Genomic DNA, 111,113 nt, shown 5'->3' with positions numbered 1-111,113 from the left:
CGATGAAGGTGTTCAACAACGGCACCGTCGAGACCACGATCATCGGCGCGAAGCCGAAGTTCGCCCTCGAGCAGGACCTCGCGACCTACCTCAAGTGATCGCGTCGCTCGGTCAGCGAGCGATGTGAGGACCGCCCCGGCGCTCCGGACCCTTCTCGCCGAAGGTTCGGGACGCCGGGGTTTTCACTTTCCGGGCTGAGAACGCCAGGTCAGGACGCGTCGGCACGGACGATCGCATCCCAGCGCCGGTGCGTGTTCGCGTCGCCGAGGAGGCGCCACACGGCGCGTGTCAGCGGCGGGTAGTCGAGTGCGATCTGCCGGAGGACGCGGTAGTGGCGGGCGGCGTTCGGGCGAGCGCCGCCGTTCGCGGCGATGTTCTCCGCGCGCAGCATGAACACCACGAGTTCGTCCACGCTCGGCAGGTCTTCCATGAAGTCCCACGGATCTTCGCCGGCGCGGAGGCGCTCGGTGACGAGAACAGACAGTTCGTCCGCTGCCTCAGCGCGCAGGAGCTCCAAGCTCGCGCGCCGCTGCGTCGGTCTCTCGTCGTGCGTCACCAGTCCAGGTTACGTCGCGCAGACCGCGCCTCGGGCCGCCGCGCCGACTGCCTCAGGCCGCCCCGTAGCCCGTCTCGCCGAGCTCCTCCATGATCCGGTTCAGATCCTGGATGGTTGCGAAATCGATGTTGATCTGGCCTTTTCTTGCCGTGAGTGAGATGCGGACCCGCGTGTTGAGTCGGTCGCCGAGCCGCTCGGCGAGTTCGTCGAGGTGAGCTCTCCGCGAACCGGCTTGCGGCTTCGCCGATCGACCCGGCGAGGCATCCGGCATCTTCGCCGCGGCCTCCGCCGCGCGCACCGAAAGGTCCTCGTTGACGATCTTGTCGGCAAGTCGCTGCATCGCCGCGGGGTCCTCGACGGAGAGGATCGCGCGGGCGTGACCGGCGCTGAGCACGCCGGCCGCGACCCGCTGCTGCACCGGGACCGGCAGCTTGAGGAGGCGGATCGTGTTGCTGATCTGGGGCCGCGAGCGTCCGATGCGTGTCGCGAGCTCTTCCTGCGTGATGCCGAAGTCCTCGAGCAGCTGCTGGTAGGCCGATGCCTCCTCGAGCGGGTTCAGCTGGGACCGGTGAAGGTTCTCGAGCAGCGCGTCGCGCAGGAGATGCTCATCGGCCGTCTCGCGGACGATCGCGGGGATCGAGGTCAGGCCGGCCTCGCGCGCCGCGCGCGTCCGCCGCTCGCCCATGATGAGCTCGTAGTCGCCGTTCTCGTTCTTACGGACCACGACCGGCTGAAGAACACCGAACTCACGAACGCTGTGCACCAGCTCCGCGAAGTGCTCGGCGTCGAAGTGCGTGCGCGGCTGGCGCGGGTTCGGAACGATGGAGTGCGGGTCGATGTGCGCGAGCCGGGCACCGGGTACATCGAGCAGCTCCTTGTCGTCGCTCGCCTCCTCGGTCGGCGCGGGCCGCGGGAAGAACACGTCGGACGGCCGATCCTCCACGGCTTCGTTCGTGGGGATGAGTGCCCCGATGCCGCGACCCAGTCCTGTGCGCTTGGCCATCACGCGTCTCCTTCGTTCTTTACACTGTCACGCTTGATGATCTCGACTGCCGCTTCGCGATAGGCGACCGCGCCGGCGGATTGACCGTCGTAGGCGATGACCGTCTGCCCGAAGCTCGGAGCCTCGGAGACCCGCACGGAGCGCGGGATGACGGTCTGCAGCACCTCGTCGGGGAAGTGGCTGCGCACCTCGTCGGCGACCTGCTGCGCTAGCCGCGTGCGTCCGTCGTACATCGTCAGCACGATGGTCGACAGGTGCAGGGTCGGGTTGAGGTGCTTCTGGATCATGCGCACCGTGCCGAGCAGCTGGCTGAGTCCCTCGAGCGCGTAGTACTCGCACTGGATCGGGATCAGCACCTCGCTGGCGGCCGTGAACGCGTTGATCGTAAGGAGGCCCAGGGATGGCGGGCAGTCGATGAGGATGAAGTCCACCCGCTCCTCGGACTTCTCGAGGTATTCCTCGACGGCGGTGCGCAGCCGATGCTCGCGAGCAACCTGCGAGACCAGCTCGATCTCGGCGCCGGCCAGGTGGATGGTGCTGGGCGCGCACAGCAGGTTCGGCGACTCCGGGCTCGTCTGCACGATGTCGGCGAGCGGGAACTCGTCGATCAGGACGTCGTACACGCTCGGGGTGTCGGCGTTGTGGGGAACCCCGAGCGCCGTCGAGGCATTGCCCTGCGGGTCCAGGTCGATGACGAGCACTCGCGCGCCTCTGTCGGCGAGCGCGGCCGCCAGATTCACCGTCGTCGTCGTCTTTCCGACGCCGCCCTTCTGATTCGACACCGTGAACACGCGAGTCCGGCCGGTCAGGGTGACTTCAGCGGAGTCGAGCGCCTTGCGTCGAGCGGAGAGGTCCGCGAGTTCCCGGGCGAGAGGCGTGTCGTCGAACGAGAAGGATGCCGTAGCCTCGGTCTCGTCGGGCTGTTTCACGTGAAACACTCTCTCTTTCGCCGAGCCGGGTACAACGCTTCCCACTCTAACCCGGACCACCGTCCCGCCCCGTCGCGCGACGCCGTAACACTGTCGTTGCTGTCGCCGCCCGGCCTGAGAATCGGGCGCCGTCGCCGCGTACCGAACCCCGCAGAATCGCGTCCGCCAGCCAGCGGTCGAGTAGCGCGCCAGCGCGCACCGGGACCCCGCAGGACCCGTTCACCGGCCCGCGGTGGCGTCGGAGCATCCCGGTGGTCGCGGAGCACGCCGGCGCGTATCGAGGCCCGCGGGCCCGGCCTCCCCCCGTTCGCTTGCCCGCGAGTAGCCAGTCACCGCGCGTCCGGACCGTTTAGGCACTGCGCTCACCATCCGGCGGTCGGGTAGCGCGCCAGCGCGTATCGAGACCCCGGCTCACCGTTCGCTGATCGGTCAGCGCGCCCCGCGCATCAGAACGCCGCGGCACCGCATCCGACCGACCGTAGTCCGACACGTTTGTTCTTCGGGTGGCGCCCACCGCGTATCGAAAGGCCCTCGCGCGCGCATCCGACCGTCGGCGTAGGGTCGCGCTCACCGCTGGGCGGTCGACGCGACCCGCAGAGCTGGTTCCACCCACGGAGCGCGGACGTCTCGGAGCCGTCACGGTCGGGGCGTCTATGCGCAGGAGTCACCTCGTCACAATTCGCGCGGATGCCTCACGGTCACGATCACCAACGGTGACCGCGCGCTGAGGCAAAGGGCAAGCTACCTGCTTCGCAGGCGCCGACAGGAGTGGAGCAGCGGGCGCGACTTTCTAAGACGACGTTTCACGTGAAACGCCCTGTATAGATGACTCCGGCCAACAGGGAAGGGCGGCTGGCGGTCGGCTGGGATGCCTCCAGGACGGGACGCAATCCAAAGCGAGGATGCCGCGCTGTAGCAGGCATCTGCGCCGCGGGTGAAAGTGGGCGCTGAGGAGCGGGGCTTCTAAGAGGCCCTTCCACATGAAACGCTGTCCACCAGACCTCGACCGGCGGAGAAGTCGAGTCGACTGTCGGCCGCCATGCTCCCCAGGTCGCGCGCGATCAACAGCGCAAGACCGCCGCAGTAGCCATCTGCTCCGCGGGTGCCGGCAGGAGCTCAGACGCGGGAGTGACTCCCAACAGGACGTTTCACGTGAAACGCCGTCTACTGCGACAAGCGGAACGACGGCAGGTCGGCTGTCCATCATCAAGCTCCTTTGCGTCCGGGGCGCAACGCTGTAGCGCCGAGACCGACGCAGTACCTGCCGGGACCCAATGCAGTATCCAGGCCGTGGTCGGTCTCTGGCTGCCATACGAGCCGCGCGACGCATCCACCGGTTCGACATCGGAGGCCGTCATGCACGGAATCGTTGCGACTCAACGCCGGCAGCTGCCCGTACTCACCGTTGACCAGCGCCAAACCGCTTGGCGCGACTCCACCCCTGTACTTGTTTCGCCCTCCGGACCGCGTCATCCACCCGGCTGAAGTCCTCGAAGGACAACCACGTCACGGGTCGACGGGTTCTCGTGTACTCGGCGCCGTCGCCTTGGTTGTGCTGCGCGATGCGATACCCCCAGGTTCTTCGTGCTGCCGACGTACAGCGATCGGTCCGCGCACTCCAGGATGTACATCACGGTATGTGCCGATCATGCCTGCTCACGGCAGGCTGAAGTGGAGCCTGGTTCGAACCCAGCGCATGCCGGCGCGGCTGGCGCACTGTGGAGGAGTGGCGGTTACGCCCTTTGTCCTGAGGCGATCGATGCGGTTGTCGACCCGCGCGTGCGATGTTTCACGTGAAACGCACCTGGACCCGTTTGGAGCGAACCTGCGCCTGAGTGGTCGCTTTCGCCGCAACCCTCGTGGGTGCATTGGTCGGCTGCGAGGCTCGCACGGACTGCGGCGAGAGCCAGCGTGTGTTGGACGTGCATCGCCCTGTCCAGACGTCGTCGGCTACACCGCGCCCAGAAAGGCGACCGCGCGTCTCGGTCAGCGCCGGGTCCGCCGACCCAACGCCGCTGGCGATCACTCCGGAGCCGGGCGCCGGCCCTCTCGGGATCCGTTGTTGCGCGCTGACGCGCACTCATCGAGGAATCCCACTTCTCACTTCGAACCTCACTTCGAACCGCAAGCGGCAGGCCACGATGTCACGATGGCGGCACGCGAGCCCGCGAGCTGCTCGAAGCGGGATCGCTGCTGCAGGGTACGCACAACAACGCAGACGGCCCACAGGGGTTGATGTCGGTCACAGTGGCCGCGGAGCCTGATCGAGCGGATCTCGATACGCGCTGGAGCGCTACTCGATCACCGGAGAAGCGATCGCCCATGACGAAGGCGGACACGACGTCTCAAGCGACGCCGAAGAAGAAGTCCGTCAGCGGTCGCCGGATCGACGGGGAGAACGGATCTCGATACGCGCTAGCGCGCTACTCGATCACCGGGAGAGCGATCGACCACTGACGTGCTGATGCGAAGGCAAGCGCTGGACCGAAATCAGAACCGCGCGAATCTCGCGCGACAGACCGGATCATCCATGACAGCGGATCTCGATACGCGCTGGCGCACTACTCGATCACCGGGGGAGGGTTGATGCGCAACCAACTCGCACCGGAAGCGTTGACCAAGCTACTCGATCAGCGGGGAAGGCGGCCCGCCCGTTTCACGTGAAACCGTCAGCGCACGGTGGCGCGGAAGACGCGCGTCGGTTCCTCGAGGAGACCTTCACCGACGATCTCTACCCGGGGCGCGGTCACCTTGAACTTGCGGAGCTGCTTCTCGGCCGATGCGATCTCGTTGTCCACGCTCGCGCCCTTCAGCAGGATGAGTTCGCCGCCGTCGCGGACCAGGGGAGCGGTGATCGGCACGAGGGTGCGAAGTGCGCTGACGGCGCGCGCGGTGACGACGTCCAGCACCGGCCCGCGTCTCCAGTCTTCCGCTCGCGCGCGCAGTACCTCGACGTTGTCCAGCTCGAGCGACTCGACCTGCTCGGTGAGCCACGCGACCCGGCGCTCCATCGGCTCGATGAGCACCCACTGCACGTCCGGCCGCGCGATGGCGAGCACGAGTCCCGGGAGGCCTGCACCGGAGCCCACGTCGCCGACGCGTCCGTGGAAGAGCGGCGCGACGACGGCGCTGTTCAGGATGTGTCGCGACCACAGGCGCGGCGGCTCGAGCGGCCCGATCAGCCCTCGTTCCTCGCCGTGCCGACCGAGCGCATCCGCGAACTGTCTCGCGAGCTCGATCCTGTCGCCGAAGATCTGCGTCGCCGCCGCGGGCTCGCTTTCGATGGAGATGTCGACCATCACTGTTTCACGTGAAACGTCAGCCGCGACGGATCACGGTGTGACGGTCTCCGCCCTCACCATAGGACTCGGAGACGAATCCGCGCTCGGCCACGATGTCGTGCACAAGCTTGCGCTCGTAGCTCGACATGGCGGGGAGGGATGCCTGCGACGCGCCATCGTCAAGGCGAGCAATGGCGCGGTCGACGAGCGCGGCCAGCTGGTGCTGGCGAGCATCCCGAGACCCGCCGACGTCCAGGATGAGGCGGGAGAAGCGGCCGGTGCGGTTCTGGACCGCGATCCGAGTGAGCTCCTGCAGCGCCTGAACGGTGTCCGGCTCCGAGATGAGCGCCACCGAACTGCCCTCCGGAGCCTCCACGGAGACGTAGGCACGGCCGGCGCGGACATCGAGGTTCAGGTCGCCCTCGATGTCGGCGATGTCGAGCAGGCCTTCGATGAAGTCCGCCGCGATGTCGCCTTCCTGCTCGAGCTGCTCGACCGTGGGTGTCACTCGGTCAGCCGAGCTGTCGACGGGTGCGAAATCGGGCGAAGTGGTCATCATGTCCTCGGGTGTCGGCGTGAGGGATCGGGGGCGATCAGGATGCCGGGGTTCCGGCGGGCCCGGAGGTGCCGGATTCCCCGGCGCGCTGTCCCGGCTGCTTCTGTCCCGGCTGCTTCTGCGCCTGCTTCTTGGCCCGCTGCTTGCCCACGGGCTGCTGGCGCTTCGGCGTCGCGGCCTTGGCGCGCTCGGCCTCTTCGTACAGGCGCTGCTGCTCGGCGAGGTACTTCTCCATCGGCACGACCTTGCCGTTGGCATCGATCGCCTTGCCCTTGCGTGCCAGACGCTCCTCGCGCGCCTTCGCCGCATCCGAGCCCGGCGTCGGCATCTCGCGGATGACGAGGAACTGCTGGCCCATGGTCCACAGGTTGGACACGAACCAGTAGATGACGACACCGAGCGGGAAGAAGACACCGGAGAAGACGAATGCGAACGGCAGGACGTACAGCATGATCTTCTGCATCTGGTACGCCTGGCCGGTCTTGGCCTCGGGGGAGAGGTTCTTGGAGATGATCTGCAGCTGCGTGAAGAACTGCGACGCGATCATCAGCACCACGAGCACGAGCAGGATGACGATCGCCGTGGTGTTGCCGGTGCCGAAGGCGTCGATGAGCGTCTCGTGGAGCGAGGCGCCGAAGAGCTTGGCGTCGTAGAACTCCTGTGTCGCGTCGGCGTTGAGAAGGCCCACGCCGCCGATGCCGGCGCGAGCGTGACGGGTCACGTCATTGAGCACCGAGAACAGCGCGAAGAACACCGGCATCTGCACCAGGAGCGGCAGACAGCTGGACACCGGGGTCGTGCCGTGCTTCTTATAGAGCGCCATGGTCTCGCGACTCATGGCCTCGCGTGAGAGCTGGTCGCGCTTGCCGCGGTACTTCTCCTGAACTTTCCGCAGTTCAGGAGCAATTTCCATCATCTTCCGCTGGCTCTTGATCTGCCGCACGAACAGCGGGATCAGCGCCGAGCGCACCACGATCACCAGACCGACGATCGCGAGCACCCACGTGATGCCGTCCGCCGGGGGCAGCCCGATCGCGGTGAAGACCCAGTGCCAGAACACCAGCACCGCCTCGACGAGCCACTTCAGCGGCCACAGGATGGTGCCGATCAGGTCGAAGCCCCCGCCCGAGGGCGCAGGGGACGGCGACGGCGTGGAAGCCAGCAGAAGATCCATGCGGTGGATCAGTCCTTTCCGGTGGGGGCAGGCACGACGAACCCGTGGGAGGTGAGCGCGTGCCGGAAGTGCGAGTGGGCGGGCACGTCGTCGACGCCGCCGGCCGCCCAGGGATGGCAGCGGGCGATGCGCGCCGCCGTGAGTGCCGCGCCCTTGAGCGCGCCATGCTGCTGAACCGCGCCGACGGCGTAGGCAGAGCAGGACGGGAAGTACTTGCAGACGTCGCCGTAGGTGTGCGAGATGGTCGCCCGATAGCCGTGCAGCAGTGCGAGAACGGCGTTGCGGGGGAGGAGCGGGATCGTGCGGAGGATCTCGGATGCCTCGAACCGGGCATCGCCGAGCGCATACGACGGCAGCACGCTCATGCCGCAGCCCGTCCCAGGCACCGGGTGAGGTCGGCTCGCAGATCGGAGAACGACGCGGTCGCGGAAGTCGGAAGGGCGCGGATCACCACGGCGCTGCCGGCCGGGACTCCTCCAAGCGCCTCGGCGCACAACGCCTTCAGGCGACGCCGAACGGTGTTGCGCACCACGGCGCCTCCCACCTGGCGGCTGACGATGAAGCCGAACCGCGCCGGACCTTCGGTCACGACGCGGCTGACATAGGTGACGGTATGCGCTCCGGCACACCGACGACCCCGACGGACAACGGCCTTGTATTCCGCTCCGCGGGTGAGTCGGTTCGGCCTCGCGAGCACCGCTCGGCTCAGGCCGAGAGCTCGGTGCGCCCCTTGGCGCGGCGAGCCGAGAGGATCGCACGGCCGGCGCGCGTGCGCATGCGGGCGCGGAAGCCGTGCTTCTTGGCGCGGCGGCGGTTGTTGGGCTGGAAAGTGCGCTTGCTCATGGGGACTACTTCCGATCAGGTGTCACCGGGACGCTCGAGACCGGGGACGCTCTTACAAAGGGACTGCCACGAGGGCATAAGTCAACCGATTAAGGCTACGTCGAGACGCCCGATAACTCAAACCGAGCATGCGCGCGGACATTATGCCGTCGTCGCACTTCATCCTGGAACTGACACGCGGCCTGGATCTACAGTGGAGTTTGCTCACGCGTCCACTGCTGACTAGCGTGGCTCCGGCAGTTATCCACAGGCTCAGTGCAGCGGTTCCGCGGCATCCGGTGGAGTCATCAACAACCCGGGGGGGCCATGTCACCGCACGAAGTTCCAGACGTACCGGTCTGGTCGGCCGTTCTGGACGAACTCGTGAGGGACGAACGCGTCACCCCGCAGCTGCACGGCTTCCTCAACCTCGCGGTCCCGCAGGGCGTGATGGGCGGCACGCTCTACCTCGACGTGCCCAACGACCTCACGGCGGCGCAGTTCACCAAGCGGATGCGGGCGCCGATCATGGAGGCTCTCGCGCGGGTGGACCAGGACACGCAGAACCCGGCATCGGCGTTCCGCGTCGTGGTCAACCCGGAGCTCGCCGAGGTGCACACCAGCGCACCCGCCCCCATGCCGGTGGCGACGGTCGCGGCCGGTGGCGGTCCGTTGAGCGGCTCGGTCATGCGCTCGCCCATGGAAGAGCCGGTGGAGCCGGCCTCGGTCTCCCGCAGCGACACGCGACTGAACCCCAAGTACACGTTCGACAACTTCGTCATCGGACAGTCGAACCGCTTCGCCCACGCGGCCGCCGTCGCGGTGGCCGAAGCGCCTGCGAAGGCATACAACCCGCTGTTCATCTACGGCGACTCGGGGCTGGGCAAGACCCACCTGCTGCATGCGATCGGCGACTACGCCCTGAGCCTGTATGCCGGCATCCGCGTGCGGTACGTGTCGAGCGAGGAATTCACCAACGACTTCATCAACTCCATCGCGAACAACCGCGGGTCGGCGTTCCAGGCCCGCTACCGCGATGTGGACATCCTTCTGATCGACGACATCCAGTTCCTGCAGGGTCGCGCCGAGACGCAGGAGGCGTTCTTCCACACGTTCAACCAGCTGCACGATCACGACAAGCAGGTCGTGATCACCAGCGACGTCCCGCCCAAGCACCTCACCGGCTTCGAGGACCGCATGCGCAGCCGGTTCGAGTGGGGCCTCATCACCGACGTGCAGGCGCCCGACCTCGAGACCCGCATCGCGATCCTGCGCAAGAAGGCTCAGTCCGAGCGCCTCCACATCCCCGACGAGGTCCTCGAGTACATCGCCACGGTGGTCTCGTCGAACATCCGCGAGCTCGAGGGCGCGCTCATTCGCGTCTCGGCATTCGCGAGCCTCAATCGTTCGACGCTCGACATGTCGCTCGCTCAGACCGTGCTGCGCGACATCGTCGACCAGGACGACGCCAATGTCATCTCGCCGACCGACATCATCTCGGCGACCGCCCAGTACTTCAAACTGACCGTCGACGATCTGTACGGGTCGAGTCGCTCCCAGTCGGTGGCCACCGCGCGGCAGATCGCCATGTATCTGTGCCGTGAGCGCACGAGCCTGTCGCTGCCGAAGATCGGGCAGCTGTTCGGCAATCGGGATCACACCACCGTCATGTACGCGTACAAGAAGATCAGCGACCTCATGAAGGAGCGCCGCTCGATCTACAACCAGGTGACCGAGATCACCGCGTCGCTGGGCCGCAACGGCCGCTGAGCCGCCTCGGTGTATGCCGAAACCGGTGCTTGACACCGGCGCTTCGGCGCGCCATCATTTCCGTTCTTCACAGTGTGGAAAACCTGTGGATAACTTCCCGGCGCTGCGGAGAGCACTGTGAACCGCGGTCGAAAGCCTGTGGATGAATCGTGGATGCCTGTCGACGCGACATCCGTTGTCCCGACGAGCATCCGCAGCCGTTCCACAACTCACACTTTTGTGATTCCGGTGTGCCGACTGGGCTCGACGGAGTTGTCCACAGTTTCCACAGCCGTTAACACCATGACAAGAATCTTCTGAGAGAGACCGGTTCGATCACCTTGTCGGTGGACAAGCCGGTCGAGTGGGCCACCCGCCGGGCGGGACTGGTTTTCGCCGGGCCTGCCACTAGCATGAGAAACCCGAGCCCGGCATCCAGGGCCCGCTGCAGAGGGAGCGTTCGTGAAGTTCCACGTCAATCGCGATGTGTTCAGCGAAGCCGTGTCGTTCGTCGTCAAACTTCTGCCGCAGCGAAACCCACAGCCGATCCTCGCGGGCGTGCTGATCGAGGCGACCTCCGACGGTCTGTCGCTGGCGGCGTTCGACTACGAGGCCTCCGCGCGCACCATGATCGAGGCGACCGTCGACGAGCCGGGCACGATCCTCGTCCACGGGCGCCTGCTGTCCGACATCGCAAGCCGGCTGCCGAACGCCCCGATCCAGATCCAGGTCGATGACGACGGCGGCATCCTGCTCACGTGCGGTTCCGCGCGCTTCACGCTCGCGTCGATGCCGGTGCAGGAGTACCCGGCCATCCCCGAGGTGACGGGCGACTCCGGCCTCGTGCCGTCCGACGACTTCGCGACCGCGATCGCCCAGGTGGCCTTCGCCGCGTCGCGCGACGACGTCACGCCTGTCCTCACCGGCGTGCAGCTCGAGGTCTCCGGCACCTCGCTGAGCCTGGTGGCCACCGACCGTTACCGCGTCGCGCTGCGCGAGATCCCTTGGGACGGCGGCGCGGCCGTGGGCGGCGAGTCCATGACAGCTCTCGTCCCGGCGCGCACGCTGACCGAGGTCGGCAAGACCTTCGCGCACGGGGGCGACATCTCGATCGCGTTCTCGGGCACGGGCGATCGCGAGATCATCGCCTTCACCGCCGGCAACAAGACCGTCACGTCGCTGCTGATCAAGGGCAACTTCCCGCCCGTGCGCCGGCTCTTCCCGGAGCAGACCGATCACCACGCCGTGGTGAACACCGCCGAGCTCGCCGAAGCGGTGCGTCGCGTCTCGCTCGTGCTCGACCGCTCGGCGCCGCTGCGGTTCACCTTCACCACCGACAGCGTCTCGATGGATGCCTCGGGCACAGAGCAGGCCCGGGCGACCGAGTCCGTCGACGCCAACCTCGTCGGGGAGGATGTCACGCTCGGCCTGAACCCGCAGTACCTGCTGGAGTCGCTGGGAGCGGTCCGCAGCGAGTTCGTGCGCATCACGTTCACCTCGAGCGAGAACGCCAACAAGCTCAGCCCGGTCCTCATCACGCCGCAGACCTCGGTCGACAAGGCCGGCGCGGAGTCGTTCCGCTACCTGCTGCAGCCGAACCTCCTCCTGCGCTGATCTTCGTCGCCGGATCGCTCCCCGATCCGAGGTCAGGCGTCGGTCCTCGTCATTAGGCTTGTCCGGTGATCGTGGAGCAGCTGAGCCTCGTGGACTTCCGCAACTATGCGGTCGCCGAGGTCGCGCTCGCTCCGGGCCCGAACGTGTTCGTCGGCCGGAACGGTCAGGGCAAGACGAACCTCGCCGAGGCGATCGGGTTCTTCGCGACCCTCGGGTCGCACCGCGTCTCCAGCGACGCGCCGATGGTGCGCGACGGCGCGGATGCCGCGATCATCCGCGCGCGGCTCGCTCACGGCGAACGACGCGTCCAGCTCGAGGCGCAGGTCAACCGTCAGGGATCGAACAAGGCGCGCGTCAACGGCGCGCCGGTGAAGCCGGCAGAGCTGCCGCGGTACGCGCAGGTGGTGCTGTTCGCGCCGGAGGATCTGCAGATCGTGCGCGGCGACCCGTCGTCGCGCCGCCGCTTCGCCGACCAGCTCCTGGTGCAGCGCGTCCCGCGCATGTCGGGCGTGCTGGGCGACTACGACCGCGTGCTTAAGCAGCGCACGGCACTGCTGAAGTCCGCACGCGCGCGCGGCATCCGGGGCGACGCCCTGTCCACCCTCGATGTGTGGGACGACAAGCTCGTGGCCCTCGGCACCCAGGTGATCGAAGCGCGCGTCGCCCTCGCCCGTGATCTCGCCACGCCGCTCGAGGCCGCATATGCCGCCATCGCCGGCGCTGATCACCGGCCCGAGATCGAGTGGGCGCTGTCGATCCGCGGCGGCGACCCCGAGGAGGGCACCGACGCCCTCGCCGATGCCGGCGCCGCGCGCGACACCGCTGCGCTGTTCCGTGACGCGCTCGCCGCTCGCCGGTCGGCTGAGCTCGATCGCGGACTGACCCTGGTCGGGCCGCACCGCGACGACCTCCTGCTGCGCATCCGGGGACTTCCGGTCAAGGGCTATGCCTCTCATGGTGAGTCGTGGTCGGTCGCGCTCGCGCTGCGGCTGGCATCGGCCGAGCTCCTGCGCGCCGACTCGCGCCTCGGTGACCCCGTGCTGATCCTCGACGATGTCTTCGCCGAGCTCGACGCCGACCGGCGAGCGCGGCTGGCGCAGCTCGCCGGCGGCTACGAGCAGGTCGTGGTGACCGCGGCGGTGGCCGAGGACGTGCCTGACGGGCTGCGTGCCCGCATGGTCCGTGTCGAAGCCGGGCGGATCCTGGAGGCGACGGATGCCTGAGCATGCCGCCGGCACGGGAGGCGGAGCGTCACCCGACCCCGCCCGGCTCCCCGAGACCATCGCGACCTACCTGCGCCTGCGAGGGCTCGAGCCCTCCCAGCGGTCGTACCGGAAGCGCCGCCGGCGCGACCCCGACGATGAGAACGCGCCGTTCACGCCGGGTCGGGATCCCCGCGGAGTGGGCGACGTGCTGGCAGACCTCACTCGCCAGGCGGGATGGGACACCCAGCTCGCCCGCGAGGACGTCGTGCGAGCCTGGTCCGAGGTGGCGGGCGCCGACACGGCGCAGCACACTCGCCCGGTCGCGTTCTCCGAAGGGACGCTCACCGTTCAGGCCGACTCGACAGCATGGGCCAAACAGCTCCAGCTGATGCGGGCGCACATCCTCTCGGAGATCGTTCGGCGATTCCCCGAGGCCGGCATCGACGCGATCCGTTTCCTCGGCCCGGACGTCCCCTCCTGGAAATGGGGTCCCAGAACGATTCCAGGGCGTGGTCCGCGCGATACATACGGATAAGGCACGTCAAGAGCTATCCGAAGTCATTTCGGCGCGTCACAGCGGCGTCTGTGCCCCGTGAGGACCCTGTCCTTGGTAGGATGGACAGGCCGCTGTCCAAGGATATGGAGCGCTTCTGCTTATGACGTCTGACAACCCCGAAAGCGTTCCCGAGGAACCCGAAGCGCGACCCGCCGATCAGGTCCCCAACGAGTACGGGGCAGACGCCATTCAGGTGCTCGAAGGACTCGAAGCCGTCCGCAAGCGCCCGGGCATGTACATCGGCTCGACCGGGGAACGCGGTCTGCATCACCTCGTCTACGAGATCGTCGACAACTCCGTCGATGAGGCGCTCGCGGGCCACTGCGACACCATCGACGTCACGATCCTGGCCGACGGCGGCGTCCGTGTGATCGACAACGGCCGCGGCATCCCCGTGGCGGTGCATCCCACAGAGGGCAAGTCGACCGTCGAGGTCGTGCTCACCGTGCTGCACGCCGGAGGGAAGTTCGGCGGGGGCGGTTACGCGGTGTCAGGAGGCCTTCACGGCGTGGGCTCCTCGGTCGTGAACGCGCTGTCGACGCGCCTCGAGGTGGAGGTCAAGCGCGACGGACACGTGTGGCGGCAGTCGTATCGCAACGGTGGTCAGCCGCAGGCGCCGCTGGAGAAGGGCGAGGAGAGCGGCGAGACCGGGACGACCATCACGTTCTGGCCGGATCCGGACATCTTCGACACCGTCGATTTCGACTACGACACGCTGCGCACGAGGTTCCAGCAGATGGCGTTCCTCAACAAGGGACTCCACATCAGCCTTCGCGACGAGCGCCCCGACGCCCTGGTCCCCGACGACAACCCGGGCGACGGCGTCTCGGAGCCGCAGCCCCGCCACGACAGCTTCCTCTACGAGCGGGGTCTCGTGGACTACGTCGAGCACCTCAACAAGGTCCGCCACGCCGAGGTCGTCAACGACGAGATCATCGAGGTGGAGTCCGAGGACACCGTCCGGCACATCTCGATCGAGCTGGCGATGCAGTGGACCACGAGCTACACCGAGAACGTGTTCACGTTCGCCAACACCATCAACACCCACGAGGGCGGAACCCACGAAGAGGGTTTCCGTGCCGCCCTCACTACACTGGTGAATCGCTACGCCCGCGCACAGAACATGCTCAAGGAGAAGGACGACAACCTCACCGGGGAAGACATCCGCGAGGGGCTGACGGCCGTCATCTCGGTGAAGCTCTCAGAACCGCAGTTCGAAGGGCAGACCAAGACGAAGCTCGGCAACACCGAGGCGAAGGCGTTCGTGCAGAAGGTCGTGGGCGACAAACTCGGCGACTGGTTCGACCGCAATCCGACGCAGGCCAAGAACGTGATCCGCAAGGCCATCGACGCCGCGTCCGCGCGCCTGGCCGCCCGCAAGGCACGCGAGACAGCCCGGCGCAAGAGCGTGTTCGAGTCGGCCGCGATGCCCGACAAGCTCAAGGACTGCACCAGCAAGGACCCGTCGATCAGCGAGATCTTCCTCGTCGAGGGGGACTCCGCCGGGGGTTCGGCGGTGCAGGGACGTGACCCGCACACGCAGGCGATCCTCGCGCTGCGCGGCAAGATCCTGAACGTCGAGCGGGCACGGCTGGACAAGGCGCTGGGCAACAAGGAAGTCCAGGCGATGATCCAGGCCTTCGGAACCGGCATCGGCGAGGACTTCGACATCGACAAGGCGCGCTACCACAAGATCGTGCTCATGGCCGACGCCGATGTCGACGGCCAGCACATCACGACGCTGCTGCTCACGCTGCTTTTCCGCTACATGCGCGGGCTCATCGAAGCGGGCTTCGTCTACCTCGCCATGCCGCCGCTGTACCGGCTGAAGTGGTCGAATGCACCCCACGAGTACGTCTACTCCGACAGGGAGCGCGACGCGCTGCTCGAGGACGGCCTCGCCAACGGCAAGCGCATCCCCAAGGACTCCGGCGTTCAGCGGTACAAGGGTCTGGGCGAGATGAACGCCAAGGAGCTGTGGGAGACGACGATGGATCACCGCACCAGGACCCTGCGGCAGGTGACCATCGACGACGCCGCTGCGGCCGACGAGATCTTCTCGGTGCTGATGGGCGAAGACGTCGAGTCCCGTCGCACCTTCATCCAGCGCAACGCCAAGGACGTTCGGTTCCTCGACATCTGAACACACGGTCGTGGGCGTTTCGTCTCGCTTCGCTCGCTCAACGACCGATGCCCCGCTCATCGAGCGAGGAGCGAAGCGACGAGACGCACTGATACGAAAGACGGAGCATGGCAGACGAAGAGCGCCCGGATCCCAACGCCGAGCACGACCACGGCCGCATCGACCAGGTCGATCTGCAACTGGAGATGCAGCGCAGCTACCTCGACTACGCGATGGCCGTCATCGTCGGTCGAGCACTGCCGGACGTGCGGGACGGGCTCAAGCCGGTGCACCGTCGTGTCATCTACGGCATGTACGACGGCGGCTTCCGCCCCGACAAGTCGTTCTCGAAGTGCGCACGCGTCGTCGGCGAGGTCATGGGTCAGTACCACCCTCATGGCGACGCTCCGATCTACGACGCCCTCGTGCGTCTCGTTCAGCCGTGGTCGATGCGCTACCCGCTGGCCCAGGGCCAGGGCAACTTCGGCTCGCCGGGCAACATGGGTGCCGCGGCGCCGCGCTACACCGAGACGAAGATGGCGACACTCGCCCTCGAGATGGTGCGCGACATCGAAGAGGACACCGTCGATTTCCAGGACAACTACGACGGGCAGACGCAGGAGCCCACCGTGCTGCCTGCGCGGTTCCCGAACCTCCTGGTCAACGGGTCGGTCGGCATCGCCGTCGGCATGGCGACGAACATCCCGCCGCACAACCTGCGCGAGGTGTCCGCCGGTGCGCTGTGGGCGCTCGACAACCCGGAAGCGTCGCGTGAAGAGCTTCTCGAAGCGCTCATGGAGCGCATCCCGGGCCCCGATTTCCCCACGGGAGCCCAGATCCTCGGCACCAAGGGGATCCGTGAGGCGTATCGCACGGGACGCGGATCCATCACGATGCGCGCCGTCGTGTCGATCGAGGAGATCCAGGGTCGCACGTGCCTCGTGATCACCGAGCTGCCGTACCAGGTCAATCCGGACAACCTGGCGGTCAAGATCGGCGACCTTGCGCGCGAGGGCAAGATCACCGGCATCGCCGACATCCGTGACGAGACCAGCGACCGCACCGGTCAGCGTCTCGTGGTGGTCCTCAAGCGGGATGCCGTGGCCAAGGTCGTGCTGAACAACCTGTACAAGCACACGCAGCTGCAGGAGAACTTCGGCGCGAACATGCTCGCGATCGTCGACGGCGTGCCGCGCACGCTGCCGCTCGACGGATTCATCTCGTACTGGATCGACCACCAGATCGACGTCATCGTGCGCCGCACGAGGTACCGTCTGCGTGAGGCCGAGAAGCGCATGCACATCCTGCGCGGCTACCTCAAGGCACTGGATGCGCTGGACGAGGTCATCGCGCTCATCCGGCGCTCGCCGACAGTCGACGACGCGCGCGAGGGTTTGAAGTCGCTCCTCGACATCGACGACATCCAGGCCGACGCGATCCTGCAGATGCAGCTGCGCCGCCTCGCTGCGCTGGAGCGTCAGAAGATCGTCGACGAGGCGACCGAGCTCGAGGCCAAGATCGCCGACCTCAACGACATCCTGGTCAAGCCGGCGCGCCAGCGCACGATCGTGCGCGACGAGCTGAGCACCATCGTCGACCGCTTCGGCGACGAGCGTCGCACGCACATTCTGCACGGATTCGACGGCGACATGTCGATGGAAGACCTCATCCCCGAAGAGGAGATGGTGGTCTCGGTCACGCGCGACGGCTACATCAAGCGGACGCGCAGCGACAACTACCGCTCGCAGCACCGCGGCGGCAAGGGCGTCAAGGGCGCGCAGCTTCGCGCCGACGACGTCGTCGAGCACTTCTTCGTCACGACCACCCATCACTGGCTCCTGTTCTTCACCAACAAGGGCCGGGTGTACCGGTCGAAGGCGTACGAGGTTCCCGAGGCCGGGCGCGACGCGAAGGGACAGCACGTCGCGAACCTCCTCGCGCTGCAGCCCGACGAGGAGATCGCCCAGATCCTCGACATCCGCGACTACAACGTCGCGACCTACCTCGTGCTCGCCACCCGCAACGGCCTGGTCAAGAAGACGCGCCTGACCGAGTACGACACGAACCGTCAGGGAGGCATCATCGCGATCAAGCTGCGCGGGCAGGTGCCCGACGAAGAGGATGCCGAGGCCGGCCCCGACGACGAGGTGGTCAGCGCGCTGCTCGTCGACGAGGGCGACGACATCCTGCTCATCAGCCGCCACGGCATGTCGCTGCGCTTCTCCGCCACCGACAGCGCGCTGCGCCCGATGGGCCGTTCGACGTCGGGCGTGAAGGGCATGGACTTCCGCGAGGGCGACAGCCTGCTGTCGGCATCCGTCGCGACAGACGACGGCTACGTGTTCGTCGTCACGGAGGGCGGCTACGCCAAGCGCACCGCCGTGGACCAGTACCGGGTGCAGAACCGCGGCGGACTGGGCATCAAGGTGGCCAAGCTCAACGAGGACCGGGGCGATCTCGCGGGCGGTCTGATCGTCTCCGAGGACGACGAGGTCTTGGTGGTTCTTGCCAGCGGCAAGGTGGTACGCTCTGCCGTGGCCGAGGTGCCTGCCAAGGGTCGAGACACGATGGGAGTCGTGTTCGCGCGCGCGGGGGATGATGACCGGATTCTCGCGATCGCCCGCAATGGTGAGCGGGGCCTCGCCCAGGAGGCGGAAGAGGCAGCGGCCGACAACGCGACCGAAGAGCCGTCACCCGAGACCCCCGCGGACGCCGTCGCGACGCCTGAGACCCCGGAAGAGAGCACTGACGCATGAGCACGGTAGCCGACAAGCTCGCCAAGAAGTCCACGCACAAGACCAGCGCCAAGCAGGTGCGCCTGCGGCTGGTGTACATCGACTTCTGGTCCGCGGTGAAGCTGTCGTTCCTGGCAGCCATCGCGATCGCCGTCGTGACGGTCGTGGCGTTCATCATGATCTACCTGGTCGTCCAGACCACGGGACTCATCGCCAAGGCCGACGAGTTCTTCGGCAGCTTCTCGGACGGCAGCATCCTGCTGTCGTCGTTCGTGAGCTTCCCGCAGGTGCTGGCGTTCTCGGCCGTGGTCGCGATCCTCAACCTGGTCGTGGTGACGGTCCTGGGCGCGGTGATCGCGGGCATCTACAACCTCGCCGTCAAGGTGACCGGCGGCCTGCTGGTCGGGTTCACCTCCAACTGACTCAGCCGACGGATGCCGCGGCCGGCCGATTCGCCAGATGCGGGGTTCGTCAGGTAAAGTCTTGGAGGTTGCGGAGCGCAAGCGCCGCAGCAGATGGGGCTATAGCTCAGGCGGTTAGAGCGCTTCACTGATAATGAAGAGGTCCCAGGTTCAAGTCCTGGTAGCCCCACAACAACAGCCCCGGGGCCTTAGCTCAGTTGGTAGAGCGCCTGCTTTGCAAGCAGGATGTCAGGAGTTCGAATCTCCTAGGCTCCACAACGCGCAAGAGCCGGCCCGAAGGGTCGGCTTTTCTGCGCGTTATCGGACACTGCGATTCGAACGCCGGCGAAGCCGGTTCGATGGGCCCCCGGCGCCGAGGCTCCGCGTGACGCGCCAGCGGCATGTGGAGAGCGCCGGGGATTCCTGGGCTCCACAACGCGCAAGAGCCGGCCCGAAGGGTCGGCTTTCTGCGTTTCGGCCGGGCGGATGCCCCTGGTCGGTAGGGTGACGGCATGGACCTGCGCGTCTCGGCGTACGCCGTCATCGTCGACGAGGAGGACCGGCTGCTGCTCGCCCACTGGGTTCAGGGTCGCCGCGCCGCGTGGACCATGCCCGGCGGAGGACTGGAGCCCGGCGAGGACCCCGAGGACGCCACGCGCCGGGAGGTGCGGGAGGAGACCGGCTACCGCGTCGCGATCGATGAGCTGCTCGGCATCCACTCCCGGGTCATCCCGACGCACCGCCGGCTCGCGGTGGGCGCCGCCGACCCGCTGCACACGCTGCGGATCGTCTATCGCGCCCACATCATCGGCGGGCGTCTGCGCAACGAGGTCGACGGGTCGACCGACCGCGCGCAGTGGTTCGCCCTCGACGAGGTGAGCAGCCTGCAGCGGGTCAAGCTCGTCGACATCGCGCTCGAGATGGCGGGTCTGGCCTGAGGCGGCCGCGTGGCGCTACTCGAGCGGCTGCGAGATGTCGGCGACCGTGGCGCCATAGGCGGCGATGAGGTCGTCCGCCTCGACGAAGAGGCTGTAACCGTGCGCGCCGGCGCCCATCGCGATGCGCCGGCCCGCGATCCCGGCGTCGGCGTAGATCGGCCAGTCGTTCGTGCTGCCCAGCGGCACGATGGTCCCGCGCTCGTATCCGGTGGCCTCCAAGGCGCGCGCCGGGTCGGGCAGCTGCAGCTTGTTCACGCCGACGACGGCGCGCAGCTTCGGCCACGAGATGCCGCGGTCACCCGGGATCAGCGCGAAGAGATACGTGTCATCGGAGCGCTTCACCACGAGGGTCTTGACGATCCCCGAGGGTGGGATGCCGAGGATCTCGGCCGCCTCGGGAAGACTGCGCGCGGCGGGGCGCTCGCGGATCTCGATGTCGAGCCCGCGCTCGACGGCCGCGTTCCTGACCCGCTCGAGTCCGTTGCCCGGCTCAGGCATCCGGTGCGCGCAGCGGGTCGTCAGCGACCCACAGCTCGTCGTCGGCGCGCAGCGTCTGCCACGCCGCGTAGAGCACGCCGGCGGCCGCTGCGACACCGAGGATGATGGCGATCACGCCACCTGCGCCCATGCCGCGCTTCTGCGGCTTGGGGTTGAGCTTCGCCGACAGCTTGGCCGTGGCGTCCTTCGAGTACATGCCTGCCTTCTTCGCATACGTCGCGGAGTCGGGGAACGCGAAGCCCTTGCCCGTAGCCAGTCGCTGACGGGTGTCGTTGGCGGCGTCCCACACGGAGAGGGCCGAGCCCACGACCGCACCGGCGGCGGGAACGACTCTGCCCTCGAGGACCTGCTTCGACACCTGCACGCCCTTGCCGATGTAGGGCGCCGCATACTTGCCATAGCCGGCCTGAACCTGCGGCAGAAGCTGCTCGCGGTTGTACTTGCCCAGCTGCCTTCCCGCTTCGCGTGCGACCGCGGCCGCCTCCCCCACCAGTACCTGCTGCGACTCCCACAGGTTCGTCGCCTGCTTCTGCAGCTTGTGGAGTTCCTTCTTGCGCTTGCGGCTGAGGCTCACGATGCCCTCCCTGTTGTGGGATCTCGGTTCCCCCATCTTGCCAGACCGGACCTCGGACGGGAGGGCTTGCAGTGAACTCTGAGACAATGTATGAATGCCGCTTCACACAGCCGTCGCAACGATCCACACCAACCACGGCGACATCGTCGTCAATCTCTTCGGTGACCACGCGCCCCGCACCGTGCAGAACTTCATCGGTCTCGCCGATGGATCGCAGGCGTGGACCCACCCGGCGACCGGCAAGCCCGGCGACGGTCCGCTGTACAAGGACGTCATCTTCCACCGCATCATCTCGGGCTTCATGATCCAGGGCGGCGACCCGCTCGGGCAGGGCGTGGGCGGTCCCGGCTACACCTTCAACGACGAGATCAACGCCGAGCTGACCTTCACCGAGCCCTACAAGCTCGCGATGGCCAACGCGGGACTGCGTCGCAACGCGATCACCGGCAAGGCCGAGGGCACGAACGGCTCGCAGTTCTTCATCACCGTCCCCGGTCAGGGCGGCCGTGGACCCGAGTGGCTGCAGGGCAAGCACACGATCTTCGGCGAGGTCGCCGACGACCAGTCCAAGGCCGTCGTGGACGCGATCAGCGAGGTGCCGACCGGTGCGGGCGACCGCCCTGTCGAGCCGGTCGTGATCCAGTCGATCGACATCACCGCCGCCTGAGCCGGCCGGAACCGAGCGCCGGCGCGTGACCACCGACGACTTCCGTCGCAACAGCGACAACTTCTGCTACCGGCATCCGGATCGCCAGAGCTTCGTGCTCTGTCAGCGGTGCCTCCGCACGATCTGCCCGGAGTGCCAGACCCAGGCGGCCGTCGGGGTGATCTGCCCCGAGTGCCTCCGCGACCAGCAGAAGAGCCAGTCCCCCGCGCAGCGGAAGGCTGAGCGTCGGTGGTCCCGCCCGCGCGCGGTCACCATGACAGACTCGCGGCCGGCCGTCACGTACAGCATCGTCGCGATCACCGCCGTGGTCTACGTGATCACCCTGATCCCCGGTGTCGGCGATGCGGTGCAGCAGGCGCTGTGGTTCTGGGCTCCCCTGCTCTATCCGAACCTGACGGGATCCTTCGAGCCGTGGCGGCTTCTCACCGGGGCGCTCGTCCACTCCGGCTTCTGGCACATCGGCCTCAACATGCTGGCGCTGTGGATGATCGGCCGCAGCCTCGAGCCGCTGCTCGGCCGGTGGCGATTCCTCACGCTGTACGCGCTGAGCACGCTCGGCGGCTCGGTCGCCGTCGCGCTGCTGTCCTTCATGACACCCGTCGTGGGCGCGTCGGGAGCGATCTTCGGCCTCTTCGGCGCCCTGCTGGTCATCGGGCGGCACCTCGGCGCCAACATCGCCGGCATCGCGATCGTGCTGGGCATCAACCTGGTGATCGGCTTCCTCCCGGGCTTCAACGTCTCGTGGCAGGCGCACGTGGGCGGACTCGTGGTCGGCCTCGCCGTGGGATTCATCTTCACCCGCACCCGCGCCGTGCGGCAGCGAGGACTGCAGATCGCTCTCATGGTCGGTGTCGCGGTCGCGCTGCTGGCCCTCCTGCTCATCCCGGTGACGGTGCCCGGGTTCCTCCGCTGACAGCCGGGCCGGGAGTTATCCACAGGTTCGTCCACACCTGGGGAGAATCACACGGGTGTAATTCACACCTGTTAACAGACTTGTTAACGACCCCCCGCACGAAAAAGCCCCGGTCATCGACCGGGGCTTTCGCGTTGATGAGTCAGCGCCAGCGCGTCGTCATCAGGAAGCCGAGGAACGCGATGCCGAAGCCGATCACCAGATTCCAGGCCTGGATGCCGGGGATCGGGAACTGCATGCCGCTGAGGTAGAAGACGAGGATCCATACCAGCCCCACGAGCATGAGCCCGATCATGATCGGCTTGAACCACACCGGGTTGGGTGCGGCTTCGCCTTCTGCGCGCTCGACGAGCGAGTCGTCGTCCTTGCTGCGTGGTCTTGCCATGCAGCGATTGTATCTGTCGGTGAGCCTTCACACGTGCTGACTAGAATCGCGCTGTGGATCACGCGGTCGGCGCCGCCCCGGCAGGGGCTGCGGCAGTGGGCGGTGCGCGACGTCGCAGCGCCTCTGAGCGTCCGCGCCGTCGCACGTCCGTGGTGGGGGTGATCGGCGAACTGCTCATCACCGCCGGGGTCATCGTGCTGCTCTACGTCGTCTGGCAGCTGTGGGTCGGGGACCTCATCTACGGTGCCCAGCGCAACGCCACCGGTCAGGAGCTGTCGGAGCAGTGGGCGCAGCAGTATGAGGCCGCCGCCCCCAGCACCGAGCCGGAGGCCGACGCGCCCGTCACGGCCGAGCCGATCATCCTTCCCGAGCCGGCGGACGCGCAGGAGTTCGCCGTCATGAGGATCCCCCGCTTCGGCGACGATTACGCCGTCCCCATGGCGGGCGGAGTCTCGCGCGCGCGAACGCTGGACACGATCGGCATCGGCCACTACCCGGGCACCGCCATGCCGGGCGAAACCGGGAACTTCGCTCTCGCTGCTCACCGCACCACGTGGGGCAAGCCCTTCAACCGCATCGCCGAGCTCCGTATCGGGGACGCCATCGTGGTCGAGACGCCCGACGGCTGGTACACCTACCGCTTCCGCACGCTGGAGTACGTGACGCCCGACGAGGTCGAGGTGCTTCTGCCCGTGCCGCAGCGCATGGACGTGCCGGCGGGCACGGCCTACATCACCCTGACGAGCTGCAGCCCCATGTACTCCCTCGCCGAGCGCATCGTCGCGTACGGCGTGTTCGAGTCCTTCACCCCCCGCGCGGCCGGGGAGCCGGCATCCCTCGAGGCGGTGGCTTGATGTACGCGGCGCTGTGGCGAGTCCTTCCCGGTCCCTGGTGGGTGCGTCTGCTCATCGTCCTCGTCCTGCTGGCCGCGGTCCTCTACGGCCTGCTTTTCTACGTGTTCCCGTGGGTCAGTCAGTTCGTCAACCCGCAGGAGGTCACCGTGTCGCTCGGCATCCCTTCCGGCACGTCGTTCCCGGTGTGAGGCCGTCCTCATGACCACGGCGCCGATCCTCGTCGTCGACAATCACGACAGCTTCGTCCACACGCTGGTCGGCTACCTGCATGAGCTCGGCGCCGCCACGGAGCTCGTCGAGGCCGACGCGATCAGCGACCCGGCGGAGGCGATCGCGGGGCGCCCGGGCGTGCTCGTGTCACCCGGACCCGGCGCGCCCGAGGACGCCGGCGCCTCCGTCGACGTGGTGCGCGCCGCCGCGACCGGCGGCGTCCCGCTGCTGGGCGTGTGTCTCGGACATCAGGCGATCGGCGTCGCGTTCGGCGCGACCGTCGACCACGCCGCCGAGCTGATGCATGGCATGACGTCGCAGGTGCACCACGCGCGAGGCCCGCTGTACGACGGTCTTCCCGACCCGTTCGTGGCGACGCGCTACCACTCCCTCGCGATCGTGCCTGAGACGCTCCCCGAAGCGCTCGCTCGGACGAGCTGGACGGGCGGCGGTGTCGTCATGGGCGTCTCTCACCGCAGCCTCCCGATCCATGGGGTGCAGTTCCACCCCGAGAGCGTCCTCACCGAAGGCGGCTACCGCCTGCTGGGCAACTGGCTTGCGAGCCTCGGCTATGCGGATGCCGCCGCTCGTGGCGCGTCGCTCAGCCCGCACCGCGCTCGCGGTGCCTGACCGCCTTCGCCCGCGGACTCGCTAGGAGCCCGAGCAGAAGGTGAGGGTGATCTCGGAGTGCACGGGCACGTCGCCGGGCGCGAGCGACTGCGACGCGACGGTCGGCGGTGCGGAGGCCGGGCACGCCGTGTCCTCCTGGGTCAGCACGGTGAGCCCGGCCTCCTCGAGTTCGCGCGTCGCCGCTTCCACGGTGTAGCCGCGCACATCGGCGATCGTCACGCGACCGGATGCCACCACGAGGTTGACGGTCGTGCCGACAGGCACCTCGGCGTCGGCGGCGTGATCGGCGGAGATCACCGTGCCGCCGGCCAGGGCCGGGTCATTGCGCTGCGTGATCGTCCCCAGCGTGAGGCCGGCCGCTTCCAGCGCCTGGATGGCGGCATCCTGCCCCAGTCCCTCGAGCTGCGGGACCGTCGCCATCTCCTGACCCGCGGAGACGTAGACGCGCACCTCCTGCTGGGGGTTGACCGATTCGCCGGCGGCCGGGTCGGTGCGGATGACGTTGCCCTCGGCGACGTCGGCGTTCTCCTCGTCGACGCGGATGGCCAGCAGATCCTCGTCGGCGAGCTCCTCGTTGGCCCGCTCGTACGTCATCCCCGCCACGTTCGGCACGATGCGCGCATTGGCGGGCACGTCCTCGCGCGGCTGGATCGACAGCACCCAGAACAGCAGCGAGATGAGCAGCACGGCGAGAAGTCCGACGCCGGCCCAGATCCACGCGACCGGAGGACCGGCCTGCGTGCGCTTCATGGTGGTGTCGGTGCTGAGCTGACGCAGGGACCGCGCGGTCTCGGCCGCCTGACGCGGGTTGGGACCGTAGAGCTCGCTGGTGAGAGCGCCCACCTGCCGCTTGGTCGGCTGGCGCCCGTCGATGGTGGCATCCAACGCCTCTCGGAAGCCGGCGGCGTCCTGGTAGCGCTGGAACGGATCCTTGGCGAGTGCGCGAAGCGCAACGGCGTCGAGCGCCCGGGGAACGATCTCGTTCACCTCGGACGGGGGCACCGGGGCCTCGCTGACGTGCTGATACGCGACGGCGACCGGCGACTCGCCGCGGAACGGCTGGCGTCCGGTGAGCAGCTCGTACAGCACCACGCCGGTGGAGTAGACGTCGGCGCGGGCGTCGACCGGCTCACCCTTGGCCTGCTCGGGCGAGAAGTAGGCGGCGGTGCCGAGGATCGTCGTCGTCTCGGCGACCGTGGAGGAGCTGTCTGACACCGCGCGGGCGATGCCGAAGTCCATCACCTTCACCTGGCCGGCGTCGGTGACCATCACGTTCCCCGGCTTGATGTCGCGGTGCACGACCCCGGCGCGATGGGAGTACTCGAGCGCCTCGAGGATGCCGTCGACATAGCGGACGGCATCCGAGACGGGGACCGGGCCCGCGGCGATGATCTCCTTGAGCAGGCGGCCCTTGACCAGCTCCATGATGATGAACGGAACGGGCCGGGTCACGCCGTCGGTGCCGGTGACGGCGTCCTCGCCCGCGTCGTACACGCGCACGATCGTGGGGTGCGCCATGCGGGAGGCGGCCTGCGCCTCGAGGCGGAACCGGGTGCGGAACGCGTTGTCGTCGGCGAGGTTCCGGTCGAGGATCTTGATGGCGACTTCGCGGCCCAGCGTGAGGTCGTACCCCCGGTAGACGCTCGCCATGCCGCCACGACCGATCGGCTCGTCGACGCGGTAGCGTCCCGAAAGCACGCGCGCCTCAGCTGTCACAGTCTCTCCCTGCATGGAACCTCAGCCAGACTAACCGAGCGCGCACGGCTCCCGCCGAACGCGCGACTCCGGATGACGCCTAGAGCGTCGGCACCGGAGTGGGGTCCGCCGGCTGGATGGTGGAGGTGGCCTCACCGGACGGGCCCGACGTCCGGTCGCCGGACGGGCCGCCGGTGCACGTCACGGTGTAGGTCACGATGACCGTGCCGCTCGTGACGTTCTCGGGCACCTCGATCTGGGTCGACCGCTCGGAGGAGCCGAAGGACGAGCTCGACTGACCGTTGGGGAACGTGCCGATCGACGTGGTGAAGTTGTACGCGCTCGGCGACCCCTCCCCCGGCGGGCAGGTGTAGCCCTGCCACGTGACGTTCAGCGTGCCGCCGGGCTGCACCGTCGCGGAATCCACCGCGGGCGCCGTCGGCGTCGGCATGGCGACCTGAGGACCGTAGGTCGTCAGGTTGATCGTGGTGCCGAGCTCCACGCGGCCGGTGGGATCGACGTTGTAGATCAGCCCCTCCTGCTCGGCCGTCGGTGCGGCGTTCCCGGCGGTGCAGCTGGCGACGAGGTTGTTCTCGTCGAGGATCGCCCGAGCCTGGTCGCACGTGATGCCCTCGAGGCCCAGCGCGTTCACGTTCACGCGTTCGGGTGTCGTCGGGGTCGGCGTGGGCGTCGTCGTCGCCGTGCGGGTCGGCGCTGGCGCACTCGTCGAGCGGGTCGGCTCGGGCTGGCCCTGGTTGGCGATGACCGCCCAGAGCGTGCCGAGGAGCACCAAAAGGAGCAGCGCGATCAGGGCGATGAGCGGCCACGTCCACGGACTGCGCTTCTTCTTCTCCGCCGGCGGCTCGTCGGCCCCGACCGGATCCTCGCCGGCGGCGGCTGCGGGAAGCAGCCGCGTGGCGGCACCCGTGGCGGCGCCGGCGGCGAGCAGCTGCGTCGCCTCGTCGCCGGCGGCCATGCCGGCTGCGATGGCGGGAACCGCGGCCGTCGCCGCGGTGAGGTCGCCGCGTCGCAGCGCCGTCGCGGCACGCGACACCGCCGCCGCGGAGGCCGGGCGCTCCTCGGGCTTCTTCGCGATCATCGCCATCACGAAGTTGCGCACCGGCTGCGACACCGTCGGCGGCAGCGGCGGAGGCTGCTCGTTGATCTGCGCCATCGCGATCGCCACCTGCGACTCGCCGGTGAACGGCCGCTTGCCGGCCAGGCACTCGTACGCGACGATGCCGAGCGAGTAGATGTCGGTGGCCGGCGACGCGGGGTGCCCCGAGGCCTGCTCGGGCGAAAGGTACTGGACCGTGCCCATGACCTGACCGGTCGCGGTCAGCGGCACCTGGTCCGCGATGCGCGCGATGCCGAAGTCGGTGATCTTCACACGGCCGTCGGGCGTGATGAGCAGGTTGCCGGGCTTGATGTCACGGTGAACGAGACCGGCGGCGTGGGCGGCCTGCAGGGCGGCGGCCGTCTGCGCGACGATGTCGAGGGTCTTGTCGGTCGAGAGCGAGCCGTCGCGTTCAAGGATGGTCGACAGCGCCTCGCCGGGCACCAGCTCCATCACCAGGAACGCGCTGCCGTTCTCCTCGCCGTAGTCGAAGACGCTGGCGATGCCTTCGTGGTTCACCAGGGCGGCGTGTCGGGCCTCGGCGCGGAAGCGCTCGAGGAAGCCGGGGTCCCCCATGTACTCGTCTTTGAGGATCTTGATGGCGACCGTCCGTCCGATGACGTGGTCGGTCGCCTCCCACACCTCGCCCATGCCGCCGATCGCAATGCGCGAGTCGAGTTCATAACGGCCGCCGAAGGTCACGCCCTGCGTCGGTCTCATCTGCCCAGCACCGCCTCCATGACCTTCTTCGCGATAGGAGCGGCGATGGTGTTGCCGCTGCCCGACTGCCCTTGCCCGCCGCCGTTCTCGACGACGACGGCCACGGCGACCTCGGGGTTCTCCGCAGGTGCGAACCCGGTGAACCACAGCGAGTAAGGAGCGTCGCCGTTTTCCGCGGTGCCGGTCTTTCCGGCCACGTCGACCCCGTCTATTCTTGCACCCGACGCAGCGCCGTCACTGACATTGGCGACCATCATCGAGACCATCTGCTCGGCGAGGTCCTCGTCCAGTGCGCGCCCGAACTCGGTGTCGTCGAACGTCTGCTGCACCGACAGGTCGGGTCCGATGACCCGGTCCACCATGCGCGGATTCATCACGACGCCGCCGTTGGCGATGCCGGCCGACACCATCGCGATCTGGAGCGGCGTGGCGATGACCTGGCCCTGGCCGAACCCGGTGAGGGCCGTCTGCGGGTCGTCGAGGCCGCGCGGGTAGCTGGAGGCCGTCGACGTCAGCGGCAGCTCGAACGACTTGTTGAACCCGTACTTCTCGGCTTCCTCGCGGATGGCGTCGTCGCCGAGCTGGACGGCGAGCTCCGCCATCGGGATGTTGCAGCTCAGTCGCAGCGCGTCGGCGATCGTCACCGTCTCTCCCGGTCCGCACGTCCCACCGCCGGCGTTGTGCACGACGCTGTTGGACTGCGGCAGCTGGTAGGACGCCGGGTTGGGCAGCGTCGACTGCGGCGTGTACTTCCCCGAGGCGAGCGCAGCCGACACCACGACGAGCTTGAACGTCGAGCCGGGCGGGTTCAGGTTTCCGGCGATCGCCCGGTTCCACAGCGGCTTGGCCGGGTCGGATTCGAGCTGATCGTACGTGGCGTTGACCTCTCCCGTCAGGTGCCCGGCCAGCAGGTTCGTGTCGTAGCTGGGGCTCGTCACCATCGCGAGCACCCGACCGGTGTCGGGCTCGATCGCGATGACGCCGCCTTCGAGGTCGCCCAGCGCCTCATAGGCGGCGCGCTGCACGTTGGCGTCGAGGGAGAGCACGACGTTCGATCCCCGCGGGGGCTGGCCGGTGAAGATGCGCTCGATGCGGGAGAAGAACTGCGAGCCCGCCGTGCCGCTGAGCGCGCCGTTCATGGCCTGCTCGATGCCGGTGGCCGCACCGAGGGCGGGATTGATGTAGCCGGTCACGGGGGCCCACATGTCGGCGTCGGCGTACTGCCGCTGCCAGCTGTAGACGTCGTTCGACGGCACGGACGAGGCGATCGCCGCGCCGCTGGCGATGATCGACCCGCGCTGCACCTCGTACGAGTCGTAGAGCGCCCGGGTGTTGTTCGAGTCACGGGCGAGCTGATCGGCCTGGACCACCTGGATCCAGCTCGTCGAGCCGAACAGGGCGAGGAACATGATCAGCATCAGGATGCTGAGACGGCGGAGTTCTTTGGTCATATCAGCCGATCACCACCCGGGGACGACTGCGGACGGCATCCGAGATCCGCAGCAGCAGCGCGACGATGATCCAGTTGGCCACGAGCGAGGATCCGCCCGCCGCGAGGAACGGGGTCGTGAGACCCGTGAGCGGGATGAGCCGCGTCACACCGCCCACCATGATGAACACCTGCAGGGCGATGGTGAACGACAGTCCCGTCGCCAGGAGCTTGCCGAAGTCGTCCTGACCGGCCAGGCCGATGCGGATGCCACGGCTGGTGAACACCATGTAGAGGCAGAGGATCGCGAAGACGCCGACGAGGCCGAGCTCCTCGCCGAGCGCGGGAAGGATGTAGTCGCTCTCGGCGACCGGGGTGATGTACGGGCGCCCCTGCCCCAGACCGGTGCCGATCAGGCCGCCCTGTGCGAGCCCGTAGATGCCCTGCACCAGCTGGTAGCTGCCTCCATCGCGGGCGACGATTTCGGGGTTGAAGGCATCCAGCCAGTTCGCGAAGCGGCCCCCCACGTACGGCAGCACGCGCGAGGCCAGGAGCGCGCCCGAGACGGCGAGCACGACGCCGATGAGCACCCAGCTGGTCTTGCCGGTGGCGACGTAGAGCATCGCGACGAACATCCCGAAGATCAGCACGCCCGTGCCGAGGTCGCGCTGCAGGACGATGATGCCCAGCGAGATCAGCCAGATCACCAGCAGCGGACCCAGCTCGCGCGCACGCGGCCAGGTCATGCCGAGGAAGCGCGTGCCCGTCGACGTCAGACTCTCGCGCGTGCGAACCAGGTAGCCGGCGAAGAAGATCGCCAGCGAGATCTTCGCGAGCTCACCCGGCTGGAACGTGAAGAAGCCCACGTCGACCCACACGTCGGCGTTGCCGCCGCCGCTGAGGCCCGGAATGATCGGCAGCACCAGCAGCAGGATGCCGGCGAAGCCGAAGATGTACGTGTACCGGAACAGCACGCGGTAGTTGCGCATCAGGAGCACCACGACGATCGCCGCAACCAGGGCGATGGCGCCCCAGGCCAGCTGGCGCGTGGAGAAGGCATCCCAGCCGTGGCGGTCGCGCGCGAGGTCGAGGCGGTAGATCATCGCCAGCCCGATGCCGGTCAGCAGGGTCGCGATCGGCACCACGAAGGGGTCGGCGTCGCGAGCGCGCAGTCGCAGCAGGATGTGGAGCGCGAGCACCAGCGCGGTGAGGCTGCCGCAGTAGACGAGGAACGTCCAGTCGATCGCTCCCTCCGAGCCCAGCTGCACGAGCGCGATCGCCGACCAGTTGATGGCGAACACGAACAGCAGCAGCGCCAGCTCGCGGTTGCGCTGGGTCTGCGGCACGCGGATCCGACGGAGTGCGCGTACGACCGCGGTGTCGGCCGACACCGTGCCCGTGGCGGGTGCCGCCGATCTCGTGGATGCGCTGCTCATCGGCCTCCTCCCGCCGTGTCCTCGATGCTCGTCACGATACGGCGCGCATCTGTGAGGGAGCTCGCCGAGATCGTCTGCTCCACCGTGGCGCGGGCGAAGTCCGAGAGCGAGTCGAGCGGGATCTCCGTGTCCTCGTACGGCGTGGACAGTGAGATGGGGCCGATGTTCTGCTGCACGCCGCGGTAGATCACCACGGTGTCCTCGTCGCCGCCGACGTAGTAGCGCGTCTGCGTCCACTGGTAGCCCACCCACAGCGCCCCCGCCAGGAGGGCGAGCACGAGGAGGACGCCGGCGATCCAGCCGACGCGGCGGCGCCGCGCCCGACGACGGTCCTCCTCGATGAGCTCCTCGAGGAAGTCCGACGACGGCTCGTAGTGGGTCGGCTCGTTGGCGGCCTGACGGTTCGGATGCAGCCAGCTGGTGCGGCCGGGACGCGCCGCCGGGACCTCGACGCCGCTGGGGTTGGAAGCCGAGCCGACGATCGTCGGGGTGCCCGAGAACAGCGGATGGTGGCCGCCGACGTCGACGATGACGATCGTGACGTTGTCGGGAGCGCCGCCGTCGAGCGCCTGCTTCAGCAGGATGTCGGCGGTCCGCCCGGGCGCCAGACCCTGCCCGAGCGCCTTCGCGGTGTGCGTGTCGTCGACCACGCCCGACAGGCCGTCGGAGCACAGCAGCCAGCGGTCGCCCGGCTGCGTGGGCATGATGAACGTGTCGATCTCGGGGTCGGCATCCATGTCGCCGAGCACCCGCATGAGGACGGACCGGCGCGGGTGGTAGCGCGCCTCCTCCGGTGTGATGCGCCCGGAGTCCACCAGGCGCTGGACGAAGGTGTGGTCGGTGGTGATCTGGGTGAGCGCGCCGTCGCGGTACAGATAGATGCGCGAGTCGCCGATGTGGGCGATGACGGCGTAGTCGTCGACCATGAGCAGCGCGCTGACGGTCGTGCCCATGCCGGCGAGCTCGGGTTTGACGTTCACCGTGTCGATCAGTCGCACCGCGGTGTCCGAGATCGCGTCGCGCAGGGCGGCCTCGGCGGCCGTGGGCGAGTCGTACGGCCCGTCCAGCTCCTCGAGCCGGGCGATCGCGAGGCTGGAGGCGACGTCGCCGCCCGCGTGGCCGCCCATGCCGTCGGCGACGACGAACAGGTTCGATCCCGCGAATCCGGAGTCCTGGTTGTTGGAGCGCACCTTGCCGGTGTGCGAGATCGCCGCGCTCGAACCCTGGAAGACCATGCCTGAGGGATCCGCCCGTTACTTCCGCAGCTCGAAGGTCGTCGCGCCGACCTTGATCGGGGCGCCGATCTTCACCGGGACGGGCGAGGTGACGCGCGTGCCGTCGTGCCAGGTGCCGTTGGTGGAATCGAGGTCCTGGATCATCCACTGGTCGCCCCACAGCACCAGGCGGGCGTGGTGGCTGGAGGTGTAGTCGTCGCGGATCACCAGGCCCGACTCGCTGGACCGGCCGATCGTGAGCGACTCGTTCCCGAGGGGCAGTTCGAGGCCGGCCTTGGGGCCGCTGGTGATCACGATGCGGGATGCCGTCGTGGTCGTCGCCGGCCCGTCAGCCGGTGACGGCGCGGGCGCGGGTGTGAACGGCGCGGTGGCCGACGAGGGCCGTGCGGGGGCCGGCGATCCGGCTGCCGCCGGGGCCGGGGCATCCGGCAGCTTCCGCACCTTCACGCCGAACAGGTCTGCGCGCAGCGAATAGATGACGGCGAAGACGAACGCCCACAGCACCACGAGGAACCCGATGCGCAGCAGGAGCAGGGTCAGTTCGCTCATGCGAGCGGCCCTCCGTCGCGAAGATCGAACGCGCGGGTGGCGTCCTCTGCGGACATGCGGGGCTTGGGCGGCGCCGCCTGAGGCACGACGCGGAACACGATGTCGGTGCGCCCGATCGTCACGGTCGACTCCGGCGGAAGGGCCGCCTCGGTGATCTTGCGGCCGTCCAGCGAGGTGCCGTTCGTGGAGTCCATGTCGCGGACCATCGCGCGCTCGCCGTCCCACAGGATCTCGACGTGCTTCCGGCTGGTGCCGGCGTCCGAGATGGTGATGTCGGCGTCGCTGCCCCGCCCGATCACCGTGCGGGACTTCGTCAGGGGGATGCGCCGGCCCTCCACGTCGACGACGCCGCGCCACGACACGTTGCCGCCCTGGGCGGTGGAGGACTCCACGCGCAGCGTGCCGGTGGAGAGCTGCTCGTCGCGCTGGAGCGAGATCGACACCGGACCGGCGAACGAGTACCCCTGGGCCTTGGCGTGCTTGTGGACCAGCGTGTCGAGCTCGTGGCGGAGCGCGTCGCCGAGCGCCGACATCCGGTCGTCGTCGGAGGGCGCGAGTCGCACGGTGAACGTGTTGGGCGCGAGGATGCGATCGCGCGCGACGACGGCGGCCTGCTTGTCGAGTTCGCTGCGCAGCGCCGACGCGATTTCGACGGGCTGGATGCCGCTGCGGAAGGTCTTCGCGAAGGCGCTGTTCACAGCGCGCTCGAGACCTTTCTCGAAGCTGTCAAGTAGTCCCACGGGGCTCCTCGGGGGCGGGGGTGCCGGTTGCTACATGCTAGTTGCACAGCCTGGACTGATCATGAATCCCCGTCCGACCGGGCGAGTTCGGCTGCTGCCGCGTCGCATGATATCCTCGGGAAGTTGAGTTTCGCGGAATCCTCGGATGCCGCGACTCGCGCGAGTGGCGGAATAGGCAGACGCGCTGGCTTCAGGTGCCAGTGCCCGAAAGGGCGTGGGGGTTCAACTCCCCCCTCGCGCACAGCAAGGCTCAGAGGGTCCCGTTAGGGGCCCTCTGAGCCTTTTTGCGCTCGAGGGGAGGCGGCGGATCTCCTCGGGGTGGGCCCACGCCGCCGGAGGCTCCGCGCGACGCGTCAGCGGCGTGTGGAGGGGCGGTGGGGACAACTCCCCCCTCGCGCACAGCGATCGTGAAAAGGGCTCCCGGAAGGGGGCCCTTTTCAGATTCCTGACGTAGCGAGCCGGTCACTCGCCGGCATGGGCGCTCTCGCGCCGAGCTGCGCCCACGCGTCGGCGAGCATCCTCACCCCGCGATCCAGTTCGTCGGCGGGGCTCGTCATCGGAAGCCGCAGGAAGCGCTCGAGGGACCCGTCGATGGAGAACTTCGGACCCGGGACGAGTGACATCCCGCGCGCCCGGACGATCGATGTCAGCGCCGAGCTCGCCGGCTGGTTCAGCTGCACCCACAGCGACATGCCGCCGTCGGGCCATGGTGTCCTCCACTGCGGGAGGTGGCGGCGCAGCGAGGTGCTCAGCACCGTCCGGTGCTCGCGCAGCATCCGCTGCCGTCCGACGACGAGTTCGTCCATCCGGCGCAGCACCTTCTCGCCGACGAGCTGTTCGATGGGCGGTGTGCCGAGGTCCCCCGCGGGGCGGGCCTGCACGAGGCGGCGGATGACCGCTTCGTCGGCGCGGATCCACCCGATGCGCAGACCGCTCCAAATGGACTTCGACAGCGATCCGAGGGTGATGACGCCGGAGCCGTCGGGTCCGGCGCTGCGGGCGGCGTGGCGAGCGAACGGGCCGTCGTCCCAGTCGCGGTCGATGTTGAGGTCGACGGTCGCTTCGTCGATGACGAGGGTGGTGCCGGCGGAACGGGCGGCCTGCACGAGACGCGCCCGATCCTCCGGGTCCATGGATACGCCGGTGGGGTTCTGGAAGTCGGGGATGAGATACGCGACCGCCGGCCGCATCTGCTGGATGGTCGCGAGCAGGTGCGGGATGTCCCAGCCCTCGACGGTGATCGGCGTGGCGACCATCCGTGCGCCCGCGCGCTGGAACGCCTCGTACGCGTGCGGATATGTCGGCGACTCCACGAGTGCGATGTCGGACCGGTGGATGAGGGTATGCGCGGTGAGAGCGATCGCGTGCTGCCCCCCGGTGGTCACGAGAACCTGGTCCGGCGATGTGGGTAGGCCGCGCTGCGTGTACCGGTCGGCGATGGCTTGCCGCAATCCGTCGTTGCCGAGCAGGTCGAAGCCGGGGAAGGTCGTGATGTCAGGCAGATCACTGGTCACTTCGGCGATGAGCTCCCGCAGACCGTCCACCGGGGGCGGCACGGCGCCCGCGAAGTTGACCGAGCCTCCTGTCCGCTTCGACACGTCGGCGAGATGGGGGAGGGTCGCGCGGCTGCCGGAGCCCTGCCGGCTGAGGAGGTATCCGCTGTCGCGCAGCTCCTGGTAGGCCGCCACGACGGTCGTGCGACTGCGCCCGGCGTGCGCTGCCAGCTCGCGCTCGGACGGCAGACGCGTGCCGACGGGGATGCGCCCGTCGGTGATGAGGACGCGGATGCGACCTGCCAGTTCGGCGTAAGCGATCGATTCGGTGCCGAGGTCGCCGGTCATCGACAGCAGCGCACGGGCCGAGATGCGAGGTCCTGTCGCTGACATGGGTCCAGCATGCGCAACTGGACCGCGCGGCTGCCACCCATTCTGCGGTTCTCTTCGACATTGGCAGGAACTGGACGGCGAAAGGCGCTGCAATGGCTGAGGTGGGAGTGCTCGTCGTGGTGGGCATCATCCTGGTCGTCGAGATCGCGGTGACCCTTCGCGTCGTGCTGCGCGACGATCCCGGTCGACGACCGACGAGGCGTTACTACGACAGCAGGACGCCGGAGCCGTAAGGTCAGCTCGCGCCGATTGATCGCGTGCTGCAGAACGAGAACTCGTTCGACGCGAAACCACGCTCCGCAGCTAGCGTGCATTCATGGAAGCTTCGCGGCGAGAACGTCATCGGTCCGGCTTGATCGCGAGTGTAGGGACCGTGCTCATCGTCGCGTACTCGCTGCTCGCCCTCGCGCAGATCCTCTGGTTGAACCCACGTGCTGCCGCGCCGGGGCTGCAGATCGACCAGATCTGGGAAGACATGGCCGCAGCCGGCGAATCGATGCACACCCCCCTGGTTATCGGCATCCTGACCATCGGTCCCCTGCTTGCGCTCTTTCTCCTTGTTGCGGCACTGACCCGCTCCGACGTGACGCCTCTCGGCATGGTGTTCGCATATTTGTCGATCATCGCCTTCGGGCCCCTGGCCTACTTCGCCGCGTCGTTCGGTCCGGGGATGAGCCTTGCCGACACGTACGGGATCGGTGGCGCCGACTACTCACCGTGGGCTCGGCCGTTGTACGCGACGAGTGCACTCGCGATGATCGCGCTCGTCTCGACGGCGGTGTGGGCAGCGGTTGCACGACGCCGCACCCGCTGACGACGCGAATCGGCTCTCACCAGCGACGGCAGCGACCCACCCGTACGTCTCGCATCGACTCGACCGTCGTCTGACGGCGACTGCGGGGGCGTGCGCCTGCTCCTACTGTCGTGTGTCGCTCGATGTGACGAGCCCGGCCGTCGGCACCATCCACATCGGCATCCTGCTCACGGTCCTGAGGGCGCTGCCTCTCGCGCTGGGCGCGTGGGGCGTCGTGGCACTGCTCGACCGCTACTCGAGCCGGCCCCGCCGAACCTGGACGGTGCTCTCGGTCGCGGTGCTCGTGGCGTCGCTCGTCCCGCTCGTCTTTCTGGATGCCACGGCCGCCACGAGGGTCAGCCTCGCCTGGATGCATGTGGTGTGCGGGCTCATCCTCATCGTGCTGCTGCGGCGCACGACCCTCGACCGACGCGGAGCGCGCCGCTCGAACGCGTGACCCTCACGCGCCGCTCAGACCGTCGAGCGCCGGCACGAGGGCGAAGACGATCTCCTCGGTCTCGCGCCCGAGGCCCGGCGCGTATGCGACGTTGCGCGACACCTCCGTGAACCCGATGCGCTCGAGCACCGCGATGCACGCCGCGTTGTGGGCGGCGGTGCGCGCGAAGAGCGGTCGCACGGGCTCGCGCGAGACCAGAAGACGCAGCGCCTCGCTTGCGACGCCGCGCCTCCAGGCGTGACGGGCGATCCAGAAGCTCACCTCGCGCTCGCCGTCCACGGTGAACGTCGCCGCGGTTCCCGCGAAGCCGCCGTTCTCGGTGACGACGAGGCTGACCACGTCATCGGAGGCGCGCTGGCGCGCGATCCAGGCGTCGAAGGCGGCGCGGTCGTCGGGGTCGTCCGCGGTGAAGGCCGCCATGGCGACCGCGTCGCGGTCGCGCATCATCTCGAAGATCGCGTCGAGATCGTCGTCGTCCAGAGGGCGCAGCTCGATGTGGTTCACCCCGTCCACGCTACTGTTCCGCGTCCCGCGGACGGTGGGGCTTGACCGACGTGACGACGCCGCTCTCGCGACGTCTTCCCGGCCGGCGATCGCCCCGCGCTGTGCAACATTTCTGTCACAACTTTCCCGACCCTGGTCGTGCGGGCCGCGCTTCACTACGTTGGAGTCACTCGCCGCAAAAGCGTCGAGCACACAGAAGAACGGCAAGTAATGAGCACGCAGGGCACCGTCAAGTGGTTCAACTCGGAGAAGGGATTCGGCTTCATCGCACCCGATGAGGGCGGAGCCGACGTCTTCGCGCACTACAGCGCGATCGAGGCGAGCGGCTATCGCTCCCTCGAGGAGAACCAGCGAGTCGAATTCGAGATCGCCCAGGGCCCCAAGGGTCTGCAGGCGGAGAACATCCGCCCCATCTGAGGCGTCGGGTCGAGGCATCCGGCTTCCGCGTGCGCATCGTCGCCGCCGGCGAGTCGGGTGCCTCGACTCCTTTCGGCCTTCAGTTCTCTCAGCTGCGCTCGCCGCGCACGAGCTCCAGTCCCGCGCCCGCGAACTGCCGGAGCGTGGCATCCGGCAGGAACGCCCTCGTGAGCGCTCCGCCGATGCGCGTCAGATCGCTCTCGTCGCGGTAGAGCAGGTACAGCGTCTCGTACCGCGGGTGGAATTTCTCCTTGAAGCGGTGGAGTGAGCGGAACCCGTAGACCGGCTCGAGTGTCTCGGCCAGCTTGTCACTCAGCGTGGAGATGATGCCGGCATCCGGCGGGTACTCGTGCGCGAGCGGCGCACCCGACAGCGACATGACCTCGGCGCCTTCCTCCGAGAACAGCTTCGCCGACGAGCCGATCAGGAACTCCATCACCGGGCCGAAGCCCCCCTCGCGCCGCCGCATCAGGTCCAGCGTCCACCCCCGCACTCGACCCTCGCCGCCGTAGACGGGCAGCCACGAGAGGAAGCCGTCGACATCCCCGTTCGGCGCGATGGCGAGCGCCAGGCGGACCTCGGGGTCCTCGGCCTCGACGAGCGTGCCCAGCGTGAAGCCCATCTCGGGCAGTCCCTTGTCGCCCACCCACATCTCGGAGATGGCCCGCAGCTGCTGGCGCACCCCCCACGTCTCGTCGGCGAGCCGGGTCATGCGGAAGGTCATCTCCTCACGGCCGGCCCGATTCAGCGAGGAGCGCACCGAGTTCCACTGCTTGCCGGTGAACTGCAGACCCGGCAGGTCGACGATGGTGTCATCGGCGACCACGAGGCTGCGCCACGTCGCGGGCACGGCGGCGCGCGTGGCCGCGTCGGCGCTGAAGAAGCACGGAACGAGCCCGGCGTGCTCCGCCTCGTGGATGAACTCCTCGACGGATGCCGCGCGCGAGGATGCCGGGCCGAGCGGGTCGGCGAGCGCGAGGGCCACGCCCATCCGCTTCTGGTACGCGACGATGCCGTCGGCGGTGCGGGCGTAGCTGTTGCCCTCCCACGTCGTCATCCACGACAGCGTGCCGCCGCCGTGCGCGTGGAGCATCTGCTTCACCTCGTCGACGTCGGGAGCGGGCTGCCGGCCCAGGGAGGACGAGCGCCGCGCGCGGAACGCGCGACGCACCCAGATGAGATAGATGAGCATGAGCAGCCACAGCACGCCGCTGGCCAGTGACAGCTCGGTCTCGCCGTCGATCCGCGCTTCCAGCTGCGCCTCGCTGGCGATGATGATGACGGTGAGGACCACGACCGCGGTGAGGACGTTGAAGGCCGCGACCACCACGCCGACGATCCAGGCCCAGCGGCGACCGCGGCGCAGCCCGTTGGCGATGACGATGATGACGACCGTGTCGATCGCGAAGTCGATGAAGCCGCCCGAGACCGGCTCGGTGGGCCCGAAGGGTCCATCGGTGGGCACGAGCAGCGTGATGACCTGGATCGCGCCGAGCACGATGACCGCGATGAACGCGATGAGGCGCTGCTCGCGCACCGTGGTGCGCTGCACGCGCAGCGAGCGGTCGACGAACAGCACGAGGGCGACCGCGAGCAGATGCTCCAGGTCGGCCAGCGCCCCCCAGAACAGCATCGCGACGAACACGAAACCGAGGAGGACGAGCCACGCGCGTACGCGCCAGGGCGGGACCAGCAGCCCGACCGCGGCGGCGATGCAGGCCATCGAGCCGCCCGAGGGGCCGACGTCGAGGTCCGCCGCCTGCGTGGCGGCCCACTCCCACGGGAACAGGGAGCACAGCCAGATCACGACCGCGGCCGCGAGAACCGCGAAGAGCTGCCCACCGGCGAAGTACAGCAGCGCGACCCGGGAGCCCCGCCGGAACTCGAGATACAGCATCCCGACGAAGCTCAGGATGGTGAAGACGTAGACCCAGGGGCGGGCGACGAAGAACGTCCCGGTGATCGGCGTCCACCAGCGCCCTTCGAGGAAGGCGGGGAGGCCGTACGCCACCGCGTCGAACGCGGGCGACTCGCGGAACGGCTGCCAGAGCCCCTGTCCGACGACACCGACCACCAGCAGTACGCCGATGACGGTGAGGGTGGCCGGAACGCGGCGGAGCACCGTCCGGACGGGCCGCCGAGCACGCGTCGATGCCTCGCTCATGCGATCACGATAGCGACGCGCCCTCGGCCGGGGCGAGGGTTCGGGCAGGTCCGCCGGTCAGGACCGGTCCAGGCGCGCGAAGTCGGCCAGCGCCTTGGCGTCCTCGGCGTCGCGCATCGCCCGCCGTGCCGCGTCGAGCGCCGCCACGGGGTCGTCCGCCTGACGTGCGCGCGCGAGCTCCTCCTGCGCCGAAAGGAGCCGGGCGCGGGCATCCGCCCCCGCACGCGAGTGCGCGACGGATGCCTCGGCCTGGGCGAGGGCGCGCCGTGCCGCGGCGAGCGTTCCCGGCAGGGCGGTGCGGGCGCCGCGCAGGCGCTGCTGCGCGGTGTGCGCGTCGCCGAGCGCGAGGTCGAGCCGGTTCCGGAGGCGCGCGATGCGGTCGACCGCCCATGTCGGCCGGCGTGCGGCATCCGCCTCCACTCGGGAGAGTTCCGACTCCACCGCGCGGATCTCGGTGCCCAGCCGGTCGGCGTCCGCCGGCTCGAGATGGTCTCGGACCACGATCGCGTGACGGAGGGCGGCGCGCGCAGCCGCGACTTCGTCGGGTATCGCCTGAGCCGCCTGCAGCACGAGGCGGTGCGCCTCCTCGAGGATGCGGGCGTCGTTCTCGGCCTGCCGCAGCGCGCGCTCGGCCGCTGCCAGCGTGGGCAGCGCCGTCAGCGCCGGATCCGACGCCTGCGCGGCCGCGGTCTCGAGCAGCCGTTTGGCCTCGTCGGCCTCGGCGACGGCGGCGTGCGCCGCGCGCGAGGCATCCCGCCACTCCTCTTCGGCGAAGCGCGACGACAGCTCCGCCACCAGCGCGGCCGGGTCGCCCATCGACGCGCGCAGCTGGGCGAGACGGCCGCGTGCGGCGTCGACCTGGCTCGCCGCCGAGACGTTCGCGCGCACCCACGCGCCGTGCTCGGCCCGGGCCGCGGCGATCGCCGCGAGAGCCTGCTCGGCGCGCCGCTCGATGCGCGTCGACGCGCGGCGCACCTCGACCGGCGGCACGTCGGCCGTGCTGATCCCGCGGTACTCCTCGAAGCTCGCGTCGCGGACGTGCTGCGCCGTCAGACGCGAGCGGCGCAGCGAGGCCGGGGCGTCGCCACCGTACATCGCGCCGGACAGGCCGACTTCGAGATCCAGTTCGCCGACGGCGTCGTCCAGGCGCACCAGCGCCGCACCCGCCTTCGCGCGGGCTGCGTCGGCGGCCGCCCGAGCACGGGGCGAGCGGCGCGCCCGGCGCACTGCCCAGGCCAGCACGAGGACCGCGATCGCGGCGACGCCGAACACGACCACCGATGGGATCACCCACCCGAGGATCGTGGCGACGGGTTCAGGCATCCGCGTCCTCGAACAGCAGGAGCGCGCGCAGTTCGTCGGCGGTGTCGACGGCCGCCTGTGCGCCGTCAGCCTCGTGCGGCCAGCTGAAGCCCCAGCGCACGAAGATGACGGGCACGTCGTGCACGGCGCCGCCGTCGACGTCGTGGTGACGGTCGCCCACGAGCACCGGCCGGCTGGTGTCGACGCCCGCCGCCTGCAGGCGGCGCAGCGCCTCGGCGACGATGTCGGCCTTCGCGCTGAGGGTCTTCTCGTCGGGTGTCGCCCCGACGATCGCGGTGAGCGAGGTCGACAGATCGAAGTGGTCCATCAGCGCGACCACCTGCACCTCGGGCTTGGAGCTCGCGGTCGCCTCGGGGATGCCGGCGGCGGCGACGTCCCTGATGATCTGGGCGACGCCCGGGAAGAGCTTCGCACCCGTCGTGTAGCCGTCGGACTTGTTGAGGGTCCGGTAGAACGCGACGGCCTCGGTCGCCTCGGCGGGCGTCATGCCGACGTTCGTCTGGAACGACTCGTACATGGGCGGGCCGATCCAGTGCACGAGCTCCGCGCGGGTGGGAGCCGGCTTGCCGAAGTGCTCGAGCGCGATGGTGAGCCGGCGCAGGATGCCTTCGGAGGCATCCACGATGGTGCCGTCGACGTCCCACAGCACACAGGTCCACGGGGAGCGACTCGACATGCCTCCACCCTACGGGCGCCGGCGTCGTGCCCCGGTCCCGGGGCGGCTCAGAACAGGCGGGGAGCGCCGGATTCGACGCCCTTCATGCCCTCGTAGTCGAGCGTGACGCACCGGATGCCGCGGTCGGCGGCGAGCACCTTGGCCTGGGGCTTGATCTCCTGCGCGGCGAAGACGCCGGTCACGGGGGACAGATGGGGGTCGCGGCCGAGGAGCTCCAGGTACCGCGTGAGCTGCTCGACGCCGTCGATGTCGCCGCGTCGCTTGACCTCGACCGCGATCGTGCCGCCCGCCGGGTCGCGCAGCAGCAGGTCGACGGGGCCGATCGCCGTCGGATACTCGCGCCGCACCAGCGTCAGGCCGTCGCCGATCACGTCGACCTGCTCGGCGAGCAGGCGCTGCAGGTCGGCTTCCACGCCGTCCTTCTGCAGGCCCGGGTCGATGCCCAGTTCGTGCGACGAGTCGTGCAGAACTTCGTAGATCCGCACGAGCAGCGCGTCGCCGGTCTTGGCATGCGTCACGCGCCAGTGCTCGAGCACGCCCGCGGCGGCCGAGTCGGCATCCGGCAGCTCCACCTCGAGGCGGCACGGCGGGCTCATCCAGTTCAGCGGCTTGTAGGAGCCGCCGTCCGAGTGCACCAGCAGGCTGCCGTCGCCCTTGTGCACGAGCAGACGCGTCGCGAGGGGCAGGTGGGCATTCAGCCGACCGGTGTAGTCGACCGAGCAGCGGGCGATGACGAGACGCACCCGAAGAGCCTAATCCCGTCGAGGCTCCGGCTCGGGCCCACCCGGTCGGCGCGGGGTCAGTGGCGCCCGGCCCCCACCGTCGACCCCGCGACGGGCCGCGCGGCCGGCGACGCCAGACCGGATGCCACGGCGAGGGCGACCAGGATGTACAGGGTGTTCAGCAGGCCGATGTGCTCGCTGATGAAGCCCAGGATCGGCGGGCCGCACAGGAACGAGATGTAGCCGATCGTCGCTGCCGCGCTCACGCGCGCTGCGGCCTTGGCGGGGTCGTCCGCGGCCGCCGACATCCCGAGCGGGAACCCGAGGGCGGCCCCGGCGCCCCACAGGGCGGACCCGACGAAGACGAGCGGCAGGTTCGGAGCGAGGATGAACAGCAGCAGGCCGCCGGCGGCGAGCGCCGACATCGCGCGGAGCGTGTTGACGCGACCGAAGCGGTCCACGAGCGGTCCGCCGAACACCCGCACGACCGTCATGGCGACGGAGAAGACCGTGAGCCCGAGGGCGCCGACCGCGGGATCGGCTCCGTGGCCTTCCACCATGCCGAGCGCGAGCCAGTCGTTGGCGCCGCCCTCGGCGAACGCCATCCCGAGCATGATCACGCCGAGCGTGTAGGTGCGCGGCTCGCGCCACGCCGACAGCGACGTGTGCAGGCGCTCGCGCCAGTGCGGCTTGTCGGCCGCGGCCTCGGCATCTCCGGTGAAGTCGCGTGCCGGCACGTTGGCGTACGCGGCGAAGGCGATCACCACGATGAGCGCGCCCATGACAGCCGTGTGGACGAGGACGTTCACGTTCCAGCCGGCAGCCACCGCGCCGATGCCGGCGCCGATGACCGTTCCGAAGCTGAAGAAGGCGTGGAACAGCGGCAGGATCGTCCTGCTCGACTGCTTCTCGATCGCCGCGCCTTCGACGTTCATCATGACGTCGACCGCGCCGTTGCCGAGCCCGAACAGCATCAGCCCGATGACCACGACCACATACGAGTGCAGGACATCGGTGCCCACCCCGATGATCGCCACCCCCGCGGCGAAGACGATCATCGCCGCGAGCATGCCCTTGCGGGCGCCGAGGCGCGCGAGGACGACGTTCGCCACTGACAGGCCGGCGATGGAGGCGGCGCCCGCCCCCAGGAGCATCAGTCCGATCTGCGTGTTGTCGACGTCGAGCGTGACCTTGATCGCGGGAACCCGCGAGGCCCAGGTGGCGATGCTGAGACCGCTGGCGAGGAAGACGGCGAAGATCGCGGTGCGCCAGCGCACGTATTGCGATCGCGTGAGCTCGAGTTCCATTGCGACAGGGTACAGGCTGCGGCGCCGATGTCGAATCGATTCGACGAGACGCGGAAGGCGGGTACCATCGTGACGTCATGAGCACGCGCCGCGCCACCATCTCGGACGTCGCCCGCGAGGCCGGGGTCTCGCCGTCGACGGCGTCCGTGGTCTTCAGCGGCAAGACGCCGGTGTCGGATGCCACGCGCCGGCGCGTGCTGGATGCTGCGGCGACGCTCGGCTACACGGGTCCGGATCCGCGCGCGGCCTCGCTGCGTCGCGGAAGGTCGGGCATTGTCGGTGTGGTGTTCGAGGAGCACCTGGGCAGGGCGTTCCTGGATCCGGTCAAGACGCTCATGATGGACGGGCTCGCCGACGGCGTCGCGCCGCTGGGCGCGGGGCTGCTGCTGCTGCGCGACCACGAGCCGACCGGCGCCGGGCCGTCGCTGACGACCGCCTCCCTCGACGCGGCGGTGCTCGTGGGCTGCAGCGGGCTGCTGCGGGAGTCGCTCGACGCGGTTCGGGCGCGCGGCATCCCGGTGGTCGTCATCGAGGGCGACGCCGGTGACGGCGTGCCGCGCATCGAGCTCGACAACCGGGAGGCGCAGCGGCAGGCGGCGAGCCACCTGCGTGCGCTCGGCCACAGCCGCGTCGCGGTGGTCGCTCTTCCCACCGGGCCGCAGTGGGAGCGGGGGTGGCTGCGCGACGACTCCGCCATCATCGTCGACGTCACGCGCGAGCGGCTCGCCGGCGCACTGGACGTCTTCCCCGACGCGCCGGCGTTCGCGGCCGCCGGCAGCTTCATCGACGAGGGCCTCGCCGCCGGCCGGGTGATCTTCGCCGACCCCGAGCGACGGCCCACGGCGGTCATCGCGCAGAGCGACCTCCTGGCGGCCGGCGTGATCCGCGCCGCCGAGGAGGCGGGGCTGCGCGTGCCCGAGGACGTGAGCGTGACCGGCTTCGACGGCATCGTCGTGGACGGTCTCGCGCCCTACGAGCTCACGACCCTCGTGCAGCCTGCCACCGACAAGGGACGGGCCGCCGGCCTCGCCGTCGCCGCGATGCTCGAGGACCGGCCCGCGGCATCCATCCGCTTCACGTGCACGTTCCGCGAGGGCAACACCACCGGCCCCGCCCCGACGGCGTAGGCCTTCGTCGGCCGCTTCCCCGTGGATCTCGATACGGCTCGCTTCTCGCCTCCTCGATCGCCGGGTCACTCGCCCGGAACGACCGCGGTCACGAGGTCCGCCACCAGATCGTCCAGCGCGTCGCCCTCGGGCAGGAGGCTCGGGAGCGTCAGGTACTCCAGGATCAGACCGCTCATGCCGAGGTAGAGCAGCAGGGCGGTGCGCCGGTCGCCGGGGAACCCGCCTTCGACGTGTGCTGCTGAGATCGCCTCCAGGTTCGCGGCGTACCGGTCCGTGATGGCGTCGGCCAGGTCCGGCCGTCGCGCCGCCTCGAGTCGCAACTCGTACAGGGCGAGGAAGCCCTCGCGATCCCGGCGAGCACGTCCGAGCAGCTCCTTCATAAGCTGCGCCTCGCGGGCGCGGGTGGGCGCCTCGGACTCGGGCGCGGCATCCGGCGTCAGACGCTCGAAAACGTGGTGCCCCAGCTCTCGGAGCATCTCGTCGCGATTGCCGAAGTAGTTCGACGTCGTGCCGGGCGGTACGGATGCCGCCTCGTCGACGGCCCGGAAGGTGAGCCCGCGTGCGCCGGATCGGGCCAGCACAGCGATGCCGGCATCGAGCAGCCGTCGGCGCCGTTCGGGGTTCGAGACCATGGGGCCAGTCTTGCATAAGAACCACTCCACTTGCAGTACTCCAGATGTAGTGGTTAACTCAGGGTCGATGCGGCCGCCCGGCCGCCGGGGAAGGAGCCGCCATGCGCGAGCTGACGTACTACATCGCCTTGACCATCGACGGGTTCATCGCCGGCCCGAACGATGAGATCGACTTCTATCCGCTGGCCGATGACCACTCCGCCTATATGAACGAGCAGTACCCCGAGATGGTCCCGACGCATCTGCGTCAGGCGATGGGCATGGACGACGTGCCCAATCGCCGGTTCGACACGGTGGTGATGGGGCGTCGCACGTACGACCCGGCGCTCGAGGTGGGTATCACCAGGCCGTACGCGCACCTGCGGCAGATCGTGGCGAGCCGGTCGCTCGCGTCGCCGGACCCCGCGGTCGAGGTCGTCCGCGATGACCCGCGCGCACGAGTGCAGGAGCTGAAGGCGGAGGACGGACTCGGGATCTACCTCGCCGGCGGCGGACAGCTCGCCGGGCAGCTTCTGCCCGAGATCGATCGGCTCGTCGTCAAGAAGTACCCGGTGATCGCAGGAACGGGACTGCCGGCGTTCGCCGCGGGCTTCCAGCCGACCCGGTTCACCTTGGAAGAGGCCGCGACCTTCAGCAACGGATGCGCCGTGCTGACCTACCGGCGCAGCGAGCGCACCGGCTAGGAGCGCTCGGGACCGAGGGGGAGGGGGCGCTCGCCGAAGTCGGAGATGGTGTACCGGCCGCACGAGATCTGGTCGGCGTCATCGATGAACGCGCCGCCGGGCAGTTCGAACGACGGGGACTGGGCGTCCTGCACGAGGAACGACACCTCGCCGACGGCGAAGTCGTCGCGGTTGGCAAGCCATGCGTAGGCCCGCAGCCGGTGATCGACCTGTACGAGCGCTCGCGGGTCGGCGAGGTGCGCCTTGGGGAGTCTCACGGTCCAGAACTGGCCCGCGCCGGTGCGACCGGACTGCTCGACCCATGAGACCACGCAGTCCAGGTCGCCGTCGGGAGCGGTGGCCGCGGCGGAGATCCGCGGGATGCCGACGCCGAGCGAGACGAGGAGCACCAGCACGCCGGCCGCAGCGGTGACCGTCGCCCGCACGCGCCCGGCCGGGCGCGGGAGCGACCCTCGCCGACGCTCCCACGCCGGCAGCGCCATCTCCGGCAGGAGCACGAGCCCCAGCAGCGGCGCGAACTCGATCGGCTGCAGATACCGGGCGGCATGGGTCCCGAGCACGACGGCGCCCGCGGCCACCGCGAGCGGCATCAGCCACCCGCACGCCGCCACGACCATCGCACCGGTGGCACCGCGCCGGGCGAGGAGGACGGTCGCCGTCGCGCACCATCCCCACAGCGCCAGCAGCAGCGCGCTGCTCAGCGCGCCGAGCGGCGAGCTCCACCGCTGCGCGACCAGGTCGGCGTAGTACACGAGCGAGTCGGCCCACCTCGTCACGTCCGCGTAGCCGGCGCCGGAGTTGGCGATGAGATGCGACAGCGGCATCCGGCCGAGGAATCCGATGAGCGAGCCGGCGACGAGCGCGCCCGCGAGCCACGCCGCCACCCGCCGGCGCCGTACCGCCGCGACGGTGACCAGTACCGCGGCCAGGGGCACCGTCGCCCACGCCGCGAACAGCGGGTTGGACAGGACGGATGCCGCCGCCACGGTGCCGAGCACGATCATGGGGCCGCGCGGCACGGTGTCCGGCGCTTCGCGCTCGAGCGCGCGCCGGACGATCCCCACGGCGAGCAGGACGCCGAGGACCGTGGCGCTGTAGTACGTCGTCGTGGCCAGAAGCGACGCGAGCTCCAGGGCGTCGCGGTCGGCGGAGGTCTCGCTCATCGCGATGAGCGCGAACCCGGCGAGTCCTGCCAGCGCGGCGGCGACCGGTGCGCGCCCGCGCCCGGATCGTCCGGCGACCAGGCGCAGCGCCCCGTACAGGGCGAGGATGTTCACGACCCCTGCGAGGGCGAGAGTGCCGTCGACCCCCAGTCCGATCAAGGTCAGCGCCGCGAGCACCACCGTCTCGGGGAGGAACAGCACCGTCGACAGCGCCCAGTCCTGGGGCTGGCCGGTGGCGATGGACCGCACGATCAGCGTCGTGACGAGCGAATCGCCGTCGCGGAACAGCAGCTCCGACCGAGCGGATGCCGCCAGCACGGCCACGACCGCCACGGCGACCGCGACCGCCACGGCGGCGCCGAGCGTCTCGCGCGCCCAGCGCGGCAGCTCGCGGCCGGAATCCGGCCTCGATCGAAGGCGGTGCATCGCCTCACTCTGCCACGCGGGACCCGGCATCCCGCGGTGGCGGTATCGGGGCCGCTGCCGCCTGCACAGGACAGAGCGATCCTGCCCGCCGGTAGAATGGACGAGAACCCTGATCGCCCGTGCCGCGCGCGTGAGCCCCCGGCCGACGACCACGAGGAGGCCCGAGATGCTCCTCGTGCTCGGCGCGTTCGCCATTCTCCCGCTGGTGCTGCCGTGGCTCGTCCGGCGCATCGGATCCCGCGCGTTCTATGTCGCCGCGCTGCTGCCGATCGCCGCGTTCATCCACGCGGTCGTGCTCACGCCGCAGGTGCTCGCCGGCTCCGACCCGGTCGAGTCCGTCCGATGGATCACCGCGCTCGACATCAACCTGTCGATGCGCATGGACACGCTCGGCTGGCTCATGACCCTCATCGTCACGGGCGTCGGCGCGCTCGTGATGCTGTACTGCCGCTGGTACTTCGGCGGCGGCGAGACCAACCTGGGCCAGTTCGCAGGAGTGCTGCTCGCCTTCGCCGGCGCGATGTACGGGCTCGTCCTCACCGACGACCTGCTCGTGCTCGTGATGCTTTGGGAGGTCACGAGCATCCTGTCGTACCTCCTCATCGGGTACTACAACCGCCGCGCCGTCAGCCGTCGCGCCGCCCTGCAGGCGCTGCTGGTGACGACCCTCGGCGGCTTGGTCATGCTGATCGGCGTCGTGCTGCTCATCGTCGAGGCGGGCACGGCGAGCATGACGGCGATCCTCGCGCAGGCGCCGACGGGCCCGATCGTCGAGGCCGCGCTCGTGCTGCTGCTGGTCGGCGCGCTGAGCAAGTCGGCGATCTTCCCGTTCCACTTCTGGCTGCCCGGCGCCATGGCGGCGCCCACCCCGGTGAGCGCCTACCTGCACGCCGCCGCGATGGTGAAGGCGGGCATCTACCTCATCGCGCGCTTCGCACCCGTCTTCGCGGTCGCGCCGCCGTGGCGGCCCATCGTGGTGTCGCTCGGCGTCTTCACCATGCTGCTGGCCGGCTTCCAGGCTCTGCGCGAGACCGACCTCAAGCGCGTCCTCGCGTTCGGCACCGTCAGCCAGCTGGGCATGCTCACCGTCGTCCTCGGATTCGGAACGCGGGATGCCGCCCTCGCGGGGCTCGCGCTGCTGCTCAGTCACGCGCTGTTCAAGTCGTCGCTGTTCCTCGTGGTCGGCGTCATCGACCGTCAGCTCTCGACCCGCGACCTGACCGAGCTGTCCAGTGTCGGCCGGCAGGCCCCCGTCCTGGCCGCGTTCTCCATCTTCGCCGTCGCCTCGATGGCCGGCATCATCCCGACGATCGGCTTCGTGGCGAAGGAGGGCGTGCTCGCCGCGCTGCTGCAGGAGGCGCTGGGCGGCTCGGTGTGGGGCATGGTCGCCGTGCTCGGGGTGAGCCTCGGGTCGGTGCTCACCGCGGGCTATGGCATCCGGTTCATCTGGGGCGCGTTCTGGACGAAGCGGACCGACGGCGGAGAGCCGGCGCCGACGACGACGTGGCCCGACCCGCCCTTCGGCTTCCTCGCCGCCCCGGTGCTCTTGTCGGCGCTGTCGCTGGCCACAGGATTCCTCGCACCGTGGCTCGACGAGACCTTCGCGGCCTACGCCGATGAGGCGCCGGCGGCGACGCCGGGCATCGCCGCGCCCGAGCATCCGGCGCATCTGGCTCTCTGGCACGGCCTCGAGCCGGCTCTGTTCATCTCCCTCGGCACCATCGTGCTCGGGGCGGTGGTGTTCTGGGCGACGAGGTCCTGGCGCCCGGCCCGGCGCCTGCTGCCCTTCACCGCCGCCGACGTCTACAACGCCGCGCTGCGCGGCGTCGCTCGGCTGTCGGTGATGACCACCAGCCTCACCCAGCGCGGTTCGCTGCCGGTCTACGTGGGCACGGTGTTCATCGTGCTGGTCGCCGCCGAAGCGACCGCGCTGCTGGCGAGCGACGAGCTGCGTGCCCAGCTGGATGCGTTCCAGACGCCGGTGCAGCTCGCCGTCGCTCCGGTCATGATCGCCGCGGGTCTGGTCGCGGTCCGTGCGCGCAAGCGGTACACCGGCGTCGTGCTCGTGTCGGTCACGGGCCTCGGCATGGTCGTGCTGTTCGCGACCAGCGGCGCCCCCGACCTCGCGCTCACGCAGATCCTCGTCGAGACGGTGACGCTCGTGGCGTTCGCCCTCGTGCTGCGCCGCATCCCCTCGCGGCTCGGCCAGCACAACGCGTCGGTCTGGCCGGTCGCCCGGGCGGTGCTCGGGGCGGCGGTGGGCGTCACGATGGCGCTGGTGGCCATCGTGGCCACCAGCGCGCGCGTCGACGACCCCATCTCCGACGGGTTCCCGTCGCTGGCGTACGAGCTGGGGCACGGGCGCAACGTGGTGAACGTCGCGCTGGTGGACCTGCGCGGCTGGGACACGATGGGCGAGCTGTCGGTGCTCGTCCTCGCGGCGACGGGCGTGGCATCCCTGGTCTTCGTGACCCACCGCGCCGACACGCTGTCCCGCTTCATCGCCCCGCTGCCGGCGACCGTCGCACACAACCGGCGGCCGCTGATCGAGACGGCGGACGGAGTGAGGCCGCGCGGCGAGGCGCGTGGCCGCATGGCATGGCTCGTCGGTGGCCCGCGGGTGCGTCCTGAGAACCGCTCGATCATGCTCGAGGTGATCGTCCGGATCCTCTTCCACACGATCATCGTCGTGTCGCTGTACCTGCTGTTCGCCGGTCACAACCTGCCCGGCGGCGGCTTCGCGGGCGGGCTCGTGGCCGCCATGGCGCTGGTGATGCGGTACGTGGCCGGCGGCCGGTACGAGCTCGGCGCCGCCGCGCCCACCGACGCCGGACGGCTGCTCGGCATCGGCATGGCGATCGCCGTCGGCTGCGCCATCGTGCCGCTCTTCTTCGGCGCGCCGCCGCTCACGAGCACATGGTTCGAAGCCGAGCTGCCCGTGCTCGGGCACGTCGAGTTCGTGACCTCGACGCTCTTCGACGTCGGCGTCTACCTCGTGGTGATCGGGCTCGTGCTGGACGTGCTGCGCAGCCTCGGCGCCGAGGTGGACCGGCAGGCGCACGCGGCGCGGGTCGCACGACGGGGGGTGAGCGTCCCATGACCGCCTCGCTCGTTCTCATCATCATCATGGGCGTGCTCTTCGCCTGCGGCGTCTACGCGATGCTCGAGCGGAGCCTCACGCGCGTGCTGATCGGCTTCCTCCTGCTGGGCAACGCGGCGAACCTGCTGCTGCTGATCGTGATGGGCGACCCCGGCGTCGCGCCGTTCTACGGCGACGCCGCATCCCCCGACGACATGTCCGACCCGCTGCCGCAGGCCCTGATGCTCACCGCCATCGTCATCACCTTCGCGGTCTCGGCGTTCCTGCTCGCTCTCATCTACCGGTCGTGGCAGCTCGGACAGGCCGACACGGTGACCGACGACGAGGCCGACCTCGCGGTGCGCGGCCGCAGCGCCGAAACCGAGGACGCGATGGACGACGAGACCGAGATCGAGGACACCGACGACGACGCCACGACGGACTTCCTCGGCACGCGGACCTCGCCGATCCTGGTGCTCGGCAGCCGCGACGTCGCCGGCGTCCGCGACGACGCCCCCGTCGATCGGCCGAGGCGAGGCCGCTCCATCGACGACGCCGACGACCACTCCGACCGCCAGGGGGACGACCGATGATGGCCTTCGCCCCCAGTCTCGTCCCGCTCCTGGTGACCCTGCCGCTCCTCGGGGCGGCGCTGACCCTGATCGCCGGGCGTCACCGCCGCACCCAGGTGCTCGTCTCGGTGGCGACGCTGACCCTGGTGTGCGCGATCGCGTCCGTGCTCCTGTACGTGGTGGATGTCGGCGACCAGCCGATCGCCGTGTCGGTGGGAGCGTGGCCGATCCCGTTCGGCATCGTGCTCTACGTCGACCGCCTCGCGGCGCTGCTGGTGACCGTGTCGAGCGTCGTGCTGCTGGCGGTCCTACTGTTTTCCGTGGGCCAGGGAGCCGCGGATGGGGACGACGAGACCCCCGTGTCGATCTTCCACCCCTCGTACCTGATCCTCGCCGCGGGCATCTTCAACGCCTTCATCGCCGGCGACCTGTTCAACCTCTACGTCGGTTTCGAGATCCTCCTGGTCGCCTCGTACGTGCTCATCACGCTCGGCTCCACGGAGTCGCGCATCCGCACCGGTGTGGTCTACATCGTGGTGTCGCTGGTGTCGTCGATCCTGTTCCTGGCCTCGATCGCGATGATCTACGGCGCACTCGGAACGGTCAACATGGTGCAGATCGCCGAGCGCATGGGCGAGCTGCCGCAGCAGACCCAGCTGGTGCTGCACCTGATGCTGCTGCTGGCCTTCAGCATCAAGGCGGCGGTCTTCCCGCTGTCGTTCTGGCTGCCCGACTCGTATCCGACCGCGCCGGCCCCGGTCACGGCGGTGTTCGCGGGCCTTCTCACCAAGGTCGGCGTGTACGCGATCATCCGCACCGAGACGGAGCTGTTCCTCGACAACGACGTCAACATGCTGCTGATGATCGTCGCGCTCGCCACGATGATCGTGGGAGTGCTCGGGGCCGTCGCACAGGCCGAGCTCAAACGCATCCTGTCGTTCACGCTCGTGAGCCACATCGGCTACATGATCTTCGGCCTCGCGGTCGCCACACCGGCGGCGATCGGCGCGACGATCTACTACATGGTCCACCACATCGTGGTGCAGACCACGCTGTTCCTCGCGGTCGGACTGGTCGAGCGGCGCGCCGGCAGCACATCGATCCTGAGGGTCAAGGGGCTGATGAAGGCGGCGCCCGTGATCGCCGTCCTGTACTTCATCCCGGCCATCAATCTGGGAGGGCTGCCGCCCTTCTCCGGCTTCATCGGGAAGTTCGCGCTCTTCGACGCCGCGGCCGAGGTCGGCACGCCGATCATGATGCTGCTCATGGTCGGAGGCATCCTCACCAGCCTCCTCACGCTCTACGCGCTCATGCGCGCGTGGAACCTGTCGTTCTGGCGCGAGGAGGACGACTCGGCCGAAACCGAGGCCCGCATCTCGTACCTCGGAGCCGCCCCGGCCGCCGGCGTCGAGACGCAGCGCCGTGTCATCCCGCGCATCATGACCGCATCGACGATGGGCATGGTCGCCATCACGGTGGCACTGACCGTCTTCGCCGGTCCGCTCTACGACGTGTGCGCCCGCATCGGAGCGGCCCTGCTGGAGCCGGTGACGCTCGTGCAGCTCGAGCAGGATCACGACAAGAGCACCGATGGGATCACCGACGGAGGTGATCGATGACGACGGATGCTTCCGCCTCGCCGGGCGGAGAGAAGCGCAACCTGTTCGCGCAGGTGTGGCGCCAGCTGCCGTTCTTCGTGTGGCTGATCGCGCTGTGGATGCTGCTGTGGGGTCAGTTCACGTGGCTGGCCTTCCTGACCGGGCTCGCCGTCGCCCTCTTCGTGACGCGGGTCTTCCGGCTGCCCCCGGTGGAGCTGTCCGGGCGGGTGAACCTGTGGTGGGGCCTGCTGTTCGTGCTCGAGTTCATGGTCGCCCTGGTGCGCGGGTCGCTCACGGTGGCGTGGCAGGTGCTCGATCCTCGTCGCCAGCCCGGTGCCGCGATCATCGCCGTGCAGCTGGTGACCGACGACGACCTCATCATGACGCACACCGGGGTGACGGCATCCCTCATTCCCGGCTCGCTCATCGTCGACGCCGACCGGGACCGCCGGATCCTGTATCTGCACGTGATCGGCGTGCGCGATGCCGCCGATGTCGAGCGGCAGCGTGCCAGCGTGAAGCACTGGGAGCGGCGCCTCGTCATGGCGGTGGGCTCCCGCGCACAGGTGGCGGCCGTCCGAGCGGATGCGGGTGCTCCGCGTCCCCGCCCGATCAAGGGAGGCGCGGCGTGAACATCCTGCTCGCAGCGATCTTCGTCGTCTTCGCCGTCGCCGCGCTGCTGACGCTCTGGCGCATCGTCATCGGTCCGTCGATCCTCGACCGTGCGGTGGCATCCGACGTCCTTCTCACCGAACTGGTGTGCGTGCTGGGCGCCGAGATGGCGATCAACCACCACACCCGGACGCTGCCCGTACTGCTGATCATCGCCGCGATCGGCGTCTTCGGGTCGATCTCCATCGCCCGCTTCGTCGCACGGAGGGACAACACCGACCGATGAAGACGACAGCCCGACTTCTCCCGGCCGACGTTCCCGTCGTCGACCTCACCTCTCCGTGGGATGCCGCGCTCGACGTGGCGACCGTCATCCTGATCCTTCTCGGCGCGCTGCTCTGCCTCATCGCGGCGATCGGCCTGCTGCGGTTCCGCGACGTGCCGTCGAGGCTGCACGCGGCGACGAAGCCTCAGGTGCTCGGGCTCATCCTCATCTGCCTCGCGATGGCGCTGTCGCTGCGGTCGTGGCCGGTCGTGGCGTTCCTCGTGCCGGTCGTGCTCGTGCAGCTGGCCACCGCGCCGCTGTCGGCTCACATGGTGGGGCGCCAGGCGTACCGCAACGGGACCATCGACGAGGCGCGACTGGTCGTGGACGAGCTGGCCGAATCCAAGAGCACTCCGCCCGCCGCCGGCGGCTGACGCGTATCGAGACGCACCCCGCGTGCTACGGTGCGCCAGAGGCACGACTCGGAAGGATGACGTGACCGACGACGACCACACTCTCGGCCTCGCCCTCGGCGGGGGCGGCGCCTTCGGCGCGGCGCACGTCGGCGTGCTGCAGGTGCTGGCCGAGCGCGGCATCCGTCCGGGGATCGTCACCGGCACGAGCTCGGGCGCGCTGATCGGTGCGGCCTATGCGGCGGGCCTCGAGCCCGACGCGATCGCCCGCGCGGCCGCCGCATTCCGCTGGCGGGCGATCGCGCGATGGTCGCCGAAGCTCCGCTGGGGTCTGCTCGACACCGCCGTCATCGCCGACGCCGTGCGCAGCGTGCTCGGCGACGACCCGCTCATCGAAGAGCTGCCGCGACGCTTCGGCGCGGTCGCCACTGACATCCGCACGCGCCGCGCCGTGATCCTCGACCATGGACCGCTGAGCACGGCGCTGCGCGCGACCGTCGCCGTCCCCGGATTCGCGCCACCCGTACGGGTGAACGGCGCGCTGCTGGCCGATGGCGGCATGGTCGACAACGTCCCGGTGTCCGCCGCTCGGACGCTCGGCGCCTCCCGCGTCATCGTCGTGCGCCTGCACGCGAAATGGGAGACCGTGCGCATGATGCGCACCATCACGCGCACGGCCGAGCTGCAGCGCGACCCGTCCATCGTGCTGATCCAGCCCGAGATGGCCGGCATGGCGCAATGGCGGATGACCGACGTGGCCCGCCTCATCGCCGAAGGGCGCCGCGCCGCGACGGATGCCTTGGACGCCGCCGCGCACCGCGTCGGGTGACGCACCTCACATTCCGCGGCGCCGCATCGTCGGAGTGAGTATGAGACGCGTTCATTTCATCGCGCTGACGGCTTCAGCACTCCTCGCCTTCTTCGTCGGCATCTGGGCCTACTTCTTCCCGCAGGGCTTCTACGATTCGTTCCCCGGAGTGCTGGGCTCCTGGGTGTCCGTCGACGGCCCGTTCAACGAGCATCTGATCCGCGACGTCGGGGCGATGTACCTGGCACTCGGCGCGGCCAGCATCGGCGGACTGATCTGGCGCAACGAGATCGCGTATCGCGTGCTCGGGCTCGCCTGGACGGTCTTCGGACTCCTGCACTTCCTGTACCACGCGTTCCATCTGCAGCACATGCCGGTCGCGGGCGCCATCGGCGAGATGGTCGCGCTCGGGGTGAGCCTGCTGCTCGGCATCCTGCTCCTGCTCCCGTCCCGTAGCGCCGACGCGCCCACGAGGTAGCGGGCCAGAGCGCGCGCCTCAGGCCGCCATCGCGAGTTCGCCGTACCCCATCGCGATGAAGAAGGCGAGCACGGACAGCACGATCGTGACGGGCACCATGGTGAATCGCTCGGGCTTGCTGCGCGAGATCGCGTTCATCAGGATGCCGAGCACGAAGTACCCGAAGACCACCCACATCGCGACCTCCGAGAACGGCTCCCCGAAGACGTCGATCGCGCCCACGCGGTCCCACGCGATGACGCCGATCAGCGCGTAGATCAGGATCGACACCGCGCTGCCGATGCGCAGTCGCGCCGGCAGCACCCGATGCTGGCCGCCCCACGCGAAGCGGCCGAGCGGTGCGCCGAGCGCGAGGGACAGCTGGAACAGCGCGAGAAGGCCGAGCAGGATCGTCAAGGCGAGGGCGAAGGGCACGTCCCTCACCGTAGCGGCGGGTGGCGATCGGCCGCCTGTCAACCCCGGCGACGGCGGCGCGGACCGTCGCCGAGACTCGGTCAGCGCCGCGGACCGCGGTGGAACGCACGAAGGATCGGAGAGTGGAGATGCCAGACCTCGGCGGGGACCTCGGAGACAAGTTCAAGCAGGTGGCGGACAGCAAGAAGGGCGAACAGGCCACGGACGCAGGGATCGACAAGGCCGGCGACGCGGCGGACTCGGCGAGCGGTGGCAAGTTCAGCGACAAGATCGACGCCGGAGAGGATGCCGCGGACGAGAAGGTGGGCGACCAGTAACGAGCGACCTACGTGTGACCGGTGGCGCGGCCGGCTGAGCGGATCAGGCGTCCGCGCCGTCGAACGCCGCCCGCAGGTAGCGCGGAGCCTGCACACGCCAGGCCTCGGTGATGAGCTCGGCCAGGTGGTCCTCGTCGATGTGGGCCATGCGAAACGCGACCTTGGGCTCGCCCCACGACGTCGTCCGCTCGAGGAACACCTCCGGTGCCATCTCTCTCAGCGCCCGGGCATCGAGCGGATCAGCCACCTTGACCCCGACGACGAGTTCCGACGCGATGATCGCGCGTGCATCGTCCGGGATGCTGGGCCACGGGTGGCACTCCCAGGCATAGAGCTTGTTGCGGACGAACCAGGCCGCACCACCCGTGGTGGCGCGCTCCTCGCTGCCGGGCAGCGTCGCGGCGATGCGCCGGATGTCGTCGAGGCTGGCCACGCCCCGAGCCTATGGTTCGCCGCAGACACTGCAGCCGGCACCCGGAATTCCCGTTGTCCCGCGCCCGGATCCTCATGGCGGCATCGTGCTGCCGTGTTCCGGATGGTCGCCCGCATCGGCTAGGTCGTCCTCGGCATCGTGCACGTGGTCATCGGCGAAGGGGTGAATCAGACGGCGAAAGTCTCGACCATTGCGACGAGGAAGAGCGCAGCCGCGACGATCGCACCTGCGGTGCGCACATGATTCCAGGCCGTCCATCGTGGGCGGAAGTCGTTCCACGCGTCCGCCAGCGGTGCAGACTGCTCGGGAGCGGCAGCGAGGGTGTTGTTGCGAGGGACGTTGGCGCCTGCAGTGACGCCGATGACCGTGATGAGGTAGACGGCGGTGCCGGCGGACGCCCACCAAACGGCCTCCGCGCCCTGAAGAATCGCTAGCGCGGCAACGATCACCGCGAGCAGCGCCGTGCCGAACAGTTCGAGCATCAGCGGGGCGCGCACCGCGGTCACGTTGATGGCGCGCATGGCTCGGGCTGCTTCCGCCGGGGGAAGCCGGTTCAGCCCTTGCATCACGAAACCCGAGAAGGCGAAGAACACGCCTCCAGCGACAGCTGCGCCCACAGCCGAGGCAGCGAGAAGAGTGGAGAGAAGGTCATGCACGCCGCCAGTCTGCCAGCACGTCTCGACGCCGCCTTCGGCGGAAACCGCGAACTATTCGCAGCCCGACGTTGCACGTCTGACCCGACCTCAGTGGTCGGCGGGATCGTCGACGGGTGAGCGCCGCTCCATCATGATCGTGTCGCGCCAGCGCCCAGCGTGCGGGCCGAGCTGCGACCGTGCGATCCGCTCGCGTCGCCCCACGATCCGGAATCCCGCCCTCTCGTGCAGGCGCAGGCTGCCGACGTTCTCGGGGAAGATGCTCGACTGGATCGTCCAGTAACCGGCGGCGTCCGCGGCGGCGACGAAGGCGGTGAGCAGCTCTCGACCGATGCCTTCACCCTGCCGTGTCGGATCGACGTAGAGGGAGTGCTCGATCACCCCGCGGTAGACCTCCCTGGCGGACACCCGGGACGCAGCCACCCACCCGACGACGGTGCCCGTCTCGTCCACGGCGACCAGGCGTGCGTCGGCGATCTTCCTCGCATCGAACTGGTCCCAGTCGGGCGTGACGGTCTCGAAGGTCGCTTCGCCGCCGGCGATGCCGGCGGCGTAGATGGCCTCGACCTCGGGCCAGTCGTCCGCACGCATCGGGCGGATCTCGATCCTGCTCACCTCAACCAGGATGCCTCATCGCCGGGGGCCCTGACGCACCGTGCGCCCGCCACGAGTGGCGGGCGCACGAAAGCGGCGCGCCGACCGGAGTCGACGCGCCGCTTCGTGGGGTCACTCGGCGACGATCACCTGGACGTCATCGATGAACCCGGTGTTGTCACCTTCGAACGTCGTGGCGACGAACGAGATGGTGTGCTCACCCTGCTCGACGGTGAACGAGTCCGTCTGGTGGAACTCGTACTCCCCGCCCTGCGGCGCGAAGTGGCCGATCAGCTGGTCGTCCACGAACACGTCGAACTCCTGCAGGCCGCCGAAGCCGACACGGTTCGCCGCGTAGAACGTGATCGCGAACGTCCCGGCCGGGAAGATCACCGTCTGATCGATGCGGCTGTTCAGGCCGGAATCGGTCTTCAGGTAGGCGGTGCGCTCGCCTTCCGGGGCGGGTGCCACGGGCACGAACACACTGTTGTTGTGCTGGATGCCGGCACGGGCGCTGAACGTCCAGCCGTTGACCATCGGGCCGTTCGCCGTGCCTCCCGTCGCCGGGCTCTCGAACCCTGCGTTGAAGATCGTCACGACCGGCACCTCGTCGGGAACCTCCGGGTTGACGAAGCAGCGGTTGTCGCCGCCCGGGTTGGGGTCGCCGCCGAAGGATGCCGCCGTGCACTTCACCCCGTCCGTGAAGGTGCCGAAAGTGAACAGGCCGTCGGACCCGAAGGCGACGCTCGCCTCGCCCTCGAAGGCGCACACGCCGCGGTCGGCGTACTGGCAGAACTCGTACCCGTCAGGCGCGTTCTGCACGTCGAGCACCTTGTAGAGCCGCGAGGTCACACCCGAGGGCTCGTGCCCCGGCGCGATCGCGATCGCCCGCAGGTACGTCGTCCGGAGCGGCTCCAGGAAGACCGGACCCGTGTACAGCGTGGAGTCGGCCGTCGGGACACTGCCGTCCGTCGTGTAGCGGATCTCCGCCTCCGGCGTTCCGCTCGTGATCGTCACGGCCTCCACCGACGGGTAGAGCCCGCCGTCGAGGCTGAACACCGGGGCGTCGGTCACGCCCGGCTTGGATGCCGGCGTCACCGTCACCTGCGCCACGCCGTAGTCGCCGCTCCGCGTGGTGGCGCGGACCGCGACCGTGCGCTCGGTGTCGACATCCGGAGCGGTGAAGACGCCGTTGCGGTCGACCGAGCCGTTGCCTTCGCCGACCACCGACCACGTGACCTCGCCCTTGCCCTTGCCGCCGTCGATGATCGAGGCATCCAGCTGCACCTGCGCACCGCCGGCGACCGTCGACTGCGCCGGCGTGACGGCCACCTGGGTGGCTGCCGGAGCGGTCGTGTAGATCGCGAAGGTGTGGTCGCCGCCGATCTCGGCATCGGTGAACGCCGACTTCTTGGGCTTGAACTCACCGCTCGAGGCGGGAAGCAGCGCGTTGTCCTCCGGCTGCGCCACCGAGTCGTCGAACACGAAGCGGTTGAAGCGGTCGTTCACGTTTCCGCCGGTGAACTGCACCGTGACGTCCTTGGGACGCCCCGGCGCCGTCTCCACCAGAACCGTCAGCTCGCCCTCGGCGTCGCGGAACGCGGTCGCGCGCACGTCGTCATCCGACACCTCCGTCGCCAGCACCGTGCTGTGCTCGGGGATGTAGCGCATGAGGAGCCCCGCCTCGTAGAACGCGGCGGTCGGCTTCAGGCCCAGCACCAGCGAGTCCCACATGTTGAAGGCGCCGTTGGTGTCGCCGCGCGGGTCGTCGGTCATGACGCCGTTCAGCTGCCACACGAGGTTCGAGTGGACGCCGCTGTTGGCGCTGCGGATGATGTAGTTCGAGTAGCCCGTCTCCCAGACGCTGGTGCCCGGGTTCGTCCAGCCCATCTCCGACAGGTTGAGCGGTGCGTCGCCGATGGTCGCGCGGCGCTGGTCGATGGCCTGGCTCATGAAGTCGTACGACTCGCCGTAGAGGTGGAAGGAGTACTGGTCGAAGACGTCGCCCGCGTGCTCGGCCATGTACTGCGTCCAGTCGGGGGCGTTGACCTCCTCGGGGCCCCAGATCTGGACCTGGTCGCGCAGCCCGTCGGCCTGGAGCTGCTCGTGAACCTTCCGGGCCATTTCGGCGTAGTACGCCTTCTGGTCGGCGGGACCTTCGAAGTCCCAGCTGCCGTTGGGCTCGTTGTAGAACGTCAGGTAGTCGACGTTGTCGTAGCCGCGCTCGACGATCAGCTCGTTCAGCAGAGCGGATGCCGAGTGCCCGTACGCGACGAGGTCACCGGGCGCGCTCTCGTAGGGCTTCTGCACTCCCGGGTAGAGGAACCAGTCGTGCACGCGCTCGCCGACCTTCCACCCGAAGTTCAGCAGCACCTCGGTGCCGGCCTGCTTGAAGGCGTCCATGTAGCGGTAGAACGCCTGCATCTCGGGGCTCTCGAAGTCGTACTGACCCTTCTCGAGCTCCATCCAGTCGATCTGGAACCACACGCGCGCCACCTTGGGCTGCACGGTGAGGATCCGCTCGACGTCGACCTCCCAGTCGGCCTCGTCGTAGCCGTAGGCCGCGGTGTCGCCCATGAGGCTCCATGGGATGACGTTGACCCCGATGCCGAGGTAGTCCTCCTGGAGCACCTCGTCGAGGTTCACCGTGACCGTGCGCTGCGCGTCCGTTGACGCGGCGAACGCGGGCAGCGCGGGCACCAGAGTCCCCACCGCCAAGGCTGTCGTCGCCGCGAGTGCGGTGCCGATACGCCGTCGTCGCATTCCGTTTCTCCTATCGCCGTTGATAGAGCGCAGTGCCGCTGGTTCGAGAACGTCGCTGGGGACACCAGATGTAGTGACACTACGCACTTCGTGGTGTCAGACACGTTAGACGGCCACGAAAGCGCCGCGCAAGGGGTCCGGGAAAGGCAGTGAAGGTAGTGCCGCTACTCGCTGACGCTCGCGGTGGTCGCCGCGGTCGACGCAGCGGACAGCTCGCGCACGGTGTCGAAATCACCCGCGGCGATCGCGGCCGTCGGCACCATCCACGACCCGCTCACCGCGAAGACCGACTCATGCTCGAGGTACTCGCCGGCGTTGTCGATCGAGACGCCGCCTGACGGCAGGAACCGCACCTCGGGGAAGGGTCCGGCGAAGGCCCGCACGGCGCCGAGCCCGCCGATGGCCCCGGCGGGGAACAGCTTGAGGTGACGGATGCCGTGCGCGAGCGCCCGCTGGATCTCGGTCGCCGTCGCGACACCGGGGACGATCGGGATGCCGCGCTCGGTCGCCCGTGTGAGGACTGCGTCGTCGAGCCCCGGCGACACCAGGAACGCCGCGCCGGCATCGGCCGCGGCATCCACCTGATCCGCCGTCAGCACGGTGCCGGCCCCGACCACGAAGTCGGCGCGTCCGGCGACGGCACGGATCGCGTCGATGCCGGCCGGAGTGCGCAGCGTGATCTCGGCGCACGTGATGCCGCCGCCGGCGAGGGCGTCGGCGAGGTCGGGAGCCGCGCCGGCGTCGTCGAGAACGACGACCGGGACGATGCGATTGCCGCGCAGCATCCGAGCCGGGTCGCTCATACCGTGAAGCCCACCCCGGCGGTCAGCAGGATGTTCGCGTAGGGGGTGTCCTCGCCCGTGCGCACGATGAAGCGCGCGGCCGCCGAGCGGCGCTTGAGCTCTGCGTGGTCGACCGTCTCGGCATCCGGGAAGCGGTCGCGAATGAGCGCGTCGATCGGCGGGTTGCCCTCGGCGAGCTCGGTGGCGACGAGCGCGTGCTCGACCACGACCTCGTCGGCGATGGCGTCGAAGACCGGCGCGAACGCGGGAAGACCGTAGACCACGCGCAGATCCACCACCGGAACGCCCGGGGGAATGGGGAACCCGGAGTCGACGATCAGGATCTGATCGGTGTGGCCGAGGCGGGCGATGTGGGCCGAGAGCTCGCCATGGAGGATGCCGGTGCGCTTCATGTCATGCGTCCTGTGAGGTCGGAGCCACCACGATCTCGCGGTAGCTGATGTGCTGGGGGAGCTGGTAAGCGGTGAGAATCGCGTGCGCGATGTCGTCGGGCACGAGGCCGCCGCCGATGCTCCTCTTATAGTCCAGGTAGCCGTCGAGCACGTTCCCCTCGCCGGTGTTGCCGAGCAGGCCCGTGTCGACCATGCCCGGCGCGACGAGCAGCACCCGCACGCCGAAGGCGGCGTTCTCGCGCCGGAGGCCCTCGGTCATGGCGTGGACGGCGTACTTGGTGCCGTTGTAGACGGTGTGGTTCTCGTACAGCTGCTTGCCGGCGATCGAGCCGATGTTCACGATCGTGCCGTGCCGGCGCTCGCGCATGCCGTTGATCACCAGCTGGCTGTTCTTCATCAGCGCGACGCAGTTGACGTCGAACTGCTCCTGCACGAGCGCCGGGTCCTGCTCGGCCACCGACGACAGCGCCATGAGGCCGGCGTTGTTGATCAGCAGGTCGACGGGACCGAACCGCTCCTCGGCGCGCGCGATGGCGGCGGCGACCGCAGGGGTGTCGTTGACGTCGGCGGCGACCAGCTCGGCGTCGGGCAGGTTCAGCGCGGCCATCGGCTCGAGGCGTCGCGCGATGAGCAGCAGCGGGTGGCCGGCCGCCGAGAACGCGCGGGCGGTGGCCGCGCCGATTCCGGAGCTGGCGCCGGTGATGACGACGAGGGGCTTGTCGGTCATTGTTCCTCCGAGAGGTGAGGGGGAAGGGAGGCGAGCGACGCCGCGGCGGCGTCGAAGCGGGCACGGGCGCCGGCGTACCGGTCCGCCGCGTCGTCGTCGGGAAGGATGCGTTCGACCACGGTGTGGGCGTCGTCGGCGCGGGAGTAGTCGTCCCAGACGCCCAGGCCGACGAAGGCGATGGTCGCGGCGCCGAGGGTGGCCGCCTGCTGATCGATGCTCGTCCTCACGAGGGGTGTGCCGAGGATGTCGGCGTAGATGCGGTTCCACAGCGGCGAGCGGCTGCCGCCGCCCGAGACGAGCAGCTCCTGGTCGCTGCCGCTGAGCTCGCGCATGAGGCGCAGGCTGCGGTCCAGGGCGAACGCGATGCCCTCCAGACATGCGCGGACCAGGTCTGCTGTCGACGTGCCGAGCTCGAGGCCCACGAGTCCGCCACGGACGCCCGAACCGCCCTCGAGCGGCGTTCCGCCGGCGAGCGTCGGGATCATGACGGCACCGCGCGCGCCCGGCGTGCTCGCCGCCGCGCGTTCGATGAAGTCGCCGATCGGCTCGCCGGGCGCGACGGTGTCGCGCAGCCACGTGATGGTCGTGCCGCTGCTGAAGGTCGACAGGGCGCTGATGTGCAGGCCCGGGATGGCGTGACGGAACACGTACGGCCGGGCCGCCTCATCGAGCACCGGACGGGCGCTCGTGACCGTCATCCAGCTCGACGAGCCGAGCGCGGCGTAGAGCCGGCCCTCGCTCGTGCCGCGGGAGCCCAGCGCCATCGCCGCGTTGTCGACCGCGCCGGCGAACACCGGGATGCCGGCGGGCAGGCCCAGCACGTCGGCGGCGGCCGCGGTGAGCGGCCCGACGACGTCGGCGGACTCCACCGGGGTCGGCAGCAGGTCGGTATGCAGGCCCGCGGCGTCAAGGATCTCGGGGTCGTAGCCGCCGCGCTCGAGCGCGTACGCGCCGGAGCCGGAGGCCATGGAGTGGTCGGTGACGAGGCGCCCGGTGAGCCGGAGATTGATCCAGTCCTTCGACCCGGCGAGGAAGCGCGTGCGCCGCCAGGCCTCCGGATCCTCCGCCGCGAACGTCGCAGCCTTGAACACCGGATACAGCGCCGCGCCGAACCCGTTCCCGGTGCGGCGGTACCACTCCGGCTCCGGCAGCTGCGCGAACACGTGCGCGGTGCGGCCGCGCGCGTCCGACCAGATGGGGGTCGTGGGTGTCACGAGTTCGAGCTGGTCGTCGAGCTGCACGGCGCCGAGGCTCTGCCCCGACAGGGCGATGCCGGCCACGGCGGACGCGGCATCCGGTCGCTGGGCGAGGAGGGCGCGCGTCGACGCGACGACGGCATCCCACCACGCCTCGGGGCGCTGCTCGTTGCGACCGGGCGCGGGGTGCTCGGTCGGGTACTCGCTGACGGTCTCGGCGAGCATCCGCGCGTCTTCGTCCCAGAGCGAGGCCTTGCAGCCTCCCGTTCCCAGGTCGAAGGCGAGCGCGAGTGCGGTCACGCCGTCACCGCGTCGCGAGCGCGAGCTCGCTCAGCCGCTCGAACGAGGGTCCTGCCGTCGGGATCTCGACGTGGAAGACCTCGGCGATCACCTGCGTCCAACCATGCACGAAATAGATCCAACCATCCTCGACCTGCAGGCCCCGCACATCCTCCTGCGCGCGGGCCTGGTCGAGGAAGACGAGATCGCCGCGGTAGTTGAGGTCCCATGCGATGGCGCGTGCGGGGAAGACGCCGGCGTCCGTGAGCGGCGAGCCGGGGGCATCCTTGCCGAGACCCGTCGCGTTGACGACGAGCGACCCGGGGGCAAGGTGAGCCAGCACGCGATCGTTGTCGGCGGGGCTCGGCGTGAGGACGTACTCGAAGGCGGTGTCGGTGTCGAGCTGGGCGTGGATGTCGCGGATGTGCTCGAGACGCTGCGGAGACCGGTTGGTCACGACGATCCGGCGCGGGCGGTCGGCGCCCGACTCCCTCCGCGAGAGATACCAGCTGATGGCGATGGTGGAGCCGCCAGCCCCCATGCAGAGCGCGTCGGCGCCGGTGCTGCGCCAGTAGCCGTCGGGGATGAAGGCGTCCAGCGCGAGGCCGCTCGAGATCGGGTCCTTCGCGTGGCAGATGAGCTTGCCGTCGCGCTTGGAGATGCAGCTCGTCTCGCCCATGAGCAGGGCGAACGGGTCGATCTCGTCGAACAGATCCCGGCAGGCCGCGTACAGGTCGATCTTGTGGGTCGTCACGAGGGCGCCGAGGCTCAGCGGGTCGGCGGCGATGAACTCCACCACGCGGCGGTAGTCGTCGGCGGGGGCGTGCAGCGGCAGGTCGACGCCCTGCAGCACCGCGCCGTCGAGGCCCAGCGCGTCGGCCCAGCGCGGGAAGACGTGCTGGATCGAGGAGCGGCCGGTCGTCACGCCGATGAAGTACAGCGTCGGCGCGGTCGCGGGGCGCAGATCGAGAGCGGTCATCGTGGGGAAGGTCATGAGGTGCTGCTTTCGGATGCTGCGGCCACGGCCGCGACGGCGGCATCGGCGTTCATGCCGAAGCGCGTCACGCCGAGCGCCGCCATGGCGCGGACCGTCTCGATGTCGCGGACGCCGCCGGCGGCCTTGAGCGACGCTCGCCCGGAGGCCTGGTCGGCGATCACGCGGATGTGCTCGATCGTGGTCGGGATGCCGGACCACCCGGTTCCCGTCTTGATCCAGGGCACGCCGGCCGAGATCGCGGCATCCACGCCTGCACGGATCTGGTCGTCGTCGAGGTGCCCGACCTCGAGGATGGCGCGCAGCGGCACGCGGTCGCCGACCACGTCGACGACGGCGGCCAGCTCGCGGGTCACGTAGTCCGTCTCGCCGGAGCGGAGGCGCCCGATCGACACGACGACATCGAGCTCCTGGGCGCCGAGGTCGAGCAGCTCGCGCGCCTCGGCCAGCTTCGTCGCGGTGGTGGCGCCGCCGCTCGGGAAGCCGACGGGGGAACCGGCCAGAACCCCCGAGCCGTCGAGGAGCTCGCGGACCACCGGCAGCCAGTTCGGCAGCACGTGGGCGCTCACGAACCGGCCGGCGATCGCGCGGCGCGCCAGTTCTTCGACATCCGCCCGGGAGTGCTGAGCCTGCACGCAGCTGATGTCGATGTGCGCCGCGAGGTCGGCCAGAACGTCGTGCTCAGGCACGGTAGCCTCCGTGGTCCGGATTGGGGCGGGTGGTCCACCCGCCGTTGCCGTCGGTGACGACGAGCTGCGCCATGCCGCCCGCTCGCTCGATGATGCCGTAGTCCTGGCCTGCTTCCGTGGCGTAAGCGAACAGGGTGACGAGCTTGTCGTCGCCGACGTTGACGCTGCGGTGCACCCACCCACCGGGCACGTGCACGACCACCCCGGCACTGATGGGGAGCGCTCGCGATTCACCAGAGACGCTCTCGAGGAGCATGACGCCTTCGCCGGCGATGCCGTAGTACAGCTCGGCGAATTCGGACTGCGCGTGGAGGTGGCCGCGGGTCATGGCGAACTCGTCGCCGATGCGGCCGGGCTGCAGCACGCTCAGGCCGATCGTCAGCGCACCGCGGCCGGTCTCGGGGGTGCTGCTCTCGACCCAGTACACCGGGTCGCCGCCGTCGGCGGCGAGGGCCGCCTCGAATGCGGCCGCGTCACGGTACAGCCCCGCGAGGTCCGCGAGGTGCTTCTCGTACCGTTCGGAACGGCCGGGCAGGAGTCCCTGCAGCGAGTCGACCTGGAGCACGGCGGGTTCCGCGGGTCGTGCAGCGGCGCACATGGTGTGTCCATTCGTCGAGGAGCTATCGGTAGTGACACTACATGAATCGGAGGGGAAGGCGCAAAGACCACGCCTCATACCCCATTCCGGCCTCGCTTTCCGGTAGTTGTGCTACTTCTAGAGGCATGGCTTTCCGCGCGCTCGAATCCGGCTGGACCCTGCACTACGCCGGGGGCGACATCCCCGCGGACTTCAGCGAGATTCAACGCCAGGCCATCGCGGCGACGGTGCCCGGTGTGGTGCACACGGACCTCCTGGCCGCAGAGCTCATCCCCGACCCGTACGTCGACGACAACGAGTCGCGACTCGCGTGGATCGGCCGGTGTGACTGGCGCTATGAGACGACGTTCGATGCGCCGGATCTGGATGCCGCCGAGAACCACGACCTCGTCGCCGAGGGTCTCGACACCGTCGCCCGCGTGGTGCTCAACGGCGTCGAACTCGGCACGACGGTCAACCAGCACCGCACCTATCGCTGGCCCGTGCGCGAGCTGCTGCACCCCGGAGGCAACCGCCTCGAGGTGACGTTCCGCTCGCCGATCGCGTACGCCGAGGAGCGCGAGGCCGTGCTCGGTGAGCGCCCGCATTCCTACGTTCACCCCTTCAACGCCATCCGCAAGTCGGCCTGCAACTTCGGCTGGGACTGGGGCCCGGCGCTGGTCACCAGCGGCATCTGGCGGCCGATCGGCATCGAGAGCTGGAGCGGCGTCCGCATCGCCGGCGTCCGCCCGGTGGTCGGTGTCGACGGTAACGCCCGCCGCGTCGACGTGCACGTCGACCTCGAGTGGGGCGTCGGCGCCATCGATACCGAGGTCACCGCGGAGGTGGCCGGCGAGCGCGCCTCGGTGGCGGCATCCGTCGGCACCCCGTCGATCGTGTTGCCGCTCACCGCGACCGGTGCCGAGCTGTGGTGGCCGCGCGGTCACGGTGAGCAGCCGCTGTACGAGCTCACGGTGTGCGCGGGCGGCGTCGAGTGGACCCGCAGGATCGGCTTCCGCACCGCCGAGATCGACGTCGAGGCGGATGCCGACGGCAGCCCGTTCACCGTGATCGTCAACGGGAAGCCGATCTACATCCGCGGGGCCAACTGGATCCCCGACGACACCTTCTTCCCCCGGATCACGCGCGACAGCCTCGCGCTCGCGTTCGCCGACGCCACCGAGGCGGGCATGATCCTGCTGCGCGTGTGGGGCGGCGGCATCTACGAGTCCGACGACTTCTACGACCTCGCCGACGAGCAGGGAATCCTCGTGTGGCAGGACTTCCTGCTCGCCTGCGCGGCGTACAGCGAGGACGCCGAGCTGTGGCAGGAGTTCGAGGCCGAGGCCCGCGACAACGTCGCGCGTCTGTCGTCGCACCCGAGCCTGGTCGTGTGGAACGGCGGCAACGAGAACATCTGGGGCTGGGTCGACTGGGGCTGGCGCCCGCGCCTAAAGGGTGCGACGTGGGGCGAGGGCTACTACCTCGATCTCTTCCCGCGCATCGTCGGCGAGCTGGCGCCCACCACGCCGTACTCGCCGGGAAGCCCCTACGGGTTCAGCACCTTCGTGCACCCCAACGACCCGGCCCACGGCACCATGCACATCTGGGACGTGTGGAACCAGGTCGACTACGAGGTGTACCGCGACTACCGCCCGCGCTTCGTGTCGGAGTTCGGCTTCCAGGGCCCGCCCACCTGGTCGACGCTGTTCTCGGTGGTGCACGACGAGCCGGCCGATCCGTACGGCCCCCTCATGCTGGTGCATCAGAAGGCGAACGACGGCAACGGCAAGCTGGAGCGCGGCCTCGGCGCCCACATCGCGGCGCCGCAGTCGATCGACGACTGGCACTGGGCGACGCAGCTGAACCAGGCCCGCGCGGTGCGCTTCGGCATCGAGCACTTCCGGTCGCTGCATCCGCTCAACCAGGGCGCGATCGTGTGGCAGCTGAACGACTGCTGGCCGGTGATCTCGTGGGCTGCCGTCGACGGGCACGGGCACCGCAAGCCGCTGTGGCACGCGCTGCGCGAGGCGTACGCCGACCGCCTGGTCACCATTCAGCCGCGCGACGGCGGCCTGGCCCTCGTGCTGCACAACGACACGGATTCGGCTTGGGATGCCGACGTGACGGTGCGGGTGCTGACGTTTGCCGGCGAGGAGCGGAGCGCGGCGCAGTTGGCGGCGTCGGTGCCGCCGCGTTCGGTGGTGACGCTGCCGCTCGACGCGTCATCGGACGACCCGACGGGTGAGTTCCTCGTCGCGCAGCTGTCGACGGGGGAGCGGGCGTTCTGGTACTTCGCCGAGGACCCGGAGCTGCGACTGGATGCTGCTGGAGTAACCGCGACGGCGGAGGAGGTCTCGGTCGGACGCTATGTGGTGCGCGTGCGGGCCACGAGCCTCGCGAAGGACGTGACGCTACTCGTCGATCGTGTCGACTCGTCAGCGCGAGTCGATCGAGGGCTGGTGACGTTGCTACCGGGCGAGGAAGCGGAGTTCACGGTGACGGCGCCTGCCGGTATCGACCCTGTGGCCTTCGCCGGGTCGCTTGTGCTGCGGTCAGCGAACGACCTGGTTCCTGGAATGAACTCTGTCGCAACGGCTTGAGCCGCTTGTCGACCGGGGCGAGGAGGCTCCATCGCGCGGTGTGTGCAGCTGTTCTATAGCGTCCTCTACCGTGTATGGTCTTCGGGCGGGGTATACGGGCACACGTGCCTGGTGCGTGCCTTCGGATTCCGTGACTCCGCGGTGAGCGACCCCTAGTGATGGTGCTGGTGAGCGAGATCAGTTGAGCCACGAGCTCGTCGACTCGTTCGTTTCCGACGACCGCGGTGAGGGTCTCGCCGAACCACTCCTGAGAGACGGCATCAACCTGGCCGGCGGTGATCGCTCCATTCCTCTGCAGGATACTGGTCATCGGCTTTGCTTCGGTGTCGTATTCGTCCGCCGGAACGCCGTCTTCGACGCCCGGAGAGAGCGGATAGGGATCAAGCTCGCTGAGCAACCGAAGCACGCCGATGTTCAGCCGCTTCCATGACTCACTCGCCACCTGACGGAGACAGGTAGCAACCTCGCCAGTCATCGACCGGCTACCCGATCACCCATCGTCGGGTACGCCGATCACTCGCCGATCTCGCCCCACTGTCTTGGGGGCCATTCGTGGGCGATGGGCGCGGCGTCGGCGGAGGTGAATCCTGGACTCCAAGCCACGGCTAGGTAGGTGACGGCGGGAGCAAGCGCGAGGAGCACCACTCCGGCAACGACGAGTGGGCGTGCCGCGCGACGCCACACCAGTGCGATGGTGATCGTCGCAGCCCAGACCCCGACCGTAATGATCGTCGCGATCAAGTACGAGTCGACCGAGACGTCTTGCCGGGAAGCGCCGGGGACTGTACGTCGGAACCACGGGCACGCGAGGGAATTGGGTTGACGCCGGACGGAACGGAAAACGCCTGCTGCCAAGTCGACTCGACAGCAGGCGTCAGGAGGGTTCGGTCAAGGGTTCGGAGTGAAGCCTTTCACTCGCGTGAGTCCGCGCACGACTCTGTCGGCGCCTCGAAGATCTTCCTTTGTGTCCTCAATCACGCGCTCCATTTCGGCGCTGGGATCGACTTTGCGAAGGAGGCGGAAGAATTCTTCCTGTCGTGGGGTTAGTGGCGTGTCGTTGTCCATGGATACCCGCTCCTAGGTTTCCGTGACTGGTGGCTTCAAGATACTGCCAATGGATGCCGCTGCGGTAGCGGCAGTCTCGCGTGTTGATCGCTTGCCCAGGACTCGCACAGGGTTCTCATTTTGTTCGAGCGCTCGATCTATTGATACAACGCCAATCAGGACGCCATCCTTCCCCCCATGCCAGATCGGCTCCGCGACGACCTCGGTGTACTTGCCCACGAGAGAAGAAAACTCCTTGATGTCGAATCCTCGTCGGACATCCGACGGGATCTTGGCGAACTGCTCCGGGGCTATGGCAGCGCCCCCGTACCGGGCAGCGATCGCCGCGTGGTCGCCGTAGACATGGCGTCCCTGCGTCCAACATTCGCCGACGCACCCCTTCGCGCCGGTCCAGTCAACTCCCGACTGTTGAGGGTACCCCGCTGGCCGGAACCGCATGATTCGCTTCAGTTTCGTTGCCTCACCACGAGTGCGTCGGATCCTATGCCAGAGCGTAGGGACGTAGACGCTGGCTCCCAGGTCCTGATAGCTCACCTCGCGGGATTGGGTGATCTGCAGCAGTGCCGTCTTCAGCGTGGCTTCGATGCGCTCCAACCGGCCTTCACGTTTGGCGCGGAGGTGGCGTACTGCGAGAGTGCCCGCGTTCTCGGCTCCGATGAGGATGATGCTGGCGACCCAGGCCCAGACCTCGAATCGCGGCGTGGCGGGAATGATGCCGTAGTGCTGCAGCGCCCCGCCCACCCCCACGATGACGGCCCAGGCGACTGCGCCGAAACGCAGTACGAGGACAGTTCGGGACCACCACATGGCTCCCGATCATATGGGTACGTATATATCCTGCCGTGACTTTGGGGCGGTAGACGCGCCGTCCGACCTGTTGACGCTGCTCAGGGGGAGACTCAGTGCAGACTGAGCATGCCGCGTTCGGGCAGCTGTCGGATGTCCGCAGGCACCGCTAGCTTCCACGCATGGACAACATGACCGAGTGGTTCGTGGGCGCGCTGGTGCAGCTGGCGCTCGGTGCCGTCGGCATCTACTGGCAGGTGATCCTCGAGAACCCCTGGATCGGGGTCATGCTCGTACTGCTGCTCGCTGGAGGGCCTGTTCTGCGTCTCACGCCGCGACGCCGTCGGCGCAGAGCTCGATGAACCTTACGTAGGCGGGTCGACGTTCGGCAAGTAGACGAGCCGGCAACCGCGGCACCAGAACCCGTTTCCGGCATCGTGCAACAGCGTGCCGCAGTTCGGGCAGGTGGGCTGGACGGCGTCGTCGATCGGGTCCATGCCGGGGAGCCTACGCCGTATCCCAGCGGTGCGGATTTCGAGGTCCGGTGCGCCCGCAGGAATCGGACGCCGTGTCGAAACGCTCCTCGCGTAAGGGCGACATCCGCGGAGACCTCGGCGATCATCGGCTCCACGAGCGTGAGGCTGACCGGATCACGGCCGGCGTTGAATCGGTCTACCGCGCCCATGTACTCGTTCCTCGTCTGCCGTCCCCACATGCGCTGCACTGGTCGTCGGTGTGTGGTTGCTAATCGAGCAGGTGGCGCGAGCGCGGTTGAAGGCTCGTCTCGTCGAGCTGATGCCCAAAAAGAGTGCGATCTACGCTAAGCACCGCGAGGGCAGGCGTCGACTGAGTTCGACGCGGCGCACGAAAGCGCGGCCCTCGAATGGAAAGAGCTACTCCGCGCGTCGGGCGTCCGACCTGAGCGCATCCGAAGACCCACCTTCCGTGGAGTGGAAGTCGACCTGCAGTTGGTCACACGATGCCCTGGACCGAAGTCACTCGGCAGCTAATCCTGCTCGGTGGTGCGGTCGCGGGCATGGTGTTCCTTGGCCTGCACCAGGCAAGCACGATGTGAGGGCCTGCGGTGGTGCTCCTGCTGCCGGGGCGCCCGGGATGGGACACTCATCCGGCCACAGGAGCTATCAATCGACGGACCCGGTCGGGACGGGCAGAAGGCCGGTCCGCACTAGCACGCCCCTGGGATGAGAACAGACGCCGCCCAGCGGACCGGACTCTCGCCTCCACCAACACTGACGCTAGGGTCTGTCAATACTCCCCCGTCAAGCGGGTGCGGTTGGAGCGGCGTGTCGCAATCACCGTAATGTCGTGCGCATGATCGTGGTGGGCGCGGAGGGCGGTGACGAAGACTCACGCTTGAACTGGCAGTGGGCGTCAAGGCCGACAGACCTGTTCGGCGACTCATTCACTCGTGCGATCGTCGAACCGTTCGCCACGCAGGTGGCCGGGGCCTGGAACCTCTACGAGTCGTCAGTCCTCCGCATCGCGCAAGACCTGCAGGAAACGGTCCGGCTGTCCATTGACACCACGAGGATCGTCTCTGCTTGGTCCGATCTCTGGACAAGGGAGATCCGGTCCTTTGTCGAGTCGACGGTCGCCTATTATCCCGAGAACTGGCGGGACTCAATCGAGCACACCACCTCAGGAACCCTCAACTCGATCGTTCGGGACGAGGGATTGCCGTTGTGCTGGGTGCCACCCGCTCCGATACTGAGTCGGATACTTTCCGCCGACGGGCCGACAGCCAGACGAGACATCATTGGGCGCAGCTCTCCTCGGATTCTCGTCGCGTGTGACGAGCAGATGGATCACATAACGTCGTCAACGGGGCTCCGCTACGTGCGGTACTTGAAGGCCTCTATCAGAGCGATGCAGGGCGGCCATCGCGACGCTGGTCAGGCTCTTGCGACCAATACGCTCGACACTCTCATCCGTCGGCATGGCTTGAAGCCTCCGGCTCGAAACAATCCACCTGACTTAGGTCAGTTCGATCTCAAGGACGGCTTGGTCCTTGGGGCGCTATGGGCAACGTACTTCAGCTACAACGGTGAATCACCCAGCGCTGTGCCACCACGCGAGTTCCGGCGTCATGCAACCGCACACGGCGTCTCCGCCCGTCAGTACACCTTGCGGAACGCCACCATAGCGATCATGCACCTGACCGCGTTGCTCCGCTGGTTGGAACTGCGAGGGTTCGACCGATACGCGAAGGACCTCTGGCGCTAGACCATCATCCGGACCGATCTTGTATTGAACCGCGCCGGCCCTCTGCGCTCTCTCGGGACTTTGCCGGGTCTCGGGTGAGGTGGCCAGCGGACCGGTGTCAGTCGCGACATGGCAGACGGCAGTCACACTCGCATTGGAGGGCCGAACCCGTACGGTCGTCAAGCATCGCTCCCATGCAGTTCTGGTGAAGATCGAAGGCGCATTCGCTGCATCGCCTCATGCCGTCCGCGGCGAGCAACTTATCGAGGAGGCAGGCGGTGATCTGCAGTTCCGCCATGGTGCGTTCATCGCTGACGCCCGCGTTGCGGAGGGCCTCGACGTCACGTCGCACGGAGCGGCGGTAGTCGCGGCCTGCGCGCCGGGCAGCGGCGCCCAGGGCCTGGACAGCGGCTATTCGGTCTGTAGGGTTGTCGGAGCCCATTCGTACTCTCCTGAGTTGTTGGGTGGTGGAGCGGCTCCCGTGATTGGCGTCTCGGAGCCGCTCCGTTGTGTTCCGGTGGTCACCGGCACTCTCAGTTCTAGGCGCGGCCTCCGTCATTCGCTACTTCACCTGTGGATAACTGCGTGGAGAGGCTGTGCAAATCGCCGCCCTACCTGTGCACAACTCATGCAGAGAAGTCGCCGAGGGATCCCTGGGAATCCGGCATTTCTCCGATCTCACCTGGGGTTGTTCGCTGCTGACCCCTCTGGTGTAACTTTCGCGGAAGTGACACTTGAAGGTTTCCGTGCTTCGAGTGGATTCCGTGCACAATCCCGACGCCCAAGCGTAGATACCGCAACCGAAGCCAAACTCGAGTTCGGAGTCTCACGAGCGACCATCTATCGCGAAACGCGGCGACGCGTCGCCGCTGGCTCCCGATGATTCCCCTGAGTTCCCGCGTCCAGCGCTGGAGCTCACCGCTGCGCCCGCGGGGGGAGCCGAGAGTCGCGCGGAACCCGGCACGCCATGGCCGGTATTCTCTTCTACGCGTTGCGCCAGGCGAGCCACGCGGCGGGGTTGCGGCGAAGCACGGCATCCGCGAGCTCTTCGCCGCCCTGCGCGATGAGCCGCGGGACGAAGCGGTCGCCGAGGTAGCGCAGGCCCGGCATCCCGCCGTAGGCGCGATAGCGGGTGCGGCGTGCGACATCGCCGCCGAGCAGGATGCGGTCGCCACCGCCCGCTTCCGCAGTGGCGAGGAGGCAGTCGATGAGGACGGAGTCGGGCCAGTCCTTCGCGCGCGCAGCACCGTCATATCCGAGGAACGCCCCGGCAGCCGCCAGTCCGGCGTGCAGGCCAGGGTCGGGATTGCGATCGATGTGGGCAAGCGCGACGCGGTCGGCTGCGACGCCGACGGCCGCCAACGCCTCAAGTGCCTCGAACGCCGCAGTGCCGTGCTCGAGGTGCACCATCACCGGCGCGCCGTTGGCCGCGTGCGCCACCCCGATCGCCTCGATCACCCGGTGCGCGACGGCGTCGATGCGCCAATATCCGAGTCCCGCCTTCAACACCCCCGCGCGCACGCCCGGCTCACCCGGGTCACCGAACTCCCCGGCGCCCTCCGTCAGGTCGCGGAGGAACGCCGCCGCCAGCGTCGCCGCGTCGGCCTCCAGCAGCGGGTGCCCGTCCGCGTAGTGCTCCTGTCGGTGCACGCCGGTCGTCATCACGACTCGCAGCCCGGTGCGCTCGGAGATGCGGCGGATGGCGTCGGGCCGGCGGCCGAGGCCGAGCGGCGTGGCATCCACCATCGCGTCGAACCCCGACGCGCGCAGCTCCGCCGCCTCTTCGCCGCTCGCGGTCTCGTCGTCGAGGTCGTCGCCCGGCAGCAGGGACGACACCTGGAACAGGTGCTCGTGGTAGTTCGTCCGCCCCAGCTCGGACGGATCTACGTCGCCCGTCGCCGTGCGGATGAACCCGCTCACGGCACCGGAACCGGATTGAACGGAGCGCGCCCCTCCAGCACGGCGAGCAGGTTCTCGGTCGCCATACCGCCCATGCCGTCCACGCCCTCGCGGGTCTGCGCGGCCAAGTGCGGCGTGATGATCACGCGATCGGCGAGGTCGTCGGCGAGCAACGGCGAGGCGCCGTCGCCATGGTTCTCGGTCGCGAGCGTGTCGGCGGCGTACGCCAACACGCGCCCGCTGCGCAGCGCGTCGGCGACCGCCGGCTCCGAGATCAAGTCGGCCCGCGCGGTGTTGACGAGCAGGACGGGGCGATCGGATGCCGCCAGCCAGCCCTCGTCGACCACGATCTGGCCACCGGGGGCGTGCAACGTGACGACGTCGCACTCCGTCGCGAACGCGGCGATGTCGGACCGCTCGATCCGGTCGAACAGCGGGTCGTTGGCGGGTACCCACGGGTCGGCGCCGAGCAGCCGCGGCCCGAACCCGGCGAGGCGGTCGATGACCGTGCGGCCGATGCGCCCGAGGCCCACGACGCCGATCGCCAGCGCCGATACCTCGCGGGTGTACCAGGCCGACCAGTCGCCGCGTCGCACCCGCCGGTCGGCAGCAGGGATGCCACGCAGCGCCGCCAGCAGCAGCGCAACGGTGTGCTCGGCCACCGCGTTCGTGTTCGCGCCGGGGGTGTTCGTGACGACGATCCCGCGCCGCGACGCCGCCGCAACGTCGACTTTGTCGTACCCGACGCCGTAGCGCGCGATCACGCGCAGGTGCGGCGCGATTGACAGGTGCCGTTCGGTCACCGGACCCGTGCCGGCGATCCAGCCGACTGCATCGCTCAGCAGCGGGGCCAACTCGTCCAGATCATGGCCAGCGCCCGCGCGCACGACGCGGTAGCCGGCTGCGGTGATCCGGCCCTCCAGGTCGAGCGCGCCCGAGCCGAATGACCGCGACGTGACGACGACCGTACCGGTCACAGCGCGTCGACTCCCTCGCTCGCGTCGGCCGCGCTCTCGCGCTCGATCTGCGACCCCTGTCGCATGCTGGCCAGCTCGCTCTTCATGCGTCGGATCGCGGCCGTGTGCTCCGGGCTGCGCCGCAGCGCCACCCCCGTGGCGAGGATGTCGATGACGACGAGACCCGCGAGCCGACTGGTGGAGGGCGTGTAAACATCGGTGTCTTCGAAGGTGCGCGCGATGAGCGGCACGTCGGCGAGCTCCGACAGCGGGCTGGTGCGCCCGGTGAGCGAGATGACCTTCGCGCCGGCCTTCTTGGCGGCCTCGGCCACGATCACCGTCTGCTCGGTGTGACCGGTGTTCGAGATCGCCACCGTCACACTGCGCGGCCCGCTCATGGTCGCGGCGATGAACTGCTGGTGGAAGTCCTCGGGCGCCTGGCACGGCACGCCGAACAGCGGGAACTTCTGCTGCGCGTCCTGGGCGATGATGCCGCTCGCGCCGAAGCCGACGAAGAGGATGTCGCTGGCATCCAGCAGCGTGGCGATCGCCTCCTCCACGGCGCTCGCCGCGAGCGTCCGGCGGGCCCGGTCGAGGCTCGAGATGGTGTGGTCGAAGATCTTCTCCGCGAGGTCGGCACTCGTGTCGTCAGCGCTGATCGACGAGTGCGTCACCGGGAGGCCCAGCGCGAGGGTCTGCGCGAGCTGAATCTTGAAGTCCTGGAAGCCTTCGCAGCCGACCGACGCGCAGAAGCGCATCACGGTGGGCTCGCTGACCTCCGCCGCCTCGGCGAGGCCGGCCATCGTGAAATGCACCGCGCCGACCGGGTTGTCGAGCACGATCGCGGCGACGCGCTGCTCGGATTTGCGCAGATGGGGCAACTGGCGCGTGATGCGCTCCAGCAGCGTGTCCGTCGACTCCTCCGCACCGGATTGGGGCGGCTGAACCTCGAGGGCCATGGTGACTCCCTCCATGTAGTATCGCTACAAACCATAGCGCACGGCCCGAGGAAGGACCCCGATGTACCGAGAGCTGCTCGATCTGACCGGCAAGGTGGCCGTCGTCACCGGAGGCTCCCGCGGCATCGGGCTGGCCGTCGTCACCGCCCTCGAGGAGTTCGGCGCACGCGTCGTCATCGCCGACTTGCTCGACGGTGCGGGCACAGAAGCCGCGGCATCCTTCGCCAGCGGCCACGTGGAGTACGCGCACCTCGACGTCACGGATGCCACGTCCGTGGAGGAGACGTTCGCGGTGGTCGCCGAGAGGCACGGGTCGGTCGACATCCTCGTGACGTCCGCGGGCATCGCGAACCATCAGCCCTCGCTCGAGCTCGCCCGTGAGACGTGGGACAAGGTGCTCGCCGTCAACGCGACCGGCACCTTCTGGTGCGCCCGCGAAGCCGCCCGTCACATGACCGGCCGCGGCGGCTCGATCGTCGCGATCGGATCCATGTCGGGGGAGCTCGCGAACGCGCCGCAGCGCCAAGCGGCCTACAACGCGTCGAAGGGCGCCGTGCACCTCGCCGTGAAGTCGCTCGCCATCGAGTTCGCCGACCAGGGCATCCGCGTCAACGCCGTCGCGCCCGGCTACGTCGGCACCGAGCTCACGAAGGACGGCGTGCCGACCGAGTGGTGGGACGACTGGGTGCGCCGCACCCCGATGGCGCGGCTGGGCCGCCCCGAAGAGATCGCCTCGCTCGTGGCCTTCCTGGCCTCGGATGCCGCGTCCTACATGACCGGATCGATCGTCCTCATCGACGGCGGCTACTCCGCCTGGTGACCGAGCGTCATCCCCGATTGAACCGCTGTTTCCCGACCGCGGTTATCCAGCGACGCGCATACCTACGGTTCTGCACCGAGTCGACCGCTGAGTCCTTAGCTCTGCTGGCCCGAAGGGAGGGGTAGTCGGTAGCGCTGACTCGTGACCGCATCCCTCACCGCGCGGGCTGTATCAGTGGCGCTGTGGGGCGTGGTGTCGATGGCGTGTGCTTCGAGCTCCCCAAGCTCCGCGAACTGATCCCACAGCGAGAGAACCGGCATCTCATCGACCAGCGCACCGGGCGCCGTGCGCTGCTGCGCTCGGGTGAGCGTTTCTGTCCGGCTTGGGCGGAGGACGATGTAGTGGAGGGGAAGGTCTGGATGCCGGGACGAGGCGTGACGGTAGTGATCCAGCATCCACGGTCCGACGATTCCGTCGACGACAACGGTGAAGCCGCCCTTCGCATAGGTGTAGGCAGCACCGGCGATGACTTCGACAACGGTGTGATTCTGATCTTCGGACTCCGGGAGGTACGGCGGAATGCCACCGGACACGATGTAGTGCCAGAAGTCGTCAGTGTGCAGGTGCACGGCCTTGGCGTACGTCGCAGCGAGTCTCGCCGCCGTTGTCGACTTCCCGGCTCCTGGTGGTCCTGTGATGATGATGACCGCGGCAGACATGCCCTCCAGCGTACGGAGGACGCGCGCCCATGCCACCCGAAAACGGTACGAGAGAGGGGGGCGACACGCCGTTTCGATTGCGTGCCCGGAACCTCATCCAGCGCCGCTGCGCGCCGCACGGTTTCTCTGCGGCTACTCCGCCTGGTGACCTGCCGGCACGGCTGCGTGCAGCCGCTCCCGCACCACGTGCGACCCCGACGGCACCTCCCGCCGCCGTCCTGCCAGCTCGACCTCAGCGGTGACGCCCACCGGAACCTGGCACTCGAGGATCACCTCGTCGCCCTCTCGCCGCCACGCCGCGGCGAGCGGCCCGTAGGGCGTGGTGACGGATGCCTCGGCGTGGTCGATGCCGTGACCCACGACACGCGGCGCGATGCGGGCGCGCCGCCACCCCGGTGCGGCGGGGGAGATCCCGGCCAGGTGCGAGAACAGCCAGTCGTCGACCGTGCCGAGGAAGTAGTGGCCGCGCGAGCGGGACTCCGGCCTCCAGTGCTCCCACAGCGACGTGGCGCCCTGCTCGACCCAGTGGCCCCAGCTCGGGAACGTCGTCTGCAGCGCGACGGCCGCGGCGAGATCGGCATGGCCCCAGTCGGTGAGCACGGGCAGCAGGTACTTGGTCGCCAGCGCGCCGGTCGTGAGGTGGTTCCCCCGCTCGGCGACGTCACGCGCGAGCCGGTCGGCCGCGCGCTGCCGCTGCGAGGGCGGGAGCAGGTCGAACGTCAGCGCGAGCACGGTGTGCGCCTGGCGATAGCCCTCGTCGCCCTCGCCGCGCACCTCGGCCGACGCCTGGTGCCAGAACCGCTCCACGAACGCGGCGCGACCGCGGGCCGCGGCGTCCGTCCACTCGTCATCCCGCTCGCCGAGCACGCGCGCCATCGCGGCGGCCTTGTCGCACATCGCGATCACGAACGCGGTGCCGGCGACGCGACGGTCTTCGGGCGCGTTGCCTCCGCCCGGGTCTGTCTCGGGGCTCACCCAGTCGCCGAGGGTCGTGTCGGCGATACCGTCGCGGGTGCGCCCCAGCTCGAAGCGCAGGTAGTCGCGCGCATCGGGCCAGACGTCGCGCAGCACCCGCTCGTCGCCCCGCTGCGAGTACAGTTCCCACGGCACGAGCAGCAGGGCCGAGTGCCAGGTGGGCGCAGGCGACCAATCCATCGTCCAGCCGCCGTGCGGCGCGATCACCTCGGGCGCGCCACTGCCATGGCGTGACTGCGCGATGTCATCCGACCACTTGGCCAGCAGCTCGTGCGCGTCGAGGTTCTGCAGCATGAGGCGGGCGCCCAGCATCCCGTCGCCGGTCCACCCGTTCTTCTCGTACTTCGGGGTGTCGGTCGGGACGCCGTGCAGATTGTTCAGCACCGTGCGCACGGTCAGCTCGTGCACGGTGTCGAGCAGGTCGGATGAAGAAGAGAACGAGCCGGTGCGCGGCGCGCGGGTGTGCACCAGGTGCGCGCGCAGACGCGGCAGCTGCGCGGCCCGCACCTCGACGTGCTGGAAGCCGTGCCAGGTGAACCGCGGGTGCCAGGTCAGCGGCGTCCCGGCGAGCGTGACGCGGTCGGTCTGGAACCGGCCGTCGAAGTAGCCCTTCTCGTCGACGCAGTTCGGCGTGCCGTCGTCGCGGAGCGTCTCGCCGAACCGCAGCTCGACCACCTCGTCGGCGGCGCCCTCGGCCTCGATCTCCACCCATCCGGCGATGACCCGCTCGAAGGACACGACCCAGCGGCCTTCGTCGATCGGCGTGACGGAGACGGGGTCGAGCACCTGGGCGATCTCGATCGGCGGCTGTCGCTGCGCGACGGCATGGCCGCGGGGTCCGGCCACGGCGGCCGCGACGGCCCACGACGCATCGACGAACCCGGGACGGCTCCAACCGGGCAGCGCGAGCCGCGCGTCGAAGTCCTCGCCCGCGTAGAGATCGTCGAACGTTGTCGGCCCCGCGGTCGTGCGCCAGTCGGTGTCGCTCACGACCGTCCGCGTGCCGTCCGCGCCATGCATCACGAGCAGCACGCGCACCGACGGGTCGGCGTGCCAGGGCGCGGTCTCCCAGTTCCACGTGTTGCGCCCGCGCATGCCGTAGAAGCCGCGTCCGAGCTCGGCGCCGAGCGCGTGGGTTCCGGGCGTGAGCCGGGCAGTCACGTCGACGACGGTGTACTGCGCGGTCACGTCGTAGTCGGTGAAGCCGGGCGCGAGCACGCCCGGCCCGACGGGCGCCCCGTCGAGCTCGACGGCGGCGTAGCCACCGGCGCCGACGACGAGGTAGGCCTCGGTCGGCGCCTCGTCGACGGAGAACTCGGTGCGCAGCAGCGGGGCCGCCGGCGAGGCATCCGCCGCTCCGATCCAGCGCGCGCCGTGCCAGTCGTCGTCGAGCACGCCGGTCACGAAGGTGCTCGCGGCGGTCGCGGTGCCGGCGGTCGTGTCGACCGTGAGCGTCCACGCGTATCGTCGGAGCGACGTCAGCGGCGGTCCGTCGTAGGCGACGTCGACGCACCGCTCGTCGTCGCCGCGGGCTTCCCAGACGACGCCCTCTGGGCCGGTGACGACGAGACGCCAGGACGTCTGCCGCGTGCCCACCACGTCGCTCTCGACGTTCCAACCGAAGCGTGGCGTCACGTCGACGCCGACCGGCTCGCGCGTGTGCTCGACAGTGAGGTGAGTCAGCATGATCACGCGTGCTCCCGCAGGCGAGAGAGCTCCGGCGCGTCGGCGTAGCGCCGCGACAGCGCCTCGTCCACATCAGGATGCTGAGCCAGGAACCGGCCCAGTGGCACCGGTTCGTCCTGCGGTCGGGTCCGCTTCTGGTTCAGCTCGCCGAGCAGGCTCCATCGGCGATCGCCCAGCTCGGCCGGTTCGCGCGCATCGGGCGTGTACGCGGTGTAGTCGAAGACCTCGGTGCGGCCCCCCACCTCCGCGACGCCCAGCCGGAAGTCTGCGGTCATGAACCACGTGACGGTCTCGCCCGCGCGGGAGGCCTGGATGCCGCTGCCCTCCTGCTGCAGCAGATAGGCCAGGTTCTCGTTGTCGGCATGGAGCGTGCGCCACTCGTCGCCGAAGCGACTGATGGGGGGCACCACCAGGTCGGGCCACTGCTCACGCAGCCACCGCAGCCATCCGGTCCAGGCGTCGAGCATGCCGGCATCGGTCTGCAGCCCTCGGGCGACCTCGCTGATCTCGTAGTTGACGGTGAGCCACCCGAGACCGTTGCGCTCGACGTTGCGGTCGTTCAGGTGTGCGGCGCTCGTCGCCTCGAGCTCGCGCAGCGCGTCTTCGCGCGGCAGCCGGTGGATCGTCTCGATCGGGCCGAGCCCCAGCCGCGAGTTGTAGTCCGACGACATCCCGGCGCTGCGAGCGGCCACGAGGTCGACCGTCCAGCCGTCGAGCTGCACCGCGTCGATGCGGTCGGCACCGCGGCCGGGTACCAGGAAGTGGTTGGCTGAGGGGTAGTACGGGTACGCGATCGACCCGTCGCCGTCCTGCAGGTCGATGTCGAACTGACTCCAGATGTTTCCCTGCACGGTGCGGACGCCGAGGTCCCGCGCGCGGGCGATGTTGTCGGCCGAGAGGAAGCCGGCCACCAGCGAGGTCGCCGGCACGCCGATCTCGCGCTCCACGATGCCGAGGGCGTCGGCGATGTCACGGGCCACCTCGTCGCGTGTGCCGTACAGGTTCGCGAAGAAGCCGCCGGGCACGAAGGTGACGTGGTCGCCGTGAGCCTCCACGATGCGACGCAGCGCCGCCCGGATGTCGCGGTAGCGCGACGACTCGTCGGTGAGAGCGCCCCACGACAGCGCCCATGTGAGCTGCGCATCCGGGATCGCCGCGCGGACGGCATCCGAGAATCGCTCCACCAGCCCGGCGGAGTGCAGCTCGGACTCGTCTTCCCACAGCGAGCGGGTGCGCGTCGCCTCGATCTGGTGACGACGGACGACGGTGTTGATGGTGAGGCGACGGCCGAGGATGCGCGTCTCCGAGATGGGGTTCACATCGTCGAATCTAACGGCGAAGAGCCGTGAAAAAGTAGTTGCACTAGCGATATGGCGTCCGCGCCGCGCCTCGCGAACGGAAAAGAGTGGCGTCGAGGCCGAGATTGTGTAGTATCGCTACAGCATCACATTCGGCGTCACGGCGCACCACCGTGACCAATCGACGTAGATAGGAGAAGCCATGAAGAAGTGGCTCAAGAGCACGGCAGTCGCCGGCGTCGCGATCGCCACGCTGGGTGCGCTCGCCGGATGCTCCGGCGGCGCGGGAGACGGCACCACCGAGATCAGCTTCCTGATGTGGGGCGACGGCGGAGAGAGCGACACGGCCTACAAGGAGCTCATCGCCGACTTCGAGGAGGAGAACCCCGACATCTCGGTGAACGCGGAGTTCTTCAACACGAACGACTACCAGAACATCCTCAAGACCCGCATGTCGGGCGGCTCCGGACCCGACGTCTACGGCATCGACTTCAGCAACCTTCCGGACTTCATCCGCGACGGCTTCGCCATGGACCTCACCGACGGCGGCGAGGAGTACCTGGACAAGCTGACCGAGAACGCCCTCGAGGAGACGTACCGGTACGCCGAGGACGGCGGCTCCTACAACGTGCCGATCCTGCTGTCGGGCAACGGCATCATGTACAACGCCGACCTCTTCGAGCAGGCCGGCATCACCGAGGAGCCCACCACCTACACCGAGTTCAAGGAGGCCTGCGAGAAGCTTCTCGCCGCGGGCATCACCCCGATCGCGATGTCGGCGCAGGACAACTGGTGGCCGCAGTTCATCGTCTACTACGCCCTCGCCGAGCATGGCGCCAACGAGGAGACCGCCGAGGCGATGCTCGCCGGCGAGGAGACCTTCGTCGACAATGAGGCGTGGGCGCAGTCGCTGGAGATCGTCAAGGAGCTGGTGCCCTACTACATGCCGAACCCGCTCGGCACCTCGAACACCGCCGCCCAGTCGGCCTTCCTCGCGGGAGAGGCGGCCATGTGGCCCGCCACGTGGATCCTCAGCGACGCCCGCTCCGCGGACATCAACCTCGGGTACATGAACTTCCCGACCGTCGACGAGCCCGCCGACGCGATGTGGGGCACCTACCAGGCGCGCTTCGCGATCAACCCGAGCAACGGCGACGAGAAGGTCGAGGCTTCGCAGCGCTTCATCGACTACTTCTTCGAGGACGAGGTGTACTCGGAGTTCCTGTCGAAGATGCGCCTGTTCCCGGTGACCGAGACGGTGGAGGTGGACGAGTCGATCGACCCGCTGTTCCCCGACATGCAGGCCTCGTGGGAGGGCAAGGAGTTCATCGCGCTCTTCTCGCCCGCCGATGCCGCCGTGCAGAACGCGCTCCTGGTCGGCATGCAGGACTTGATCGGCGACCGGAAGACCACCGAGCAGGTGCTCGCGGATCTCGACGCCGTGCTGCAGGAGACCATCGCCGCGAACCAGTAGAACGACCGACGCTGCCCCCGTCCGTGGAAAGCGGGCGGGGGCAGCGACGTCCCCACGGCAGCCATCCACTCGAGAAGGAATCATGACCGACACTCCCGTCCTCCTCTTCATCGGCGACAGCATCACGGACGCCGGCCGCTTCGACGACCCGGAAGGGCTCGGTCGCGGGTACGTGCGACTGATCGCCGAGGAGCTGAGCCGTCGCGGCGACGCCGCCACCATCATCAACACCGGCATCGGCGGCCACCGCGTCCGCGACCTGCGTGCGCGGTGGAGCGCCGACGCCTTGGATCACCGCCCGGACGTGCTCACCGTCTACGTCGGCATCAACGACACCTGGCGGCGCTACGACGCCGACGACCCGACATCCGCCGAGGAGTTCGAGCGCGACTACCGCGACATCCTGCAGCAGGCGGCCGATGCCGGCATCCGGCGCCTCATCCTCGTGCAGCCGTTCGTGACCCCCGTCGACGAGCAGCAGCGGACGTGGCGTGAGGATCTCGACCCCAAGCGCGAGGCGATCGCCCGGCTCGCTCAGGAGTTCGGCGCCGACGTGGTCGCCCTGCACGAGATCATGGCGGAAGCGGATGCCGAGCTCGAGCCCGGAGCGCTCGCGTGGGATGGCGTCCATCCCACGCCCGCCGGCGACCGCGTCATCGCGGACGCGTGGCTGGACGTCTTCGACCGCTGACCCCGAGGATCTCAACCGTGGACCGCACCCTCACCATCGCCGCCGACGCCCTCTCGGTCGCGTTCGACGCCACGACCGGCGGGATCGTCGGCATCGACCAGGCCGGAGTGGGACCGTGGCTCCGCCCGCCGGCGGGCGGGTCGCTGTTCGTCCTGGAGATCCCGCGCCACGGCGACCGCACGGTCGTCGTCGCCACGGCGGATCAACAGCTGACGACGGCCGACGCCTCGGAGGACGGCCGCAGCGTGCGGCTGTCGTGGCACGGCCTCGTCACGTCGACCGGTGAGGCGCTCGAGGGGCGCGTCGAGGTGCAGGCTGCGGTCGCGGACGGAAGCCTCGAGCTGCGTCTGGACTTCGACATCCCCTCGGCCGAGGTCGAGGCGGTGCGGTTCCCCGCCGTGCGCGGCATCGCCCCCACGGAAGGCGGCCTGGAGTACCGCGGGGTCGACTACTCCACAGGCACCCGCGTGCGGCTGCTGCCGGTGTTCGACAACAACTCGCCCTACTGGGGCACCACCTACCCCGACCACGCGAGCGGCAACCTGCGCCCCGAGGTCATCGGCAACCCCACGTCGCCCTTCGTCGTGCTCGCGGGCGACACGGCGGGCCTCACGGTGCTGCCGTCCCAGCCGACGCTCGACTTCATCGGCTGGCGCACCTCGCTCGAGCCGGGATATCTCGACAGCATGTCGCGCTCGACGGATGCCGCGGCAGCGGTCACCTTCGAAGCGATCCACTTCCCCACGCCCGCGCCGGGCGCCCACGAGCTGCCCGCAATGCGGATCGCGCCGTACCGCGGGCCGTGGACGGCGGGCACCGCCGCCTATCGTGCGACCCAGGGACCGACGCGTCGCTCCGGGGCTCCCTGGCTGGCCGAGCCCCGGTCGTGGCTGCAGGTGCAGCTGATGTCGACCGAGGGGGAGCCGCGCTACGACTTCGAGACCCTCGTCGACATCATCGAGGAGTGCGCACGCGTCGGCATCGGCGCCATCCAGATCACCGGCTGGAACGAGGGCGGACAGGACGGGCTGGTCCCCGTCCACCGCCCCGCCGAGAAGCTCGGCGGGGAGGCGGGACTGCGCCGGGCCCTCGACCGGGCCCGCGAGCTCGACGTGAAGACGGTGCTCTACACGAAGTACGTCTGGGTCGAGAAGCCGGGTCCGTACTGGGCCGAGTTCGAGGCATCCGTCGCGCGCGACCCCAACGGGCAGCCGTACGCGCAGCCCGGGCCGGTCTATCACAGCGCCCGCAAGCGCTACGGCATCAGCACGCCCTGGTACGTGCCGCTCTGCTTCGGCGTCGAGGCGGTGCGCTTCCGGTTCGCGGCCGAGGTCGCAGAGCTCGCCTCGTGGGGCGCCGACGGCATCCTGGCGGACGAATCGCTCTATCACGGCCGGTCGCTGCTGTGCTTCGCCGACGACCACGGGCACGAGCCCGGGGCGAGCTCGTTCCTGTGGGACGGTGTCTTCCTCGACGACGTGCGCCGCGCGCTCGGCAATCGTGCCGACGCGTTCGTTCTCGCCGGGGAGGGCGCGTACGACAGCCAGTTCGAGCACTACGACCTGTCGTACTTCCGCAGCTTCTCGGCCTCGCACGTGCCGCTCGGTCGCATGCTGCGACCGGGCGCGCGGATCGTCACTGCGCTGATCGGGTTCGACGACCGCAACATGGCCAACCAGAGCCTGCTGTACGGCTACGGCATGAGCTTCGAACCCTTCAACTTCAAGGGGCGGCCGGGCGACATGCCCGACACCGTCCGCTACGGCGTTGCGGTCGACGAGCTGCGCTCCGCGCTCGCGGACTGGCTCTGGAACGGCGAACTCGTGGACGCACCGGATGTGCGCGTCGACGTCGCCGGGGCTCCCGACGACGTCCGCTTCACCGTCTGGCGGAATGCGGCGGGCGAGCCCTGTGTCGTGGTGGCCAACTACGCCGACGCGGCGTGCCGGGTGAGTGTGACCGGCCTGGGCGACGCCCTGCTCGTCCAGCGTCCCGGAGAGAGCCCGGCGGCCGGCGACGCCGGCGACATCACGGTGCCCCCGCGGTCCGCCTTCGCGGCGCTCACGCAGCGGTAGCGAAACTAGCGACCAGGACGGACCGGACGCTTACCAGGCCCGCTGAGCGCGCGATTCGCGACCGAGATTCGACCCACCACCACCGAGCGTGTAGTATTGCTACACGACTTCCGGTCGAGGACGATAGGACGATTGCCATGATGCGGTGGCCCGCACGAGAACTGAGCTCATCGTGAGCACGCGGGTGGAGGATGTGCGCGTTCTCGCGCTCGACGACCCCGACACGACGAGGTCCCTGCGACGCAGACTGTGGACCGATCGCAGCTCGACCGGCAAGTTCTGGATCGCGGTCGCCCCCGCCCTCGCGCTGTACCTGATGTTCACTGTCTACCCCATGATCCAGGTCGTCATCGCGAGCTTCACCGACGCCCGTGGCTTCAACCGGCCGTGGGAGTTCCTAGGGCTCGACAACTTCGTCCGGATCTTCTCGGGCGACCCGGTGCTGATGGAGGCGATCGGCAACACCGGGATCTACGCCTTCTTCAAGATCATCGTGCAGACGATCCTGGCGTTCCTGATCGCCGTGCTGCTGCACCGCCAGCTGCTCCTGGGCAACATCTACCGGGCGATCTTCTTCGCCCCCATGGTCATCAGCCCCGTGGCGATCGTGTTCACGTGGAGCTTCATGTACGACCCCACGTCGGGCACGTTCAACACGATCCTGCGCAGCCTCGGCCTGGGCGGCCTCGCGCAGGACTGGCTGGGCAACTACGACCTAGCCCTCTACAGCGTCATCCTGGTCGACCTGTGGAGCGGACTGGGGTTCAACATCGTCATCTTCCTGGCCGGTCTCAGCACCATCCCGTCCGAGATCCTCGAGGCGGCCCGCGTCGACGGGGCCCGGGGCTGGAAGAGCCTGCGCTACATCACGCTGCCGCTGATGATCCCCTCGATCGGCCTCGTGCTCGTGCTGTCGATCAACGGCGCCCTGCGCGCATTCGACACGGTGTACCTCATGACGAGAGGCGGACCGGGCAACTCGACGCAGCTGTACATGACACAGGTGTTCCAGGAGGGCCTGGTCAACAACAACTTCGGTTACGCCTCCGCGATGGCGGTGCTCGTGCTCATCGTGCTCATCGTCATCGCGGCCCTGCAGAACCGGCTCAACAACAAGATCGCCGAGGAGGGCGCCCGATGAATCGCCGCAGTGTCGCCCGCGTCGCGCGGCGGGTGCCGGTCAACGCGCTGCTGATCGTGCTCAGCATCCTCATGGTGTATCCGCTCGTGATCATCGTCATCACGGCGTTCAAGTCGAACATCGAGGTGCTGACGAACCCGACGGGCCTGCCCCTGCAGCCCACGTTCGAGAACTTCGTCACGTCATGGGTCGAGGCCGACTTCTCCAACCTCTTCGCCAACTCGATCCTCCTGACCCTGGTCAGCATGACGATCGCCACCTTCGTCGCCGCCCTGGCGTCGTACGCGATCGTCCGCAAGGCGACGAAGGTGGGGTCCGGGATCTACCTGCTGATCGCCGCGGGCATCTTCCTGCCGATGCAGCTGGCGCTCGTGCCGCAGTTCCGCGTCGTGCGCGATCTCGGGCTCATCAACAACTACCTCGGCGTCATCCTCATATACATCGCCGGCGCCATCCCGTTCGGGGTGTTCCTTATGGCGGCGTTCATGCGGCAGGTGCCGAAGGAGATCGTCGAGGCGGCGACCATCGACGGTGCCGGATACTTCCAGCTGTTCTGGACCATGTTCCTGCCCCTCGCGCGTCCCGCCATCGCGACGTTCTGGGTGCTGCAGGGCGTGGGCGTGTGGAACGACTACCTCGTGCCGCAGCTGTTTCTCACCGACCCGAACAAGCGGACGCTCACGACGGGCGTGCTCTACTTCAAGGCGCAGTACCTCGCCGACTGGGGCAACATCATGGCGGCGGTGCTCATCATGAGCCTGCCGATCCTGCTGATCTTCATCTTCGCGCAGCGCTACTTCGTCAGCGGCCTGTACGCGGGTGCGGTGAAGTAGCCCGTGGCCGCGTCGCTCGACGAGGTCGAACGCGCCCGGTGGCAGTCGTCGCCGCTGTACGGCGACCGCTGGGTGGAGGAGCACGCGTCGGTTCCCTCGCAGCGCGTGGCCGCGGCGTCGGCCGGCCGGGATGCGCTTGGCGGGATGCCGACGCGGACGCTCTCGCTCGACGGCGAGTGGCTGCTCGCGGGGTCACTGCCGGCTCGAGAGTTCTCCATCGACCGCTGGACCGGTGACCGGTCCGAGCGGGTGCGCCGGGACCCGGCGGGATGGCACCGCGAGGACACGGACCGCTCGTCCTGGGTGCCCGCGACCGTGCCGGGCACCGTGCAGGGCGCGCTCGCCGCAGCCGGGGTCATCCCCGACCCGCTCGTCGACGACCACACCTATGCGGAGCTGACCGAGCACGGCGTCCCCGAGCAGTGGCCCTGGTTCTTCCGGCGCACCCGCATCGAGGAGCAGGAGTGGTGGTACGCCCGCCGGTTCACCGTGCCGGCGGATTGGCGCGAGCAGCGCGTGCGCCTGAGCTTCGACGGTGTCGACTACGCGGCATCCGTCTACCTCAACGGCCAGCCCATCTCCCGTCACCTCGGCATGTACGGCGGGCCGGATGTCGACGTGACCGCCGTGCTGCGCTTCGACGGCGAGAACGAGGTGGTGGTGCGCATCGACCCGCCGCCGCGCGACTGGCACGGCGTGATGAAGCCGTCGCCCGGCTGGGGATGGCACTACGGCCACCTCATCTCCATGGGGATCTGGCGCGGGGTCCGGCTCGAGGCGGTCCCCGCCGTCGAACTCGCGGATGTCTTCGTCACGACCGATGAGCTGACAGATGCCGCCGCCCGGCTGCGCGTGCAATGGGACGCCGTGCGGCACGACGGCGGCGCGGACGCCCTGCCCGTGCAGGTCGTCGTGCGGGATCCGGAGGGTGAGGTCGTCGCACAGGCGGACGTCGACGTCCACGCGCTCACGACGCTGACGCGGCACGACGTCGAGCTCGAGGTCCCGGAGCCGCGACTGTGGTGGCCGTTCGGCTACGGCGAGCAGCCGCTGTACCGGGTCGAGGTGTCGACCGCCGGGCATGCCGTGGCGACCACGTTCGGCATCCGCACCGTCGAGATGCGCGCCCTTCCGGCACGTCAGGGCGCCGACGTCTACGACTGGCGCTTCGTCGTGAACGGCCGCGAGCTGTTCCTCAAGGGCGCGAACTGGTGCTGGACCGACCCGATGGCCCGCCGCGGATTCGACGTCGACCGGCACATCCTCGACCTCGTCGTGCGAGCGAACCTGCAGATGCTCCGGGCCTGGGGCGGCGGCACGATCGAGAGCGACGAGTTCTTCGACGAGTGCGACCGCCGCGGCATCCTGGTGCTGCAGGAGTTCCCGCTCACCTTCGGTTTGGACTCCACCGGCGCGGACCTCGCCACGATCGACGAGCAGGCCTCACGGATCGTGCGGCGCCTGCGCAACCACCCGTCGCTGATCATGTGGGGCGGCGGCAACGAGAACCCCGCCACCATCACCTCCGACGATCTGCTCACGGTCATCGGCCGCCGCGTGACGCAGTACGACCCGTCGCGCCCGTTCCACCGCACCGACCCCTGGGGCGGGAGCGAGCACTTCTACGGCGTCTACCACGACGGGATGCCGGTCGAGGCGTACCGCGACTACCTTCCCGCGGTGTTCGGCGAGTACGGGCTGTCGAGCCAGTGCAACCTCGAGAGCATGCACCGGTTCCTCGATCCGGCCCTGCTGGAGGCGTGGCCGCCTCCCGCGCACGGGGCGATCATGCAGCACCAGGCCCAGTTCTCGCTGTTCGACCTGTTCAAGCAGGCCCGGTACGCGCACTACGGCCCGATCCGCGACTGGCGCACGTTCGTCGAGTACTCGCAGCTCGCCCAGGGCGACGCCCTTCGCTTCGCGTCCGAGCGGATGCGCGCGCACAGCGGCGTCGAGACGGCGGCGTACTGGTTCTACAAGGTCGGCGAAGCCTTCCCCGGCGCGTCGTGGGCGGTCATCGACTACTACGGCGTGCCGAAGCTCTCGTACTACCGGGCGAAGCAGTTCGGCGCCCCGGCCTCGGCGTATGCGGTGTACGACAGCACGGTGTGGGGGCAGGACGACACGTTCCGCGCGGCGGTTCACGTGTCGAACGACACGCCTGCTCCTCTCGTCGGGGCTCGGCTCTCCGCTCGCCTGTTCGACGCGGGGCTGCGGGTGATCGCCGCGCGAGACGAGGTCGTGGACGTCGCCGCCGACGGCCGCGTGTGTCCGTTCGATCTCACGGCGTCGCTGCGTGGGGTCGACGTCGAGCCGTTGATCCTCTCGGTCGAGCTGACGGATGCCGCCGGCGAGCACCTCTCGTCAGCGTGGTACCCGTTCAACCACCAGCCGAAGTCCGAGGCGCTGCGCGAGCTCGAAGCGCAGCCGCTCGAAGACCTGATGGACCGGCCGATCGAGGAGCTGCTCGCCCCGTACGCGGAGGGCCGTGCGCCGCTGCACGGACTGCCGCGCACCCGCCTGGCCGCCTGGCTCGACGGCGACGCACTGATCGTGCGCAATGTCGGGGATCACGCGGCACCGCTCGTGCTCATCGACGGCTTCCCGCACGCGGTGGGTCGCGTGCTTGAGGACAACGCGTTCGGGCTCGCGGCCGGTGCGTCCCGCCGCATCGGCTTCGACGCCGGTGGTGCGTCGCTCGACCGGCTCTCGGTCCGGGCGTGGAACGCCGACGCGGTGCAGCCGTCATGAGCCGGAGGATCCTCGCCACGTGCGGCGGATGGACGCCCGCGCAGTGGGGCGACGTGGAGTTCAGCCCGCTGCAACGGTACGCGCTCGAGCTGACGGGCGTCACGGGACGCCGCATCCGCGTCGCTTTCATCAACACCGCGTCGGGCGATCAGCGCGTCGACGAAGGGCGCGAGCTCGCGGCCGCGGCCCAGACCGGCGTCGACGCGGTCCACGTGCGACTGTTCGGGCGCAACCAGCCCGATCTGCGCGAGACGATTCTCGGCAGCGACCTGGTGTGGGTCGGCGGCGGAAGCGTCGCCAACCTGCTCGCCGTGTGGCGCGTGCACGGGCTGGATCGCGTGCTGCGCGAGGCGTGGGATGCCGGCATCCTGCTCGCGGGAACCTCGGCCGGCGCCTTGTGCTGGCATGTCGGCGGGCCGACGTCGACCTTCGGCGAGGTCTCGGTGATCGACGACGGACTCGGGCTCGTGCCCTATTCTCTGGGCGTGCACTACGACTCGCAGCCGGAGCGGCGGCCGGCCCTGCAGCACGCGATCGCCACCGGCGCGCTGCCGCACGGGTTCGGGCTCGACGAGGGCACGGCCGTGCTGTACGTCGACGGCGAGCCCGTGGAGCACCTGACCGAGGTGGCCGGCAATGCCGTTCACCGCGTCATCCGTTCCTCTGCGGGCGTCGACGAGGAGCGACTCGTCACGCGGGTGCTGACGTCGTGAGTGTCGCGCCCTCCCGGTTCGCGCTCGCGGTCGACATCGGAGGAACCAAGGTCGAGGCGGCGCTCATCGACGCGGACGGGGTGCTGCTCCACGGCAGCCGACACCGGCGCCCGACGGGGCGCGCGGCATCCCACCAGCAGCTCGTGGCGGCGATCCGGGATGCCGCGGCCGCCGCGGTCGCAACCGCTCCGTCCGCGCGCATCGTCGGCGTGGGAGCCGGTTCGGCCGGTCCTGTCGACACCACGGCAGGGTCGACGTCGCCGCTGAACCTGCCGGGCGGCGCCCATCTGGATGTCGTCGGCACCCTGCGCACCGTCGTGCCCGACGTGCCGGTGCGACTGGCGTTGGACGGCGCCTGCCTGATGATGGCCGAGCACTGGCTGGGTGCCGCGCGCGACGCTCGCAACGCGATCGCCATGGTCGTGTCGACCGGCATCGGCGGCGGCCTGCTGCTCGACGGCCGCGTGGTGTCCGGCCACAGCGGCAACGCCGGGCACATCGGCCAGATCCGGCTTCGAGAAGCGGCCGGCACGGACGTGCTCGACGGAACGCTCGAGTCCATCGCGTCAGGCCCGGCCAGTGTCGCGTGGGCGCGAGCGCACGGGTGGACCGGCAGCACGGGCGAGGATCTCGCGGCCGCGTACGGCGACGGCGACGGAATCGCCGTCGCCGCGGTGCGGCGCTCGGCATCCGCCGTCGGCGAGGGCATCGCCAGCACGGCAGCACTTCTCGACCTCGAGGTCGCCGTGATCGCCGGCGGCTTCGCGGGCGTCGCGCCTGACTACTTCGACCTCGTCCGCGAGAGCGTCGCACGCACGGCGCCGCTGCCGCATGCCCGCCGCGTCCGGGTCGTTCCGTCGCCCCTGGACGGCCAGGCGCCGCTCCTCGGCGCCGCCGCGCTCATCCACCGGGCGGACACCGGCTCGGCGGACGACTAGGGCGTGTTGATCAAGTGGGCGCCGGATCTCGACGCCGGGCGGAGTCCCGAACCGCGGGAGACTCCACCCGACGTCCTGGCTAGAGATGGTTGAGCCAACGAACTCCGTGCTCGTCGGCAGGGGGGATTTCAGCGTCGCTGATGGCCTCGTATGGTTCGAGGACTTCGACGATGGCAGCGATCCATGCCCAGTCTGCCGGCGTGTCGGGGAACGCCATCTGTTGCCAGCGTTCGTCTCCGACCGTCTTGGGCACCTCGATTCGCACCCCGAACCTGCCCGGACGCTGAATCCCGCCGTCAAACACGATCTCGACCGTAGATTCGAAGAGCTGGCTGCGCACTACAGTGACGATCGACGCGGGGCCGCGTGCGACTGCTTGCGATATCAGAGCGGCCCAGTCTGGCCGCTGGTCATGCGGCAACGTCGCGAACCCACTGGGGACAGATCGTGAGCCCGACACAGTACGCGGTGATGATGCCCTTCTGGCTGCTCGTCTCATTGACGACCTTTACGTCCTGGGACTTCTCCACGGTGCACACGCCGAGCCAGCAGGTGTACAGAACTGCAGGGGTCGTGTACACCCATGCGCTCCCCTGGGCGACTCGGTCTCGGGGGAACTGTGTGGTCTTGCGCAGCATGTTCTGAGTGATCCCGTGCTTGTCCCGGAGCTTGATCCAACCCCACGATGTGCCGTCGCCGTAGCGAAGCACCACGGCCACGCCCTTGTTGTCATTCCACCGGGACACTTCGTCCCAGGCCGAAGCAGCGGCGACTGCAAGCGGCGCTTCGATTGCGCTCTGCTCCGACGGCGGCAGTCCTTCAAGTTGAGATTCGACATTCTGCCCGATCTCCGCGGCAGCGGTGACCAGCTCATCGACCGAAACGCGATCTCCGACATCGAGACCAACGTCGCCAAGCGTAACCACGCTGACTGGCGCCGAGGGCTCTGGGCTGGGCTGTGTCACCGGGTCGAGTTCCTGCGCGAGCGCGGCACCCGATGACGCGAAGGTCGCAAGAAGCGCCGCGGCGATCACCGAAGCACTCAACTTCGTCTTGAATCGGATCACAACTTCTCCTCTTGTACTCTGCTGCGTCATGCCTTCAGAGTCACCGTATGGATCTGTGGGCGACATCCGAGGTAGAGGATCCGGAGTTCATGAGTCGTTCAGGGCCGGGAAACCTGCGTCCAGCTCGAACGACCGTTCCAGGTCGCGAGGAATCCGCGTTTACGCGGTCGTGACGTCGGCCTTGATCCAGACCAGCGTCGCGGCGACGCTGATCGCGGCCCGGTAGTTGCGGGCGAGCTTGTCTGAGCGCATCGCGATCCCGCGCCACTGCTTGAGCCGACTGAAGCACCGCTCGACGACGTTGCGGCCCTTGTAGCGCGCCTGCTGCTGGTCGCCGAAGTCGATCGGCCGGCCCGGCCTCTTCCGACGGTGCGCGATCTGGTCGTCACGCTCGGGGATCGTCGCGGCGATACCGCGGTCGCGGAGCCAGGCGCGGTTCGCCTTCGAGGGATAGCCCTTGTCGGCGAGGACTCGATCGGGGCGGGTGCGGGGCCGGCCCTTGCCCGCGCGGGGGACGCGGATGTCCTCGAGCACAGCGGTCATCATCGTGGTGTCGTTAACATTCCTCCCCCCCGGTGATCATCATGCCGAGCGGCCGGCCGCGGCCATCGCAGACGAGATGCAGCTTGGTCGTCAGCCCGCCACGGGACCGGCCGATCCCGTGATCAGGCGGCTCGAACCACGGATTCTTGTGATTCGGACGAGCCCCCTGTGTCCCGCTTCAGGGTCGCGCCATGCTGATGAACACGCGCGATGGTCGAGTCGATCGAGACGACCCAGTCGATCTTCCCGGCGGCGTCGGCCTGCTTCTGCACCTCGGCGAGCAGCTTCTCCCAGGTGCCGCCCTCGGCCCACCGGTTGAACCGCTTGTAGATCGAGTTCCACTTCCCGAACCGCTCCGGGACGTCCCGCCACGAGGCGCCGGTCCGATACTTCCACGCCATGCCCTCGACAGCGAGCCGGTGATCCGTCCATGGCCGCGACCGACCGGACACCGTCGGCATCAACGGCTCCATCACGGACCACACGTCGTCAGAGATTTCCTGTCGCGCCACCGTTCAAGACTCACCCACCCGAACACGAATCGACTTGATCAACACGGCCTAGGGCCCCACGCCTGCCGAGACCGTTCGCCTGATGTCTCACCGGGTGCGCTCGGCACGTTGGTAGCCTCAGCGGATGCGGAATCTCGACTGGGATGGCGCTCGCAACGTGCGGGATCTGGGCGGGCTTCCCACGCCGCTCGGAGCGACAGGCGCGACCATCCGAGGGCGCATCGCGCGTGGCCCGAGGCGGGAGCTGCTCACCGCCGCCGGCTGGGCCGACGCGATGACGTGGGGACTGCGCTCCGTGGTGGACCTTCGTTCCGTCGACGAGGTCGGGGGTCGCGCCGGAGACCCCGATGTGCGTCCGCCCGAGGAGGTCGTCATCACTCTTGCTCCGACCGAGGATCAATCGCATCCCGAGTTCCGCGCCGTGTGCCTCCCGATCCTGGACTCGCCGGAGTACTGGCGGCACAACGCCCGCATCCTGCCTGAGATGGTGCGGGGTGCGGTCTCGGCCATCGCCGCGTCTGAGCCGGGCATCCTGGTGCACTGCGCCGGCGGACGTGACCGCACCGGCATGATCACGGCGCTGCTGCTTGCACACGCCGGCGTCGCAGCGGACGACATCGTCGCCGATTACGCCGACTCCGTGCGAGCGATGGCCGGAACCGGAGCGCATGGGGGGCCCACGCACGACAGGCAGGCATGGTGGACGCCTCAGCAGGTCGACGCCTGGCTGGCGGAGGTGGGACCGCACGTGCGCGAGTTCGTCGCCGACCCGGATCACGTGCTCGACGAGCTGGGCGTGGAGACGGACGACCGCATCCGCCTGCGGTCTCTTCTTCTGGCGGAGCGCTGACGCGAGGAGGGTGCGTCAGCTCAGGGCGGCGAGGAGATGAGCGTTCCGCTTCGCGATGAGCCGGCGGAGATACGGGACGAGGATCAGCCGTTCTGCCACCCTGCCGAGAACCGGCGAGCCGACGGTGATGTGATCGGTCATCCGCGACCCGCCCGGGAGCGGCTCGAAGCGATGCTCGTGCACGAGCGTCTTGAAGGGGCCCCGCACCTGCCGGTCCACGAACCGTGTGGGCCGCTCCATTTCCGAGATCTCCGTCGTCAGTGTGAACCAGACGCCGAAGTGACGTGCGCGCCAGGTCACCGTCTCGCCGAGTCCGATCCGCCCCGTCGTCACGCCGGCGATCGCCCGCTCCTCCGAGTCGGACATCGATGCCACATGGGCGTCGATGTCCAGGGATACGTCGAACAGCGCCTGCACCGAGAAGCGCGATTCTGTGACGAGCGTGAAGGTCGAGGCCACAGTCCATCTTGACGCCCGACTCGAAAGCGCCCGCGAAGTCGTCGCCGGTTGTACGTGAGAGGTCGGGGCTGGGTCAAGCCCCGATGCACATTCGTCGGCGACTCGTACTTTTGCCCTTCACTTATCGTGCGCCGCAGCCAGGAGAGGCAGCGGCCAGTGCAGGACAGGATTCGCATGGACATCGATGTGGTGACCGAGACGGATGCGGGGGGCACCACCTCCTACTTCCCTCGCCACGACTTCAACACGGACACCGTCATCGACTGCCCGGGCGACGGGCCGTACAGCTCTCGTGCGGAGGCAGAGTCCGCCGCGGACCTCCTCAAGGCCGCGATCGCTTGCATGAGCGATTGACATCGCCGGCGGCCGTGGGCCTTGGGATCACCGGCACCTGTGGGAGACTGCCCCGGTGCCGTCACCCCAGAGCCTCAGCGAAGCCGACCGCCGCCTCGTTGCAGCATGGGCCGCTGACTGCGCGGAACGTGTACTCCCGCTGTTCGAGGCGGAAGCCCCGCATGACGGCCGTGCCCGCGACGCCATCGCGCGGGCCCGCGCGTTCTCCCGGGGCGAGCTGACCGCTGCGGGGGAGATCAAGCGGCGGTTCGAAGCCGGCCGGGCGGCGCACGTCGTCTCGTCGACCGCGGCAGTGGCGGCCGCCCGCGCTGCGGCACAGGCCGCCGGCGTGGCGCACATGGGTGCGCACGCCCTGGGCGCAGCGGCCTATGCGGCCCAAGCCGTCGGCTTGGCGGCACCTGATGATCCCGACGCGGCGGCGGCCGAGATCCGCTGGCAGCTCGAGCACATGAGCGATCCCGTCGGGTCGGCGCTGCGACGGCTGCCGCCGGTCGGAAGTCACTCCGCGGGCCCGCTCGGCGCGGGCCTGCTCGCGTCCGGCGCCCTCGGCGCGCACATCCGCACCATCCAGGACGGTGTGGGGGCGTCCGCACCGTGAGGCCAGGATGGCGGGCTGCCCGCCCAGCCGCGGTGCGGGTCGGACCGGCTGGGTAGCATGCGACCCATGGTCATCAAACTCGAGAACGTCGGCATCGCCGTGCGCGACCTCGAAGCGGCGACCGCCTTCTTCACCGACCTCGGGCTCACGGTCGTCGGGCGCGACACCGTCAGCGGCGAGTGGGCGGACACCGCCGTCGGCCTCGACGGCAATCACGCCAAGATCGCGATGCTGCAGACGCCGGACGGCCACGGTCAGATCGAGCTGTTCGAGTACATCCACCCCGAAGCGATCGAGACCGAGCCCACCCGTCCCAACGAGATCGGCATGCACCGCGTCGCCTTCTCGGTCGACGACATCGACGAAGCGCTCCGGATCGCGGCCCGGCATGGGTGCCACCCGCTGCGCGGCGTCGCCACCTACCAGGACGTCTACAAGCTCACGTACGTCCGCGGTCCCAGCGGCATCCTCGTGATGTTCGCCGAGGAACTGAAGAGGAGCTGACGCCCACGCGGGGCGCGTCACGGAACCCGAGGGAGGTCGGATTGCAGGAGGAGAAGCTCCAGGGGCTCGCCCGCGCGCGTGCCGACGAGCTGCCCGGCGCCGAACTGCAGCACCCGTTCGGGCCTGAATGGGACGTCTACAAAATCCGAGGCAAGGTCTTCATGCTGCTGACGGCGGTCACCGGTGAGCCGATCATCACTCTCAAAGCCGATCCCGAGGACGCCAGGGCGCTGTGCGAGAACTACCGGAACATCACGCCGGGCTACCACATGAACAAGAAGCACTGGATCACCGTGCGGCCGGGCCCGTTGGACGAGGGGCTCGTCGAGGAGCTGGTCACCGACTCATACCTGCTTGTCGTGCAGAAGCTGCCGCGCGCGATCCGGCCCGTCGACCCCTCACTGTTCGCGCAGAAGCGCGGTTGAGAGGTCCCGCGACCTCCGGCTCCTGCGCGGACCGTTGCGTCAGTCGCCGTCGGATGCCGCGCCGGTGTCGCCGGTGTCGACGGCCGAGGGCTCCGCTTGGTCACCCACGTGTGCGAGTGACGTGCTGACCGCGTCGCCGGCGCGCAGGTTCGCCGCCGCGAGCGCCCGTTCGAGCGCGAGGTCCATCTCGGAGCCCCGTTCGACGCTCTGATCGTCCATCGGCATGGTGCGTCCTCCTTTGCCGCCACACTAACGGGATGGTCGACGAAGATCGAGATCGCCGTCGCCTCCGCGCATCCGTCAACGGCGAACCCGATCGGATCACCTCGAACTCGTCCGGGAGCCCATCAGGGCGAGCCGGTCGATCACTCGCTGCACTTCCTCAGCGGCATTCCGAGCCGCACCGGGCGTCGTCGCGATCGAGGTGAGACCGAGCCGTCCGTCGATCGCGAGGCACGCGAGCATGTGCAGCACCACGCCGCAACCGGTCTCCGGAGAGAATTGCAGCCCGGCATCCCGAACCGCCGTGATCACGAGCGCCGGATCCATTCCGAGCCAGTGCGGCTCCACGAGGTTGTCGGTGGAGTAGTAGCAGCGGGTTCCCCCCGATTCGGCGATCCAGGCACCGGCGGAGGCGTCGTAGTGTCCGACGACGAGGTGGCGCAGCGCGGCGTACGGGTGCGTCGTACCCCCTTTCCGCAGGTTGACCTCCAGCGCGTACACCCGCCAGCCGGCAGTGTCATCAGGCGCGGACCCGTCGCGAGCTGCGGCGAAATCCACGCTCATCCGGCCGATGACGCCCCGCGCCCGCAATCCCTCGCCGATCCTCGTGGCGTACCGGGCGAGGTCGGCTGCGTAATGCTGTCGAGCAGGGAAGACGCAGCCCTGATAGACCTGGGCGTCCTGGCCGCCGAGGACCTGCTCGTGAGTGGCGAGGATGACGACGTCCCCGTCCGGTCGTACATCGACCTGCGCACTCGGGCTGCTGAACTCCGTGCCCGTGATCAGCTCCTCCACCACTCCACCGGCCGCGAGATCGCCGAGATACCACTGCGGCACGGCCGCGAGGCGCTCCTCGACGCCGAGGCGGTCGTCGAACCGGATGACCAGGTTCCCGTCGCCCGAGCCGCTGTTGTCGTGCTTGACGACCACACCGCGGATCGCCGAGGCCTCGGACCGCAGCCGCTGGATGGCCTGGCGCACGTCCTGGATCGACCGTACGTGCTCGACACCGCGAGGGGTCGGCACGCCCACTTCGCGGAACAGCTCTCGACAGGCGCTCTTGAATCCGATCGGCCACAGTTCCGGCGTGGTTCCGTTAATGGGACAACCGAGCCGCGAGGCGACCTCCATCTCGAACTCGGTGACGTTCCACGGTTCGATGAACGCCGGGCGGTCGCCGATGAGCGTGCGCAGTGACTCGATGATCTCCGGGCGATCGAGGAGCTTCTGCGCCAGCGAGCGTACGGAACGGTCGTCCAACGACACGATGTGCAGCCGGCGCCGGGCGCTCTCACGCACCGCATCGCGCATGAGGGAGAAGTAGTAGTCGATGATGCCGGGCGCCGGCGCCTGCGAACAGAGGTAGATCATCGTGCAGCCCGGGATGGAGGCGAGCAGGAACACGGCGTTCAAGTACCGGTGCTCGAGGGCCGGGATGCGCGCCGCGTAGTGCGCCAGGGTCGACTCGCCGAGCGAGAAAGAGGGCATTGCGATGAGGACGTGCGGTTCCCTCCCGCCCATCACGTTCGCTGCGAGGACCTCTCCCAGTCCTCCTCGACGGTGGAGCATGTCGCGCCTCTGCGGCAGATGGTACGCCGAGCCACTCGTCCCGACAACCGTCCTGCCGCTGCCACGGCGGCGGGGTGGAACCTCACGTTGAGCGGTGCCGTAGGGCACCGCTCGCACGAGCGTGAGGGCGGTCAGCCACTGGTTGTCAGGTCCAGCGAGCCCAGGGATGGCCTCTCTTCTCAACGCTTCGGGCGGTGGCGCGGGAGGGAGTCGACATCAGGATTCATCCGCCCGCGCCCCGTTTCGCTGCCTGGGGCACGATAGGACCGTGACCACGCATCACCTCACGCGGACGCTGCTCTGGCGGGGACGCACCGTCGCATGGGACCGCTTCGGCGAGGGGCCGCCGCTGGTCTTCCTTCACGGCACGCCTTGGTCCTCGGCGCTGTGGCGGCCGATCGCTGGCGCGTTGTCATCGCGGTTCACGATCTACCTGTGGGACATGCCGGGATATGGCGCGTCGTCGAAGGACGCCCGACATGATGTCGACCTCGGAACGCAGGGCAAGCTGTTCGCGCACCTGCTCGACACGTGGGCGCTCAAGCAACCGCACGTCATCGCTCACGACGTGGGCGGCGCCGTCGCTCTGCGAGCCCGCCTGCTGCATGGAGCCCGCTACGCATCTCTGTGCCTGGTCGACGTCGTCGCGCTCTCGCCCTGGGGGTCGCCGTTCTTCCGGCTTGTGAAGCAGCACGCCGAGGTGTTCGCGCAGCTTCCCGCACCGGTTCACCGCGGAGCGGTGGAGGCCTATATCCGCGGAGCGAGCCGCCGGGGATTGCGTGACGAGGATCTCGACCTGCTGGTCCATCCCTGGACGGACGACGTGGGCCAGGCGGCGTTCTATCGGCAGATCGCCCAGGCCGACGAGCGCTTCACCGACGAGGTGGAGCCGGCGTACCGCAACGTGACGGAACCGGTGCACATCGTCTGGGGGACGGACGATGCCTGGATCCCTCAGGATCGCGCCCATCGCCTGCACCACGAGATCCCGCACTCGTCGCTCGCACTCATCGACGGCGCCGGTCATCTGATCCAGCTCGATGCAGCTGCTGCGCTCGCCGCGGAGCTGACTCGATGGGTGGAACGAGTCAGAGACCGTGCCGCAACGTGATCGCTGGTCCAGCTTCCTCGCGGTGTGACCTTCTCGTGGCCGACGTCGGGTCGTCGCAGGTCACAGGGACCGGGTCTCGCCCGCACGGTCGCGGTACCCCTCTGACACCTCTCCTCGCAGTACCTGCTCGATCCGCTCGGCGAGGTCAGTGATCGATTCCTGGTCGTCGTCGAGGAGGCGGTCACCGATGTCTGCAACGACGAGGTCGCGCTGCCGGCGTATCTCCTGCCGCTGCTGGTCATCCTGGGCAGTGCGTGCGCAATCGCGCAGCAGTCGCAGCACCGCTGACAACACGATCGGCTCCTGACCGCCGTAACGCCTGACAGGCGCACAGACCAGGTCGAGGTAGTAGCGGTGGTCCCGGTCCGGCGTCAGCACCCGGACGTTCCCCTGCGCGTCGGAGTGTGCCTGGGTGCCCAGCTGTTTGCGCTGCAGCTTGGTGAGCAGGTCGGCCGAATGGGCCAAGGCGGTCGCGGCGGTCACGGGGTCGTTGATGCCGGGAGAGATGGCCTTCACCGCGATGTCGGTCAACTGACGCAGTCCGAACGCCACGTCTTGGTCCGAGGTCCGCTCTATGCCGATCTGGATGGCACGCTCGGCCCTGCGGCTGACCGACTCCACAGCCTCGGGCGTCGCGCCCCGCCCCACACGATGCCAAGAGGTGCTCCCGCTACGACATGATCCCCGGGGCGGACATCCAGACGCACCAGGACATCGAGCTCCTGCGCGGCTTCGACGAGCTGTCTCGGATCGATCTGCCGGACGAAGCCGCTCTGGGAGGCCGCGAAGGGCGCCCCCTCCCTGTGGCGCTCCAGGTCGAGGCTCGGCTTCTTATCGGTGTCGCCATAATCCGGGTAGGTCTGCGAGATCGTCTTCGACGCTTCCCGATGAACCGCGACCATCATCGTGTCGACTCGCAGGACGCGCACGAGGTGCCCGACGAAGCCGAGAAGAGCACCGGCTGACGCGATGCCCAGCACATAGACGAGAACCAGGACCGCCACCGGCAGCGGCTCGTCCTCCCGGATGCCACTGATCGCCGTCACTGCGACCACGAAAGTGGAGATCATGACCGCGAGCACGACCTGAGTGACCGGGTCCCGGGCGAACTCGCGGAGCAGTCGGGGCGAGAACTGCTGGGAGGCCAGTTGGAGCGCAACCACGGTCAGAGAGAAGGTCAGCGTCGCTGCCGTCATCACGGCGGTTCCGATGAGCTGCACGAGTGCCGATGCTGCTTGCGCGTCGCCCGGCCACAGCGGAGTCGGCTGCGATCCGGAAGCTCGGATGGGCATCAGAACGAGCGTCAGCACCAGTGCCACCAGGGCGGCCGACATCGGCCAGAACCACAGGGAGGCCCTGAGCCGCTCCGCCGAGATCCGCATTTTCACCGTCGTTCTCCCCGTTCGGCCATGGCCTCACCATAAGCGAAATGCGACCCGTGGCGAGACTTGAAGATTCCTTGACAAGAATATTCCTCTCGGTGAATAATACGAGCATGCATGCTCAGTTGGACGCCCTGGCGGACCCTGCGCGATGGCGCATAGTGGAGGTCCTCGCCGAGAGACCGCGGTCCGTGGGGAGCGTGGCTGATCTGTGCGGCTTGCGTCAGCCGCAGGCGACGAAACATCTGCAGGCTCTGGAGCGCGCCGGCTTGGCCGTGTCGCGGCGGTCGGGTCAGCGGCGCATATATGCCCTTGTCGTCGAGGCTTTGCAGTCGCTCGAGGCCGAGATTCGAAGGGTGGCCGAAGTGGCATCAGCACACGCGGACGAGCGTGCGCGGTTCGACGCGTACGCCGCCAGCGTCGATTCCGAAACCCTCGCCGCGGACCGCGCTCAGTGGGCGGACGGACGGGAGTTCGTCTTCACTCGCACACTGGCCGCGGACCGTCAGACCGTGTGGGACCATCTCACTCGGCCCGACCTGCTCGAGAAGTGGTGGACCACGAACGACCTGCGCCTCAGCAAGATCGTTTTCAGCGCAACGAGTGGCGACCGAATCGAGCAGGAATACGTCGACATCGACAGTCGCCCAGACTCTGCCGACGTGGTGGGTCGCGCGGTCGGAGCGATCGACGCCGTTGAACCCGGTGGCAGCATCAGCTTCCACCTGTCGCCGCTGCTGGCTGACGGGACGGTCGGCTTCACCGCCCAGTATCGGTGGGCGCTCGCAGTCGTGCCCAGCGGCACGGAGATCGCGGTCCACGCGCGCATCAGCGACAGCACGGTCCAGTCGGCGGAGTTCGTCGCCGGCATACAGCTCGGCTGGGATCAGTGCCTCGACAATCTCGCCGCCCTCTTCACATCACCGCTCTCAGCAAAGTAAGGACCGACAGATGAGTTCCAAGAACCGGCGCGTTGTGGCCAACATCGCTGTAAGCATGGACGGCTATTACCAAGGACCGAACGGACCCGCCGACATGGGGTGGCTGATGCCATATGCGATCAGCGACGTCGCGCGCGACCATCTCACTGACCTCTGGCAAGCGGCAACGACCACGCTCCTGGGCCGCATCAACGCCGAAGGGTTCTTCTCGTACTGGCCCACTGTCGCCGACGAAGACACCGCCGATCCTCGCGACCGCGCATACGGCCAATGGATGCGCGACGCCGAGAAGGTCGTTCTGTCGTCGACCCTGGTCGATGCTCCCTGGAGCAACGCCCGCGTCTTCAACGAGCCGGCCCCGGACGTGGTCGACCGGCTGAAAGGGGAGCCGGGCGGCGACATCGTCGTCTTCTCGAGCGCGAGCGTGATACGGGCGCTCCTTGCGTCCGACCGGGTCGACCGGCTCTCGTTCACGGTGTTCCCTGTGACACTGGGTGGTGGCAGGCGGCTGCTGGGAGACGGCCTTGCGCCTGCGGCGTGGACGCTGGCGCACGCGGTCGCTGGGGACCATGGCGTTCTCTCCATCGCCTACGACCGCGTCCGCGAACCCGCCGGGGCGTGACCCCACAACACCGTCCGAGTGGACCGAGGCGTCGCAAGCTGAGGCGATCGCACGGGGGATCGCGCCTCCGCCTGCACGGCGTCTCCGCCGCTCACCACGGCGCCACGCGCGAGACTCGCCGGGAATCAGCCGCCCGGGGTCAGGACCAGCGTGTCGGTGGTTGCGGCGTCCACCGCCTCGGGTGTGTAGGCCCATCGCGTCAGCTCCACCCGCTGCCACGCCTCCGTCTGGTCGACGTAGTTCGGGTGATACGTGTGCCCGCTCGCACCGGTCAGGTGATTCCAGCCCGACGCGTCGAAGTCGCCCAGGTCGACGACCATGCGCATGGAGGGCACGGTGATGGTGGCGAAACTCGAGCCGAGGTCCCAACCGGTCGCGTTGACGATCGACGAGCCGCCGCCCACGGCGTAGGGACCGCGGTTGAACAGGTACTCGATCGGCGCGATGCCCGAGGAGCCGAACGTCTCGCTCTTCAGCGACAGCGCGTGCAGACCGCCCCAGTTCCAGCGCGCCGGATTGTCGCCCTGCAGCTGGGCCAGTCGGCGCTCGGCTTCGATCGCGGACTGCTCGAGCATCTCCGCCATGCTGCTGACGCCGAGCGACTCGTTCGTCCACCAGGGAGCGTCCGGGTTCTTGAGCAGCTCGTCGACGACGAGGAAGAGCCGGCCTTGGTCGCTGCGCGGCGCCGGGTTGTCGCGACCCTCGACGAAGAGGTTCGTCACCAGGGTGTCCCACAGCACGTTGGCGTACGCGGCGGCCGCGGAGTCGGCGGCGTTCTGCGCGTCCCACTCGCGCAGCAGGTCGAGCGCCGCATCCGTCCGCTCCCGACCGGTCGTGACGTCCATATAGGCGGCTGTCAGACGCATGCCGATGAAGGAGAAGTTGTCGGCCTGGATGCTGCGGAGGTCGTCAGCGGTGATCGGTCCGTTCGCGATCTTGCGCTGGATCAGCTCGGTGATCCGGGCCGCGCGCCAGCCGTAGTCCCAGTCGCGCGTGAGGAAGTAGGGGTAGTCCTCGCCGACGATCGCGTTGTTCGCGGTGACGATGAAGCCCTCGGGCGGGTTGTACGACACCGGCAGCTCCTCGAAGGGGATGTATCCCTGCCAGGCGTAGGCCGAGTCCCATCCGGGCTGCGGCATGGAGCCGTCGCCCGCGCCGCGGGTAGGAAGCCGGCCGGGCGTCTGGTAGCCGATGTTGCCCTCGATGTCGGCGTAGACGAGGTTCTGCGCCGGAACGTCGAAGAGCGCCGCCGCTCCCCGGAAGTCGTCGAAGTCGCGCGCCGCGTTCATGGCGAACAGCGCGGTCGCGGTGGTGCCGGGCTCGAGCGCCGTCCAGCGCAGACTGACGGCGTACTGGCCCTCGGGCGCATCGGCGGGCGGCGCGACGGCGCCGTCCGTTCCGGTGTAGGGGTTCGCGGCGATGGCGGTGAAGTCGCCGGTCAGCCCTGACACGATCGGTCCGTTGACCGTGGCGTGGATGACGAGCTCGACGTCGTCGCCCCCGGCGACCTCGATCGTCTCGGTGCGCTCCTCCAGCGGCACGAGGGCGCCGTCGTACCAGTACTGGCCGTCCTCGATCTTCTCGAGGTAGAGGTCGGTCACATCGGTCGTGAGGTTCGTGAAGCCCCACGCGATGCGGTCGTTGTGTCCGATGATCACGCCGGGAACGCCCGAGAAGCCGAAACCGGCGACGTCGAACGGGCACTCATCCGACACGGTCGCGCAGCGCAGCCCGATCTGATGCCACACGCTCGGCAGCGATGCACCCAGGTGCGGGTCGTTCGCGAGCAGCGGCATTCCGGACTCGGTGTGATTGCCGGAGACGACCCACGAGTTCGACCCGATGCCCTCGCCGACGCCCCCGACCAGCCGGCTGACCGCTTCGATGATGCCGTCGACCTCGGTCCACTCGATGGACGATGTGGCGGTATCCGTCTCGGTCCCGCTCTCATCGATGTCGGGGACGGTGCCGACCTCGGGGACGCTCGAGATCTCGGGCACGATGACGGGATTCCGGTCGAAGGGGTACTCGGGGTACAGCTGCGCGAGCTCCTCCGCCGTGAAGTCGCCCGCGATGACGGCGCGCTCGGTCTCGTCCTCGATGTTGGTGCGAAGGTCCCATGCCATCGCCTTCAGCCACGCCACCGAGTCCGCCGGCGTCCACGGCTCGATCTCGTAGTCCGGGTTCTGCAGGCCCAGCACGGCGTACTCGAAGGATGCGTCGGCGCCGTCGTTCTCGGCGAGGTACGCGTTCACCCCGTCGGCGTAAGCCTCGTAGTATGCGCGCTCCAGCTCGCCCAGCGCCTCGACCTCCTGCTCGGCGATCTCACGCCAGCCGAGCGTCCGCAGGAACTTGTCGGTCGCGAGCTGCGATTCCCCGAACAGCTCGGACAGCCGTCCGCTGGTGACGTGGCGGCGGAAGTCCATCTCCCAGAACCGGTCCTGAGCATGCACGTAGCCCTGCGCGAAGAACAGGTCCTGCGCGGTGCCGGCCGTGATGCGAGGGATGCCGAGGACATCGCGCTGCACCGTCACCTCGTCGTCGAGGCCGGGCACGGCGAGCTCGCCGCTCACCTGCGGGAACGACCGCTGCACCGTGAACGCGAGGAAGCCCACCGCGATGAGAGCGAGGACGATCACGCCCGCGATGACGCCGTACACCGTGATGCCGATCGTGCGACCGATCGAACGGCGTCGACGCGGCGTCTCGACCACTTCCTCTTCGGGTGGAGTCAGGAGCTTCGACATTGAAGGACTTTCGGGTCGGTCGGCGGCACGCGGTGTCGAGCACCGCGGAACCGAGTGCCGCGCGTTCGGGTCACGCGGCACACCTGGGAATCGTAGCCCCGCAGGCCGTTCCCCGCCGAATGTCGCACGGTTTCCAGCGCCGGCGGGCGCGCACGCTCACGCCCCGGCTGCCACCGACGGCGACACCCGGACGATCGTGCAAGGTCGATCAGTCCGTGCCGGAGTCGAACGCCGCGGCCTCGGACGCGGCATCCGTCGCCTCGGCCAGCTCTTCGCGCTCGGCGCTGAGGTGCTCGGCGGGCTCGGTGATCTCGTCGGCCGACCCCTGCTCCAGGCGCCCGACGAGGGCGCCGGTCGCGCCGCCGATGAGCCCCTGCGAGGCGTAGTACTCCAGGCGCACCCGCGAGTCGGCGATGTCGAGGTTGCGCATGGTGAGCTGTCCGATGCGGTCGGTGGGACCGAAGGCCGCGTCGCCGACGCGCTCCATCGAGAGCTTCTCGGGGTGGTACGACAGGCCGGGGCCGGTCGTGTCGAGGATCGTGTAGTCCTCGCCGCGGCGCAGGCGCAGCGTGACCGAGCCCGTGATGGTCGAGCCGACCCACTTCTGGATCGACTCTCGCAGCATGAGCGACTGCGGCTCGAGCCAGCGGCCCTCGTACATGAGGCGACCGAGCCGGCGGCCCTGCTCGTGGTACGTCGCGAGGGTGTCCTCGTTCAGGATGCCGTTGACCAGGCGCTCGTAGGCGATGAACAGCAGCGCCATGCCCGGCGCCTCGTAGATGCCGCGCGACTTCGCCTCGATGATGCGGTTCTCGATCTGGTCGCTCATCCCCAGCCCGTGGCGGCCCCCGATGCGGTTCGCCTCGAACACGAGCTCCACCGGGTCGGCGTACTCGACGCCGTTGAGGGCCACGGGGCGGCCGGCGTCGAAGGTGACCGTGACGTCCTCGGTCTCGATCTGCACCGACGGGTCCCAGAAGCGCACGCCCATGATGGGTTCGACCGTCTCGAGCGAGACATCCAGATGCTCGAGCGTCTTGGCCTCGTGGGTCGCGCCCCAGATGTTCGCGTCGGTGGAGTACGCCTTCTCGACGGAATCCCGGTACGGGAACCCGTGCTCGACGAGCCACTGGCTCATCTCGGTGCGGCCGCCGAGCTCGGTGACGAAGTCGGCGTCGAGCCACGGCTTGTAGATGCGCAGCGCGGGGTTGGCGAGCAGGCCGTAGCGGTAGAACCGCTCGATGTCGTTGCCCTTGTAGGTGGACCCGTCGCCCCAGATGTCGACGCCGTCCTCCTTCATCGCCCGCACGAGGAGCGTGCCGGTGACGGCGCGCCCGATGGGGGTCGTGTTGAAGTACGTGCGGCCGGCGGACCGGATGTGGAACGCGCCGCAGGCGAGGGCGCCGAAGCCCTCCTCGACCAGCGCCGGCTTGCAGTCGACCAGGCGCGAGACCTCGGCGCCGTACGTCAGGGCGCGGTCGGGGATCGACGCGATGTCATCCTCATCGGGCTGGCCGAGGTCGCCGGTGTAGGTGCAGGGCACGGCGCCCTTGTCGCGCATCCACGCGACGGCGACGGAGGTGTCGAGCCCTCCCGAGAAGGCGATGCCGACGCGCTCGCCGACGGGCAGGGACTGGAGGACCTTCGACATGCGTTCAAGTCTATTGAGCGCGGGCGAGCCCTCACGCCGCGGGGCATCCCTCCGGAAATCCCGTACGTCCTTCCCCCGCGCGCCTATGGTGTGAGAGCGTCATGTCGCGATGGAGCGCGACGAGAGGGGATCGGCTGGAGTGCGATCGTTCCACGGGAGTCTGGCGGGAGCCCCCCGGCCCCTTGCCGACGCCGTCGACCGGCCGCAGCTGACCCGCGCGCTCTCGCTGGGGTCGTCGCTGACCGTGGTGCGAGGCGCGAGCGGGGCGGGCAAGACCGTGGCGATCCGCGCGTGGGCTGATGCGACGACGCAGCCGATCGCGTGGATCACGGTGGATGCCGCGTGCGCCGCGCCCGACCGCTTCGCGGTGGAGGCGCTCAAGCGGCTTCGTCAACTCGAGGTGGGCGAGGGCCCACGCGACCCACGCCCCGCCGGCCCCTGGACGAGGCTGCGGGAGAGCCTCGAGGCGCTCGAGGAGGAACTGGTCCTCGTGGTCGACGACGCCGCGACCGCGGACGAGGACACGCTGGTCCAGCTCTGCCGACTGCTGAGCGCCGCACCGGCGCTGCGCGTCATCGTGGCCGAGAACCGCACCACCGTGCTCGACGGGCCCGGTATCGCACTCATGGTCGACCGCAGCGAGATCGGCCCGCAGGATCTGATGTTCGGCGAGGACGAGATCGCGCGGGCGCTGGGCACCGGAGCCGAGGCATCCGCGAAGCTGCGGGAGACGACGGGCGGATTTCCGGCGGTCATCCACGCTCTGGCCAAGCGCGGCGACATCGGGGACGACGAGGCGGTTCTCGACGGCGCACTGGATGCCGTCGAGGACTACATGCGGTTGAGGCTCGCGCAATCGGGGTACGACCCCGCGGTGATCGCCACGCTCGTGCTCGTCAGTGCGGCCGAGGCGACGGATGCCGCGCTCGCCGTCACGCTCAGCCGGAACCCGGATGCCGCGCGCGTGCTGGACGAGGCCGAGCGGTTCGGCCTGGGCACCTGGAGCACTCGCAGCGGGAAGCGGCTGTTCCGCTTCGTGCCCTTCGCGCGGACCCTGCTGCTGCGTGAGCTGAAGCGACGCCACCCGGATGAGCTGACGAGGCTGCGGCATACGGTCGTGGACTGGCTGCTCGACCGTGACTCGCCGCTGCACGCCCTTCGCCTCGCGATCGCCGACGGGGACCTCGAACTCGCCAGTCGAGTGGTCAAGGGCAGCTGGCACGAGCTTCTCAGCACCCACCCGACCTCGGTGCGCGAACTGCTCGGGAACGTCCCGCTGCCGCAGCTGCGCGAGTGGCCGCTGCTGGTCATGCTGCTCGCGATCTGCCTCAACGCGGTGGGGGTTCGACGGCTTCGCGGCCTCCAGCTGTTTCGCATGGCGGTGTCAGCCGCGAACGCCGACGACACCCGCTTGTCCGACTCGGACCGGGTGTTCATCTGGACGGCCGAAAGCGCGGCGCTCCGGCTGATCGGGATGCGCGAGAACGCCGGACGCGTCGCGCTGCGAGCGCTCAAGCTGCTCATCGACATGCCCGACGACGCACGGGAGCCGCATGCCGGAGAGCTGCCGCTGATCTGCGCTCAGCTCGGCACTTCCCTGTACTACTCCGGGCATCGCCCACAGGCGCTGGAATGCTTCGCCTTCGGCGCGGCGCTCGCGGAGACGACGAACCCTCGCAACGGGCTCAGCTGTCTGGCGATGCTCAGCGGCATCCATGCGCTGAACGGGGACATGCCGGATGCGCGGCACTACATCGAGATCATCCGCGCCGGGTCATGGTCACGCGCGGGGCTCGACGGATACCAGGGCACCTTCTATCGCGTCGCCGAAGCGCTGCTGGCGCTGGAGGAGGGCGACATCGCGCGGGCGCAGGAGCACATCTCGTTCTTCGTTCCCCACCGCACGACCAGCGAGCACTGGCTGACCATGGCGCGCATCGAAGCGCACGTGGCCGTGCGGGCCCGTCAGGCCGCGGTAGGACTCACTCAGCTCGCCGCCCTCGTCACGGCACGGGGACGCGAAGCCACAAGCGGCGGTGCCCGGCGAGCGCTGATGTCGACGCGGGTGCTCCTTCATCTCGGCACCGGCGATCCATCGCAGGCTGCCGCCGTGCTCGACGGTGACGGCGGCAGCGACATCACGACGCAGATCGAGCGCGCACGCATCGCCCTCGTCGAGAACCGCCCGGCCGATGTGCTGCGCCTTCTTCGCGGCCAGCCGCCGGCTGCCGCGTCCGCACGCGTGCGTGCGAATGTGCTCACCCTTCGCGTCGCGGCGCTCCTGCGGCTGGGCGGCGGGCAGGCGGCCGCGGGAGATGTCGCCGCGCTCGCCGCGATCCTGTGCGACCGTGGTCTGCGCGACCCGCTGGCCCTGCTGCCACCGGTCGAGCTCGGTCTCACGCTCCAGGCGCTCGACGCGGCGGCGCCGTGCGCCATCGAGCCCGTCCAGTCCGTGCTCCCCGCCGCAGGCACTCCGCCGAAGCTCTCACCGCGCGAGCTGGTGGTGCTGAAGGTGCTCATGAAGGAGGCGTCGGTTCCGGCGGTCGCCGCCGAACTCGAGGTGTCCCACAACACCGTCAAGACGCAGCTGAAGAGCATCTACCGCAAGCTCGGGGTATCGGGACGCGAGGAGGCCATCGCGATGGCGGTGTCGAGGAACCTCGTCGACTGATCGGCGCCGTGACGCGGATAGACCGAGCCGTCAGCGGCGCCGCGTCGCCAGCATCCGCCCACCGATCCCGGAGACGAGCGCGATCGCGCCCAGCGCGACGACCCAGACCGC

112 protein-coding genes, 3 tRNA genes and 3 pseudogenes (2 of these 118 only partly in view) are annotated in these 111,113 nt (G+C 69.1%); 56 read left to right on the top strand and 62 right to left on the bottom strand.

Features of this window, described 5'->3' with window-relative positions; translation table 11 throughout:
- Window positions 1–98, top strand: the 3' portion of a protein-coding gene (gene trxA / locus AC5RVZ_RS13500) for a thioredoxin (protein ID WP_494066262.1). The gene continues 226 nt to the left of window position 1, outside the view; only the last 98 of its 324 coding nucleotides appear in the window; its start codon lies beyond the left edge, outside the window; it ends in the stop codon at window positions 96–98.
- Between the two features lie 110 nt (window positions 99–208).
- Here the strand turns inward: trxA and AC5RVZ_RS13495 are convergent, their stop codons facing one another.
- The 9 genes from AC5RVZ_RS13495 to rpmH form a co-directional block, all read right to left on the bottom strand.
- A complete protein-coding gene (locus AC5RVZ_RS13495) occupies window positions 209–559 on the bottom strand; it encodes a tryptophan synthase subunit alpha (RefSeq protein WP_494066289.1) in 351 nt (116 codons plus the stop codon).
- A 49-nt stretch (window positions 560–608) separates the two neighbouring features.
- Window positions 609–1,559 (bottom strand): ParB/RepB/Spo0J family partition protein, encoded by a 951-nt coding sequence (locus tag AC5RVZ_RS13490; RefSeq protein WP_494066261.1) that lies wholly within the window; start codon window positions 1,557–1,559, stop codon window positions 609–611.
- Window positions 1,559–2,488: a ParA family protein gene (locus tag AC5RVZ_RS13485; protein ID WP_494066260.1), complete on the bottom strand. Its 930-nt coding sequence runs from the start codon at window positions 2,486–2,488 to the stop codon at window positions 1,559–1,561. Before AC5RVZ_RS13485 ends, AC5RVZ_RS13490 begins: the two co-directional genes overlap by 1 nt.
- Window positions 2,489–5,157: 2,669 nt before the next feature.
- The gene (rsmG, locus tag AC5RVZ_RS13480; protein WP_494066259.1) at window positions 5,158–5,787 is read right to left on the bottom strand and encodes a 16S rRNA (guanine(527)-N(7))-methyltransferase RsmG; all 630 of its coding nucleotides are present in this window, start codon (window positions 5,785–5,787) and stop codon (window positions 5,158–5,160) included.
- A 19-nt stretch (window positions 5,788–5,806) separates the two neighbouring features.
- Window positions 5,807–6,328, bottom strand: coding sequence for a Jag family protein (locus AC5RVZ_RS13475; protein ID WP_494066258.1), 522 nt, complete (start codon window positions 6,326–6,328; stop codon window positions 5,807–5,809).
- Between the two features lie 34 nt (window positions 6,329–6,362).
- A complete protein-coding gene (gene yidC, locus AC5RVZ_RS13470) occupies window positions 6,363–7,499 on the bottom strand; it encodes a membrane protein insertase YidC (RefSeq protein ID WP_494066257.1) in 1,137 nt (378 codons plus the stop codon).
- Between the two features lie 8 nt (window positions 7,500–7,507).
- Window positions 7,508–7,864, bottom strand: coding sequence for a membrane protein insertion efficiency factor YidD (yidD, locus tag AC5RVZ_RS13465; RefSeq protein ID WP_494066256.1), 357 nt, complete (start codon window positions 7,862–7,864; stop codon window positions 7,508–7,510).
- Window positions 7,861–8,196: a ribonuclease P protein component gene (gene rnpA / locus AC5RVZ_RS13460; protein ID WP_494066255.1), complete on the bottom strand. Its 336-nt coding sequence runs from the start codon at window positions 8,194–8,196 to the stop codon at window positions 7,861–7,863. Before rnpA ends, yidD begins: the two co-directional genes overlap by 4 nt.
- Before the next feature lie 8 nt (window positions 8,197–8,204).
- Window positions 8,205–8,342: a 50S ribosomal protein L34 gene (rpmH, locus tag AC5RVZ_RS13455; protein WP_022879826.1), complete on the bottom strand. Its 138-nt coding sequence runs from the start codon at window positions 8,340–8,342 to the stop codon at window positions 8,205–8,207.
- 306 nt (window positions 8,343–8,648) lie between these two features.
- On the opposite strand from rpmH, the gene dnaA reads away from it, so the two are divergent.
- The 10 genes from dnaA (at window position 8,649) to AC5RVZ_RS13405 (ending at window position 19,641) form a co-directional block, all read left to right on the top strand.
- Window positions 8,649–10,091 carry a chromosomal replication initiator protein DnaA gene (gene dnaA, locus AC5RVZ_RS13450; protein WP_494066254.1) on the top strand — a complete coding sequence of 481 codons (1,443 nt, stop codon included), beginning with the start codon at window positions 8,649–8,651 and terminating at the stop codon, window positions 10,089–10,091.
- Between the two features lie 441 nt (window positions 10,092–10,532).
- Complete coding sequence (gene dnaN, locus AC5RVZ_RS13445; protein WP_494066253.1) at window positions 10,533–11,684, top strand: DNA polymerase III subunit beta; 1,152 nt, start codon at window positions 10,533–10,535, stop codon at window positions 11,682–11,684.
- 65 nt (window positions 11,685–11,749) lie between these two features.
- Window positions 11,750–12,907: a DNA replication/repair protein RecF gene (recF, locus tag AC5RVZ_RS13440; RefSeq protein ID WP_494066252.1), complete on the top strand. Its 1,158-nt coding sequence runs from the start codon at window positions 11,750–11,752 to the stop codon at window positions 12,905–12,907.
- A complete protein-coding gene (locus tag AC5RVZ_RS13435; RefSeq protein ID WP_494066251.1) occupies window positions 12,900–13,424 on the top strand; it encodes a DciA family protein in 525 nt (174 codons plus the stop codon). The genes recF and AC5RVZ_RS13435 overlap by 8 nt, the downstream gene beginning before the upstream one ends.
- A gap of 121 nt (window positions 13,425–13,545) precedes the next feature.
- Window positions 13,546–15,588, top strand: coding sequence for a DNA topoisomerase (ATP-hydrolyzing) subunit B (gene gyrB / locus AC5RVZ_RS13430; RefSeq protein WP_494066250.1), 2,043 nt, complete (start codon window positions 13,546–13,548; stop codon window positions 15,586–15,588).
- Between the two features lie 107 nt (window positions 15,589–15,695).
- Window positions 15,696–18,323, top strand: a complete 2,628-nt coding sequence (gene gyrA / locus AC5RVZ_RS13425; RefSeq protein ID WP_494066249.1) for a DNA gyrase subunit A — start codon at window positions 15,696–15,698, stop codon at window positions 18,321–18,323.
- A complete protein-coding gene (locus AC5RVZ_RS13420) occupies window positions 18,320–18,724 on the top strand; it encodes a DUF3566 domain-containing protein (protein ID WP_494066248.1) in 405 nt (134 codons plus the stop codon). The genes gyrA and AC5RVZ_RS13420 overlap by 4 nt, the downstream gene beginning before the upstream one ends.
- 95 nt (window positions 18,725–18,819) lie before the next feature.
- A tRNA-Ile gene (locus AC5RVZ_RS13415) sits at window positions 18,820–18,893 on the top strand.
- 13 nt (window positions 18,894–18,906) lie between these two features.
- A tRNA-Ala gene (locus AC5RVZ_RS13410) sits at window positions 18,907–18,979 on the top strand.
- Between the two features lie 236 nt (window positions 18,980–19,215).
- Window positions 19,216–19,641 carry an NUDIX hydrolase gene (locus AC5RVZ_RS13405; protein WP_494066247.1) on the top strand — a complete coding sequence of 142 codons (426 nt, stop codon included), beginning with the start codon at window positions 19,216–19,218 and terminating at the stop codon, window positions 19,639–19,641.
- Window positions 19,642–19,656: 15 nt separating this feature from the next.
- Here AC5RVZ_RS13405 and AC5RVZ_RS13400 read toward each other — a convergent pair whose 3' ends face one another.
- Together AC5RVZ_RS13400 and AC5RVZ_RS13395 are read right to left on the bottom strand one after the other, a co-directional pair.
- On the bottom strand, window positions 19,657–20,139 hold the full coding sequence (locus tag AC5RVZ_RS13400) for an aminoacyl-tRNA deacylase (RefSeq protein ID WP_494066246.1): 483 nt from the start codon (window positions 20,137–20,139) through the stop codon (window positions 19,657–19,659).
- The gene (locus AC5RVZ_RS13395) at window positions 20,132–20,713 is read right to left on the bottom strand and encodes a DNA helicase (protein ID WP_494066245.1); all 582 of its coding nucleotides are present in this window, start codon (window positions 20,711–20,713) and stop codon (window positions 20,132–20,134) included. The genes AC5RVZ_RS13400 and AC5RVZ_RS13395 overlap by 8 nt, the downstream gene beginning before the upstream one ends.
- A 94-nt stretch (window positions 20,714–20,807) precedes the next feature.
- On the opposite strand from AC5RVZ_RS13395, the gene AC5RVZ_RS13390 reads away from it, so the two are divergent.
- Window positions 20,808–21,380, top strand: a complete 573-nt coding sequence (locus AC5RVZ_RS13390; protein WP_494066244.1) for a peptidylprolyl isomerase — start codon at window positions 20,808–20,810, stop codon at window positions 21,378–21,380.
- 25 nt (window positions 21,381–21,405) lie between these two features.
- Entirely contained in the window at window positions 21,406–22,293 is an 888-nt protein-coding gene (locus AC5RVZ_RS13385; protein ID WP_494066243.1) for a rhomboid family intramembrane serine protease, read from the top strand.
- Window positions 22,294–22,435: 142 nt separating this feature from the next.
- Here the strand turns inward: AC5RVZ_RS13385 and AC5RVZ_RS13380 are convergent, their stop codons facing one another.
- Window positions 22,436–22,678, bottom strand: coding sequence for a cell division protein CrgA (locus AC5RVZ_RS13380; protein ID WP_494066242.1), 243 nt, complete (start codon window positions 22,676–22,678; stop codon window positions 22,436–22,438).
- A gap of 53 nt (window positions 22,679–22,731) precedes the next feature.
- On the opposite strand from AC5RVZ_RS13380, the gene AC5RVZ_RS13375 reads away from it, so the two are divergent.
- Genes AC5RVZ_RS13375 through AC5RVZ_RS13365 form a run of 3 tightly spaced genes read left to right on the top strand, consistent with a single transcriptional unit; the run spans window position 22,732 to window position 24,372 of the window.
- On the top strand, window positions 22,732–23,532 hold the full coding sequence (locus AC5RVZ_RS13375; RefSeq protein WP_494066241.1) for a class E sortase: 801 nt from the start codon (window positions 22,732–22,734) through the stop codon (window positions 23,530–23,532).
- The gene (locus tag AC5RVZ_RS13370; protein ID WP_494066288.1) at window positions 23,532–23,720 is read left to right on the top strand and encodes a hypothetical protein; all 189 of its coding nucleotides are present in this window, start codon (window positions 23,532–23,534) and stop codon (window positions 23,718–23,720) included. Before AC5RVZ_RS13375 ends, AC5RVZ_RS13370 begins: the two co-directional genes overlap by 1 nt.
- A gap of 10 nt (window positions 23,721–23,730) precedes the next feature.
- On the top strand, window positions 23,731–24,372 hold the full coding sequence (locus tag AC5RVZ_RS13365; RefSeq protein ID WP_494066240.1) for an anthranilate synthase component II: 642 nt from the start codon (window positions 23,731–23,733) through the stop codon (window positions 24,370–24,372).
- A gap of 21 nt (window positions 24,373–24,393) precedes the next feature.
- Here AC5RVZ_RS13365 and pknB read toward each other — a convergent pair whose 3' ends face one another.
- The 7 genes from pknB to AC5RVZ_RS13330 all read right to left on the bottom strand — a co-directional run bounded on the left by pknB (window position 24,394) and on the right by AC5RVZ_RS13330 (window position 33,293).
- Entirely contained in the window at window positions 24,394–26,103 is a 1,710-nt protein-coding gene (pknB, locus tag AC5RVZ_RS13360; protein ID WP_494066239.1) for a Stk1 family PASTA domain-containing Ser/Thr kinase, read from the bottom strand.
- 64 nt (window positions 26,104–26,167) lie between these two features.
- Window positions 26,168–27,904, bottom strand: coding sequence for a serine/threonine-protein kinase (locus AC5RVZ_RS13355; RefSeq protein ID WP_494066238.1), 1,737 nt, complete (start codon window positions 27,902–27,904; stop codon window positions 26,168–26,170).
- On the bottom strand, window positions 27,901–29,355 hold the full coding sequence (locus AC5RVZ_RS13350) for a peptidoglycan D,D-transpeptidase FtsI family protein (RefSeq protein ID WP_494066237.1): 1,455 nt from the start codon (window positions 29,353–29,355) through the stop codon (window positions 27,901–27,903). Before AC5RVZ_RS13350 ends, AC5RVZ_RS13355 begins: the two co-directional genes overlap by 4 nt.
- Before the next feature lies 1 nt (window position 29,356).
- On the bottom strand, window positions 29,357–30,769 hold the full coding sequence (locus tag AC5RVZ_RS13345; RefSeq protein WP_494066236.1) for an FtsW/RodA/SpoVE family cell cycle protein: 1,413 nt from the start codon (window positions 30,767–30,769) through the stop codon (window positions 29,357–29,359).
- Window positions 30,766–32,004: a PP2C family protein-serine/threonine phosphatase gene (locus tag AC5RVZ_RS13340; protein ID WP_494066235.1), complete on the bottom strand. Its 1,239-nt coding sequence runs from the start codon at window positions 32,002–32,004 to the stop codon at window positions 30,766–30,768. Before AC5RVZ_RS13340 ends, AC5RVZ_RS13345 begins: the two co-directional genes overlap by 4 nt.
- Before the next feature lie 18 nt (window positions 32,005–32,022).
- Window positions 32,023–32,553 (bottom strand): FHA domain-containing protein FhaB/FipA, encoded by a 531-nt coding sequence (locus tag AC5RVZ_RS13335; RefSeq protein WP_494066234.1) that lies wholly within the window; start codon window positions 32,551–32,553, stop codon window positions 32,023–32,025.
- Entirely contained in the window at window positions 32,550–33,293 is a 744-nt protein-coding gene (locus AC5RVZ_RS13330; protein ID WP_494066233.1) for an FHA domain-containing protein, read from the bottom strand. The genes AC5RVZ_RS13335 and AC5RVZ_RS13330 overlap by 4 nt, the downstream gene beginning before the upstream one ends.
- 157 nt (window positions 33,294–33,450) lie before the next feature.
- Between AC5RVZ_RS13330 and AC5RVZ_RS13325 the strand changes: the two genes are divergently transcribed.
- Window positions 33,451–33,534: transfer RNA gene (locus AC5RVZ_RS13325), tRNA-Leu, on the top strand.
- A gap of 196 nt (window positions 33,535–33,730) precedes the next feature.
- Here AC5RVZ_RS13325 and yczR read toward each other — a convergent pair.
- Window positions 33,731–35,179 carry a MocR-like transcription factor YczR gene (gene yczR / locus AC5RVZ_RS13320; RefSeq protein WP_494066232.1) on the bottom strand — a complete coding sequence of 483 codons (1,449 nt, stop codon included), beginning with the start codon at window positions 35,177–35,179 and terminating at the stop codon, window positions 33,731–33,733.
- A gap of 92 nt (window positions 35,180–35,271) precedes the next feature.
- Between yczR and AC5RVZ_RS13315 the strand changes: the two genes are divergently transcribed.
- The 3 genes from AC5RVZ_RS13315 (at window position 35,272) to AC5RVZ_RS13305 (ending at window position 36,429) form a co-directional block, all read left to right on the top strand.
- Window positions 35,272–35,412 (top strand): hypothetical protein, encoded by a 141-nt coding sequence (locus AC5RVZ_RS13315; protein ID WP_494066231.1) that lies wholly within the window; start codon window positions 35,272–35,274, stop codon window positions 35,410–35,412.
- A 140-nt stretch (window positions 35,413–35,552) separates the two neighbouring features.
- On the top strand, window positions 35,553–35,993 hold the full coding sequence (locus AC5RVZ_RS13310; RefSeq protein WP_494066230.1) for a hypothetical protein: 441 nt from the start codon (window positions 35,553–35,555) through the stop codon (window positions 35,991–35,993).
- Entirely contained in the window at window positions 35,971–36,429 is a 459-nt protein-coding gene (locus tag AC5RVZ_RS13305) for a DUF6069 family protein (RefSeq protein ID WP_494066229.1), read from the top strand. Before AC5RVZ_RS13310 ends, AC5RVZ_RS13305 begins: the two co-directional genes overlap by 23 nt.
- Before the next feature lie 3 nt (window positions 36,430–36,432).
- Here the strand turns inward: AC5RVZ_RS13305 and AC5RVZ_RS13300 are convergent, their stop codons facing one another.
- Window positions 36,433–36,933: a GNAT family N-acetyltransferase gene (locus AC5RVZ_RS13300; RefSeq protein ID WP_494066228.1), complete on the bottom strand. Its 501-nt coding sequence runs from the start codon at window positions 36,931–36,933 to the stop codon at window positions 36,433–36,435.
- Between the two features lie 210 nt (window positions 36,934–37,143).
- On the opposite strand from AC5RVZ_RS13300, the gene AC5RVZ_RS13295 reads away from it, so the two are divergent.
- Complete coding sequence (locus AC5RVZ_RS13295) at window positions 37,144–37,350, top strand: cold-shock protein (RefSeq protein ID WP_494066227.1); 207 nt, start codon at window positions 37,144–37,146, stop codon at window positions 37,348–37,350.
- An 88-nt stretch (window positions 37,351–37,438) separates the two neighbouring features.
- Here the strand turns inward: AC5RVZ_RS13295 and AC5RVZ_RS13290 are convergent, their stop codons facing one another.
- From AC5RVZ_RS13290 to AC5RVZ_RS13270, 5 genes are read right to left on the bottom strand one after another with little or no spacing between them, the layout of a single operon-like run.
- Complete coding sequence (locus AC5RVZ_RS13290; protein ID WP_494066226.1) at window positions 37,439–39,514, bottom strand: bifunctional lysylphosphatidylglycerol flippase/synthetase MprF; 2,076 nt, start codon at window positions 39,512–39,514, stop codon at window positions 37,439–37,441.
- Between the two features lie 57 nt (window positions 39,515–39,571).
- Window positions 39,572–40,837: a hypothetical protein gene (locus AC5RVZ_RS13285; protein ID WP_494066225.1), complete on the bottom strand. Its 1,266-nt coding sequence runs from the start codon at window positions 40,835–40,837 to the stop codon at window positions 39,572–39,574.
- Window positions 40,830–41,513: an HAD hydrolase-like protein gene (locus tag AC5RVZ_RS13280; protein ID WP_494066224.1), complete on the bottom strand. Its 684-nt coding sequence runs from the start codon at window positions 41,511–41,513 to the stop codon at window positions 40,830–40,832. Before AC5RVZ_RS13280 ends, AC5RVZ_RS13285 begins: the two co-directional genes overlap by 8 nt.
- Before the next feature lie 47 nt (window positions 41,514–41,560).
- Window positions 41,561–42,256: an endonuclease NucS gene (gene nucS / locus AC5RVZ_RS13275; RefSeq protein WP_494066223.1), complete on the bottom strand. Its 696-nt coding sequence runs from the start codon at window positions 42,254–42,256 to the stop codon at window positions 41,561–41,563.
- Window positions 42,257–42,312: 56 nt separating this feature from the next.
- Window positions 42,313–43,542 carry an MFS transporter gene (locus AC5RVZ_RS13270; RefSeq protein ID WP_494066222.1) on the bottom strand — a complete coding sequence of 410 codons (1,230 nt, stop codon included), beginning with the start codon at window positions 43,540–43,542 and terminating at the stop codon, window positions 42,313–42,315.
- 77 nt (window positions 43,543–43,619) lie between these two features.
- Here AC5RVZ_RS13270 and AC5RVZ_RS13265 point away from each other — a divergent pair, with 77 nt between their 5' ends.
- Complete coding sequence (locus tag AC5RVZ_RS13265; protein ID WP_494066221.1) at window positions 43,620–44,669, top strand: LacI family DNA-binding transcriptional regulator; 1,050 nt, start codon at window positions 43,620–43,622, stop codon at window positions 44,667–44,669.
- A gap of 65 nt (window positions 44,670–44,734) precedes the next feature.
- Here AC5RVZ_RS13265 and AC5RVZ_RS13260 read toward each other — a convergent pair whose 3' ends face one another.
- A complete protein-coding gene (locus AC5RVZ_RS13260; protein WP_494066220.1) occupies window positions 44,735–45,301 on the bottom strand; it encodes a TetR/AcrR family transcriptional regulator in 567 nt (188 codons plus the stop codon).
- A gap of 101 nt (window positions 45,302–45,402) precedes the next feature.
- On the opposite strand from AC5RVZ_RS13260, the gene AC5RVZ_RS13255 reads away from it, so the two are divergent.
- Window positions 45,403–45,984: a dihydrofolate reductase family protein gene (locus tag AC5RVZ_RS13255; protein WP_494066219.1), complete on the top strand. Its 582-nt coding sequence runs from the start codon at window positions 45,403–45,405 to the stop codon at window positions 45,982–45,984.
- Here the strand turns inward: AC5RVZ_RS13255 and AC5RVZ_RS13250 are convergent.
- Window positions 45,981–47,573 carry a hypothetical protein gene (locus tag AC5RVZ_RS13250; protein ID WP_494066218.1) on the bottom strand — a complete coding sequence of 531 codons (1,593 nt, stop codon included), beginning with the start codon at window positions 47,571–47,573 and terminating at the stop codon, window positions 45,981–45,983. The genes AC5RVZ_RS13255 and AC5RVZ_RS13250 overlap by 4 nt on opposite strands.
- 166 nt (window positions 47,574–47,739) lie before the next feature.
- Here AC5RVZ_RS13250 and AC5RVZ_RS13245 point away from each other — a divergent pair, with 166 nt between their 5' ends.
- The 8 genes from AC5RVZ_RS13245 to AC5RVZ_RS13210 all read left to right on the top strand — a co-directional run bounded on the left by AC5RVZ_RS13245 (window position 47,740) and on the right by AC5RVZ_RS13210 (window position 55,398).
- Window positions 47,740–50,673 (top strand): Na+/H+ antiporter subunit A, encoded by a 2,934-nt coding sequence (locus tag AC5RVZ_RS13245; protein ID WP_494066217.1) that lies wholly within the window; start codon window positions 47,740–47,742, stop codon window positions 50,671–50,673.
- Window positions 50,670–51,245: a Na(+)/H(+) antiporter subunit C gene (locus AC5RVZ_RS13240; RefSeq protein WP_494066216.1), complete on the top strand. Its 576-nt coding sequence runs from the start codon at window positions 50,670–50,672 to the stop codon at window positions 51,243–51,245. Before AC5RVZ_RS13245 ends, AC5RVZ_RS13240 begins: the two co-directional genes overlap by 4 nt.
- Entirely contained in the window at window positions 51,242–52,843 is a 1,602-nt protein-coding gene (locus tag AC5RVZ_RS13235; RefSeq protein WP_494066215.1) for a Na+/H+ antiporter subunit D, read from the top strand. Before AC5RVZ_RS13240 ends, AC5RVZ_RS13235 begins: the two co-directional genes overlap by 4 nt.
- Window positions 52,840–53,454, top strand: coding sequence for a Na+/H+ antiporter subunit E (locus AC5RVZ_RS13230; protein ID WP_494066214.1), 615 nt, complete (start codon window positions 52,840–52,842; stop codon window positions 53,452–53,454). Before AC5RVZ_RS13235 ends, AC5RVZ_RS13230 begins: the two co-directional genes overlap by 4 nt.
- Window positions 53,451–53,720: an MrpF/PhaF family protein gene (locus AC5RVZ_RS13225; RefSeq protein WP_494066213.1), complete on the top strand. Its 270-nt coding sequence runs from the start codon at window positions 53,451–53,453 to the stop codon at window positions 53,718–53,720. The genes AC5RVZ_RS13230 and AC5RVZ_RS13225 overlap by 4 nt, the downstream gene beginning before the upstream one ends.
- Window positions 53,717–54,133 (top strand): monovalent cation/H(+) antiporter subunit G, encoded by a 417-nt coding sequence (gene mnhG / locus AC5RVZ_RS13220; protein ID WP_494066212.1) that lies wholly within the window; start codon window positions 53,717–53,719, stop codon window positions 54,131–54,133. The genes AC5RVZ_RS13225 and mnhG overlap by 4 nt, the downstream gene beginning before the upstream one ends.
- A 61-nt stretch (window positions 54,134–54,194) precedes the next feature.
- Window positions 54,195–54,941 (top strand): patatin-like phospholipase family protein, encoded by a 747-nt coding sequence (locus AC5RVZ_RS13215; RefSeq protein WP_494066211.1) that lies wholly within the window; start codon window positions 54,195–54,197, stop codon window positions 54,939–54,941.
- A 40-nt stretch (window positions 54,942–54,981) separates the two neighbouring features.
- Complete coding sequence (locus AC5RVZ_RS13210; RefSeq protein ID WP_494066210.1) at window positions 54,982–55,398, top strand: hypothetical protein; 417 nt, start codon at window positions 54,982–54,984, stop codon at window positions 55,396–55,398.
- An 18-nt stretch (window positions 55,399–55,416) separates the two neighbouring features.
- Here the strand turns inward: AC5RVZ_RS13210 and AC5RVZ_RS13205 are convergent, their stop codons facing one another.
- Window positions 55,417–55,812 carry a hypothetical protein gene (locus tag AC5RVZ_RS13205; protein WP_494066209.1) on the bottom strand — a complete coding sequence of 132 codons (396 nt, stop codon included), beginning with the start codon at window positions 55,810–55,812 and terminating at the stop codon, window positions 55,417–55,419.
- 128 nt (window positions 55,813–55,940) lie between these two features.
- Between AC5RVZ_RS13205 and AC5RVZ_RS13200 the strand changes: the two genes are divergently transcribed.
- A complete protein-coding gene (locus AC5RVZ_RS13200; protein ID WP_494066287.1) occupies window positions 55,941–56,129 on the top strand; it encodes an antitoxin in 189 nt (62 codons plus the stop codon).
- A 43-nt stretch (window positions 56,130–56,172) separates the two neighbouring features.
- Here AC5RVZ_RS13200 and AC5RVZ_RS13195 read toward each other — a convergent pair whose 3' ends face one another.
- The 11 genes from AC5RVZ_RS13195 to AC5RVZ_RS13145 form a co-directional block, all read right to left on the bottom strand.
- Window positions 56,173–56,562, bottom strand: a complete 390-nt coding sequence (locus AC5RVZ_RS13195; protein WP_494066208.1) for an MmcQ/YjbR family DNA-binding protein — start codon at window positions 56,560–56,562, stop codon at window positions 56,173–56,175.
- 167 nt (window positions 56,563–56,729) lie between these two features.
- On the bottom strand, window positions 56,730–57,218 hold the full coding sequence (locus AC5RVZ_RS13190; protein ID WP_494066207.1) for an anthrone oxygenase family protein: 489 nt from the start codon (window positions 57,216–57,218) through the stop codon (window positions 56,730–56,732).
- 87 nt (window positions 57,219–57,305) lie between these two features.
- On the bottom strand, window positions 57,306–57,830 hold the full coding sequence (locus tag AC5RVZ_RS13185) for a GNAT family N-acetyltransferase (RefSeq protein ID WP_494066206.1): 525 nt from the start codon (window positions 57,828–57,830) through the stop codon (window positions 57,306–57,308).
- Window positions 57,831–57,941: 111 nt separating this feature from the next.
- A complete protein-coding gene (locus AC5RVZ_RS13180) occupies window positions 57,942–60,572 on the bottom strand; it encodes a chitobiase/beta-hexosaminidase C-terminal domain-containing protein (RefSeq protein WP_494066205.1) in 2,631 nt (876 codons plus the stop codon).
- A 164-nt stretch (window positions 60,573–60,736) separates the two neighbouring features.
- Window positions 60,737–61,375, bottom strand: coding sequence for a bifunctional 4-hydroxy-2-oxoglutarate aldolase/2-dehydro-3-deoxy-phosphogluconate aldolase (eda, locus tag AC5RVZ_RS13175; protein WP_494066204.1), 639 nt, complete (start codon window positions 61,373–61,375; stop codon window positions 60,737–60,739).
- Window positions 61,372–61,767, bottom strand: coding sequence for a D-ribose pyranase (gene rbsD, locus AC5RVZ_RS13170; RefSeq protein ID WP_494066203.1), 396 nt, complete (start codon window positions 61,765–61,767; stop codon window positions 61,372–61,374). Before rbsD ends, eda begins: the two co-directional genes overlap by 4 nt.
- A 1-nt stretch (window position 61,768) precedes the next feature.
- Entirely contained in the window at window positions 61,769–62,494 is a 726-nt protein-coding gene (locus AC5RVZ_RS13165; RefSeq protein WP_494066202.1) for an SDR family oxidoreductase, read from the bottom strand.
- Window positions 62,491–63,990, bottom strand: coding sequence for a xylulokinase (locus AC5RVZ_RS13160; protein WP_494066201.1), 1,500 nt, complete (start codon window positions 63,988–63,990; stop codon window positions 62,491–62,493). The genes AC5RVZ_RS13165 and AC5RVZ_RS13160 overlap by 4 nt, the downstream gene beginning before the upstream one ends.
- 4 nt (window positions 63,991–63,994) lie before the next feature.
- Window positions 63,995–64,963: a shikimate dehydrogenase family protein gene (locus AC5RVZ_RS13155; protein ID WP_494066200.1), complete on the bottom strand. Its 969-nt coding sequence runs from the start codon at window positions 64,961–64,963 to the stop codon at window positions 63,995–63,997.
- Window positions 64,960–65,652: a deoxyribose-phosphate aldolase gene (gene deoC, locus AC5RVZ_RS13150; protein WP_494066199.1), complete on the bottom strand. Its 693-nt coding sequence runs from the start codon at window positions 65,650–65,652 to the stop codon at window positions 64,960–64,962. Before deoC ends, AC5RVZ_RS13155 begins: the two co-directional genes overlap by 4 nt.
- Window positions 65,645–66,217, bottom strand: a complete 573-nt coding sequence (locus AC5RVZ_RS13145; RefSeq protein ID WP_494066198.1) for a glucose-6-phosphate isomerase family protein — start codon at window positions 66,215–66,217, stop codon at window positions 65,645–65,647. Before AC5RVZ_RS13145 ends, deoC begins: the two co-directional genes overlap by 8 nt.
- Window positions 66,218–66,375: 158 nt before the next feature.
- Here AC5RVZ_RS13145 and AC5RVZ_RS13140 point away from each other — a divergent pair, with 158 nt between their 5' ends.
- Together AC5RVZ_RS13140 and AC5RVZ_RS13135 are read left to right on the top strand one after the other, a co-directional pair.
- A complete protein-coding gene (locus AC5RVZ_RS13140) occupies window positions 66,376–68,832 on the top strand; it encodes a glycoside hydrolase family 2 protein (protein WP_494066197.1) in 2,457 nt (818 codons plus the stop codon).
- Between the two features lie 181 nt (window positions 68,833–69,013).
- Complete coding sequence (locus AC5RVZ_RS13135) at window positions 69,014–69,262, top strand: hypothetical protein (RefSeq protein WP_494066196.1); 249 nt, start codon at window positions 69,014–69,016, stop codon at window positions 69,260–69,262.
- Window positions 69,263–69,345: 83 nt separating this feature from the next.
- Here AC5RVZ_RS13135 and AC5RVZ_RS13130 read toward each other — a convergent pair whose 3' ends face one another.
- From AC5RVZ_RS13130 to AC5RVZ_RS13120, 3 genes are all read right to left on the bottom strand, one after another.
- The gene (locus tag AC5RVZ_RS13130) at window positions 69,346–69,573 is read right to left on the bottom strand and encodes a hypothetical protein (protein ID WP_494066195.1); all 228 of its coding nucleotides are present in this window, start codon (window positions 69,571–69,573) and stop codon (window positions 69,346–69,348) included.
- Window positions 69,574–69,720: 147 nt separating this feature from the next.
- Entirely contained in the window at window positions 69,721–69,897 is a 177-nt protein-coding gene (locus AC5RVZ_RS13125; RefSeq protein ID WP_494066194.1) for a hypothetical protein, read from the bottom strand.
- A gap of 12 nt (window positions 69,898–69,909) precedes the next feature.
- On the bottom strand, window positions 69,910–70,704 hold the full coding sequence (locus AC5RVZ_RS13120; RefSeq protein ID WP_494066193.1) for a hypothetical protein: 795 nt from the start codon (window positions 70,702–70,704) through the stop codon (window positions 69,910–69,912).
- A 161-nt stretch (window positions 70,705–70,865) separates the two neighbouring features.
- On the opposite strand from AC5RVZ_RS13120, the gene AC5RVZ_RS13115 reads away from it, so the two are divergent.
- Window positions 70,866–71,045: a hypothetical protein gene (locus AC5RVZ_RS13115; protein WP_494066192.1), complete on the top strand. Its 180-nt coding sequence runs from the start codon at window positions 70,866–70,868 to the stop codon at window positions 71,043–71,045.
- Window positions 71,046–71,048: 3 nt separating this feature from the next.
- Here AC5RVZ_RS13115 and AC5RVZ_RS13110 read toward each other — a convergent pair whose 3' ends face one another.
- A complete protein-coding gene (locus AC5RVZ_RS13110) occupies window positions 71,049–71,180 on the bottom strand; it encodes a hypothetical protein (RefSeq protein WP_494066191.1) in 132 nt (43 codons plus the stop codon).
- Window positions 71,181–72,009: 829 nt separating this feature from the next.
- Here AC5RVZ_RS13110 and AC5RVZ_RS13105 point away from each other — a divergent pair.
- Window positions 72,010–72,927, top strand: coding sequence for a hypothetical protein (locus tag AC5RVZ_RS13105; RefSeq protein ID WP_494066190.1), 918 nt, complete (start codon window positions 72,010–72,012; stop codon window positions 72,925–72,927).
- Window positions 72,928–73,024: 97 nt separating this feature from the next.
- On the opposite strand, the gene AC5RVZ_RS13100 is transcribed toward AC5RVZ_RS13105, so the two are convergent.
- The 4 genes from AC5RVZ_RS13100 to AC5RVZ_RS13085 form a co-directional block, all read right to left on the bottom strand.
- Window positions 73,025–73,348, bottom strand: coding sequence for a hypothetical protein (locus AC5RVZ_RS13100; protein ID WP_494066189.1), 324 nt, complete (start codon window positions 73,346–73,348; stop codon window positions 73,025–73,027).
- A 542-nt stretch (window positions 73,349–73,890) separates the two neighbouring features.
- On the bottom strand, window positions 73,891–74,826 hold the full coding sequence (locus AC5RVZ_RS13095; protein ID WP_494066188.1) for a phosphotriesterase family protein: 936 nt from the start codon (window positions 74,824–74,826) through the stop codon (window positions 73,891–73,893).
- Window positions 74,823–75,782, bottom strand: coding sequence for an NAD(P)-dependent oxidoreductase (locus tag AC5RVZ_RS13090; protein WP_494066187.1), 960 nt, complete (start codon window positions 75,780–75,782; stop codon window positions 74,823–74,825). The genes AC5RVZ_RS13095 and AC5RVZ_RS13090 overlap by 4 nt, the downstream gene beginning before the upstream one ends.
- Window positions 75,779–76,735 (bottom strand): SIS domain-containing protein, encoded by a 957-nt coding sequence (locus tag AC5RVZ_RS13085; RefSeq protein WP_494066186.1) that lies wholly within the window; start codon window positions 76,733–76,735, stop codon window positions 75,779–75,781. The genes AC5RVZ_RS13090 and AC5RVZ_RS13085 overlap by 4 nt, the downstream gene beginning before the upstream one ends.
- A 46-nt stretch (window positions 76,736–76,781) precedes the next feature.
- Between AC5RVZ_RS13085 and AC5RVZ_RS13080 the strand changes: the two genes are divergently transcribed.
- Window positions 76,782–77,540 carry an SDR family NAD(P)-dependent oxidoreductase gene (locus AC5RVZ_RS13080; RefSeq protein ID WP_494066185.1) on the top strand — a complete coding sequence of 253 codons (759 nt, stop codon included), beginning with the start codon at window positions 76,782–76,784 and terminating at the stop codon, window positions 77,538–77,540.
- A 95-nt stretch (window positions 77,541–77,635) separates the two neighbouring features.
- On the opposite strand, the gene AC5RVZ_RS13075 is transcribed toward AC5RVZ_RS13080, so the two are convergent.
- The 3 genes from AC5RVZ_RS13075 to AC5RVZ_RS13065 all read right to left on the bottom strand — a co-directional run bounded on the left by AC5RVZ_RS13075 (window position 77,636) and on the right by AC5RVZ_RS13065 (window position 82,179).
- Complete coding sequence (locus AC5RVZ_RS13075) at window positions 77,636–78,199, bottom strand: AAA family ATPase (protein WP_494066184.1); 564 nt, start codon at window positions 78,197–78,199, stop codon at window positions 77,636–77,638.
- Window positions 78,200–78,331: 132 nt separating this feature from the next.
- Entirely contained in the window at window positions 78,332–80,860 is a 2,529-nt protein-coding gene (locus tag AC5RVZ_RS13070) for a family 78 glycoside hydrolase catalytic domain (protein ID WP_494066286.1), read from the bottom strand.
- Window positions 80,861–80,862: 2 nt separating this feature from the next.
- Window positions 80,863–82,179, bottom strand: coding sequence for a DUF3863 domain-containing protein (locus AC5RVZ_RS13065; protein ID WP_494066183.1), 1,317 nt, complete (start codon window positions 82,177–82,179; stop codon window positions 80,863–80,865).
- A 181-nt stretch (window positions 82,180–82,360) separates the two neighbouring features.
- Between AC5RVZ_RS13065 and AC5RVZ_RS13060 the strand changes: the two genes are divergently transcribed.
- The 8 genes from AC5RVZ_RS13060 (at window position 82,361) to AC5RVZ_RS13025 (ending at window position 92,774) form a co-directional block, all read left to right on the top strand.
- Window positions 82,361–83,632 carry an ABC transporter substrate-binding protein gene (locus tag AC5RVZ_RS13060; protein WP_494066182.1) on the top strand — a complete coding sequence of 424 codons (1,272 nt, stop codon included), beginning with the start codon at window positions 82,361–82,363 and terminating at the stop codon, window positions 83,630–83,632.
- A gap of 82 nt (window positions 83,633–83,714) precedes the next feature.
- Window positions 83,715–84,323, top strand: a complete 609-nt coding sequence (locus AC5RVZ_RS13055) for an SGNH/GDSL hydrolase family protein (protein ID WP_494066181.1) — start codon at window positions 83,715–83,717, stop codon at window positions 84,321–84,323.
- 17 nt (window positions 84,324–84,340) lie between these two features.
- On the top strand, window positions 84,341–86,398 hold the full coding sequence (locus AC5RVZ_RS13050) for a hypothetical protein (RefSeq protein WP_494066180.1): 2,058 nt from the start codon (window positions 84,341–84,343) through the stop codon (window positions 86,396–86,398).
- 172 nt (window positions 86,399–86,570) lie between these two features.
- Entirely contained in the window at window positions 86,571–87,539 is a 969-nt protein-coding gene (locus AC5RVZ_RS13045) for a carbohydrate ABC transporter permease (protein ID WP_494066179.1), read from the top strand.
- Window positions 87,536–88,372: a carbohydrate ABC transporter permease gene (locus AC5RVZ_RS13040; protein WP_494066178.1), complete on the top strand. Its 837-nt coding sequence runs from the start codon at window positions 87,536–87,538 to the stop codon at window positions 88,370–88,372. The genes AC5RVZ_RS13045 and AC5RVZ_RS13040 overlap by 4 nt, the downstream gene beginning before the upstream one ends.
- Before the next feature lie 3 nt (window positions 88,373–88,375).
- Complete coding sequence (locus AC5RVZ_RS13035) at window positions 88,376–91,123, top strand: glycoside hydrolase family 2 protein (protein ID WP_494066177.1); 2,748 nt, start codon at window positions 88,376–88,378, stop codon at window positions 91,121–91,123.
- The gene (locus tag AC5RVZ_RS13030) at window positions 91,120–91,836 is read left to right on the top strand and encodes a Type 1 glutamine amidotransferase-like domain-containing protein (RefSeq protein WP_494066176.1); all 717 of its coding nucleotides are present in this window, start codon (window positions 91,120–91,122) and stop codon (window positions 91,834–91,836) included. The genes AC5RVZ_RS13035 and AC5RVZ_RS13030 overlap by 4 nt, the downstream gene beginning before the upstream one ends.
- On the top strand, window positions 91,833–92,774 hold the full coding sequence (locus tag AC5RVZ_RS13025) for an ROK family protein (RefSeq protein ID WP_494066175.1): 942 nt from the start codon (window positions 91,833–91,835) through the stop codon (window positions 92,772–92,774). Before AC5RVZ_RS13030 ends, AC5RVZ_RS13025 begins: the two co-directional genes overlap by 4 nt.
- A 79-nt stretch (window positions 92,775–92,853) precedes the next feature.
- Here AC5RVZ_RS13025 and AC5RVZ_RS13020 read toward each other — a convergent pair whose 3' ends face one another.
- The 3 genes and pseudogenes from AC5RVZ_RS13020 to AC5RVZ_RS13010 form a co-directional block, all read right to left on the bottom strand.
- The gene (locus tag AC5RVZ_RS13020) at window positions 92,854–93,114 is read right to left on the bottom strand and encodes a hypothetical protein (protein WP_494066174.1); all 261 of its coding nucleotides are present in this window, start codon (window positions 93,112–93,114) and stop codon (window positions 92,854–92,856) included.
- A gap of 70 nt (window positions 93,115–93,184) precedes the next feature.
- Window positions 93,185–93,871 carry a hypothetical protein gene (locus AC5RVZ_RS13015; protein ID WP_494066173.1) on the bottom strand — a complete coding sequence of 229 codons (687 nt, stop codon included), beginning with the start codon at window positions 93,869–93,871 and terminating at the stop codon, window positions 93,185–93,187.
- 129 nt (window positions 93,872–94,000) lie between these two features.
- Window positions 94,001–94,857, bottom strand: a pseudogene (locus tag AC5RVZ_RS13010) (IS5 family transposase).
- 163 nt (window positions 94,858–95,020) lie between these two features.
- Here AC5RVZ_RS13010 and AC5RVZ_RS13005 point away from each other — a divergent pair.
- Window positions 95,021–95,746 (top strand): tyrosine-protein phosphatase, encoded by a 726-nt coding sequence (locus AC5RVZ_RS13005; protein WP_494066172.1) that lies wholly within the window; start codon window positions 95,021–95,023, stop codon window positions 95,744–95,746.
- A 15-nt stretch (window positions 95,747–95,761) separates the two neighbouring features.
- Here the strand turns inward: AC5RVZ_RS13005 and AC5RVZ_RS13000 are convergent, their stop codons facing one another.
- Window positions 95,762–96,205 (bottom strand): SRPBCC family protein, encoded by a 444-nt coding sequence (locus AC5RVZ_RS13000; protein WP_494066171.1) that lies wholly within the window; start codon window positions 96,203–96,205, stop codon window positions 95,762–95,764.
- A 174-nt stretch (window positions 96,206–96,379) separates the two neighbouring features.
- Between AC5RVZ_RS13000 and AC5RVZ_RS12995 the strand changes: the two genes are divergently transcribed.
- The 4 genes from AC5RVZ_RS12995 (at window position 96,380) to AC5RVZ_RS12980 (ending at window position 98,086) form a co-directional block, all read left to right on the top strand.
- Window positions 96,380–96,559 (top strand): hypothetical protein, encoded by a 180-nt coding sequence (locus AC5RVZ_RS12995; RefSeq protein WP_494066170.1) that lies wholly within the window; start codon window positions 96,380–96,382, stop codon window positions 96,557–96,559.
- Window positions 96,560–96,614: 55 nt separating this feature from the next.
- On the top strand, window positions 96,615–97,157 hold the full coding sequence (locus tag AC5RVZ_RS12990) for a putative immunity protein (RefSeq protein ID WP_494066169.1): 543 nt from the start codon (window positions 96,615–96,617) through the stop codon (window positions 97,155–97,157).
- 66 nt (window positions 97,158–97,223) lie between these two features.
- Window positions 97,224–97,661, top strand: a complete 438-nt coding sequence (locus AC5RVZ_RS12985) for a VOC family protein (RefSeq protein WP_494066168.1) — start codon at window positions 97,224–97,226, stop codon at window positions 97,659–97,661.
- Window positions 97,662–97,702: 41 nt separating this feature from the next.
- Window positions 97,703–98,086 (top strand): MmcQ/YjbR family DNA-binding protein, encoded by a 384-nt coding sequence (locus AC5RVZ_RS12980; RefSeq protein ID WP_494066167.1) that lies wholly within the window; start codon window positions 97,703–97,705, stop codon window positions 98,084–98,086.
- Window positions 98,087–98,125: 39 nt separating this feature from the next.
- On the opposite strand, the gene AC5RVZ_RS12975 is transcribed toward AC5RVZ_RS12980, so the two are convergent.
- Both AC5RVZ_RS12975 and AC5RVZ_RS12970 read right to left on the bottom strand, forming a co-directional pair.
- Window positions 98,126–98,311 (bottom strand): hypothetical protein, encoded by a 186-nt coding sequence (locus tag AC5RVZ_RS12975; RefSeq protein ID WP_494066166.1) that lies wholly within the window; start codon window positions 98,309–98,311, stop codon window positions 98,126–98,128.
- 96 nt (window positions 98,312–98,407) lie between these two features.
- Window positions 98,408–99,877: a peptide ligase PGM1-related protein gene (locus tag AC5RVZ_RS12970; RefSeq protein ID WP_494066165.1), complete on the bottom strand. Its 1,470-nt coding sequence runs from the start codon at window positions 99,875–99,877 to the stop codon at window positions 98,408–98,410.
- Window positions 99,878–100,145: 268 nt separating this feature from the next.
- On the opposite strand from AC5RVZ_RS12970, the gene AC5RVZ_RS12965 reads away from it, so the two are divergent.
- The gene (locus tag AC5RVZ_RS12965) at window positions 100,146–100,988 is read left to right on the top strand and encodes an alpha/beta fold hydrolase (RefSeq protein WP_494066164.1); all 843 of its coding nucleotides are present in this window, start codon (window positions 100,146–100,148) and stop codon (window positions 100,986–100,988) included.
- Between the two features lie 60 nt (window positions 100,989–101,048).
- Here AC5RVZ_RS12965 and AC5RVZ_RS12960 read toward each other — a convergent pair.
- Window positions 101,049–101,546 (bottom strand): annotated as a pseudogene (locus AC5RVZ_RS12960) (DUF2254 family protein); the annotation flags it as partial.
- Here AC5RVZ_RS12960 and AC5RVZ_RS12955 point away from each other — a divergent pair.
- Window positions 101,445–101,669 carry a hypothetical protein gene (locus AC5RVZ_RS12955; RefSeq protein WP_494066285.1) on the top strand — a complete coding sequence of 75 codons (225 nt, stop codon included), beginning with the start codon at window positions 101,445–101,447 and terminating at the stop codon, window positions 101,667–101,669. The pseudogene AC5RVZ_RS12960 and the gene AC5RVZ_RS12955 sit on opposite strands and share 102 nt — an antisense overlap.
- Here the strand turns inward: AC5RVZ_RS12955 and AC5RVZ_RS12950 are convergent.
- The gene (locus AC5RVZ_RS12950) at window positions 101,561–102,370 is read right to left on the bottom strand and encodes a DUF2254 family protein (RefSeq protein ID WP_494066284.1); all 810 of its coding nucleotides are present in this window, start codon (window positions 102,368–102,370) and stop codon (window positions 101,561–101,563) included. The genes AC5RVZ_RS12955 and AC5RVZ_RS12950 overlap by 109 nt on opposite strands.
- Before the next feature lie 47 nt (window positions 102,371–102,417).
- On the opposite strand from AC5RVZ_RS12950, the pseudogene AC5RVZ_RS12945 reads away from it, so the two are divergent.
- The 3 genes and pseudogenes from AC5RVZ_RS12945 to AC5RVZ_RS12935 all read left to right on the top strand — a co-directional run.
- Window positions 102,418–102,696 (top strand): annotated as a pseudogene (locus AC5RVZ_RS12945) (ArsR/SmtB family transcription factor); the annotation flags it as partial.
- 39 nt (window positions 102,697–102,735) lie between these two features.
- Window positions 102,736–103,311 (top strand): SRPBCC family protein, encoded by a 576-nt coding sequence (locus AC5RVZ_RS12940; RefSeq protein WP_494066283.1) that lies wholly within the window; start codon window positions 102,736–102,738, stop codon window positions 103,309–103,311.
- Window positions 103,312–103,321: 10 nt separating this feature from the next.
- Window positions 103,322–103,933, top strand: a complete 612-nt coding sequence (locus AC5RVZ_RS12935) for a dihydrofolate reductase family protein (protein ID WP_494066163.1) — start codon at window positions 103,322–103,324, stop codon at window positions 103,931–103,933.
- Window positions 103,934–104,058: 125 nt separating this feature from the next.
- Here AC5RVZ_RS12935 and AC5RVZ_RS12930 read toward each other — a convergent pair whose 3' ends face one another.
- Together AC5RVZ_RS12930 and argG are read right to left on the bottom strand one after the other, a co-directional pair.
- On the bottom strand, window positions 104,059–106,680 hold the full coding sequence (locus AC5RVZ_RS12930; RefSeq protein WP_494066162.1) for a penicillin acylase family protein: 2,622 nt from the start codon (window positions 106,678–106,680) through the stop codon (window positions 104,059–104,061).
- Between the two features lie 208 nt (window positions 106,681–106,888).
- Complete coding sequence (argG, locus tag AC5RVZ_RS12925; protein WP_494066161.1) at window positions 106,889–108,331, bottom strand: argininosuccinate synthase; 1,443 nt, start codon at window positions 108,329–108,331, stop codon at window positions 106,889–106,891.
- Window positions 108,332–108,470: 139 nt separating this feature from the next.
- Here argG and AC5RVZ_RS12920 point away from each other — a divergent pair, with 139 nt between their 5' ends.
- Window positions 108,471–111,002 carry a LuxR C-terminal-related transcriptional regulator gene (locus AC5RVZ_RS12920; protein ID WP_494066160.1) on the top strand — a complete coding sequence of 844 codons (2,532 nt, stop codon included), beginning with the start codon at window positions 108,471–108,473 and terminating at the stop codon, window positions 111,000–111,002.
- 30 nt (window positions 111,003–111,032) lie between these two features.
- On the opposite strand, the gene AC5RVZ_RS12915 is transcribed toward AC5RVZ_RS12920, so the two are convergent.
- Window positions 111,033–111,113: the 3' end of a signal peptidase I gene (locus AC5RVZ_RS12915; RefSeq protein ID WP_494066159.1), read on the bottom strand. It continues 1,131 nt past the right edge of the window; only the last 81 of its 1,212 coding nucleotides appear in the window; its start codon lies off the right edge, out of view; its stop codon occupies window positions 111,033–111,035.

The sequence above is a fragment of the Arthrobacter sp. Cza30 genome, assembly GCF_059090765.1.
This window is presented reverse-complemented; position numbering and strand designations above follow the sequence as displayed.

Bases quoted from the DNA above. Each gene is read 5' to 3' on its own strand.
- AC5RVZ_RS13490 (WP_494066261.1), bottom strand. From the start codon at position 1,559: ATGGCCAAGCGCACAGGACTGGGTCGCGGCATCGGGGCACTCATCCCC.
- rsmG (WP_494066259.1), bottom strand. From the start codon at position 5,787: ATGGTCGACATCTCCATCGAAAGCGAGCCCGCGGCGGCGACGCAGATC.
- AC5RVZ_RS13475 (WP_494066258.1), bottom strand. From the start codon at position 6,328: ATGATGACCACTTCGCCCGATTTCGCACCCGTCGACAGCTCGGCTGAC.
- yidC (WP_494066257.1), bottom strand. From the start codon at position 7,499: ATGGATCTTCTGCTGGCTTCCACGCCGTCGCCGTCCCCTGCGCCCTCG.
- yidD (WP_494066256.1), bottom strand. From the start codon at position 7,864: ATGAGCGTGCTGCCGTCGTATGCGCTCGGCGATGCCCGGTTCGAGGCA.
- rpmH (WP_022879826.1), bottom strand. From the start codon at position 8,342: ATGAGCAAGCGCACTTTCCAGCCCAACAACCGCCGCCGCGCCAAGAAG.
- dnaA (WP_494066254.1), top strand. From the start codon at position 8,649: ATGTCACCGCACGAAGTTCCAGACGTACCGGTCTGGTCGGCCGTTCTG.
- AC5RVZ_RS13435 (WP_494066251.1), top strand. From the start codon at position 12,900: ATGCCTGAGCATGCCGCCGGCACGGGAGGCGGAGCGTCACCCGACCCC.
- gyrB (WP_494066250.1), top strand. From the start codon at position 13,546: ATGACGTCTGACAACCCCGAAAGCGTTCCCGAGGAACCCGAAGCGCGA.
- gyrA (WP_494066249.1), top strand. From the start codon at position 15,696: ATGGCAGACGAAGAGCGCCCGGATCCCAACGCCGAGCACGACCACGGC.
- AC5RVZ_RS13420 (WP_494066248.1), top strand. From the start codon at position 18,320: ATGAGCACGGTAGCCGACAAGCTCGCCAAGAAGTCCACGCACAAGACC.
- AC5RVZ_RS13405 (WP_494066247.1), top strand. From the start codon at position 19,216: ATGGACCTGCGCGTCTCGGCGTACGCCGTCATCGTCGACGAGGAGGAC.
- AC5RVZ_RS13400 (WP_494066246.1), bottom strand. From the start codon at position 20,139: ATGCCTGAGCCGGGCAACGGACTCGAGCGGGTCAGGAACGCGGCCGTC.
- AC5RVZ_RS13390 (WP_494066244.1), top strand. From the start codon at position 20,808: ATGCCGCTTCACACAGCCGTCGCAACGATCCACACCAACCACGGCGAC.
- AC5RVZ_RS13380 (WP_494066242.1), bottom strand. From the start codon at position 22,678: ATGGCAAGACCACGCAGCAAGGACGACGACTCGCTCGTCGAGCGCGCA.
- AC5RVZ_RS13370 (WP_494066288.1), top strand. From the start codon at position 23,532: ATGTACGCGGCGCTGTGGCGAGTCCTTCCCGGTCCCTGGTGGGTGCGT.
- AC5RVZ_RS13365 (WP_494066240.1), top strand. From the start codon at position 23,731: ATGACCACGGCGCCGATCCTCGTCGTCGACAATCACGACAGCTTCGTC.
- pknB (WP_494066239.1), bottom strand. From the start codon at position 26,103: ATGCAGGGAGAGACTGTGACAGCTGAGGCGCGCGTGCTTTCGGGACGC.
- AC5RVZ_RS13355 (WP_494066238.1), bottom strand. From the start codon at position 27,904: ATGAGACCGACGCAGGGCGTGACCTTCGGCGGCCGTTATGAACTCGAC.
- AC5RVZ_RS13350 (WP_494066237.1), bottom strand. From the start codon at position 29,355: ATGACCAAAGAACTCCGCCGTCTCAGCATCCTGATGCTGATCATGTTC.
- AC5RVZ_RS13345 (WP_494066236.1), bottom strand. From the start codon at position 30,769: ATGAGCAGCGCATCCACGAGATCGGCGGCACCCGCCACGGGCACGGTG.
- AC5RVZ_RS13340 (WP_494066235.1), bottom strand. From the start codon at position 32,004: ATGGTCTTCCAGGGTTCGAGCGCGGCGATCTCGCACACCGGCAAGGTG.
- AC5RVZ_RS13335 (WP_494066234.1), bottom strand. From the start codon at position 32,553: ATGAGCGAACTGACCCTGCTCCTGCTGCGCATCGGGTTCCTCGTGGTG.
- yczR (WP_494066232.1), bottom strand. From the start codon at position 35,179: ATGTCAGCGACAGGACCTCGCATCTCGGCCCGTGCGCTGCTGTCGATG.
- AC5RVZ_RS13315 (WP_494066231.1), top strand. From the start codon at position 35,272: ATGGCTGAGGTGGGAGTGCTCGTCGTGGTGGGCATCATCCTGGTCGTC.
- AC5RVZ_RS13295 (WP_494066227.1), top strand. From the start codon at position 37,144: ATGAGCACGCAGGGCACCGTCAAGTGGTTCAACTCGGAGAAGGGATTC.
- AC5RVZ_RS13290 (WP_494066226.1), bottom strand. From the start codon at position 39,514: ATGAGCGAGGCATCGACGCGTGCTCGGCGGCCCGTCCGGACGGTGCTC.
- AC5RVZ_RS13285 (WP_494066225.1), bottom strand. From the start codon at position 40,837: ATGCCTGAACCCGTCGCCACGATCCTCGGGTGGGTGATCCCATCGGTG.
- AC5RVZ_RS13280 (WP_494066224.1), bottom strand. From the start codon at position 41,513: ATGTCGAGTCGCTCCCCGTGGACCTGTGTGCTGTGGGACGTCGACGGC.
- AC5RVZ_RS13270 (WP_494066222.1), bottom strand. From the start codon at position 43,542: ATGGAACTCGAGCTCACGCGATCGCAATACGTGCGCTGGCGCACCGCG.
- AC5RVZ_RS13265 (WP_494066221.1), top strand. From the start codon at position 43,620: ATGAGCACGCGCCGCGCCACCATCTCGGACGTCGCCCGCGAGGCCGGG.
- AC5RVZ_RS13260 (WP_494066220.1), bottom strand. From the start codon at position 45,301: ATGGTCTCGAACCCCGAACGGCGCCGACGGCTGCTCGATGCCGGCATC.
- AC5RVZ_RS13255 (WP_494066219.1), top strand. From the start codon at position 45,403: ATGCGCGAGCTGACGTACTACATCGCCTTGACCATCGACGGGTTCATC.
- AC5RVZ_RS13250 (WP_494066218.1), bottom strand. From the start codon at position 47,573: ATGCACCGCCTTCGATCGAGGCCGGATTCCGGCCGCGAGCTGCCGCGC.
- AC5RVZ_RS13245 (WP_494066217.1), top strand. From the start codon at position 47,740: ATGCTCCTCGTGCTCGGCGCGTTCGCCATTCTCCCGCTGGTGCTGCCG.
- AC5RVZ_RS13240 (WP_494066216.1), top strand. From the start codon at position 50,670: ATGACCGCCTCGCTCGTTCTCATCATCATCATGGGCGTGCTCTTCGCC.
- AC5RVZ_RS13235 (WP_494066215.1), top strand. From the start codon at position 51,242: ATGATGGCCTTCGCCCCCAGTCTCGTCCCGCTCCTGGTGACCCTGCCG.
- AC5RVZ_RS13230 (WP_494066214.1), top strand. From the start codon at position 52,840: ATGACGACGGATGCTTCCGCCTCGCCGGGCGGAGAGAAGCGCAACCTG.
- mnhG (WP_494066212.1), top strand. From the start codon at position 53,717: ATGAAGACGACAGCCCGACTTCTCCCGGCCGACGTTCCCGTCGTCGAC.
- AC5RVZ_RS13210 (WP_494066210.1), top strand. From the start codon at position 54,982: ATGAGACGCGTTCATTTCATCGCGCTGACGGCTTCAGCACTCCTCGCC.
- AC5RVZ_RS13200 (WP_494066287.1), top strand. From the start codon at position 55,941: ATGCCAGACCTCGGCGGGGACCTCGGAGACAAGTTCAAGCAGGTGGCG.
- AC5RVZ_RS13180 (WP_494066205.1), bottom strand. From the start codon at position 60,572: ATGCGACGACGGCGTATCGGCACCGCACTCGCGGCGACGACAGCCTTG.
- eda (WP_494066204.1), bottom strand. From the start codon at position 61,375: ATGAGCGACCCGGCTCGGATGCTGCGCGGCAATCGCATCGTCCCGGTC.
- rbsD (WP_494066203.1), bottom strand. From the start codon at position 61,767: ATGAAGCGCACCGGCATCCTCCATGGCGAGCTCTCGGCCCACATCGCC.
- AC5RVZ_RS13165 (WP_494066202.1), bottom strand. From the start codon at position 62,494: ATGACCGACAAGCCCCTCGTCGTCATCACCGGCGCCAGCTCCGGAATC.
- AC5RVZ_RS13155 (WP_494066200.1), bottom strand. From the start codon at position 64,963: ATGACCTTCCCCACGATGACCGCTCTCGATCTGCGCCCCGCGACCGCG.
- AC5RVZ_RS13140 (WP_494066197.1), top strand. From the start codon at position 66,376: ATGGCTTTCCGCGCGCTCGAATCCGGCTGGACCCTGCACTACGCCGGG.
- AC5RVZ_RS13125 (WP_494066194.1), bottom strand. From the start codon at position 69,897: ATGGACAACGACACGCCACTAACCCCACGACAGGAAGAATTCTTCCGC.
- AC5RVZ_RS13120 (WP_494066193.1), bottom strand. From the start codon at position 70,704: ATGTGGTGGTCCCGAACTGTCCTCGTACTGCGTTTCGGCGCAGTCGCC.
- AC5RVZ_RS13115 (WP_494066192.1), top strand. From the start codon at position 70,866: ATGGACAACATGACCGAGTGGTTCGTGGGCGCGCTGGTGCAGCTGGCG.
- AC5RVZ_RS13110 (WP_494066191.1), bottom strand. From the start codon at position 71,180: ATGGACCCGATCGACGACGCCGTCCAGCCCACCTGCCCGAACTGCGGC.
- AC5RVZ_RS13100 (WP_494066189.1), bottom strand. From the start codon at position 73,348: ATGGGCTCCGACAACCCTACAGACCGAATAGCCGCTGTCCAGGCCCTG.
- AC5RVZ_RS13085 (WP_494066186.1), bottom strand. From the start codon at position 76,735: ATGGAGGGAGTCACCATGGCCCTCGAGGTTCAGCCGCCCCAATCCGGT.
- AC5RVZ_RS13080 (WP_494066185.1), top strand. From the start codon at position 76,782: ATGTACCGAGAGCTGCTCGATCTGACCGGCAAGGTGGCCGTCGTCACC.
- AC5RVZ_RS13075 (WP_494066184.1), bottom strand. From the start codon at position 78,199: ATGTCTGCCGCGGTCATCATCATCACAGGACCACCAGGAGCCGGGAAG.
- AC5RVZ_RS13070 (WP_494066286.1), bottom strand. From the start codon at position 80,860: ATGCTGACTCACCTCACTGTCGAGCACACGCGCGAGCCGGTCGGCGTC.
- AC5RVZ_RS13060 (WP_494066182.1), top strand. From the start codon at position 82,361: ATGAAGAAGTGGCTCAAGAGCACGGCAGTCGCCGGCGTCGCGATCGCC.
- AC5RVZ_RS13055 (WP_494066181.1), top strand. From the start codon at position 83,715: ATGACCGACACTCCCGTCCTCCTCTTCATCGGCGACAGCATCACGGAC.
- AC5RVZ_RS13040 (WP_494066178.1), top strand. From the start codon at position 87,536: ATGAATCGCCGCAGTGTCGCCCGCGTCGCGCGGCGGGTGCCGGTCAAC.
- AC5RVZ_RS13030 (WP_494066176.1), top strand. From the start codon at position 91,120: ATGAGCCGGAGGATCCTCGCCACGTGCGGCGGATGGACGCCCGCGCAG.
- AC5RVZ_RS13015 (WP_494066173.1), bottom strand. From the start codon at position 93,871: ATGACGCAGCAGAGTACAAGAGGAGAAGTTGTGATCCGATTCAAGACG.
- AC5RVZ_RS13005 (WP_494066172.1), top strand. From the start codon at position 95,021: ATGCGGAATCTCGACTGGGATGGCGCTCGCAACGTGCGGGATCTGGGC.
- AC5RVZ_RS12995 (WP_494066170.1), top strand. From the start codon at position 96,380: ATGGACATCGATGTGGTGACCGAGACGGATGCGGGGGGCACCACCTCC.
- AC5RVZ_RS12985 (WP_494066168.1), top strand. From the start codon at position 97,224: ATGGTCATCAAACTCGAGAACGTCGGCATCGCCGTGCGCGACCTCGAA.
- AC5RVZ_RS12975 (WP_494066166.1), bottom strand. From the start codon at position 98,311: ATGCCGATGGACGATCAGAGCGTCGAACGGGGCTCCGAGATGGACCTC.
- AC5RVZ_RS12970 (WP_494066165.1), bottom strand. From the start codon at position 99,877: ATGCTCCACCGTCGAGGAGGACTGGGAGAGGTCCTCGCAGCGAACGTG.
- AC5RVZ_RS12955 (WP_494066285.1), top strand. From the start codon at position 101,445: ATGGGCCAAGGCGGTCGCGGCGGTCACGGGGTCGTTGATGCCGGGAGA.
- AC5RVZ_RS12950 (WP_494066284.1), bottom strand. From the start codon at position 102,370: ATGCGGATCTCGGCGGAGCGGCTCAGGGCCTCCCTGTGGTTCTGGCCG.
- AC5RVZ_RS12935 (WP_494066163.1), top strand. From the start codon at position 103,322: ATGAGTTCCAAGAACCGGCGCGTTGTGGCCAACATCGCTGTAAGCATG.
- AC5RVZ_RS12930 (WP_494066162.1), bottom strand. From the start codon at position 106,680: ATGTCGAAGCTCCTGACTCCACCCGAAGAGGAAGTGGTCGAGACGCCG.
- argG (WP_494066161.1), bottom strand. From the start codon at position 108,331: ATGTCGAAGGTCCTCCAGTCCCTGCCCGTCGGCGAGCGCGTCGGCATC.